General features: G+C 66.2%; 100 protein-coding genes and 1 tRNA gene. 56 read left to right on the top strand and 45 right to left on the bottom strand.

Annotated elements, in window-relative coordinates:
- Positions 1–147: 147 nt before the first annotated feature.
- The 4 genes from ACLBYB_RS20550 to ACLBYB_RS20535 are packed head-to-tail and all read right to left on the bottom strand — an operon-like array spanning position 148 to position 3,081.
- Positions 148–741, bottom strand: a complete 594-nt coding sequence (locus ACLBYB_RS20550) for a 7-cyano-7-deazaguanine synthase (RefSeq protein ID WP_447699873.1) — start codon at positions 739–741, stop codon at positions 148–150.
- Positions 738–1,940: a PfkB family carbohydrate kinase gene (locus ACLBYB_RS20545; RefSeq protein ID WP_447699872.1), complete on the bottom strand. Its 1,203-nt coding sequence runs from the start codon at positions 1,938–1,940 to the stop codon at positions 738–740. Before ACLBYB_RS20545 ends, ACLBYB_RS20550 begins: the two co-directional genes overlap by 4 nt.
- Positions 1,940–2,167, bottom strand: a complete 228-nt coding sequence (locus ACLBYB_RS20540) for a hypothetical protein (protein ID WP_447699871.1) — start codon at positions 2,165–2,167, stop codon at positions 1,940–1,942. Before ACLBYB_RS20540 ends, ACLBYB_RS20545 begins: the two co-directional genes overlap by 1 nt.
- 50 nt (positions 2,168–2,217) lie before the next feature.
- Positions 2,218–3,081 (bottom strand): 8-oxoguanine DNA glycosylase, encoded by an 864-nt coding sequence (locus ACLBYB_RS20535; protein ID WP_447699870.1) that lies wholly within the window; start codon positions 3,079–3,081, stop codon positions 2,218–2,220.
- A 54-nt stretch (positions 3,082–3,135) separates the two neighbouring features.
- Here ACLBYB_RS20535 and ACLBYB_RS20530 point away from each other — a divergent pair, with 54 nt between their 5' ends.
- Entirely contained in the window at positions 3,136–3,444 is a 309-nt protein-coding gene (locus ACLBYB_RS20530; protein ID WP_447699869.1) for a helix-turn-helix domain-containing protein, read from the top strand.
- 609 nt (positions 3,445–4,053) lie between these two features.
- On the opposite strand, the gene ACLBYB_RS20525 is transcribed toward ACLBYB_RS20530, so the two are convergent.
- A complete protein-coding gene (locus ACLBYB_RS20525; RefSeq protein WP_447699868.1) occupies positions 4,054–4,347 on the bottom strand; it encodes a hypothetical protein in 294 nt (97 codons plus the stop codon).
- A 781-nt stretch (positions 4,348–5,128) separates the two neighbouring features.
- On the bottom strand, positions 5,129–6,520 hold the full coding sequence (locus ACLBYB_RS20520) for an MFS transporter (RefSeq protein ID WP_447699867.1): 1,392 nt from the start codon (positions 6,518–6,520) through the stop codon (positions 5,129–5,131).
- Between the two features lie 80 nt (positions 6,521–6,600).
- Between ACLBYB_RS20520 and ACLBYB_RS20515 the strand changes: the two genes are divergently transcribed.
- The 3 genes from ACLBYB_RS20515 (at position 6,601) to ACLBYB_RS20505 (ending at position 9,684) form a co-directional block, all read left to right on the top strand.
- Positions 6,601–7,551 carry a LysR substrate-binding domain-containing protein gene (locus ACLBYB_RS20515; protein ID WP_447699866.1) on the top strand — a complete coding sequence of 317 codons (951 nt, stop codon included), beginning with the start codon at positions 6,601–6,603 and terminating at the stop codon, positions 7,549–7,551.
- Positions 7,552–7,767: 216 nt separating this feature from the next.
- A complete protein-coding gene (locus ACLBYB_RS20510; RefSeq protein ID WP_447699865.1) occupies positions 7,768–8,406 on the top strand; it encodes a VOC family protein in 639 nt (212 codons plus the stop codon).
- 432 nt (positions 8,407–8,838) lie between these two features.
- Positions 8,839–9,684 (top strand): hypothetical protein, encoded by an 846-nt coding sequence (locus ACLBYB_RS20505; RefSeq protein WP_447699864.1) that lies wholly within the window; start codon positions 8,839–8,841, stop codon positions 9,682–9,684.
- A 407-nt stretch (positions 9,685–10,091) separates the two neighbouring features.
- Here ACLBYB_RS20505 and ACLBYB_RS20500 read toward each other — a convergent pair whose 3' ends face one another.
- From ACLBYB_RS20500 to ACLBYB_RS20485, 4 genes are all read right to left on the bottom strand, one after another.
- Positions 10,092–11,093 carry a ParA family protein gene (locus ACLBYB_RS20500; protein ID WP_447699863.1) on the bottom strand — a complete coding sequence of 334 codons (1,002 nt, stop codon included), beginning with the start codon at positions 11,091–11,093 and terminating at the stop codon, positions 10,092–10,094.
- Positions 11,094–12,360: 1,267 nt separating this feature from the next.
- Positions 12,361–12,900, bottom strand: a complete 540-nt coding sequence (locus tag ACLBYB_RS20495; RefSeq protein WP_447699862.1) for a hypothetical protein — start codon at positions 12,898–12,900, stop codon at positions 12,361–12,363.
- Between the two features lie 166 nt (positions 12,901–13,066).
- Positions 13,067–13,570, bottom strand: a complete 504-nt coding sequence (locus ACLBYB_RS20490; protein ID WP_447699861.1) for a hypothetical protein — start codon at positions 13,568–13,570, stop codon at positions 13,067–13,069.
- Between the two features lie 624 nt (positions 13,571–14,194).
- Entirely contained in the window at positions 14,195–14,449 is a 255-nt protein-coding gene (locus ACLBYB_RS20485; RefSeq protein WP_447699860.1) for a hypothetical protein, read from the bottom strand.
- A gap of 1,205 nt (positions 14,450–15,654) precedes the next feature.
- On the opposite strand from ACLBYB_RS20485, the gene ACLBYB_RS20480 reads away from it, so the two are divergent.
- Together ACLBYB_RS20480 and ACLBYB_RS20475 are read left to right on the top strand one after the other, a co-directional pair.
- Positions 15,655–16,107: a hypothetical protein gene (locus ACLBYB_RS20480; protein WP_447699859.1), complete on the top strand. Its 453-nt coding sequence runs from the start codon at positions 15,655–15,657 to the stop codon at positions 16,105–16,107.
- Between the two features lie 52 nt (positions 16,108–16,159).
- Positions 16,160–16,858, top strand: coding sequence for a hypothetical protein (locus tag ACLBYB_RS20475; RefSeq protein ID WP_447699858.1), 699 nt, complete (start codon positions 16,160–16,162; stop codon positions 16,856–16,858).
- Positions 16,859–17,446: 588 nt separating this feature from the next.
- Here ACLBYB_RS20475 and ACLBYB_RS20470 read toward each other — a convergent pair.
- The 8 genes from ACLBYB_RS20470 to ACLBYB_RS20435 form a co-directional block, all read right to left on the bottom strand.
- On the bottom strand, positions 17,447–18,814 hold the full coding sequence (locus tag ACLBYB_RS20470) for a hypothetical protein (RefSeq protein ID WP_447699857.1): 1,368 nt from the start codon (positions 18,812–18,814) through the stop codon (positions 17,447–17,449).
- Complete coding sequence (locus ACLBYB_RS20465) at positions 18,811–19,305, bottom strand: hypothetical protein (protein WP_447699856.1); 495 nt, start codon at positions 19,303–19,305, stop codon at positions 18,811–18,813. Before ACLBYB_RS20465 ends, ACLBYB_RS20470 begins: the two co-directional genes overlap by 4 nt.
- A complete protein-coding gene (locus ACLBYB_RS20460; RefSeq protein ID WP_447699855.1) occupies positions 19,292–19,747 on the bottom strand; it encodes a DUF7665 family protein in 456 nt (151 codons plus the stop codon). Before ACLBYB_RS20460 ends, ACLBYB_RS20465 begins: the two co-directional genes overlap by 14 nt.
- Positions 19,747–20,235: a hypothetical protein gene (locus tag ACLBYB_RS20455; protein ID WP_447699854.1), complete on the bottom strand. Its 489-nt coding sequence runs from the start codon at positions 20,233–20,235 to the stop codon at positions 19,747–19,749. The genes ACLBYB_RS20460 and ACLBYB_RS20455 overlap by 1 nt, the downstream gene beginning before the upstream one ends.
- A 100-nt stretch (positions 20,236–20,335) precedes the next feature.
- Entirely contained in the window at positions 20,336–23,749 is a 3,414-nt protein-coding gene (locus ACLBYB_RS20450; RefSeq protein ID WP_447699853.1) for a UvrD-helicase domain-containing protein, read from the bottom strand.
- 6 nt (positions 23,750–23,755) lie between these two features.
- Positions 23,756–24,349, bottom strand: a complete 594-nt coding sequence (locus ACLBYB_RS20445; RefSeq protein WP_447699852.1) for a hypothetical protein — start codon at positions 24,347–24,349, stop codon at positions 23,756–23,758.
- Complete coding sequence (locus ACLBYB_RS20440) at positions 24,349–25,008, bottom strand: hypothetical protein (protein WP_447699851.1); 660 nt, start codon at positions 25,006–25,008, stop codon at positions 24,349–24,351. The genes ACLBYB_RS20445 and ACLBYB_RS20440 overlap by 1 nt, the downstream gene beginning before the upstream one ends.
- Positions 25,009–25,409: 401 nt before the next feature.
- Positions 25,410–25,577, bottom strand: coding sequence for a hypothetical protein (locus ACLBYB_RS20435; protein ID WP_447699850.1), 168 nt, complete (start codon positions 25,575–25,577; stop codon positions 25,410–25,412).
- A 323-nt stretch (positions 25,578–25,900) separates the two neighbouring features.
- Between ACLBYB_RS20435 and ACLBYB_RS20430 the strand changes: the two genes are divergently transcribed.
- Positions 25,901–26,065, top strand: coding sequence for a hypothetical protein (locus ACLBYB_RS20430; protein WP_447699849.1), 165 nt, complete (start codon positions 25,901–25,903; stop codon positions 26,063–26,065).
- A gap of 694 nt (positions 26,066–26,759) precedes the next feature.
- On the opposite strand, the gene ACLBYB_RS20425 is transcribed toward ACLBYB_RS20430, so the two are convergent.
- Together ACLBYB_RS20425 and ACLBYB_RS20420 are read right to left on the bottom strand one after the other, a co-directional pair.
- Complete coding sequence (locus ACLBYB_RS20425) at positions 26,760–27,548, bottom strand: tyrosine-type recombinase/integrase (RefSeq protein ID WP_447699848.1); 789 nt, start codon at positions 27,546–27,548, stop codon at positions 26,760–26,762.
- The gene (locus ACLBYB_RS20420; protein ID WP_447699847.1) at positions 27,509–27,898 is read right to left on the bottom strand and encodes a phage integrase central domain-containing protein; all 390 of its coding nucleotides are present in this window, start codon (positions 27,896–27,898) and stop codon (positions 27,509–27,511) included. The genes ACLBYB_RS20425 and ACLBYB_RS20420 overlap by 40 nt, the downstream gene beginning before the upstream one ends.
- A 340-nt stretch (positions 27,899–28,238) precedes the next feature.
- Here ACLBYB_RS20420 and ACLBYB_RS20415 point away from each other — a divergent pair, with 340 nt between their 5' ends.
- The 9 genes from ACLBYB_RS20415 to ACLBYB_RS20375 all read left to right on the top strand — a co-directional run bounded on the left by ACLBYB_RS20415 (position 28,239) and on the right by ACLBYB_RS20375 (position 34,378).
- Positions 28,239–28,877 (top strand): hypothetical protein, encoded by a 639-nt coding sequence (locus ACLBYB_RS20415; protein WP_447699846.1) that lies wholly within the window; start codon positions 28,239–28,241, stop codon positions 28,875–28,877.
- Between the two features lie 15 nt (positions 28,878–28,892).
- Positions 28,893–29,147, top strand: coding sequence for a DNA-binding protein (locus ACLBYB_RS20410; RefSeq protein ID WP_447699845.1), 255 nt, complete (start codon positions 28,893–28,895; stop codon positions 29,145–29,147).
- Positions 29,144–29,893, top strand: a complete 750-nt coding sequence (locus ACLBYB_RS20405; protein ID WP_447699844.1) for a DUF6074 family protein — start codon at positions 29,144–29,146, stop codon at positions 29,891–29,893. Before ACLBYB_RS20410 ends, ACLBYB_RS20405 begins: the two co-directional genes overlap by 4 nt.
- A gap of 532 nt (positions 29,894–30,425) precedes the next feature.
- Positions 30,426–30,917 carry a hypothetical protein gene (locus tag ACLBYB_RS20400; RefSeq protein ID WP_447699843.1) on the top strand — a complete coding sequence of 164 codons (492 nt, stop codon included), beginning with the start codon at positions 30,426–30,428 and terminating at the stop codon, positions 30,915–30,917.
- A gap of 378 nt (positions 30,918–31,295) precedes the next feature.
- Positions 31,296–31,688 carry a hypothetical protein gene (locus tag ACLBYB_RS20395; RefSeq protein ID WP_447699842.1) on the top strand — a complete coding sequence of 131 codons (393 nt, stop codon included), beginning with the start codon at positions 31,296–31,298 and terminating at the stop codon, positions 31,686–31,688.
- 90 nt (positions 31,689–31,778) lie between these two features.
- The gene (locus tag ACLBYB_RS20390) at positions 31,779–32,753 is read left to right on the top strand and encodes a helix-turn-helix domain-containing protein (protein WP_447699841.1); all 975 of its coding nucleotides are present in this window, start codon (positions 31,779–31,781) and stop codon (positions 32,751–32,753) included.
- A 321-nt stretch (positions 32,754–33,074) separates the two neighbouring features.
- Positions 33,075–33,428: an HNH endonuclease gene (locus ACLBYB_RS20385; RefSeq protein ID WP_447699840.1), complete on the top strand. Its 354-nt coding sequence runs from the start codon at positions 33,075–33,077 to the stop codon at positions 33,426–33,428.
- Between the two features lie 282 nt (positions 33,429–33,710).
- Positions 33,711–34,031, top strand: coding sequence for a DUF4926 domain-containing protein (locus tag ACLBYB_RS20380; protein ID WP_447699839.1), 321 nt, complete (start codon positions 33,711–33,713; stop codon positions 34,029–34,031).
- Complete coding sequence (locus ACLBYB_RS20375) at positions 34,028–34,378, top strand: DUF6883 domain-containing protein (RefSeq protein ID WP_447699838.1); 351 nt, start codon at positions 34,028–34,030, stop codon at positions 34,376–34,378. Before ACLBYB_RS20380 ends, ACLBYB_RS20375 begins: the two co-directional genes overlap by 4 nt.
- A 709-nt stretch (positions 34,379–35,087) precedes the next feature.
- On the opposite strand, the gene ACLBYB_RS20370 is transcribed toward ACLBYB_RS20375, so the two are convergent.
- The gene (locus tag ACLBYB_RS20370; RefSeq protein ID WP_447699837.1) at positions 35,088–35,558 is read right to left on the bottom strand and encodes a hypothetical protein; all 471 of its coding nucleotides are present in this window, start codon (positions 35,556–35,558) and stop codon (positions 35,088–35,090) included.
- Positions 35,559–36,983: 1,425 nt separating this feature from the next.
- Between ACLBYB_RS20370 and ACLBYB_RS20365 the strand changes: the two genes are divergently transcribed.
- From ACLBYB_RS20365 to ACLBYB_RS20350, 4 genes are all read left to right on the top strand, one after another.
- Positions 36,984–37,544, top strand: a complete 561-nt coding sequence (locus ACLBYB_RS20365; protein WP_447699836.1) for a hypothetical protein — start codon at positions 36,984–36,986, stop codon at positions 37,542–37,544.
- A 223-nt stretch (positions 37,545–37,767) separates the two neighbouring features.
- Complete coding sequence (locus ACLBYB_RS20360) at positions 37,768–38,325, top strand: hypothetical protein (protein ID WP_447699835.1); 558 nt, start codon at positions 37,768–37,770, stop codon at positions 38,323–38,325.
- Positions 38,326–38,379: 54 nt separating this feature from the next.
- The gene (locus ACLBYB_RS20355) at positions 38,380–38,793 is read left to right on the top strand and encodes a hypothetical protein (RefSeq protein WP_447699834.1); all 414 of its coding nucleotides are present in this window, start codon (positions 38,380–38,382) and stop codon (positions 38,791–38,793) included.
- Positions 38,794–39,075: 282 nt separating this feature from the next.
- Positions 39,076–39,630, top strand: a complete 555-nt coding sequence (locus ACLBYB_RS20350; protein WP_447699833.1) for a recombinase family protein — start codon at positions 39,076–39,078, stop codon at positions 39,628–39,630.
- A 24-nt stretch (positions 39,631–39,654) separates the two neighbouring features.
- Here the strand turns inward: ACLBYB_RS20350 and ACLBYB_RS20345 are convergent, their stop codons facing one another.
- Complete coding sequence (locus ACLBYB_RS20345; RefSeq protein ID WP_447699832.1) at positions 39,655–40,476, bottom strand: hypothetical protein; 822 nt, start codon at positions 40,474–40,476, stop codon at positions 39,655–39,657.
- A gap of 201 nt (positions 40,477–40,677) precedes the next feature.
- Here ACLBYB_RS20345 and ACLBYB_RS20340 point away from each other — a divergent pair, with 201 nt between their 5' ends.
- Genes ACLBYB_RS20340 through ACLBYB_RS20330 form a run of 3 tightly spaced genes read left to right on the top strand, consistent with a single transcriptional unit; the run spans position 40,678 to position 42,675 of the window.
- On the top strand, positions 40,678–41,016 hold the full coding sequence (locus ACLBYB_RS20340; protein ID WP_447699831.1) for a hypothetical protein: 339 nt from the start codon (positions 40,678–40,680) through the stop codon (positions 41,014–41,016).
- A gap of 58 nt (positions 41,017–41,074) precedes the next feature.
- Entirely contained in the window at positions 41,075–41,341 is a 267-nt protein-coding gene (locus ACLBYB_RS20335; RefSeq protein ID WP_447699830.1) for a hypothetical protein, read from the top strand.
- A 20-nt stretch (positions 41,342–41,361) separates the two neighbouring features.
- Entirely contained in the window at positions 41,362–42,675 is a 1,314-nt protein-coding gene (locus ACLBYB_RS20330; RefSeq protein WP_447699829.1) for a transglycosylase SLT domain-containing protein, read from the top strand.
- Positions 42,676–42,773: 98 nt separating this feature from the next.
- Here the strand turns inward: ACLBYB_RS20330 and ACLBYB_RS20325 are convergent, their stop codons facing one another.
- The gene (locus ACLBYB_RS20325; protein WP_447699828.1) at positions 42,774–43,085 is read right to left on the bottom strand and encodes a lysozyme inhibitor LprI family protein; all 312 of its coding nucleotides are present in this window, start codon (positions 43,083–43,085) and stop codon (positions 42,774–42,776) included.
- 558 nt (positions 43,086–43,643) lie between these two features.
- Complete coding sequence (locus ACLBYB_RS20320; protein ID WP_447699827.1) at positions 43,644–44,243, bottom strand: hypothetical protein; 600 nt, start codon at positions 44,241–44,243, stop codon at positions 43,644–43,646.
- A gap of 446 nt (positions 44,244–44,689) precedes the next feature.
- Here ACLBYB_RS20320 and ACLBYB_RS20315 point away from each other — a divergent pair, with 446 nt between their 5' ends.
- From ACLBYB_RS20315 to ACLBYB_RS20305, 3 genes are all read left to right on the top strand, one after another.
- On the top strand, positions 44,690–44,854 hold the full coding sequence (locus ACLBYB_RS20315) for a hypothetical protein (protein WP_447699826.1): 165 nt from the start codon (positions 44,690–44,692) through the stop codon (positions 44,852–44,854).
- Positions 44,855–45,628: 774 nt separating this feature from the next.
- Complete coding sequence (locus ACLBYB_RS20310; protein WP_447699825.1) at positions 45,629–47,224, top strand: tyrosine-type recombinase/integrase; 1,596 nt, start codon at positions 45,629–45,631, stop codon at positions 47,222–47,224.
- Between the two features lie 528 nt (positions 47,225–47,752).
- On the top strand, positions 47,753–48,097 hold the full coding sequence (locus tag ACLBYB_RS20305) for a hypothetical protein (protein WP_447699824.1): 345 nt from the start codon (positions 47,753–47,755) through the stop codon (positions 48,095–48,097).
- Positions 48,098–48,438: 341 nt separating this feature from the next.
- Here the strand turns inward: ACLBYB_RS20305 and ACLBYB_RS20300 are convergent, their stop codons facing one another.
- Positions 48,439–48,774: a helix-turn-helix domain-containing protein gene (locus ACLBYB_RS20300; RefSeq protein ID WP_447699823.1), complete on the bottom strand. Its 336-nt coding sequence runs from the start codon at positions 48,772–48,774 to the stop codon at positions 48,439–48,441.
- A 38-nt stretch (positions 48,775–48,812) separates the two neighbouring features.
- Between ACLBYB_RS20300 and ACLBYB_RS20295 the strand changes: the two genes are divergently transcribed.
- From ACLBYB_RS20295 to ACLBYB_RS20225, 15 genes are all read left to right on the top strand, one after another.
- Positions 48,813–49,667, top strand: a complete 855-nt coding sequence (locus tag ACLBYB_RS20295; protein ID WP_447699822.1) for a hypothetical protein — start codon at positions 48,813–48,815, stop codon at positions 49,665–49,667.
- Between the two features lie 44 nt (positions 49,668–49,711).
- Positions 49,712–51,877 (top strand): AAA family ATPase, encoded by a 2,166-nt coding sequence (locus tag ACLBYB_RS20290; protein WP_447699821.1) that lies wholly within the window; start codon positions 49,712–49,714, stop codon positions 51,875–51,877.
- A 132-nt stretch (positions 51,878–52,009) separates the two neighbouring features.
- Positions 52,010–52,786, top strand: coding sequence for a metallophosphoesterase (locus ACLBYB_RS20285; protein WP_447699820.1), 777 nt, complete (start codon positions 52,010–52,012; stop codon positions 52,784–52,786).
- Between the two features lie 66 nt (positions 52,787–52,852).
- Positions 52,853–53,659, top strand: coding sequence for a 3'-5' exonuclease (locus ACLBYB_RS20280; RefSeq protein WP_447699819.1), 807 nt, complete (start codon positions 52,853–52,855; stop codon positions 53,657–53,659).
- 766 nt (positions 53,660–54,425) lie between these two features.
- Complete coding sequence (locus ACLBYB_RS20275) at positions 54,426–54,827, top strand: hypothetical protein (RefSeq protein WP_447699818.1); 402 nt, start codon at positions 54,426–54,428, stop codon at positions 54,825–54,827.
- 3 nt (positions 54,828–54,830) lie between these two features.
- A complete protein-coding gene (locus ACLBYB_RS20270) occupies positions 54,831–55,403 on the top strand; it encodes a hypothetical protein (protein ID WP_447699817.1) in 573 nt (190 codons plus the stop codon).
- On the top strand, positions 55,387–55,962 hold the full coding sequence (locus ACLBYB_RS20265) for a hypothetical protein (RefSeq protein ID WP_447699816.1): 576 nt from the start codon (positions 55,387–55,389) through the stop codon (positions 55,960–55,962). Before ACLBYB_RS20270 ends, ACLBYB_RS20265 begins: the two co-directional genes overlap by 17 nt.
- A gap of 712 nt (positions 55,963–56,674) precedes the next feature.
- Positions 56,675–57,031, top strand: a complete 357-nt coding sequence (locus tag ACLBYB_RS20260; RefSeq protein ID WP_447699815.1) for a hypothetical protein — start codon at positions 56,675–56,677, stop codon at positions 57,029–57,031.
- A 53-nt stretch (positions 57,032–57,084) separates the two neighbouring features.
- Complete coding sequence (locus ACLBYB_RS20255) at positions 57,085–58,041, top strand: toll/interleukin-1 receptor domain-containing protein (RefSeq protein WP_447699814.1); 957 nt, start codon at positions 57,085–57,087, stop codon at positions 58,039–58,041.
- A 371-nt stretch (positions 58,042–58,412) separates the two neighbouring features.
- Positions 58,413–58,754, top strand: coding sequence for a DUF6634 family protein (locus ACLBYB_RS20250; RefSeq protein WP_447699813.1), 342 nt, complete (start codon positions 58,413–58,415; stop codon positions 58,752–58,754).
- Between the two features lie 50 nt (positions 58,755–58,804).
- Positions 58,805–59,050 carry a hypothetical protein gene (locus ACLBYB_RS20245; protein ID WP_447699812.1) on the top strand — a complete coding sequence of 82 codons (246 nt, stop codon included), beginning with the start codon at positions 58,805–58,807 and terminating at the stop codon, positions 59,048–59,050.
- Between the two features lie 439 nt (positions 59,051–59,489).
- Positions 59,490–60,629: a cysteine desulfurase family protein gene (locus ACLBYB_RS20240; protein WP_447699811.1), complete on the top strand. Its 1,140-nt coding sequence runs from the start codon at positions 59,490–59,492 to the stop codon at positions 60,627–60,629.
- An 81-nt stretch (positions 60,630–60,710) separates the two neighbouring features.
- Positions 60,711–61,625, top strand: coding sequence for a DUF4007 family protein (locus tag ACLBYB_RS20235; protein ID WP_447699810.1), 915 nt, complete (start codon positions 60,711–60,713; stop codon positions 61,623–61,625).
- Between the two features lie 8 nt (positions 61,626–61,633).
- Positions 61,634–65,062 carry a hypothetical protein gene (locus ACLBYB_RS20230; RefSeq protein WP_447699809.1) on the top strand — a complete coding sequence of 1,143 codons (3,429 nt, stop codon included), beginning with the start codon at positions 61,634–61,636 and terminating at the stop codon, positions 65,060–65,062.
- Positions 65,049–65,867 (top strand): phosphoadenosine phosphosulfate reductase family protein, encoded by an 819-nt coding sequence (locus ACLBYB_RS20225; RefSeq protein ID WP_447699808.1) that lies wholly within the window; start codon positions 65,049–65,051, stop codon positions 65,865–65,867. Before ACLBYB_RS20230 ends, ACLBYB_RS20225 begins: the two co-directional genes overlap by 14 nt.
- A gap of 144 nt (positions 65,868–66,011) precedes the next feature.
- Here the strand turns inward: ACLBYB_RS20225 and ACLBYB_RS20220 are convergent, their stop codons facing one another.
- The 5 genes from ACLBYB_RS20220 to ACLBYB_RS20200 all read right to left on the bottom strand — a co-directional run bounded on the left by ACLBYB_RS20220 (position 66,012) and on the right by ACLBYB_RS20200 (position 78,995).
- Complete coding sequence (locus ACLBYB_RS20220) at positions 66,012–68,006, bottom strand: hypothetical protein (protein WP_447699807.1); 1,995 nt, start codon at positions 68,004–68,006, stop codon at positions 66,012–66,014.
- Positions 68,003–70,339 (bottom strand): sensor histidine kinase, encoded by a 2,337-nt coding sequence (locus ACLBYB_RS20215; protein WP_447699806.1) that lies wholly within the window; start codon positions 70,337–70,339, stop codon positions 68,003–68,005. Before ACLBYB_RS20215 ends, ACLBYB_RS20220 begins: the two co-directional genes overlap by 4 nt.
- 222 nt (positions 70,340–70,561) lie before the next feature.
- A complete protein-coding gene (locus ACLBYB_RS20210) occupies positions 70,562–75,769 on the bottom strand; it encodes an FtsK/SpoIIIE domain-containing protein (RefSeq protein ID WP_447699805.1) in 5,208 nt (1,735 codons plus the stop codon).
- Complete coding sequence (locus ACLBYB_RS20205) at positions 75,766–77,313, bottom strand: hypothetical protein (protein WP_447699804.1); 1,548 nt, start codon at positions 77,311–77,313, stop codon at positions 75,766–75,768. The genes ACLBYB_RS20210 and ACLBYB_RS20205 overlap by 4 nt, the downstream gene beginning before the upstream one ends.
- On the bottom strand, positions 77,310–78,995 hold the full coding sequence (locus tag ACLBYB_RS20200; protein ID WP_447699803.1) for a hypothetical protein: 1,686 nt from the start codon (positions 78,993–78,995) through the stop codon (positions 77,310–77,312). The genes ACLBYB_RS20205 and ACLBYB_RS20200 overlap by 4 nt, the downstream gene beginning before the upstream one ends.
- A 451-nt stretch (positions 78,996–79,446) precedes the next feature.
- Between ACLBYB_RS20200 and ACLBYB_RS20195 the strand changes: the two genes are divergently transcribed.
- Positions 79,447–79,647 carry a hypothetical protein gene (locus ACLBYB_RS20195; protein ID WP_447699802.1) on the top strand — a complete coding sequence of 67 codons (201 nt, stop codon included), beginning with the start codon at positions 79,447–79,449 and terminating at the stop codon, positions 79,645–79,647.
- Between the two features lie 248 nt (positions 79,648–79,895).
- Here the strand turns inward: ACLBYB_RS20195 and ACLBYB_RS20190 are convergent, their stop codons facing one another.
- Positions 79,896–80,522: a hypothetical protein gene (locus tag ACLBYB_RS20190; protein ID WP_447699801.1), complete on the bottom strand. Its 627-nt coding sequence runs from the start codon at positions 80,520–80,522 to the stop codon at positions 79,896–79,898.
- A 652-nt stretch (positions 80,523–81,174) separates the two neighbouring features.
- Between ACLBYB_RS20190 and ACLBYB_RS20185 the strand changes: the two genes are divergently transcribed.
- The 6 genes from ACLBYB_RS20185 (at position 81,175) to sorB (ending at position 87,080) form a co-directional block, all read left to right on the top strand.
- Complete coding sequence (locus ACLBYB_RS20185; RefSeq protein WP_447699800.1) at positions 81,175–82,080, top strand: hypothetical protein; 906 nt, start codon at positions 81,175–81,177, stop codon at positions 82,078–82,080.
- Positions 82,081–82,613: 533 nt separating this feature from the next.
- Positions 82,614–83,480: a hypothetical protein gene (locus ACLBYB_RS20180; protein WP_447699799.1), complete on the top strand. Its 867-nt coding sequence runs from the start codon at positions 82,614–82,616 to the stop codon at positions 83,478–83,480.
- A 741-nt stretch (positions 83,481–84,221) separates the two neighbouring features.
- Complete coding sequence (locus ACLBYB_RS20175) at positions 84,222–84,710, top strand: RNA polymerase sigma factor (protein WP_447699798.1); 489 nt, start codon at positions 84,222–84,224, stop codon at positions 84,708–84,710.
- Entirely contained in the window at positions 84,710–85,414 is a 705-nt protein-coding gene (locus tag ACLBYB_RS20170) for an anti-sigma factor family protein (RefSeq protein ID WP_447699797.1), read from the top strand. The genes ACLBYB_RS20175 and ACLBYB_RS20170 overlap by 1 nt, the downstream gene beginning before the upstream one ends.
- A gap of 120 nt (positions 85,415–85,534) precedes the next feature.
- On the top strand, positions 85,535–86,746 hold the full coding sequence (gene sorA, locus ACLBYB_RS20165) for a SorA family sulfite dehydrogenase catalytic subunit (RefSeq protein ID WP_447699796.1): 1,212 nt from the start codon (positions 85,535–85,537) through the stop codon (positions 86,744–86,746).
- Positions 86,747–86,759: 13 nt separating this feature from the next.
- Complete coding sequence (gene sorB / locus ACLBYB_RS20160; RefSeq protein ID WP_447699795.1) at positions 86,760–87,080, top strand: SorB family sulfite dehydrogenase c-type cytochrome subunit; 321 nt, start codon at positions 86,760–86,762, stop codon at positions 87,078–87,080.
- 42 nt (positions 87,081–87,122) lie between these two features.
- On the opposite strand, the gene ACLBYB_RS20155 is transcribed toward sorB, so the two are convergent.
- Genes ACLBYB_RS20155 through ACLBYB_RS20145 form a run of 3 tightly spaced genes read right to left on the bottom strand, consistent with a single transcriptional unit; the run spans position 87,123 to position 89,184 of the window.
- Positions 87,123–88,562, bottom strand: a complete 1,440-nt coding sequence (locus tag ACLBYB_RS20155) for a YncE family protein (RefSeq protein ID WP_447699794.1) — start codon at positions 88,560–88,562, stop codon at positions 87,123–87,125.
- Between the two features lie 48 nt (positions 88,563–88,610).
- A complete protein-coding gene (gene copM / locus ACLBYB_RS20150) occupies positions 88,611–89,009 on the bottom strand; it encodes a CopM family metallochaperone (protein ID WP_447699793.1) in 399 nt (132 codons plus the stop codon).
- 22 nt (positions 89,010–89,031) lie between these two features.
- The gene (locus ACLBYB_RS20145; RefSeq protein WP_447699792.1) at positions 89,032–89,184 is read right to left on the bottom strand and encodes a hypothetical protein; all 153 of its coding nucleotides are present in this window, start codon (positions 89,182–89,184) and stop codon (positions 89,032–89,034) included.
- A 21-nt stretch (positions 89,185–89,205) separates the two neighbouring features.
- Here ACLBYB_RS20145 and ACLBYB_RS20140 point away from each other — a divergent pair, with 21 nt between their 5' ends.
- The 3 genes from ACLBYB_RS20140 (at position 89,206) to ACLBYB_RS20130 (ending at position 91,477) form a co-directional block, all read left to right on the top strand.
- A complete protein-coding gene (locus ACLBYB_RS20140; protein WP_447699791.1) occupies positions 89,206–89,715 on the top strand; it encodes an RNA polymerase sigma factor in 510 nt (169 codons plus the stop codon).
- Complete coding sequence (locus tag ACLBYB_RS20135; RefSeq protein ID WP_447699790.1) at positions 89,712–90,509, top strand: anti-sigma factor family protein; 798 nt, start codon at positions 89,712–89,714, stop codon at positions 90,507–90,509. The genes ACLBYB_RS20140 and ACLBYB_RS20135 overlap by 4 nt, the downstream gene beginning before the upstream one ends.
- Positions 90,510–90,592: 83 nt before the next feature.
- A complete protein-coding gene (locus tag ACLBYB_RS20130; protein ID WP_447699789.1) occupies positions 90,593–91,477 on the top strand; it encodes a LysR family transcriptional regulator in 885 nt (294 codons plus the stop codon).
- A 13-nt stretch (positions 91,478–91,490) separates the two neighbouring features.
- Here the strand turns inward: ACLBYB_RS20130 and ACLBYB_RS20125 are convergent, their stop codons facing one another.
- The 9 genes from ACLBYB_RS20125 to ACLBYB_RS20085 all read right to left on the bottom strand — a co-directional run bounded on the left by ACLBYB_RS20125 (position 91,491) and on the right by ACLBYB_RS20085 (position 107,521).
- Entirely contained in the window at positions 91,491–92,570 is a 1,080-nt protein-coding gene (locus ACLBYB_RS20125) for a molybdopterin-dependent oxidoreductase (RefSeq protein WP_447699788.1), read from the bottom strand.
- A 65-nt stretch (positions 92,571–92,635) separates the two neighbouring features.
- Entirely contained in the window at positions 92,636–93,718 is a 1,083-nt protein-coding gene (locus ACLBYB_RS20120; protein WP_447699905.1) for a YeiH family protein, read from the bottom strand.
- 489 nt (positions 93,719–94,207) lie between these two features.
- On the bottom strand, positions 94,208–96,232 hold the full coding sequence (locus ACLBYB_RS20115; RefSeq protein WP_447699787.1) for a TonB-dependent receptor: 2,025 nt from the start codon (positions 96,230–96,232) through the stop codon (positions 94,208–94,210).
- Positions 96,233–96,477: 245 nt separating this feature from the next.
- Complete coding sequence (gene nikR / locus ACLBYB_RS20110) at positions 96,478–96,966, bottom strand: nickel-responsive transcriptional regulator NikR (protein WP_447699786.1); 489 nt, start codon at positions 96,964–96,966, stop codon at positions 96,478–96,480.
- A 244-nt stretch (positions 96,967–97,210) separates the two neighbouring features.
- A complete protein-coding gene (locus ACLBYB_RS20105) occupies positions 97,211–97,594 on the bottom strand; it encodes a response regulator (protein WP_447699785.1) in 384 nt (127 codons plus the stop codon).
- Complete coding sequence (locus ACLBYB_RS20100) at positions 97,591–100,377, bottom strand: PAS domain S-box protein (protein WP_447699784.1); 2,787 nt, start codon at positions 100,375–100,377, stop codon at positions 97,591–97,593. Before ACLBYB_RS20100 ends, ACLBYB_RS20105 begins: the two co-directional genes overlap by 4 nt.
- A 107-nt stretch (positions 100,378–100,484) precedes the next feature.
- A complete protein-coding gene (locus tag ACLBYB_RS20095; RefSeq protein WP_447699783.1) occupies positions 100,485–102,398 on the bottom strand; it encodes an HWE histidine kinase domain-containing protein in 1,914 nt (637 codons plus the stop codon).
- Between the two features lie 131 nt (positions 102,399–102,529).
- Positions 102,530–104,935: a PAS domain S-box protein gene (locus tag ACLBYB_RS20090; RefSeq protein ID WP_447699782.1), complete on the bottom strand. Its 2,406-nt coding sequence runs from the start codon at positions 104,933–104,935 to the stop codon at positions 102,530–102,532.
- Positions 104,936–105,292: 357 nt separating this feature from the next.
- Positions 105,293–107,521 (bottom strand): CHASE3 domain-containing protein, encoded by a 2,229-nt coding sequence (locus ACLBYB_RS20085; RefSeq protein WP_447699781.1) that lies wholly within the window; start codon positions 107,519–107,521, stop codon positions 105,293–105,295.
- Between the two features lie 264 nt (positions 107,522–107,785).
- Between ACLBYB_RS20085 and ACLBYB_RS20080 the strand changes: the two genes are divergently transcribed.
- The gene (locus ACLBYB_RS20080; protein WP_447699780.1) at positions 107,786–108,031 is read left to right on the top strand and encodes a hypothetical protein; all 246 of its coding nucleotides are present in this window, start codon (positions 107,786–107,788) and stop codon (positions 108,029–108,031) included.
- Between the two features lie 1,025 nt (positions 108,032–109,056).
- Here the strand turns inward: ACLBYB_RS20080 and ACLBYB_RS20075 are convergent.
- Positions 109,057–109,133 (bottom strand) — tRNA-Arg (locus tag ACLBYB_RS20075).
- A 199-nt stretch (positions 109,134–109,332) separates the two neighbouring features.
- Here ACLBYB_RS20075 and ACLBYB_RS20070 point away from each other — a divergent pair.
- Complete coding sequence (locus ACLBYB_RS20070) at positions 109,333–111,558, top strand: FUSC family protein (protein WP_447699779.1); 2,226 nt, start codon at positions 109,333–109,335, stop codon at positions 111,556–111,558.
- 14 nt (positions 111,559–111,572) lie between these two features.
- Here ACLBYB_RS20070 and ACLBYB_RS20065 read toward each other — a convergent pair whose 3' ends face one another.
- Positions 111,573–111,803, bottom strand: coding sequence for a hypothetical protein (locus ACLBYB_RS20065; RefSeq protein WP_020094261.1), 231 nt, complete (start codon positions 111,801–111,803; stop codon positions 111,573–111,575).
- Positions 111,804–112,098: 295 nt separating this feature from the next.
- Here ACLBYB_RS20065 and pth point away from each other — a divergent pair, with 295 nt between their 5' ends.
- From pth to ACLBYB_RS20050, 3 genes are all read left to right on the top strand, one after another.
- On the top strand, positions 112,099–112,707 hold the full coding sequence (gene pth / locus ACLBYB_RS20060; protein WP_447682468.1) for an aminoacyl-tRNA hydrolase: 609 nt from the start codon (positions 112,099–112,101) through the stop codon (positions 112,705–112,707).
- Positions 112,708–112,937: 230 nt separating this feature from the next.
- Positions 112,938–114,035 (top strand): redox-regulated ATPase YchF, encoded by a 1,098-nt coding sequence (gene ychF / locus ACLBYB_RS20055; RefSeq protein WP_447699778.1) that lies wholly within the window; start codon positions 112,938–112,940, stop codon positions 114,033–114,035.
- Between the two features lie 147 nt (positions 114,036–114,182).
- Complete coding sequence (locus tag ACLBYB_RS20050) at positions 114,183–115,172, top strand: MaoC/PaaZ C-terminal domain-containing protein (protein WP_447699777.1); 990 nt, start codon at positions 114,183–114,185, stop codon at positions 115,170–115,172.
- Positions 115,173–115,343 lie beyond the last annotated feature (171 nt).

Here is a 115,343-nt window from a genome sequence, read left to right as displayed (position 1 = left end):
GGCCGCCGACCGCGGAGCGCCTGGAGGTGAGGACGTCCCCGAAGTCTCGCGAGGCCACGGAGGGCGACGGCGCAAAGGGCTCGAAGCCGAGGAGGGATGGCCGGAACTCGGTCCATTCGTCCCCCGGACGCCTGGGGCGGGGCTCTCTCAATGAGGCTCCCAGCCGAGCGCCTGCCAGGTCTGATAGTGTTTGTTGCAGCCCCTGCATCGGCCGCAAGCCAAGTTTCCGACGTGGCACGAATGCGCCCAAGCCAGCACTTCGCGCGGGATGCCGGAAGCACGGACCAAACCTGCGGCATCCAGGCCGATGGCCGGGGCGGTCACGGTGATCCCGCCTTCCTGAAGCGCCATGAGTCGCGAAACCGCATCGACGAAGTCCGGCCTGCCGTCGGCGTGCTCGCCGTCGGTGACCAGCGCCCCGATCATCAGGGTCCGGACCCCGAGCCCGACGGCTGCGATGCCGGCGAGGGTCAGGATCAGCTGGTTGCGAAAGGGCCACCACTCCGGGATTGGCGCCGCGTCGAGGGCCGGGCTCCCGGCTAGGTCGCCCGACCCGAGGGACGAGCAGTCGGCCCGAACCACCTCGTGGCGTAGGCCGAGGGCGGCGCAGACAGCCCCCGCCGCCTGTATCTCCGCGGCGGCCGGGCGCTGGCCGTAATCGACCGAGATCGCGACGTCGGGCCTCGTCCACCATGCGATGGCCGTCGAGTCCATGCCGCCGGAGAGGAGAAGACCCCTCATGCTGGCGGGAGCCGCCAGACGGCGCGGTAGGCCGCCGTGGCAAGGTCGTCGACGACGTCGCAGCCCGTACCCACGACCATCTTCAGGTCCTCGTCCTTGACGTTCTGCGCCAGGGCGACGACGGGGATACCTCGCCTCACCGCGTACCCGACCTCGAAGATCGTCCCGGGATCGAGTCCGTTCAGGACCGCGAACAGGACATCCGCCCGGTCCAGCCCTTCGATGTCCCTTGGCGCCACCACGTTCGCAGGCCCCGGGCCGACCTCGTGGCACGGCGAGAAAACCGTGGCGCCGAGCCCTCGAAGGACCATGCGCACCTCCTCCACGAGCCACCGTTGGCCGATGTCGAAGAAGGGAGCGGCAAGGTAGATGGTGCCGCGGCCGGGGCTCACCGGCTGGTGAGGAAGGGCGGCCAACGCGGCGGCCTCCATGACCGGCAGGGACCGCGTCTCGGAATATTGCGCCACGGCCCGGGACGCGGCATGTGCCGCCTCGGCCGGCGGCATGCCACGGCAGGCCCAGAGAGCGGCGAAGGTCGCCGAGAACACGTCGCCCGAGCCGATCTTCCAGACGCGCTCGGTCCGGTAGGCCGGCACGAGGGTCTCGCCGTCCCTGGTGATCACCAGGGCGCCGTGGCCCCCCATCTTCACCACGACGACCTCGGCGCCGTCCGAGATCAATTGCGCCGCCGCGGCGTGCGGGTCCCGGTGGCCGGTCATGTCGGCGGCCTCGGCCCTGTTCAGGACGACGGCGAGGCGCCCCGCCTTCGAGCCGTTCTCGCCGAACCGCCGAGCGCCGAAAGCCGATTGCGGGTCGTAGACCGCGATGGCCGCCTCGACGACCGCGTCGCCCTCCAACATGCCGTAACGCAGGACGACGTCGCCGACGACGCGGATCGGGTCCAGGGGCGGCAGTTCGTGGCGTGGCGGACGGATGGTCGGCGTCGAGAGGGGATGCAGGTAGTCGAAGACGATGGGGGCGGGCGCCGGCTCGGCCGACAGCGTGAAGCCCGAGCGCGCGGCCAGGGATTCCGCGTCCTTCCGCAGCGGTTCCGCGACGTACGAGATCAGCTTGGTTTCGCCCGGAACGAGTTGGGCGACGGCGGCGGCTGCCCGCCCGCCAGACCCGTAGACGGCGTTCCAGAGCGGCTGGATGCACCGCTCGACGTAGATCGCCCCGACTATGGTGAGCCCGCCCATCAGACCGGGTCCACCCGGACTTCGATGAAGCCGCCGGCCACGCTGGTCACGGATGCCGTGTACGACGCGTTCCGGTGGAGGATGCAGTCGATGATGGCAAGATAGCCGATAAAGGTGAGCGACCCTGCGACCCGGCCGGCGGCGTCCTTGACGACGAGCACAGGTGCGACACCGCCCGTCTGGACGCCCACGGTGAGCGGCGAGCCCTGGACCAGGCCGGCCGTCACGGCGGGATTGGGGCTGTTCAGCGCCCCCCGCCTGCTGACACGGCAGGGGTCTACGTCGGGCGTGCCCCCCGTGTCGCCGAGATCGCCGCGGGTGTCGTTCGTGCCTGACAAAGGTTCCTCCCCTTCGTTCTTGAGGAGGCGTTTTCCGCGAAACGCCCAGGCGCGTCAACGATGAGGTTGTACAAAGGGGCGGAAATTCGCCTCATGGTTGCCCACATCACTGCGTCCAGGACTGACGCCCTGCACCCGAGACCCAGGCAGAGTTCGAGGTACCTCCGTTCGAGATCGCGGTAGCCGCGCACCGGATCGGCGCCCGCGGCGAACACGCCCATCACCTGGCAAGCGCGCACGATATGGACGTCGAGGATGGCGACGTCGTCGCTGGCGCGCCGATTGCGGACAATCCAGGAGGCGGTCTTCGGTCCGACGCCCGGCAGCTTGGTCAGGACGTCACGCAAGGCCGCGTCACCGAAGCTCGCCTCATCCAGGTCGAGGATGCCGTCCAGGCAGGCCGAGAGATACCGCGCCCTGGTCCGTGCGAACCGGTAGCGGACCTTGCGGCCCCCGACGTCGAGCGGCTCCGACAGCAGCCGCTCCGCGACGTCCGGCGCCAGCGTCTCGGCGGACTGCGCCCTCAAGACGTCGCGGACGCGGACGAAGGCGGCCAGGCCCACCTCGGCGGGGGCGCCATGGCCGCCCAGCAGGCAGGCGGCGACCTCTTCCGCCAGCGTGGCTCCCAACCGGAAGCGCGGACCGGTCGGAAGGTCGGACTGCCATGCCTGCGCGGCCCAGAACGCCGGCGTCAGCGGATGATCGAACCGGCCCCATGACACGCCCGGGACTACCTCGCCATCGGGGGACGGAAGGTCGAGGGCTGCCAATCGGCCGTCGACCAATCCCAAGACCCGTTGCATGGCGACCTCTGTGATGCAATTGCATGAAAATGCATAAATCTGAGACCGACGTCAATGAGCGATGACGAAATGCTGGTATCCCTCCGGGAGCGCATGGATGCGTTGGGGCTATCGCAAGCCGCCGTCGCGAATGCGTGCGGATTGTCCCAGCCACATCTTAGCAAGGTACTGGCTCGTAGAGTGAAACTGGCGCCGAAGACCCGAGCGGCCATTCGCAGGTGGCTTGGGCGCCCCAGCCCGTCCGATGTGCCGTCCGAACCCGGCGAATGGGAGGAACTCATTGAGCGCCTGCGCTCGCGGCCGACCGCACGGCTCATGCAAATTATGCAAATCCTTCGGCTCTTGGACCGCCTTTCACCCTAGCGATTAAGGCGTTGCGCGCCGGGGAAGCGGTAGGCGGGTGAGAGGAACCGGGCCTTCACCCCGTGCGCCGTTCGGGATGCCGACGGGCCGCCGGAGATATTAGCGGCGGCCGCGACAGTCGGGCAGCGGAAAGCTGGTACGCCGCCATTCCCGGGCGGACGGGACTTCACGCTGCGGCGGCCCGGCCGGCGGGATGCAGCCCGTCCCGCAAGACGTCGGCGACCGCGCGCGTATGTAATCCCACCCCGTCGGAGGCGGGTCCTTGTGGTTACGCAGGATTGTTTATCCCGTCCTTAGACGACGGACGGCCTAGCGCTCGGGAGCTGCCCTCGGGCGGACGGAAATGGCTCGCCGGGCAAGCAGCCTTCGTGGCTCCTGTCCATGTGCGGCAGCCTCCTGGGGGATGCCGTCGACCGCGAGCGCGGCAGGTCAGCGCGTTCTGGCGCCACGAGGTTTCGCCCGCGGTCGCGGGAGGCGAGCCCGGGGGGGCGACCCAGGGCCGGCCTGTGCGGCCAGGGGGAAGTCGCGGCATGGCGGTGCCTCGGCCCTCCCGAGAACCGCGGACCGTCCGCAAGGGGTGCTGCATCCCTGGGGCGCCTGCACCTGCCGTCAATCGTCGCTGCGGCTGTCCACCCGGCGGTATGCGCTGATCACGTACTTCGTGAGGGCAAATTTCGGCTCGATCTTCTTGGCGGCGGCCTCGGAGGCGGCGACGTCGGTCTTCGCCTGCTCGTCCTCGCGGTCCGAGACGAGCGTGGTGTCGGGCAAGGTCTGCCGGGTCCCGTTGACGAGGATCTGGTTGGTCCAGCCGTACCCGACCAGCTTGCTCTCGAAGGTCTGCCGGGCCTGGGCGCTCTCCGGCCCGGCGGTGTTCATGTCGAAGCTCACGATGAGGCGGGGCACGGGCTGGCTCCTCGATGCGGGGGGCGGTCAACGCCGCGCAGGGCGTTTCGATCCCTGGCCTCCGCGCGGACGCGGGGGCCGCCCGGCCCGCGGGAACCGTCGGGAAACCCGCGGGAATGTCCCGGCTTTTCGCCCTACGCGCTGTTTACGGCTAGGAAACCGTCTGTCCCCAACTCATTGATTTCCATCGGGTCCGGATCGAGCCGATCTGGTCTCGATGCGCGCTCATTCGCGCGGATCCGGCGAAACCTGCGGGAAACCTGCGGGAGGAAATCTCAACCGAGAACGGGCCGTCGACCGCATGCACGGGCACGCCCGGCAGCCGGCGGCACCGACCCGGCGCACGACGTCGGCGGCGGGCAAGGCGCGCCTGGCCCGACCTCCCGATGCCCGCGTTGTCGGCCGGCCCCGAAAGCCCGACGTGAAGAATGGGCATGACCGTTCTCCGTCCCGACAAAGGACCGGCGTATCCTTCTTGCGTCCGGCGCGCCCGCCCGATCCGTGCCCGAGCCATCCGGCCTCGAAGCGAGGCAAGGCCGGATGGCCGTCCCGCGCTCGGCCGGCCGGATTGGCCAGGGGACGACCGGCGCGCCGGACGACGACATCGAGGGGCCGCGCCGTCGCCGGCGCGAGCTTGTGGTCCAGGAGGCGAGGCTGCGGGCGGCGATGGATCGGCCGCCAGGCTTCCTCTGCCCGAGCGAGTAACATTGTGACGGTAAGCCGGCGCGCTGTCGCCAGCGGCGTCAAGAGGGACTTCTCACGGGATGGATCCGTTGCCGGTTTAGCCGGAATGGTCGGGATTCCTTCGCGGCACTCGGATGACGGCGATCGCGCCGAAAAAGGCGGCGGAAGCCGCGACGGCGAAGGCCGGGGCGAAGGCCTCACCTTCTGGCCCGGCGCCCGCCACCGCGCCCAGCAACGCGATGCCCAGGGCGAAGCCGCCCTGGCGCAGGGTCGACGAGAAGCTGGACGCCATCCCGGCCCGTGCCGCCGGCGCCGAGGCGATCAGGGCACCGGAGACCTGTGCGTTGATCAGGCCGGCCCCACTCGCCGCCACGAGCATCGCGACGACCGTTTCGGCGAGGGGGCGGTCCCAATGGAGCGTCAGGGCGAGCGCGGCCGTGCCCGCCGCCAGGACCAGGAGGCCGAAGCCGAAGAGCCGCGGCCATCCCCATCGGACGGCGAGGCGGGCGCCTTGCGGCGGCAGGACCAGCATCGGCAGGGTCAGCGCGAGCATCGCCAGCCCGATCTCGTCCGTGGCGAGCCCGTAGACCGCCTTGAGGGCGAGCGGCAGGTAGACCAGGACGGACCAGTAGCCGATCGAGAGGGCCACGAGCGCGCATGCGATGCCGAGAGGCTCGCGCCGCGTGACGAGGGCCGGATCGAGCATCGGCCTTGCCTGGCCGCGCTGCCTGCGGACGAAGACGAGGCCCAGGCCGAGAGCCCCTGTAACCAGCATGGCTCGGGTCGGAACAGACGCGCTCCCGTCCAGCAATGCCAGGACACACGCGAGGAGGCCGCCGCTGAGGAGTGCGACCCCGGGGATGTCCAGGGGCCTGCCCTCCGGGTCGAACGTCTCGGCCACCTTCGAAGGCACGGCGCAAGCGACGGCGAGGCAGATGGGCAGGTTGACGAGAAAAACCGCGCGCCAGCCCAACGCCGCCGCGAGGAGCCCTCCGAGGCTCGGCCCCAGCACCATGGCGGCCCCGGTCGTCACGCCCAGCAGCCCGAAGGCGCGCGCCCGCTCGGCCGGTAGCGGATAGGCGAAGGAGAGCGAAGCCAACGCACCGGTGATGACGAAGGCTGCGGACGCCCCCTGGAAGGCTCGCGCCGCGCAAAGTGTGGCCGCGCCTCCGGCAAGACCGCAACCAAGGGACGTGACGGCGAAGGCCATGTTGCCGGCCAGCAGCATCCGGCGTCGACCGTATCGGTCGGCCAGCGCCCCCGCGATCAGCAGCGTGCCCATGAAGGCCACGCTGTACGCCTCGGTGATCCAAGCCGCCGTCCCGACGTCGAGATCGAAGGCCGCGGCGATCGCAGGCAGGACAAGGGCCACCGCCGTGAGGTCGAGCTGAGGCAGGCAGGTGGCGAGCGTCAGCGTCCGGGCGGTCGCCAGGGCGGGGGAAAGCCAGCCCGGGGGAGGTGCCGGCGAACGGTGTCGGGTGGATGCCATCCCCGTGGCATGACGTGGAGGCGAGGATGAACCAACTTCCAACCCTTCACGCGCGCATGAATTTGCTTCATGCAGCTTTGATGCGTGGCTTGCCCCCATTCGACGCGCTGGTCGCCTTCGAGGCGGTTCTGCGACACGGCAGCATGACACTGGCTGCGGCAGAGATCGGCGTCACGCAGAGCGCGGTGAGCCATCGTCTGCGCCGGCTGGAAGCCTTCGTCGGGACGCCCCTCCTTCGGCGTCTCCATCCCGGCCTCGCCCCGACCCCGGCCGGGGTGGCCTTGGCCGAAGGCTTCGCGGATATTCTCGCCGGGATGGCGGCCTTGCGGACGCGCTGCCGCGCCGCGACGGCGCCCGAGCGCCTGCAGGTCGGCGTTGGGTCGGCCGTCGCCCAGTATTGGCTGGTCCGACGCCTGCCGGCATTCATGGCGGCCCATCCCGACACGGACGTGGAGCTCGTCCTTCTGCCGAACTGCGACGCCGCACGGGCCGCCAGCCTGGACGTGCGCCTTCTCTGGCTGACCGCCACGGAGGCCCGGGCCAGCAGCACGCGGTCCTTGTTCCCGCGGGAGACCGTCTTTCCGGTTTGTCGGCCCGACCTATTGCGGGGCGAGTGCGCCTACGGCGACCCGGGTACGCTGCTGCGTCTCCCGCTGCTGCACAAGGGGCGGGACGATGGTCCCGATGGTGCGTCGGAATGGGCGTGGCGAACCTGGTTCACGCGCCTGGGACATGCTTCCCCGGTGCCGAGGGGGCTGCGTCTCGACGATATCGGGCCGGCGATCGGCAGCGCCCTCGAAGGCACGGGTGTCGCCCTCGCCCGTTCTCTCCTCTGCGCGGACGCCCTGGCGGATGGGCGCCTCGCCCGGGTGCTGCCGGCCGACCGGGACATGCCGAGCGCCAAGGTGCAGGTGGCGACCTGGACCGCCGCACGGATCGGCGATGCCCGTGTCCAAGCTTTCGTGCGCTGGGTCGTCGAGGCCGCCGAGAGAAGTCCTGCCTCGTCGAAGCCGCCTCCTGTCCTGGCCTAGTTGCAGCCGGCCGGCGGTGGCACCCGGGCCGAGCGCCTCGCCGTTGATCTGGCGGTGGCTTCCGCGGCTCCCTGAGGAGCTGCCTTTCGCAACGGTGGCGGGCCTTGATCTGCGCGAGCCTCCCGATCCCCTTGTATCCGGTGGCCCTGTTGGGCCGGGGCACCTCGTCGACCTTCCTTGATGGACACCGAGCGTAATCGCCCTCAATCACCAAGGATGCTCAGGCTCGACCATCTCACCGTCATCGCCCCGACGTTGGCCGAAGGCGTCGAACATGTGCGCGCTTGCCTCGACCTCGACGTGCCGTTCGGGCAGCGCCACACCTACATGGGCACCCACAACCATCTGCTTCAGCTTGGGGGCCTGACCTATCTGAAAATCGTCGCCGTCGATCCCGATGCCGCGCCTCCCCGACGCGCACGTTGGTTCGGGCTCGATGACCATGGGCGGGTCCGGCGCGATTGGGACAATGGATGTCGCCTTCGTGGATGGGTCGCCAGGACGGCCGCCATGGATTGGGCGCTCGAAGGTCGCGAGGGCACCTTCGGACGCAAGGTCGGGCTGCCGTTCGACGACCCTGTGTTCGACTTCGCCATCCCGGAGGATGGCTCACTGCCCTTGGATGGAGCGGCCCCGTCCCTGATCGACCGCCGCGGCAAGGCGCGCTCGATGGACGCCATCGCCGACCTCGGTGCGCGCCTGTGTAGTTTCACCGTCGCACACCCGGAGCCCGATCTGCTTGCCGAGCTGCTGCGTTACTGGTCAATCGACAGGCCGCCCGCCGTCATCGCCGGCGTCGAGCTTCGCTACAGGGCGCAGATCGAGACACCACGCGGTCCCAGGGAACTGGCCTGATCCCTTGCCGGTGGGCGAAACGACAATGGTGCTTGTCCTCATCCGGCGTCACTCGGAAGAGAGCCGTCAGGAAACCGATCGGTCTCAGCCCGCGGCGCGTTCCAATCGGTCCCGATCCTATCCCGTTCCCTCGGCTGCTGGTAGAATCTGGCTGGTGAAGCCCCGAGGGAAACGAGCCATTCCCGCGCGGCCCGATCCGCCTGGAGCGAGCCGCGTCCAGGCAGATTTGGCGCCACTTTTGGAAAACCGTCGGGACGATATCGACCCTTCGTTTCCGTTCCCGGGAGGCCAAGCGAGCCTGTCGCATGGGTTCACGTGGCCGGGCGTCGCCCACCGAACGGCATAGCCTACGGCGGACGGCGGACGGCGTACGTTGCGACGAGGGACGGACCGCGACATGTTCGGCCTCCAACGTCTTCCGGGCAGCCCATCATGCGCGAGGCCGAGTTCAGACGCTTCCTGATCGGGCGCCTCGGTGCCCGGTCCATCGACAGCTACGTCGCATACTGCCGGCGGGTCGAGAGCGAGCTCGCGGTGGACCTGGACAGGTGCGGGCTGCGGCCGGAGGAGATACGGGACCTGACCCAGCGACTGCGCGCTGCAGGAGCCGCGGACAAGAGCGCCAGCAATTGTGGCTCCGCCTTGAGGGCTTATGTGTCTCTACTGGGTTCAGAGGAGACCTCGGACCATCAGGCCATCGCCGAAACCACGGCCAAGCTACCTCACCATCGGGACGATGGCATGAGCGGGATGCCCAAGGTCGGCATCGATGCGGCGCCGATGGACGGTCCTATGGCCAAAGCGACCGTGAAGGAGCTGCTGACGACCTACGGCGATGTGATGGCCGAGCTGCGTCGTCGCGGGGTGATCCGGACGGGCAACGCCCCGGTCGGTGACTATGCCGAGTTGCTGTTTTCGAAGGCGTTCGATTGGAGGCTGGAAGGGAATTCGGCCGTGGGGTACGACGCGGTCGACACCCAGGGATGGCGTTACCAGATCAAGGGGCGCCTGCTAGCCCACGACAGGGCCTCGCGCCAACTCAGCGCGATCCGCAAGATCGACGACCAAGCCTTCGACTATCTGGCCGCCGTATTGTTCGACCCGGGATTTGGGATCCGTCGCGCCGCGGTATTGCCGCACGCGCTCGTACGGGCCCGGGCCCGGAAGTCGGAGCACACCAACAGCTGGATCTTCTATCTCGACGACAGGGTCTTAGCGGCGGAAGGCGTTCGTGACGTCACGGATGCTCTCACCGCGATGGCCAACCAAGTCAAATAAGTCTTGTGAGCATCGCCGCGGTGGTTCAGCGGTCCGGAATCGACAGGCGCGATTTAGCGGCTTCGCGCCCGCCGGCCCGAGAAAGCGTGGTGTGAAGGCTAACTCGGCTCTCACCGGAGATAAGCCCCCAAACGGGTGAAGCCTCTCGAAGGACAGGTTGCGTTGCTTCGTAGCCGCTCCGATGAGATGCCTGCGGCTGCTTCGGGCGATCGGCGCCAGATTTCTACATCGGAGCAACCCACGCTCGGCGTGCTACGGAACGCCTGGGCCGGATCCGGCCCGGAACACTCAGCTATCAGACACGCCGCCGCGTCCTTGCCGTGTGCTCCGTTCAGTCGGTTCTCATTCCGGCGGAGCTTGCCCGAACCATACGCAATAGGTTCGGTCTCACGTTTCCAAGAGAGAGATCAGGGCCAGCTGGCAACAACCTGCAAAGTGGCGACAATCTCCTGGAAATGCTCGGCGGATCTTGCGGCTCTGGGAATGTGGTCCCCTCTGAGGCCATCGGAATATCGACAATCGAAGACGGGTTTCCGCGCACGCAGCGAGTATGGGATCAGGCTGTGCAGGTTTGGTATTTGGCCAAGTCTGTACGTGCCATCATCCCAATCTATTACCTGATTGAGTGGAGAAAGTCGATCGACAATGTTGTGTCTTATCGCTGGCTCAAGTCTATTGCCGTATATGCGCCAGCCCGCAGTCATGTTTCCTTCTGCGTCCGCCCGCTGATTGTGCATTTGAATGACGTACCCTAGGTAAGAAGGGCTACCTCTGGGGATAAGCAATCCCGTACCTTCCCATGATGCGTTGCATTGATCCCATTCCCTTCTCCATGCGACCAATTTGCTGCCAAGATTGTCGGTGCCCTGAATGGAGAACAAATCAGGAGCGACGGGCATGATGAAATAATCGCTCGATGCTAGGGTGGATCTGTTCAACGCGCCGAGATTCGGACCGAGATCGATTAGGACCAAATCAGCTCCGATTCTGTCGGCCGCAAATTGGATGTACCGATGTATGGCGGACTGCGCTCTCAGGGCAGGTTCTGCTCCACCTCGCGCCGAACTCCATGTGTCGCCTAATAAATCCTCAAAATTGCTCAGCCTAAGATCGCCAGGAACAAGGAAAAGATCGTATTCTTCTGCGACTTTGGTTGGCGCGCGCGATCTAATATCACCGGTTGTTCTATATACTGGCTGAACGGCTTGAAATATGCTGTTTCCCTCGTCAGACCAAGACCGTCGTATTAAACCATCGGTTAGGCAGTATGATGTCAAATTGCATTGGCTGTCACAATCTACCATAAGTACCGTGAGTCCACTTCTGGCAAGGAGATGGGCCACGTGGTACATATATGTTGTTTTGCCGACCCCTCCTTTGTTATTGAAAATACTGATTGTCTTTGCCATCAAATAGCTCCCTCGGCATTCCCGATCGATACAGGGCGTCGCGGGCGTGATATCTCATGCGAAGAAATCAACCACAAGGTGACGCTAGGCCACGCGCGATCGACTTGGCCTATCAGTGGTCGTGGAACTGGCTGCCCGCGTCAGATCCCGGTCGAGGAAGTTGGCTGTCCCCAACTCATTGATTTTCGTCGTGTTTGGATCAGGCCGAGCCAACCCCGACGATGGCCCGTTAACCCGGATCCGGCAAAACCTCGGGGCAACTTGCAAAGGAATTTCCGGCCGGCGAGCGGGCCTTTCGAAGCCTGCAGCAGGACTTATCGGCGAACTTTAACGGCTTCCCGGCTATAGCATCGGCGCAAGGCAACACACGCTTGGCCCACCCTTCCGCAGCCTGCGGCCCCTGCTCATATCGAAGAAGCGGCGTGACGAATGGATATAGTGACCTTCGGTCTCGACGGCGGTTGGCATCGCCATCGTTGGGCGACGGGGCGATAGAGGAGCCGGCCCCTATGCGACGGCCCGCATGTCGAGGATTTTGGGAAGATCGAGTAGGCATCGTTCTCCCTCCCCACCCGACTGGACAGCCGGCAGCGCCTTCCGATGGCAGCTATTGCCAGCCGGCCGGCGATTTCGCCCCAGGACCGTGCGCGGATCTCGCGAGGAAGGCCGACATCGGCGGCATTGCGGTTCGGCGGCATCTTGACCGTGCGGGCGGGCGCCTGTGCCCGCAGGCGGTCGATGACCCGGGGCACGCCCGGGAGCGGACCGGGGGCCTGCGGGCTCCGTCTGCCCCGGCGCGACAGGTCCGACGTCCAGCGGACGGTTGGCGGCATCGACCTAAGGCAGCGCGACAGCTTGCTGTTTTGCTGTTGCTGAGTAGGGCCGTAATCGCATGGCCGTGGGACCACGACGCTCGCCCCCGTGGCAGCATGCTGTCACCATCCGGCTTACCGGCTGGCGGTGCGGGGACGCGCTATGCCGGAGGGGAAGGCCCCCGCTATGGAGAGCCCACAAGCTATGGAACGTGAAGGGCGGCCAGCCCCGCGATGGCTGGCCATCCGCCGGACGCGCGGGCCGCCACTTCGATCCCGGGCCTGCATCGTTGTGGCTCGGCACGGAAATCGGTCGGTCCTCACTCATCGACCCCCTTGTGGGGTGTCCCGCTCGATCCCCACCCGGTCCCATACCTTTCCCGGTGATGTGCCGGGAGTTGACCGGAGCGGATCTTCGCGATTCTGGCGATCCTATTGCCGGATCCCGTCCCCCTTCAGGCTCCATCCAGGTACCAGCGCTTCCCCTCGCACCGGACCACCCCCGCCCCCCTTAGGACGGCCTTCGCGGTTTCCGAGGCGCCTGACCTGATGCCGGCCGTCTGGGCCGCGGCGTCGATCTCGCGGCCGGTCATGCCTGCGGCGCCGGCCGCCTTCAGGATCCCCAGCACCGCCTTCATCGCCTCGGCCGCCTTTGTCCCGGCCGACCCCTGGCCGTCGGGCGGTCCTGCGCGCAGGATCCCCTCCATGGCAGCGTGGAGCTCCGCGATCCGTGCCCCCTGCCGGTCGATCGCCTCCGCGAGGCCGGACGCCGCCGAGGCGGCGGGGGGCGTGGTCGGTACGGGATCCGCGTCGACCGGCCTACCGCGGGCTTCCAGGAAATCCCGGGCGGCCTCGACGTAGACGGAGCTCGTCGACCGATTCTCGTCGGTGGCGAGGTGCTCCATCGCCCGATGAACGTTCGGCGCGACGTAGACCATGACCTTGCGGTTGCCCCGGGGCTTGCCGCCTTCCGGGGCTTGTTTCGATGAGGGCACAGCTTCGAGCTCGCTGATGGGGGCAGCAAGCTGTCATGCCAGCGGGCGGTTAACTTCGGCTGTGTGGCCGGTCGAAGTGCGGTGGATGGCCGGCTGCAGGGCGACATGCTGTCATGCTGTCAAGGATGGCGCGTCGTCCTTCCCTACCGGGGTTGGGCCGCTCTCCTCAGGGCGAAGGCAGCCGCACTGGATCGAAACGCTCGAAGGAGACCCTGCCGAAGTCGCCGACGGTCAGTTCCTGTCGGTCAGTGCGGCCCGTTCCGGCATCAGCGACGCAACGCACCAGAGAGGCAGCGAACCACTCCCGGCTTCGTTTGTCGTAGACGAAGCGGTACTCGGCGACCGTGCCGCCGTCCCTGCCCTGATCGAAGACCGTGAAGGCACCGGGCTCGGCGCGGAGGTAGCCAGACACTGCACCGTACGGACCGCAGGTGAGCAGCCGCGCGTTCGTCGCCACCTTGCGCAAGCGGCCCGTGGCGTCCCGCTGCATGAGCGCCACCTCCAGTGCTCGGCACGCGCCGGCGTATGCCGGCGGCGGCACCTCGATCACCAGCAGCGCGTCGTCCCGGCCTTCCCCGGTCAGGTCGCCCATGATCGAGTCCACGACCCGCGCGCCGACCGCGGCGGCCGCGAGCGAGGCTGCATCGCCGGGGCCTGCATCCTGTGACATAGTCCGTCCTTCCCCGGGCGAGTTAGGCCGCGTCATCGCCTCGTTCGTCGATACCGCGACGCAAGCCGTTGCGGGCGCAAATCCGCCCTGATGCCGCGCCGATCCGCCGGCCGCGGGTTTTGAGGTCGCGCAAGGAGTCTCCGGTTCCTGTGTGCTGGCACGGAAGAGCGCTTCGTCCTCGTCCTCGTTCTGCAGACCGCCTCGGCACGCGGCCAAGCCTTCGCGGTGGTACCCGGCCGCCGACCAAGGCGGATCCGAGGCGTTGTCGAGCCTTTGACGAGGATCGGGCGGGCACCCCCCGACTGCGTCGGCCGGCGACCCCTCGCGGCACACAGGCGGGCGGAACGTGAAGGGCTCAGTGCTGCCGGACCCGCACCGCCCTGTGCCGGGTGCAGCCGATGGGCCGAGGAACGCCCTTCCTGTGACACTGGAACTGCCTGGACCTATCGAGCTTGATTAACCACCGGAGTTGCGGTTTTCTGTAGGTAGCCGCCGCTCTTCGGTTGATCGACGCGGCTAGGTCGCCCGGCCCGGACCCCGGTTGTGATCCAGCGCAGCCGAGGGCGGTCATTCCCTGGCGCCTCATCCGGACCGGGCGACTGTCCGCCATCCTACTGCGCGGGGCTACTCGCGGAGGGGCTTCGGCTCCGGCCTCGCGGCTCGGGTCAGGCTCTGGATCGCTCGCGGCGGCCGACCGGCCTTCCGGGCGATCTCGTCCTCCTGTCGCTCGACGAGCTCTCGTGCCGGCTCGTCGCCATCCAGGCCACCGAGGATCTCCATCGGCACCCGACGGTTCGAAGCGCGGCTGCCGTCCTCGAACACGACGTCGAACAGGACCGTGCCCCGCTCTTGCGGTAGCAGCTTGGTACGTTTGGACATGCCGAGTTGATACGCCCGTCGGCCTCCGACGGCTAGGCGACCGGAGTGTCATGGCTCGGGTATCGCGCCGACCGAGCGGGGTTCATATGGTCGCCATGATGCCTCGCCGATCCTGCCGGACCCCCGACAACTGCCGTGCCTCCGGTCGCGGCGGTCCCTGCCGAACCTGCGACGCGGAGGCGATAGCCCAGCGTGCCGTCTTGCTGCGCGAGCGTATCCTGACAAACCGGGCCGAGGGGCGGCCCCCGTATGCCAAGCGCGACGATAATGGAGGGCTTGGCATTCAGCCGTTGGGCGCTATCGCCGATCGAATTCCCCGCGAAGACGGAGCTAGTCCTCCGCAAGGATCGAGAGATTGATCCTCGATTCGATGATGAGGCATCGGACCGCGAGCGAGGCAGATCGACCGTTGTCCCCCTGCGCAGCTACGGCCCGCGCCAGGACCTCAAAGCTTCTGAGACGAAGCTGCCGTTGCCTCCGCGAGTTCGAACGCTGCCGAGATGCCACGAAAGCCTACTGACTCCACCACAGATTAAGAAGAGCCCCGCACGGGGCCCTTCCATTAGTCGGAGCGGCACCTCTCCGCCAGTCCGGTTGCGTGCCGTGCAGGAGGTAGGCGGTCCCCTTGGGCGTCAGGCTGCCTCACAGATATGGTCGAGGATGCGCTCGGCGATGGCGACCTTGTCCTAAGGCGGGAAGCGGCCGTAGTGCTCCTTCACATGATCGGACGACCGGGCGCGGGACGACCGCGATCCGGTTGGCAATCCGATGCGCCGCCCGCACAGCATCCCGGCGCCAGAGGCGTATCGTGAGTCAGCCCCGAGAGCCCGGAGCCCTTCGCCTCACTGTGGGTGATGACCTGCTGATCCGCATGGTTGCGACCGCCAGCGTCGAGGGCACTGGCTTCCGCCCACTGCATGCGCACACGGGCAACGCGGCCATCGGGTTGCCGCACCGGCACGGCGGACAGGTCGCCCCGCTTTTCGCCGACGTGCAGATGCCCGGGACACGTGACGGCTTCGTCCCTGATCCTGAGGCGGCCCCATGGTCGCGGGGGCGATCCTGGCTCCGTCCAGGACATCGGGACCGCCTAACTGGCTCGCCCGACTTCGCCCGGCTCTTGATGTCGTCCGAAGTCCGTGCAATCTGTGTAGCGATAGTTTCTCATAGAATTGATGCCGTCCGTAAATTGGGAGGGTTTTTCAATGATTGCTTTCAAGCATACGTTGTTTGTAATCTCTATGCTTGCGGCCGTGCCGACAACATGCAACGCGTGCGATGATTTGGTCGGAAGTATCCTTGCGGCTAATTTAAGGCCCGCTATCGAGGATCTGGACTGTTCGGTATTGAAGAAGGCCGGGCTCGACAAGAAGGGGCATAAGCTCAACGGTGTATGCTACGAATCTTCCGGCCCAGCATCCCATGTCAGGGTCGATACGAGCCTCAATTGCCACACGAGCGACAAGGCGCTTATCCCAAGCAGCGTCTCCGAGAACGTCTCGGTCGATGCGGACGTGAGAGGGGTGGATTGCCAAGTCACCGACATTCGCGTCAAGCCTTCCGGGGAGCTCGGGAAAGCCTTGACGTCGATGTTTGGTGCTAACGGAAAGGCCCGTGAGGCCCTGCAGAAGGGCCTGAACCAAGCCTGCAAGCGATGATCGACATCCCAGGTCCGCGAAGGGCAGACCCATTCTCACCGCCAGGCCAGGGATGAACAAAGAGCATCTCACCCGCATCTGGCAATGGGCGTCGATCACCGGGATCCTGTTCGTCGTCGCGAGCGTCGTGTCGATCCAGGGCGGGTCCTCCTTCCTCGGTAAACTGGTTGGGGACGCGACTGGCGACGCTTTGGCTAACCGGCCCGCGATGGGGTACTTCGCGGCGGTCGTCGGAGGCGCGCTGCTCTTCGTCGCCTCGGCAGCGCTCGCCCTGCATGCGATGAGGCACGGAGACCGGTGGCACGAGCGGGTGCCTGTGGTCTGGCTGGAGGGCCTTCGGACCGGAACTTGGGACGGCGGCCTATACCAGGTGGTCGTGCTGCTACTCTTCCTCGGTCTGCCCGCCGTCGGCATCGGCAAGGCTATCGAGGTCGCCGAGGCAGGCGACATCTGCGAACTGGATACGACGCGCTTCTACAAGGGATCCGAGACGACGCTGCTCTCGCCGCCGCGATCGGTTTCCGGAAATCAGATGAGGCTTCGTCGGGAGGGGGCCGGACAAGCCCCATGCAAGGACGGGATCGAACTTTTACCGCGCTTTGGGACGCCTGCGCTCGTTTATGGTCTTCCATTCCTCGGCGGCGGCATAGCGCTTTTTGCACTTTGGGCGATCTTCGTGCGTGGCTCGGTGCCGAGGCGGGACGAGCGTGACGAAGTAACGTCTACTGCCCAAGCCGACATCCCGCACTGACGACACCGGCCTGCTACGTCTTTGCGGTGCATCCCATAGAGATCCGCCAGCCCCTCTTGTCCCAAGGAAGGGCAACTGCGCCTTGCTCTCGGCCGATTGTGAACGATGAGCAGGCCCCACGCGGCGTCTCGGCGTAAGTGGTGTCCTGAACGCACCTTCCCTGAAGCGTCCAGCCCCGGCACGCTGATGTTTCGCCCGTACCGAGATTCGTCCAAGTCGTCGTCCCGGCGACGGGACGAACCGATCGGTATCTCGGGCAGCTGCAGGTAGAAGGTGCCGGGGGGCGCTTCCTGACGGTGGCCTAGGCTGCGGCGGCCGACGAGGTCGCAGCGCCTTCCGGGCGACGGAATACCCGGCGCCACCCCGCCATCGCGAGCCGGACGTTGTGCGGCCGTGCGGCCGCAGTCCTTCGATGCGCCGCGGCCCATCAGGAGTTGCGGATGACGTACCGCTGGATGGTCATGGGTCGGTTCGCGTTGATGACCGCGCCAGGCATGGCCGCACGGCGGCCTACCGACTTCTACTCGGTAGGCCGCCGCCCGCCCGTGGATGGCGGTCACTCCATGGGAGTTCGCAGCCCCCCCGCCTTTACGCGACCGATTGAAAGCCCGGATTGAAAGGCGAGAGTCCGGCGTTCGGGATCGCCCGCCTCGACCGGATCGAGCGAAGGTCGACATCGACCAGCGTGTCGGGGGCGTCACCGACGAGGATCCGCAGTACCTGGGCGAGCATGAGGCACCCGGCCACCGTCCCGACGAATGGCGCCCCCACTGCGGTCTCGGCCAGCCTGGTGAGGCCGCAGATGTCACCGCCTGCGTCGGACAGGCGGCGGTATCCTGGCCTGGAGAGGTCGGCCACTCCCCGTGCGTGGGCACCCTGTCCCCACAGCTCTGCAGCCGACTTCGCAGACGGGAAAGTGTGCACCCTCAACGCTCGGAAGTCTTGGGCGCTTGCGCCAATGCCGGCCTCGACGACGAGGGGGAAGCCAGGCGCCTCGACCTGAGACCGCGCGAGCGCGTTGTCCACGCCGCAGACCAGGACGGCCGGGTCGTCCTCGACCCGCCGTCGGAAGTCGCCATCGAACGGGCGTTCCACGAGCACCGTGTGAAAGCCGTGCCGTTCGAGAACCCCTGCAACGGCGCGCGTCTTGCGCATGCCGAGCAGCTCCTCCTGCGTCAGGATCGACGTGCTGTCCGTCGAGCCGGTCACCTCGTCGGTGTCCTGAAGGACGAGCCGTACCGCCCCCCGATCCGAATGCGGACAGAGCATCAGGGTCCAGAGGAATGCCTGACCAAGGTGCCCGAGGCCGAGGATCCAGAGGTGGTTGGGCAGAACAGCCAACGCCGGGCCGTCCCCGGCGACAGCAATCCAATCGTGCGAGCGGTCCGGGCGCCATAGGGACAGGCCGCTGCTGCGGTGTCCTGCCTCGACCTCACCACGCAACATCGCGAACACCTCGGCCGCCGCCAAGGCGCCGGCCAGCACCGCCGCCGGCGTCACGGTCGTGACATCCGTCAGCCGCGCGCCCACAAGGGGGACGATTCCTCCGCGCCACCCCTCGAAGGTCGCCACCACGCCACGCTCGGGCGTGGTCACCGCGTTTCCGATGACCACGCCGGGCATCGAGGCATCGGCCCCTCCTCGGCGACCACCCTGAGCCGCGATCTCGTCGGCCAGCGATCTGGCGGGGCCGCCCAGGACGAGCAGCGGCACGTCGAGGTCGCCGTCGACGAAGACCCCGCCCAGGGCGAACCGCCGGCCTACGTTCACGACCGTCAGCAGGGCGGCCTGGTGGGCCGGCGAGGACGCGATCTCGGGACCGGCGAACACGCCGATCCGGTGTTCCCGCAGGCGGGCGACGGCGGTCTCGACGTCCGGCGCGGTGCCGTTGTCGAGGTCCACCTTGGCGATGCGGCTGAGCGTGTCCCGCAGCCGGTCGATATCGGAGTGGTTCATCGCTCACCTCGTATGCTGATGCCGAGCCAGCCGAGGCGGGGCGCAGGGAGGACGTCCCATCGCTTCGCGCCACGGTAGCGGTAGACGCCGACGCCGGCGAGGTCGAAGGCGGATCTCGCGAGCCGCGGGGCGATCAGCGCCAGATGCCCACGCGTCGCCACCATCGGGTGTTCCTGGTCCGACCGGCTCTGCCCCGCACCGTCCGGATGGGTGTGGATGTCGGCGAGGACCTCCATGTTCTTCGTCGCGCAGGTCTCCCAGACGGCGTTCATGGCGTGCCCGGAGAGCCGCACGATGCCAGTGGTGAGGGCCTCGGGGTCTATGTCGTCGTAGAAGGCGATCATCCGGACCCGCCCGCCCGCCGGGGCCCTCTCGCCGAGGAGGAAAGCACCGCTTTCGCGAACACCGGCACCGCGGCGCCTGAGCTCCCGGAACAACCGCCACCAGATGGGATACGAGACCGTAAGGCCAAATTGCTCACGCGATGCCATGGTAGCCTCGCGAGTTCAGGTACCGGTGGATCTCGGAGATGTACTGGACGATGCCCCGGTCGGGCTTCCAGGCCATGTGCGGATGGGTGCTCGCCCAATCCCCATGGCCCATGCGGGAGAGCCGATCCAGGGGGAAGTACATCGCCGCCCCGCCGTGCCAGTCCCACCGGAACGTCCCCGAGAAGACGATATCGCCCCGCGGCCAGAGCGCGGGCGCCAGGATCGTCCCGTTCGCGAGGTCCCAGAGGCCGCCGGTCGGCGGCTCCGCCGGGTAGCCGCTGCATTCCAGCCGCAGGACGAACTCGCGCTTGTCCTTGGCCGTGATGCCGAAGATCGCGTGGGGCCACGCGACGGTAATCAGGCGCCAACGCCCGCGGGCCGCACCCTCCGTGAAGAGGGGGGCCGCGAGGTCGCGCTCCAGTTGGGCGCGATCCGGGGTCATCAGATGCTCCCGTTCACGCGGGTCGAGGGGAGCAGGTCGAGGACGACGCGGCAGTCCGGGCACTTGGCGAGGGAGCCCACGTGGGTGGCCTCGTCGGGCCGGTCGTTGGTCCCGTGCAGCTGCAGGGAGAGTTCCGCCGCATCGACCGCGTCGATCTCGAACTGGCGCTCGGCCCAGTCCTTGATCCGGGTCAGCGTGGAGCCCGGGCCGAAGGCCTGCTCGACCGGTCGGCCGGCGTACCGCACGACGACGTGGACGTGTCGGCAGCGGCTGTGGTGCAGGAAGTGGGGCTTGCCGTGGTGCCGGATCTGGTGGTGGTCCGGCAGCGGCTCGTCGGCGTCCTCCTCGAAGAGGAAGAGGCCGATCACCTCCCGGCCGTCGGCCAGGTCGATCTTGAGGGTTTCGACGGTGATGCCGTCGTGGACCCGGTGGTGGGCCGGATCGAGTTCGGCCTCGTGGCGGATGAAGATGTCGATGTGCGTGGTCATGTCGTGAACTCCGTGGTCGGCCGTCGTGGCCGCTCACGGAATTGATCGGCTGGGCGCCGAAAAAACCTCTGGAGCCCAATTGCCGAACCACCGCACTGTCCTAGGCTCGCGGTCGAGCCCCGGTCGCAGGGCACGACATGAAGTGCCCGCACCGCATGCAGACCTGCAGCCGCGGCTTTGGTTCGAGACGACCGCACCGGATCGCGTCGAGAATGATTGCGGCCTGTTCGAGGTCGCTCGCCGCCTCTGCATCGTTTCGCAGGATCGGGAGGATGTCGCCTCCCGTGAGGTGCGCGATATCGGCGGCGACGGCCTGCTCGGCCCTGAGCTTGGCGGCGGCCAGGAACAGGCCGGCGGTCAGGGCGCGGGCGTTCGCGGTATCCCTCTTGCCGGCCACGACCATCCGCGCGGTAAGCGCTTCCCCGGTGCCGGTAGAGTAGAGCGGCGCCGGCACCAGGACATGTCCGCCTCGAATGGGCAGGCGAACCATCTCCCTGCCGGACCCGGCATGTCCTTCCAGCACCCGTTTCAGATCTGCGAGGCTGCGGCGGACAACGGCTTCGTAATCCCCCACGAGCGGGTGATCGGCCGCCGGGCCGCGCTCACCCCAAGCCTGGACGAACGCCGCTTCGATGGCGGCCGCGAGGTCTGGACCGGCTCCCGCGATCTCCGACACGCGGTCGATCAGCTCGTAGATCACTCCCCCCGTCATCTGGTGCGGGCTCTCGTGCCGGCGGCTGCGGATCGAGAGCTGGTGGCGGTAGGCCACCCTTAGCGGGCACTTCTCGAAGTCGCGGATGTCGTGGAAGGTGATGAAGTCGAGCTCGACCTTACCGACGCCGGTGGCCGTGACGGCGAAGTTCGCGGTCGGGGCACCGAGCGTTTCCGTCTCGAACGTCCCGAGTTCGGCGATGAACGGCGACGGAGCGCGGTCCTCCTTCTTCGCCTGACACGTATGGTAGAGCCGGAGGTGATCTTCGGCACGGGAGATGGCGACGAAGAAGCAGCAACGCTCCTCCTCGCCTTGTGCCACCTTGTGGTCCCGCCCGTCGCCGATTCCTGCAGGCACCTGGCATTTGTCGGCCGAAGGAGTCTTCGGGAAGCCCTCGTCATGCAGCCCTACGAGATGCACTGCCTCGAACTGAAGCCCCTTCGAAGCGTGCACCGTCATCAGCCTGACCGCATCCACGTCGGGCCCAAGGTCGGGCTCACGAAGGTCACGGTCGTCGGCCAGCAGCATGACCGTGCGGACCCGGCGCAAGGCGTCCTTGACCGTCAGGGGACTTCCGTCCGGCTCGACCTGATCGAGAAACTCCACGAGCTGCCGCAAGGCGGAGCGGCTCATGTCCGCGTCGATGCCGTTCTCGGCTGCCAGGTGCCGCAGGTAATCACTGCGGTCGAGAAGCCATCCTGCCACGGCCTCAAAGGCTGGCGTCCTCGGGGTGAGGCCCCTGAGCCGCACCCCCAAGCGTGCCAAGGCCTCGGCGCCGCTAGGCGTCAGGCCCTCGATGGCAAGGGCATCGGGCAGGACCTCGGCGAGGGCCTTGCCCTGGCGGCGGGCATGCTCGACGGCGACGGCGATGTCGGACGCCTCGACGTCGACACCCCTGAACGTCGCCACGCGGGACAGGGCGGCCCCGTTCGGTTCCGCCACGATGGCAAGGATCGACAGGATGTCCCGGACCTCACTTCGCTCGAAGAAGCTGCCCAGGTGAAGCACCGGGATGCCGTGTCGCGCCAGCCTGGTGGCGAGCGTATCCAATCTGGTGTTGGTGCGGGCGAGGATGGTCTGCTGACCGAACCGGACACCGGCATCGCGAAGCGTCCGGATCTCCTTCTCGACGAGGTCGGCCTCGCAATCGTCGTCCTGGCCGACCAGAAGCCGCGTCTGGCTCCCGAGCTCCTTTCTCTTCGCCTCGGCCAGGTAGGGCAGCGTCTTCTTGGAAGGCTGGCCGGGCTTCTTGCGGGCCTCGTCGCTCGCCGCCGCGAACGTCCGGCACAGGCCGGTGATGTGGTCTGTGGACCGGTAGTTGAATTCAAGGGGCATTCGGTCGCCCTCGGAGAAATCCTCCTCAAACCGCTCCATGTTGAGGGGGGACGCGCCACGGAACCTGTAGATGCTCTGACGAGCGTCGCCGACGACCCAGATGCGGTTGCTGTCGCCCCAGAGAAGCCGGAGCATCGTCGAGCTCGCGCGATTGACGTCCTGGTACTCGTCCACGAGGATTTCGCGGTGCCTCGACCGCAGCTGGCCCAGGACCTCCGGGTCGTCGCGCATGAGCAGGACCGGCCTCATCACGAGGTCCGAGAAATCGACGAGCCCATTGTTCTTGAGCATCGCGTCGTAGGCCTCGTAGACCGCGGCGGCCTCAAGGGTCTTCTCCGCCACCTCGATGGGCTTCAGCGCCGTCTTCGACTTCTTGGGCAGGGCCGCGTAAGCCGCCCGGGCCCTTTCGAGGTTCTCCTCCGCGAGCCTGCGAAACTCGGCGGGGCCGATGAGTTCGTCCTTGGCGCGCCCGATGGGCTTGAGGATCTCCTTGAGCCTGGCCCCCGGGTTGCTCAGGTCGTGGAAATGGACGAGGCCAAGCAGGGGGAGGCGCTCCTCCAGCATCTCCACGGCCTGCGATGGCGAGACCAGACGGATCTTGGGGGCCAAGCCCATTCGGTCGTAGTGGCGACGCATCACCTCCAAGCCGAAGGCGTGGAACGTCCCGGTCCAAACCTCGACGGTGTCGTCGCCCCGGATCTCCGTGATCCGTGAGGAGAGCTCGGCGGCTGCCTTGTTCGAGAAGGTAAGGGCGAGGATCTCCGAGGGGTGGACCTTGTCCAGCAGGTGGCTCACCCGGGCGACGAGGGTCTTCGTCTTTCCGGACCCCGGACCAGCCTCGACCAGCAGGGCCCGACCCTCGTGTTTCACCGCCGTGTCTTGGCTTGCGTCGAGGTCCTGGGGCTTCTGGGTGGGCGGATCAGCCGGTGGCTCGACATCGCGCTGGAGGAGGGCGTCGAACAACTGTTGGCGGACCATCGACAGCGGCACGCGGAGGCGGCTCGCGATCTCGGACGCCGGCAGGCGCTCGTCGAGGAAAAGCTGCCGCGCGAGGTCGCGCGGCAGGAGATACTCGCGGCCGTACACGTTGGCCTGCAGTTCGCGGCGCTCGCGGGGTCCGTAGGCCTCGACCTTGGAAAGCGCCCGCGATCCCGCCGGTCGCAGGTCGGTCTGATGGAGTTCGCAGGGATCGTCGGGCCGATGGAGGTCGAGATGGCCCAGTTCATGGGCGAGGTGCAGGGCCTTGTCGGCCTCGCAGGCATCCTCGCGGACGTAGACGGCGGATGCGGCGCGGTAGAGCTTCGCGTCGCAGCCGCCGAGGATCGAGCCCTCGACGGAATCCTCCAGGATCTGAAGCCCCGCGGCCGCAAAGGCATGCTCTACGGCCGCGTAGCCGGACTTGATGCCGGCCGGCAGCTCGGCGCGCCTGCGCCTAGCCTGATGCCGAGCTAGGGCAAAGGCGTCCATCGCCGTTCACTCCGACAGCCAGCGGGCCCGAAGCTCGTCGGGGACCTTCGCCTTCCCGACGGCGACGGCGAAGTCCTCGATCCTGTTCACGTCGGGCTTGCCGGAAGACTTGGCCTCCACCCCGGCGAGACCCCGGGGCGATGTGTCGGCGAAATGCTGCCGCACCTGCCCGATGGCCACGCCGAGCGCGTCGGCCGCGTACCGGAGGAAGCGGTTGGTCGGCGGCGAGACGTTCCGGCTCGCCAGCTTGATGATGAAGCTCACGTCGTTGCCGAAGGCCGCCTGGACCGACATCCAAGCAGGCAGGTTGCCTAGGTCCTTCGGCTTGGGCGAAGCGGCATTGGCAGCCTTCTGGGCCTCATAATCGGCCTGGACGCGGCCGAGCAGCGCCGACGTCATCGTCTCCTCCCCCTCGATCCCGTCGAGCCGCTCGATCACGTCGGGCTCGCCGCTGACGGCGGCCCGGGCCGCGAGGCGGCTCAGGAACTCCGGCGCCCCTGCCCCGAGTAGGGCCAGGGCATCCCGGATCTCCTCAGGGCGGGACCCGGCTTCGAAGATCGCGTCGGCCATGGCGCGCGGATCGGTCGTGTTGGCGGTCATCACAGCTCCTCCTTCGTCAGGGCGGCTTCGAGCTTGGTCTTGATGGCGGTCTTCATCTCACGAAGCGTGCCTTCCGGCTTGCCGAGCATCCTCACGAGATCGATGGCGGCCCGATCGCTCCGGAGCGGGATCTCGGTCATGAAAAGGGGATGGAAGACCGCCATCTCGTCCGGGGTCAGGATCCCGGCGATGCGCCCGTCAATGAGCACCTTGTCCACCGTGTCGCGCGCCAGCGACGCCTCGTCGTTGATGGCGTCGGCGTGATCGTCGATGGCGACCTTCTCCGCATCGGGACGCAGGTCGAAGAGGCCCGGGTAGAGATCGGCAGCGGCCCGCTCCAGGTTCGTCTGGAAGGTGATCTCCCACCAGTCGATCTCGACGCGTTTTGCGATCTCCCGCGTGACAATCTGGAGCAGGCTCTGGGCCATGTCCTCCCTGTCGTGGTGACAGAGGCCGCGGTACTTCCAGCCCACCCACCGGATCACCGCTGCGACCAGCGCCTTCACCGTGGCATGCTCCACCTTTCGGTTCGGGTCGACCCGGCAGCGGCGCAGGAGTCTGACGTAAACCTCCGGCGGCAAGGCAGGCCGTCGATGGTGGTCGTTCAGGAGAGCCAGAAGCTCGTCCTCGTCATCGAGGTCGTCGATTCGGTCGAGCACGCGGGCAACGCGCCGCGGATGGGTAAGGGTATCGGGCATATCTCCCCGCTGCGTTGGGGAAGCCTTTCGCCTCCCGCTATTGCCTTGATCGGCTTGCCTCACAAAAATCCTCTGGACCAGGCTTCCGGTAAGCTTAGCTCCCTGTCTCGGATTCGCCCCAGGTGGTTTGTCGAGCACTTGGTTGGGGGCTAGCGAGCGAGAAGGGCCATCCTCGAAACTCTCGCACCGACCAAGCCAGTGCCGTCGTCGGGCTGACCGAGTGCGATAAAGACTTCGACCTCCTGCCGAGGGGTTTGGCGGGCGGTTCCGTTCCGTCGCGGACGGCCGTGCCTAGCTGGGAAATCGGGGCTGAGCGCACGCCGACCGTGGAAACGGAGGCACTGGGCACATGATCCCGCCCGTCAGGGCGCTTCGCGGTTACCCTGCCGAACGAGGAAGATGACGCGGGGATCGTCGCCCACACCCGAGACAGAGTTGCGTTCGACATGGCCGATGACCCACTCGGCGTCGCGTATCCGGATGCGCGCGCCGGCGACGAGGGATGCCCGCGGCATGCTCATGGAATACATGCCTTGGCATCAATCGCGGGGCGGACGGATGGGGCAGATAGGGGGCTAGATCCCGCGCTCTCACAAAGATTTTTCACGTGCCCCCGCCCCTCGCCTAGCCCAACGAGGGGCCTATCCCGCCACCACAGGTGGGGCCGGATTCTTTGGGATTTTGCAACCTAAAGATTAGATCTGACGCCGATGGCGTCATCTTCAGCTCGCCTGCGTTGCGCGGGCGGCACTCCCTGACAGAAGGTCCTGGCGACAGGTTCGATGCCGAGATGTCAGGGAACGTCTTGGTGCCTCACGTCCCTCCATGCGCGAAGCAACCGGGGAGCCTTTCGATGGAACGCGATGCCGGCGTCCGTAAGCGCGCCGGCTCGCCTGACCTGAACCTGGAAGAACCCCTCCCCGCCCATCGCGGCCTCAACCCGGTTGATCGCTGCCATCACGACGGCACGCCGGACGTCGCAAGCGATGGCTGTGCGCTCCAACGCGCCTCTACCTGAACGCACGGCCTCGTCGACTGCGCGCCACGCCATCTCAAGGACGGTGAGGGTAATCCGGACCGGCATGCCCCCGAGATCGCACGATAACCGTCGCTAAATCCCCAATGTGCGGAGGATCGAGGCTCCCATGCGTCCGAGGGAATGTGGGCGGCGTGGGCCGCGGCAGATCGAGGTGCCAGTTTGTTGGCGAAAAGCGAACAGACTGGCGGCCTCGGGTGCGCCATACCTCTGTCGTAGCAATGGTTTATGGAACATACCGAAATGGTGCCGGCCCCGCTGACTTTGTCCGCGGTTCGCCAACAAAGTCAAACGCGGTTTGTTGGCGAACCGCGAACAAACCGCGGTGCTAAGCAAGCTGGTCTTAGGGTACTTCGGATCCCCTCGGTGTCCCCTTTCGGGCGAAACGAACAGTCCTGTTGGATGGCCGTCGATCCTTGAAGACCCAAGGATTGCGGCCGCAATCCTTGGCGGCCTCGATTGGACGGTCTGGTTCGGCGTCCGTCCGGATACGGCACCTGTAGCCACCGCTTGAGTCGCCACATCTGAGTCAAGTTTTGACCGGCGAGGTCGCTGTCCTGAGGCTGTCCTAGCTATCCCGCCACGCTCGAAAGGCGCAGCTAAGTCATTGAATAACCTGGCGACCCCGGTAGGGCTCGAACCTACGACCTGCCGCTTAGAAGGCGGCTGCGGTCGATTAAGCTGTTGCAGATGCGCCGTTTTTCAGCGCGTTATCGTTGCCGTGTTGCGTTGGTGTTGCCGGCTCGATCGCGCCGAGCACGGAAAGCTCGCCTGCAGTGACGGCTCGGCGGTCCGTCCGACCAGCCTTGAACAGGTGCCCATAGACGCGCTGGGTGAACTCGGGAGACTCGTGTCCGGCCCATTCCGAGACCTGCCCGATCTTCGCTCCCTCATCGATCCAGAGAGAAACGGCGAAATGCCGGAAGCTGTGTGCTGTCCAGCGTGGCGAGCCATCGGCCGCCACGATTCCGAGGGCGATCTGTAGGGGCCCGAGCTGCCGGTTTACGATGTTCGGGTAGCCGATCGGTGTCCCGGTCTCCGACGGGAACACCAGACCGCTCTCACCTGCCATCCCGGCTCGCCAATTCGCCAGGATCGTTGCGAGTTGTGGGCCGATCGGCACGCTGCGCAGAGCCGCCGCCGTCTTCACGGTGTCTCTGACGTTATAGCGGTCGACGCCTTCTCGCACCTGCAGGTGCTCGGGCTCGACGCTCACCCAGGACAGGCCGCGAGCCTCGCCGATGCGCAGGCCGGCGAGAGCCATCGTGGCCAGGAGCGGCCGCAGCCAGGGTGTGGGGCGGAAGGTCTCGACAGTCAGCTCCGGGTGCCGCGCGCGGAAGGCACGCGCTTGCCGGATCGGATGCTCGGCCGAGACCCGTTGCACCTCGACGAGGCGAGATCCCCCTCCGCTTCGCTCACGAGCGATCAGAAACAGAGCCTCGGTATCAGCGGCTGCGGCGAGCATCGTCCTGACGACCTCGCGTTCGGGGATACGGATCGTCTCCTCGACCTCGCGGATCTCTGCGCGCCGTGTTTTCCGCCGGCTTCGAAGCGAGCGGACGGATTAGCGTGCGCGAGACGCCGGCGGATCGCCTCGTCAAAGATGGCGCCGAGCACGATGCGCGCGCGCCGGCACGTGTCATCAGTCCGCCCCTCCGCCTTGAGCCGCTCGAGCCAGTCACCGACGTCCGCCGGGTGGAGTTTCGGGAGTAGCCGAGCACCCAGGTAGGGCTTTACATGCCCCCCGTAGTAGACGCGGTAATTGTGCAGCGTGGCGCCTGCCGCTTGATCCGCTTCCAGCGCGGCGATCAGCAATCTTTAGGCGTGGTCCACCGTGCTCGCGGCACGGTCTGGTACATGGGTGCCGGCTATCACCTCGCTCCGAACACGTACGAGAAACCCATCAGTCTCCTTCTTCGTCGGAAATTGGCGGAAGCGGCGAGCGCCCCCGCTATCGGTGTAGCTCGCCAACCATACGGTTTTTCCGCTTGGGAGCGTTCGCTTCCTGATCGTTGCCATGTCGTTCATTTCACTGACGAAATTTTCCGAGCAATCCAAGGAATCGCCAAGCACGTCGCCGTCATGTAGAATTCTACGACATGGCTCTTGACCGGTCTACGCGGTCATGTAATTTTTATGGACATGGGCGGTCGATATGGCGTTCTTCAATGACCTGGTTCGGGTCATCGCCGAAGTGCAAGGCTTGGATGAAATGACCGTCCGCGGGATAGGGCTAAATGTACGTGATGCCGGCCATATCCGCAAAGGAGGTCGAGGACTGTCTGCCGCAAAAATGAGTCCTAAAGACGCCGCAAGCCTTCTAATTGGTACCTGCGCCACGAATATATCGAAACAAGCAGGCAATGCTGTCGGCGAATTCTATTCCGCTTCCTTCAAAAACGCTCGCGGTCTGTCAACAAAAGGTCGCGCCCTCCTAGAACGTATCATGCTCGATGAGGTCACGGCCGGAGAGTTCATCGCAGAATTGATCCAGATTTCTGCGATTGCAAGACAGGATGAATTTGCTTCTTTCCTGGCCGACAACTTTGATTTTCCACAAGGAGGCATCGACAGAAATCAGATCGCATCAGAAATCGGTCGGTCAGTATATCTCGAGATCCACTTTTCCAGGCCGTCGCCACGGATCGACTTTTTAGTTCGAAGCATCGAAGACGGGCGCATATGGTCAAGGATGTGGTTTTCTAAGGAATGCCACCCGAATTCTTTCGATCGCCGAGAGACCGTAATGATAACCCATAGAACACTCCGATCTCTCGGATCCGCGCTAGCATAGCTCAAGGAGAAAAACATGGAAGAACTGACACCGCGCCCGGCCGGCGCGAACGATGCCGGCTTGCCGCTTTCCGACGACCTCATGACTGGCGCGGAGGCAATTTCCAAGTTCATGTTCGGCGATGCGACTGACACGAACAAGCGACGGGTCTACCATGCCAGCGACAAGCTGGGGCTGCCGACCTTCAGACTTGGCGGCACACTGTGCGCCCGCCGTAGCACCATCCTGACCTGGATCACAAAGCAGGAGCAGCAGGGGAGCGCGGCGTGAGCGCTGTCGTACTCCCTTTCCGGTTCGCTAGGCGCCTGCCGCAAATCAGGAAGACGGCGTCATACATGACGACGGTCCCCAGCAATCACGCCGAGGGCCACCTCCGAGAGCAGCTCCGGCGCCTCGAGGATGGTCTTCGTAAGAAGGGCGTGGCCGAGCCGCTAATCCGGTCTGAAGTCGGTTCCTACGAAGGCGCCGTCCGCGCACCTATGGCGCCTCCTGATCAGCCAGGGGGGTGCCGCGTGAGCAAGAATGGTCACAAGGGCAACGGCAAAAAGGAGCCGCCTCACGTCCGCTTGTACGATTGGCTGACCGACTCGGCTGCTTGGCTCGACCTGAGCACAGACGCGCGCGCTCTCTACGTGCTCTTGAAGAAGAAATACCGGGGCATGAACAACGGCCGCATTATCTTGTCGGTACGGCAAGCGGCCGAGAACCTGAAGGTGAGCAAGACCAGCGCGTCAAAGGCGTTCCTGGAATTGCAGGTCCACGGCTTCATCGAGGTGGTGATCCTTGGGGGCTTCGATAGTCGGAAGGATGGAAGAGCAACCGAGTGGCGGTTGACTGAACACCCATGCGACGTGGCGGCCGAATTACCGACTCGGCGCTTCATGAGTTGGGCGCCTGGAAAAGATTTCACGGTCCCTCAGGGCGGACGCTCAGTCCCTCAGGGCGGACAGTCGGTCCCTCAGGGCGGACTGATGGACCAAAGAATTCCTAGAATTGTCCCTCTCCGCGGACCGTGAAGCCCAGTTTCGGCATTCTCACGGTCCCTCAGGGCGGACACATCTAATATACCAGTGCCGAGGGCGCCACGCGCTCTACGCCAGCAGCATCCTACACCATCCCCAGAGATCGGCCGCACCTGCGGCTGTGCGACCTCGCGCTATCGAGGAAGGAGCGAAGCTATGCCGAATTGGGCTCAGGTTCTGACCGACGCATTGCAAGCCGGCGAGGAGGCTTACCGGGCCGCGTGAAAGCGTCAGGGCTGCAAGGATATCGGCACCTGCGGCTGCGCGTTCGTGGATGTGCCGAAAAGCCATCCTCTCGCCAAGCACGCTTATGACGTCGCTCGAACGTACGTAGACGGTTTCGAGCCGGGGTTCGCAACCCTAATGCATTCGGACCCTCGGGGCGTTCCGGCGGTCCAATCCATCAATGTGCATCGGGCCCGCGCCGAAGCGATTCTGGCTCGGTGCATCGGGCCCGCGCCGAAGCGATTCTGGCTCGCCTGAAGGAGGCCGGCATCGAGCGCGCTCGCATGCACGCATTCGTCGATTGAGCCTCATCGAAAACAAAGCGGCCGAGGAAGCGCTTGCCCGCGCCCCTCGGCCTGATCAGCCTCACCCCCGAAATGAGATGAAAGCCATGCCTGCCAATAACACGAATCGGATTGTTGCCAATGGCGGACCGGTCACGGCCTCCGTGAGGACGATACGCGACGCACAGGATTTGCCCTGGCTCTCGGATGGCTCTGACGCGCAGGAGAGGCGTGCTGCCGCCTATGAGGCTAACCTGGCCCTGCAAGAGGGCTTCCACGATCGAGCTGAATTGCTGGAATTGTCGACGGCGGCATATCGCGGCCCGGTCGAGTTGGCTCGCCGGATTCGCGAGACCGAATTCGGCAGCAAGGGCTTTCCGAAGCGGAGATCGTTCGGCGCCTACCTCGCGCACCTCTTTGGCGATGAACACGGCCCTGATGGCGAGTATGCGAGCGCCTACGTCTACGCGCTCCAGGCTATTCGCCCATTCATTTGCAGCGTTCATTGAGGGGCCGGCCATGACATATCCGAAGCGCACTTCGCCCGAGACCGCTGGACCTATCGGAAAGCCGGGGCAAAGCATCCGCGGCGGCTTCCTGATCGCACGGCGCCACAAAGAGTCCGGGATCCTGATCCGGATTGCGAGCCGGCCATTCGAGCACGCCAGTCTCGAGGAGGCCGAGGCTCAGGCACGGCTTCTGGCCGAGCGGCACGATGACGAGTTCACCGTGTTCGCTCAGGTCACCTCGGTAATGCCTCCCGTCCGAGAAGTGGGCGAGCCATCGCCGGCAGCGCCACCGCTGCCGGTTCCCCCGCTGGCGCCTCGCCCAGCTTTCATTGTCGAGCGCCGCGTCTCGCGCAGCCGGAAGTCTATAGGAGCCGCCTGATGCCTCGCACCATGGGCACCAACTCCCCGCGTCGCCTGAGGCGCGCAGAGGCGACGCGCATTGTTCGGAGCAGCCTGCATTTCGTTTATGGACCACCGGATGAGGAGCGCCGGTTCGGCCACGAGATGGGCACTGCCGCGGTCCGTTATGATCCCAGCGATCGGGCAGAACTGGTTCGGATCCTCGACGTACTGAAGCGGGGCCGAGGCGATGCTCTGATTGAGCTGCAGCAGGCCGCGCATATCCGAGGTACGCCGTCCGGCCGGGTCCGCCGGGATCTGTTCGCCGCGCATATGTTCGGTGGCGCCCGGGGCAGCATCCAAGGCGACTATGCGTCCGGGTATTTCGGGGCGATCGCTTCCGTCGAGCATCACGTGCGCTCGTTAGATTGAGCAGCGCATCTGAGTGCGGCCGCCTTTCACGGGGCGGCCGTTCCTGTTTACCGCCTTCGTCGGGTCGGCCCTTCAGACAGAGAGCGCTGCATGACCGCCGGCCTGGAGACATTCGCCAAAGTGCGCCGGCTGCACGACCGGACCACCAACCCAGGCGAGAAGGCCGCCGCGGCGAACCGCATGGAGGCATTGGCGCGCTCCGCCGGAATGACCGTGGCTGAGGCCCTGTCCAAATTGGACAATACCTCGTCCGGCAAAGGGAAGGGGTTCGCCGACTTCTTCGATACGTCCCCATTCCGTGACGCCAAGGCGCGGCGTGATAGTGAGCGTGAAGCGCGCTGGCGCGAGGTGCTGGCGGAGTACGGATCCGAAGCGGCGATATTCGAGCCGACCGAATGGGAGCGCGCCCTCGACGCAGCATGCGCTCGTTTCGTGGCACGAGGCAAAACCACCGGTTGGCCTCTCGGCAGCCTGTCGGGTTGGGACCGATTTGGAGATCCGCCGGGGCATATCGCCGAGGCCGTCTCGAACGCCTATCCAATGCCGGCCAACGTCCACGAGGCGTGGTCCGAATTCCAGGCATGGGAGAAGCTGGGTCGAGATCGCGAGGCACGCGGGACCGGTTGCGGTGACCATTCGGCGCCCGTCGACGCGCGTCGGCGCCTCATTGAACGGATGCTGGACACCCTGCCGTCCCATAGCCTCAACGACGTCCAGACCCGCATGTCCTGGCTGGAATGGCGCAACGAGCTGGGATCCGCCTCCGATCAGAAGGGGGATCGCGTGCGCCTCGCAACCCTGCGCGCCGATATCGAGCGCATGGGCCAGCGGCTTCGTGAGCAGGATGCAGGCGCCTCTGGTAATTCAGATCCGAAAGCTGCCGGCCCTGTCCATTCTGGACACGCGCACCGTCCAAGCTGCGCCGAACGGCACGCGGCTATTCGTGCGCTCCTAGCTGAGGGCCATGGCGATCGCGAGATAGCGCGGCGCCTCGGCATCTCGCCAACCACGGTCGGCACCGTCCGGCGCGCTACCCAGCCGGAAGGGATGGCGGGTGGCGATTAAGGAATGCCCGTCAGGGGCGCCGGACCGCATTGGTCGTAAAATCCCGAGAAATGAGCAGAGAAAAAAACGGGGTCGCCGGAAATGGGGCCCGTGCGGCGGTCCTCCGATCAAATGCGGTAGGCAGCCGGCGGCTGAATTAGCGAAATGCACGGGCTCGAATTGGGCCCGCCGAATTAGGTCAGCCCGCAATTAATTGCTGATCGAATTGGAAGTGAATTGGCGCTCGGCAAATGCGTTCGAGTCGATTCCCCAAGCATGGCGCGACAGCAATTGCTCTCATTGTTAGGTTGGTGCCTCAGTTGCGTAACGAGGACACAGACCATGGCCCGGAAGCCGCCGAAAGTCCGAATGATGCAGCCTCGATTGAAGGCGATGGATCATCGAACTGTGAAGCCAATAAACCCCAGGACCTATGCGGCGCGGCGGAAAGCTGACCCCGCAATGGCATTCTACGGCACCAGTGCGTGGCAGACGATGCGCAAAGAGGTGGTCGAAGAGCGGGGCTACCGCTGCCAGGACTGTGGGACCGTGCCGTCGCGGATCTATTGCGACCACGTCGTGGAGCTGAAGGACGGCGGCGCGCCGCTCGATAAGACGAACATCCGCCTGAGGTGCGGCAGCTGTCACACCTCAAAGACTCTGAGGGCCCGGGGCGAGCGCATGGGGCTGCTGTAGGCAAAGGGGGAGGGGGCGGGTCAAAAGTCCAGAGCCCCCTTAGGGCCCCCATCACACTAGGTGCCATGCAGATTTATTTTTTCCGGCAGCCTGGAATTTCCGACCCTAATTCGAATTCCGGGCCGCCTATTTGGCCATTTTTCCAATTCCCGGATTTCGGGCGCGACGGGGGGTTTTATGCGGGCCCGCGCCAGAAACGAATTGCGCTGCTCATTGGACGAGGCTGCCCGTGCGGCATGCCGCCAATTTCCGGAATTCCGCCGAGCGCCTTCCCGATTGCGAGTGCGCGATTTCGACGGCTCGCGCATTTGCGCACTTGCAGGAATGCAACCGAAGCGCAAATGTGAGCGCATGTCGTTCGAATTCGCCTATCGGTTCAAGCAGGACGCCCCGCGCTCGAGATTTCGGGATCTCGATGACGTGGTGCTGCTGGCTGCCGCGGTGAGTGATGATGGCGACACGATCCCAGCCGGCACCGAAGGTACGATCGTCAGCGTGCACGGCGATGGCACGAGCTACGCTGTGGAATTCGCCGAACCCGAAGGCGCGCTGGTGACGGTTCTGCCGCAGCAGATCCGCGCCGTCACCGAGACGGCTCGTTGAGCGGGACCAGCGTTCCCGTCACCTTCCTAATCGACGGCCCAAAGATCACCGCCTACCTACTCAACCCGCAACACGCGCGCGGTGGCTCCAAAGCGAAATACCTGCTGCGGTTCGGCTTCAAGCTGGCCGAGCCTCATGTTCTGGCTGATGCGCTGGCCGCACACGCGCTCGGTAACCTACCAGGCACTGTGCAGCCGCAACCCATCGGTCCCAACCGCATCAGGTTCGAGGGCGTCGTGCGGGCACCGGACGGCCGCGACATGCCGCTGGCAACGGTATGGGAAGCGAACGAAGCGAATGGCGAGCGCACCATGCGCTTCATCACCGCCATTCCGCTGACCCGGTGACAAGACCACACCGGGAGTCTGGTGGTGGATCAAAGGCTCGGCCCCGCCCTGATCTGCTCACGGTGCGGGGGGAGCCTCCGATCTCACCAGCGATGAGCCGGAGCCGATACGCAACGCGGCTCGCGGATGAGAATGCCCTGGGCGGGTTAGCTCGAGGTCAACGCTGTGGCGGCCGGCCGGATGGCCTCTGGCGATCTCGAGCGCGCAATAGACGAGCCGCCCAATCCTGTGTCGGCGCCGCCGTACGACGCTCAAGAGCACTCGTGCGGGCCTTCGGGAGGGCCGTTGCCTTCCGGCCAGCACGCAGCTCGGTCAGGAGGTCCAAAGCCCAGCGAGTGATGCCTTGAGCGGTTCCCTTGGCGAACCCATTCAGGAAGACGTCGGTGAGGTGATCGAAATCGGGCATTGTTCGAGTCCTTCGGGCACAAAAAAACCCGCCTCGAACGAGAGCGGGTTGCACGTGCGATAGGGCCGGCGCCGAGCGCACCAGCTTGGATGAGGTACGGTCGCACAGGCTCGGCCCGCAATTGCAGGCTGGCGTCAGCAGGTTTTCAGGACTTGTCCCGATCGGCGGCTATTGCGCCTGCACGTCTCGCGACGATGGCTTAATCGAGCGTTTCGCCCGTCGGGTCAAGCAGCGCTGAGCCAGAATGCCAAAACTCAGCGCGGACTGGCAGCACGAGGCACAGGCAGACAGCGTATCGCGGTGTCAGCAATTCACCTCTTGCCCGCAACGTGAATGGCTCAGGGTGACTACGAGCCTCCGATCAGGGCGGCTGCACGCCAGCAGGATTGATCCATCCGAAGCTGGAAGGCGCACCACGCGCATAATGCTGGTCTCGACTAGGTTCACGGGTGCCTGTCCCGACACGCCGCCCGCCTCAGCCAAGAACCCGAGGCATTGTCCGAATTCCATATCGTAGATCCGGGACTCGCCCATCGCGAGGGTGTTGAAGGGCGCTAAGCCCGCTGCAGCAGGAATGACTTGAGCAGGCTCTGCGGCAACAGCCACTGTTGGCCTACCCTTCAGGAAGATCGGCGCGAGCACCATACCCAGCCCGAACACAGCCAAAGCCGCATAGCCGGTAACGTGGTTCTCCCGGCCATCTCCATGCTCTCGGATGGCATTGGCTACGCCTCCCACCATCAGGAAAAACCCCAGGATCCCGATCAGCAGCATGGCCTTGCCTCCGCTTGGTCAGCGTCGGGCATCTGGCTGAGCGACCGGTAAACCAGTCCGGTGCTTTTCGACTTCAGGTTAATCAGGGTGCGCCGTTCCGTTGAGTTGAATTTTTATTCGGATTATGCGATACGGTGTGTAATTATTTTTGAGGCCGCCGAGTAGCGTAAAGGTGGGCTCCTATGTTCGACATCTACCGAGACGGCGTCTGCCTTGGGTCCCTGATTCCGATCGGGACTGGCATCATCGCACGGGACACCACCGGAATGCCGGTCGGTCACAATTCGGCGACCTCGCGGCAGCCATCGCTCGTCTGCTGCGGTCGGTGACCGCATGACGTACCTTCAGGTCCGCGCGGTCCGCCGCATGCCTTCCGGTGACCATGCGCCATTCCTGGCAGGCCTCGCCCGCCGGCACCTCGCCGTGCTGGAGGAGATCGGCCCTCAGCCTCGCCCCGCAGAGCCGGTATCCACCACGTACCAGCGCCGCCATCGTCGCGAACTCGATCAGCTCCAGACTCTCGCCCGTGTGTTGAGCCTCACAGTCTTGGGGGTGAGCGATGCCTGATAAGCCGGACCGTATCGTTGCGGAAATCCCGAAGTCCGCACGGGAGGCCGTCCGTGTGATCCTGCGCGAGAAAGCCGGGCAACTCGGGGCGGATCTCCGGATAGCCAGCACTACGGGCCGTGGCCCTATGAGGGAAACGCAGAAGGGCATCAGGATCCCAGCCGCTCGGCTCGGCGAAGTGATCGATGCCCTTCGCGAGGTTCAACGCCTCGCCAGCCGGCTGACGGCTGACAGCATCCCTCGATCAGAAAGCTCTTAGAGGGCCGGAACCCGCCGGCGAGCCCGATTAGGATGAGCGCCCGGTCCCGGACATCGCCCAACCCATCCCGGCACGTCGCCACCACGCGCTTTCCGAGAGGAACGGTCGGTGCCTCGACTTGGCGCGGTACGACCCCCTTGGATCGCGTGAGGCCAGCCATCACGTCCCGGATCACTGGGTGGCGGGTGTCGAGGTAGTGCCCAGCCCTTTTGATGAGTAAAGCTGATGCCGGCGAGCCGCCGGGAAAGGCTCGGCATCGCGTGCGTATCAGCGTGCGCGGTGAGGTGGGATCGATCGGCGCCGGCGCCGCTGGGAGCGCCGCGGGCCTGTGAGCGGCGCACCAGGTGGCGAACTGCCGCCAATTCGCGCGGCAGGCCTGTCTTCTCGCCGGGGTCTACGCCGCCTCCGCCAGCCCCGCAGCGCGGGCGCCAAGAGCTTCTACGCCAAGATGCCCGATTAGGATGGAGCTGAAATCAATATAATTGGGCGCTCTTGTCACGATCTGTCCAGACAGATCAGAATTCGGACAAGCGCCCAGCCCTGAAAACTGCGTTAAGGTATCCAACCGACTCACTGTGTCGGCACTCTGGGAGTTCGCAATGAGATACCCGGATCCCGTAATACCGCTTCTGAGATCCCTGGCCAACAAAATCTCTAACAAGAGCCCGGATGAGATATATGACACACTTATCAAAGTTCTTTGCAGAGATTGCCCATTCCCCTTCAACAAGTCTGAACAGGCTCAATTGGAAGTTATAGATCTTGGAGGCCAAGATACGCCATTCCCGCTCGGCTTCGTTTTGGAAGGGGATAGGTCGCCTTGGAACTTCCAGGCTCAGCTGAAGCAGGGCGAGGGGGAAGCTGCGGCCTCGACCAAGAGGCTCGGCAGGGCCACGTACAGGGCGAACCAGATCGGTCCAACCGTGACCATTACGGCCTCCGGTCAGCTTCCAAACGCGAACACAGGGGTGCGGTTGGAGCAACTCGCCTTCCTCATCTATCCGCCAATGTTCGGGCTTTTCTTCTACGAGCCTCGTCTCGGGAACGTGGAAAAGCAAGATTTTCCCGCCGAAATCACCTTCCACATTGGCAGCACCCTTCAGACCGTCACGATCGTCGATGCGGACGGATATCACACGGTCGAGGTGGAGAACTTTTAGATCCAATACCGGGAAGGGGCAGCCGCCCTCACCGACGCTGTCCTCAGATACCGTTCGCTTGTCGGAAACTCGGAGCGCGGGCCACACCGTCTGCGCGACCGCGCGGGCACCAATTTTCAGAGAGTCAAAACACAATTGAGGAAAAACTGATAAGGTAATGACTCGCGCCAGACTTGCTCAGACACAAAAAATACAACCCACTAATTGAACTCAGGGGACCAACATGACCAAAACGATGTGGGTATACAGAGAGAATGGCACACTTCAGTGTCATCCAGAGATAAGAGGCATTAGTCTGGAGGAATTGAAGGGGCAGCTCGGAAAAATCGCCGGCGCAGAAAATATTTTGTCTCAGGAAGAACGCACTCTGCCTGTGATGATCCCAGCGGTTTGTGGTGCAATGACAGGTCGTGTGAATGCCTATGAATTGAATGAGATGGGCACTTACATGCTGTTCCACGGCTTTGTGGGTCCAATGGGTTTCAAGCCATGGATTTGGAGCAATCCCAATCAATCGATGGCTTTCGCCAGTGGCGAAGATCCGTTTGCATACAATAGACTATTACACACCGACGATCATGATAAAATGGGAAATGCGTTCCTTAACATCATTTCCACTGCCACATCCGCGGGAACTCAACCCACTACCATAGCTGAGTTGAGCGGACGTCTAAGCAGGTACTACAAACAAGGAGATATGATTACTTTGGATTACAGACCAGAGCGGGTGAACACTGAGGTTAATGATAGCCATACTATTCAACGTATTTGGTTCGGATAATTTAATATTCTGCCGGAGCTGACAGAATACAAAATAAACTTATAGGAGGAAAAGTTGAACGTTGCCACAGATACACTGACAGATTTTCTGTCAAAAATTGCAGCTGAAGTCTGCAATAAAACTGAAGAACAGGTTTTTACTCAGCTGCAAAAAATCTTCTGTAAGGATTGTGTATTCCCGATGGCTGAGAACGAAAGCGGAGCATTCCCAGCAGAAACTCGCGTAATGCTTATCGGGGGTTCAGATAATCCATTTCCACTTTCAATACGTGCGATGGGAGGATCGGATGACCCGTTCCCACTGGGTCAACCAATATTTGCCATATTGGTTTGCAGCAATCCGAATCAAAATAGGAACAACAATATCGGTGATTGCGCGAAGTTGATATTGGAATCAACCAAAAGCTTGAATGATCACAATATACCATGCGCTGCTGCTGTATTGGGCTTCGATAGCGGAAACGCATAATTGATTGTTGCCGGCGCTTGAAGGCCAAGCGCCGGCGAAAGATTAAGATGAAGGTCTTTTCTGGAAGCAGACATTCAGCTTCCGACTATAGCAGCCGGTGCGCACGCCTTCGGCTTAGTTACTCGTAGCTCATGCAACAGATGCAACGGCGAGGACGGTCCAATAGGGCAAGCCCTTATGGAACGTCCCGCCAATTCGGCTTCGTGGTTCCAATTAAGTTCAATTGCGTTTTGGAACGCGGGCGGGAACTACGCCTAGAAGCCTATTGGAACGGATCGCCCCGTGATCGGTGGATATGTCCGCGTCAGCACTCTGGAACAGGAAGCTGGCCTGGAGGCTCAGGTCCGAGACCTGACCACCCTCGGCTGCGAGAAGCTGTATCGGGAGCAGGTGTCATCGGTGGCACCCCGGGCGCAGCTCAACGCCGTGCTCGACTTCGTTCGTGAGGGTGACACCCTCGTGGTGACCAAGCTGGATCGGCTCGCCCGGTCCGTCACCCATCTCGGCAGGATCATCGAGGTCCTCGAGGCGAAGCGGGTTGGCCTGCGCATCGTCAACCTCGGCGTCGACACGTCGACTCCCACCGGCAAGCTGATGCTCAACGTCACGGCCGGCGTCGCACAGTTCGAGCGGGAGATGATGCTGGAGCGCCAGCGCGAGGGTATCGCGAAGGCCAAGGGCGAGGGTCGGTACAAGGGCCGGAAACCGACCGTGCAGGCGAGAGCGGCTGAGATCGAGGCGTTCGCCAGCCAGGGCCTGAGCATGGGCGCCATCGCCGCGCACATCGGGATCGGCAAAGGATCGGTACACCGAGTGCTCCGCCCAAATAAGCAGTAGATCGGTTTGTAATTCCAGCCAAAACTATTGAGATAATGGAGGGAATGTTCGCCTAGATAAAAGATAAGCATCGTCGTTCATAAACGGGAAAAATAGCTCATCTAAATAAGGCACATCTTGATCATGGTTATGGCATTCATGCCGCATGTGCCAAAGCGTATAATACAAATATCGACAAAGACGAGCTCCGTATAAGTTTCCATATTTACGAGTTATTTCTGTAATGCCAGTATGATACGAAGCGGAAAAGACATCATTAAGCGGTGTTCCGTCCTCAGCAGTATGACGAACTATACGAAACTCAGATGTTGCTCTATGTACGATTTCAGCATTAAAGCGGATTTTTTGCTCTCTTTTGGGAGTCGGGTGCAGATCTAGTATAGGGACTCCAACGGTATTGAACCAATCTTTAATGGGGTCGATACTCGCGGCGGCTTTTTTGCTTTTTACAAGCAGGTCAAGGTTGTAGTATCGTGTTCCTTGCGCAAATCTGCTCATAAATTCAACGATTAACATTTCAACGCTGCCGGCAACAACGTCACTTTCTCCGGCTGGCGCTTCATATTTAATTTGAATTTGCTGCGCGTGCTCGAACAGCGTCTTGATATTATGCCTCAGGTCCCTCAGATGATTGTCGGTGGGAAATTGTTTATTCTCGATCAGATACGCCATTATGTATATAAGCTTCAGCATCCGCTCTAAGCCGACGCTGAAACTGAAAAAGGCATGTCCGTACAGGCCTGGCGTGGCGTAGTTCGCCTTGCGGATAGCTGCTAGTCCGGCACTAATGGAATTGCCCGCAATACCAGCTTCTCTCAGCAGCGCGAGTTGGTCGGGGTTCCACATGACGGGAACCTGGACGTGTCGCGTCAGCGTGTCAAAACCCAAACTGGCCAACTACCTCGAAGGCCTCCGCCTGATCCGGGCTAGAGCTTCACGATATGTTCTGAGGTCGCCGCTGGTCTGAGCCGGCGCCGCGACATGCCATAGGGCAGCCTGAGACAGGGCCGGCTGCGGGCACCTCACCGGATCACCGGAGGCCCGCGCATGTCGGCCGAGACCCACACCCGCTCAAGACCGGGGCGCAAGCCGAGCATCGCCGCGCATCCTGCATGCGCCAAGATCGAGCTTGCCCGCGCTGCCGGCGACAGCCTCCAGGTGATCGCGGACCGGTTCGGTGTTGGTCGCGCCAGTGTGGATCGCCATTGGCATGCGTTGCCCCCAGACCGCCGAGCCCGTCTCGCCGAACTGGCGATCGAATTGCGAGAGTACGAGACCCGCATCCGTGAGGCCTACGCCGCCCTCGTCACCCTTCCGAAGCCCCCAAGCGCGGCGGCCCGCCGGCGCATGGTCGCCGACACAGTGGCGCGCGCCCATGTCGGCTGAGCTCCTACCCCGCACACGAGCTGATGCGCGGAAGGCCGACGCCGTCTTTGGACGAGATGTGGCGGAGGCGGTCGGGCGCGCGATCCTGGACTGCCCGGACAGCGAGCGCACGGAAGCCTTCATCGACAGCCTGCTGGCCCCCGCCATGAGCGGGATGGAGGCGCCGGCAGACCACTACGCTGCCGCGGGCGTGCCGCCACTGCTGGTGATGCGGGTCAAGACCAGCTTCCTGCGCACCCTACGCGACCGCACCGCCCTGATGCGCCTCGCGGCCATGGCCGCCGACTCAGCGAGAACACCACGGGCGGCGCTTTCTCCCGGCTGAGCGCGAGCGTCCAGCAGCAGGTGACGGCTGCGGCGGAGCAATACGGCAGGATCCCAGCGGCCATCATCGCCGCCGTGGCCGAGAAGGAGTCGAGTGGAAACCCCAACATCGGTCCGACCCGGGTGCGCAATAGCCGGGGCCTGCCCAGCACCTCTGCCTATGGCCTCGGCCAGATCACCATTGGCACTGCGCAGGCTGCAGTCCGTGGCGGATATCTCCCGCCCGGTTTCGATCGGACGGATCCGGAGCAGGGTGCGGCGGGTATCGGCGGCGTGCTCTCCATGAAGCTCGACCAAGCCGGCGGTGACCTCGCGAAGGCCCTGCAGAGCTACTACGGCAGCCGCGCCCCCGGGGCGAACCAAGCCTACGCCGCCGACGTGCTCCGGCGGGCTGGCCAGATGGGTGACGCCTCGACCTTGGGGCAGGTGCGGGAGGCGGATGCCAACGCTCGGGCGCTCCAGACCGCCAACGACAACCTGCGGCTCAACACCGAGCTCTATGGCCGGAATGGGCTTGCGCTAGAGGCGCAGACCACGGCCAACCGGATGCTGTCTGATCAGCTCGCGCGGGGTGTGCCGCTGACCGACGCCCTGCGCGCCAGCATTGATTCCTTCGCGACCAGCTCGGCGACTGCCGCCCAGAAGCTCAAGTTGGTCCAGTTCGCCAGCGATACGGGCTTCGAGCGCGAGCAACTCGGGCGCGACCGCTACGATCAGGCCGCCTACAGCCGGGCGCGCTCGACCGTCGGCGACACGACCTCGCCCGGCGCACAGGCGGTGATCGACCAGTCCCGGTCGAACCAGTATCTGAGCGACGCCCGGAGCACGCTGACGGACGCGGCTAGCGGCTTCGCCACGGCGCTCTCGCACGGGGAGAACGCGGCCAAGGCTTTCGGCAACGCGCTCAGCCGGATCAGCGACAAGCTGCTCAGCGGGCTCGTCGACTCGCTCGTCGGCTCGCTCTTCAAGAGCGGAGGCGGCGGCCTCGGCTCGCTCTTCGGGTTCGCCGATGGCGGCTACACGGGCGACGGCGGGAAGTACCAGCCGGCGGGCATCGTCCACGCGGTGAGTACGTCATGCCGGCCAACGTGGTCCGCCAGTACGGGCGGGGCTTCTTCGACTGGATCAGCGGGGTGCGGGGCTACGCGGACGATGCCTTCGTGGCCATGCCACAGGTCTCGGCGCCTGTGCCTCCAGTGCCCACCGCGCCGGCATCGGCACAGGCCGCGCCCGGGCAGGTCGCCGTCTCGATCGACGCGCGAGGCGCGCAGGGAATGCCGAGGTGCAGGCTGCGATCCAGCGTGGCGCCGCCGCCGGCATGTCTCAGGTCCATGACCACATCGAGCGCAACATCAACGGGATCGTCGCCAACGGCTCGCGGCGTTACAGAAGGTTAGGGAGAGACACTTTTCCCGTTAGGTGAACGGCCGACCTCAGCGGCGCAGTTCGTTGTAGCGGTTCACGAGGTGGCGAATCTGGCAGTTGGCTAGAGAGAGGTCCCCACCGTTACCGCCGGTCCGGCCAACCTCCGCGGCGGCCTCATCACACACGACCTTCGTGTAGTTCTCCCAGGCAGCCTGCCCCTTCAGCACGGCCCGTTTCCCTTCATTGGCGCGTTCGGCTCCCGACATCCCTCCCATGGGCCCTTCAGCAGCAGTGGCCTCGGCATCGGCCACACGCTTCTTCAACTCCGCCCTCACACGGATGCGGAGCGCCTTGGTCTGATCGAAAAGGCAGTTGGACAACTCGACGTACGTCAGGACTACCAGCCACGGCCAAATTACGTCGCTGAATGCGTCGAGCGGAGACGAGAGAGCGTCGCTTGGGTCGCCCCGGCCTATCTCGACGGCCTGGGCGTCCTATCGACTACCGCGGGCCCTGAAGCCCGCGCCGCCCTCGCCCCGAGCGAGGTTGGATGCGCCTAGAGGCGAGAAGCACTATAACCACACCCGCCGCCCACCCACTCAGGGTAAGATCTCAATGATACAGCCGTCGTCCATTAATCTGAAAGTTGATCAGCCAATTGAGGTGCGCAATTCAGTCGGCGCAGTCCTTGGGAAGTTATCGATAGGCAATTACGTGGCAGAGCACAACACCTCTCAACAACCAGGATGGTACAAGTTTTATGAGGCCGATGACAATTTCGTAAAAACAAAACCCGTCGATCGCCTTGCAAATATAAACTTGACAATAGCCACAGATGGGCGAGTTACAATCAATGCTTGAACACATAGTGCAGCACTGATCTGAAAATCTGGGCGGCTAAGGCGGTCCAGATTTTCAGATCGACGATCAGAGGCACGTCAAGCGAACCAGTCTCCTTGGAATTTCCATCGCCCCGGCGAGCCGTAAGGCCCAACCCAGCCTTTGCTCAGCAAACTTATCATCTTGGCGCCACAGCCGCGCATTACACGTTGATAAGCGGTCCATAATTTATTGTGCATATCTGCGGCGGGTCTAATATCGCCTGCCCTACAACCGCATGGATACCGCATCCAACTCTCATTACCTTCCTCAAATGCGGCGAGCACCCACCGATCTCGTCTTCGATACGGCATCAAGGTAGATTTGTCGCCAAGTTGAACAAGTCTATGTGAGCATATATCATTTGCAAGATATCCGTCGGAGACCCAGTTTGGATGCTCATAGATCAAAAAAGATTTAATCATATTTTCGAGTGCGAATGCACAAAGCAAGAAAGTTGCGCGATCAACCTCATCCCAGGTGTGCCGAACCGTTTCTTGCTGTGTGAACTGTAAATAACCCCGGCCTCTCTGGGCGTGGAGCGCCGTAGCTTGATCGTGGAGATTGCTCGCGCTCAAAAGCCATTGGTGGGGATTTGCAGCCATCGCAAATCCCTCACTCTCCGCTTGTGAGAAAACCGGCTTCAGCTTCTTGTTCATGCTGCGCGATGCTGGGCTGTGATTCGGGTTCTTAGCGCAGCTTAGCTCAAGCAGAGGTAGCCACCACGCTGCTGCATCCGACAACGGCGTGAGAACGGATGTCGAATCACTTGCTTGCTGGTTCAGCCTTTGAATGCCTGCAAAAAACTGGCGTTGGCATCGATCGGGCCGACTGAGAGCCGGCGAGCCCTGCAGGCATGGGGGCACCTCGATGGAGGCGCGAATGCCCGGAGAACATTGGCCGAGAGAGGAAATCGAGCTGGTCCGCAGTTTGGCACCCGATTACGAAACCCTCGAGCGCCTCCTACTAGAACGTACACGGACGCAAATAAGAAACCGTGCCTCCAAACTGGGAATGGCTCCTACACACAGGGCGTTTCTTCCGAGACTCGGCCGGGGCCTACGGGCTCCGGCCTCTTTCGTGGGGATCAACCATGTGACAGTGGTTGGCTGCCGTTCTGAGCCTTGAGACCGCGCTGTGCTCCGCGATCCTGGCTGAGGCTGCCCATGAACGTCAGGAAGAACAGGCGCCCGCGGCCGGGATCGCGCGCGTATCCGCGTGGCTCCTGTTGGCTGCTACCGGCTTCCTGCTCTGGTCGAAAGCCAGCTGACCGGCGGCGGCGCGGCTGGCATCACTTCGTTAGGTGGAACACCCATCTTGGCTACCTGTTCGCCTCTTGCAGCGACAGGAGCGCACAAGATGGCTGACCCCGCCAAAGGACCTGAGTGCGACCCGCCGGAATCAGAGCTGCCCCACGGCCGGCCCATGTCGCCCAACACCGGTGACATGCCGCCGCCGAGGCTGCCGCCGGCTCCCGAGGACGATCCTGCCCCGCTCAACAAAGAGTCGGCCCCCGACATTGATGATGTACCAGGCCTCTGATCGATCAGGCCTGCGGGCCGGATAATTGTGCCTGCGCAGCGAAGAGGAATGCAGCCTTCTCGTGTTGCGTTCGTGTTGCGTCGAGCACCCGCGAGCACATTGGATCGCGTCGTAACCCATTGTAATTTCATGATTCGTGTTACGGCGTGTTGCAAGCCTAGAACGAGGCGCCGCGGCAAAGAAAAACCCGCCAAGTTATTGATATGACGGGTAAAATCCTGGCGACCCCGGTAGGGCTCGAACCTACGACCTGCCGCTTAGAAGGCGAAGGCTCTAAAAACTGTCCCCCGGTCGCGTTCCTGTCTGTTCCCCTCGGGGGAGAAAGTCCCCTACGCCCCGCAAGTCATTGCGGCCTCACCCCAAAAGATACCGAACGGCAGTTCGCTTCCATGCGGCTTTTGGCCGAACGGCCAAATTCCCCTTGCTACTCAGGACGATGCTTGCTTTTATCATGTCGTCCTAGGGTCGTCCTAGACGATCCCGCATGCGACGGGAGCGAACCGTGGCCAGCGAACGTGTCGAGATCCGTCAGACGACCATCGTCAAGGCCAAGGCCGACGCCCTTGCCGGCGTTAGGCGCGAGATCAACGACGTGGAAAGCAGGGGGCTCGTGCTACGGGTCCAGCCGTCGGGCTGCGTCTGGCAGATGCGGCTTCAGCATCAAGGCAAGGATCGGAGGATCACCATCGGACCGGTCGATGTCTGGTCGCTCGCCCATGCGCGTAGCGCCGCCAGGAACATCAAGTGGCACGTCACGTCCGACCACGGGGTACCCGACGCGTACTGGATGAAGTCCTTGCACGACACCTTGCTGTGGGAGGACCGCAAGACCGAGCGGAAGGGCAAGGTAGACCCGAAGGACCCGAAGCCGCCCCGCGCCATCATCCATGCCCGCGAGGAAAGGTTGACGACCTGGACCTACCGGCAGGCGCGCGACGGCTGGGCCCGGTGGCTCGCGTCCGAGGCGGAGGTCGGAAACCTGACAGCTGAGACCGTGCGGAACTACGTGTCCGTCGTCGGTTGTCCGGCCATGCGCGAACTCGACCGCATCCCCGTGGCGCGCATCGCCGCTTCGGACGTCGCGAAGGTGACCGCGGCGCTGGTGAAGGAAGGCAAGCGCAGCCAAGCCCGCGACGTGGTGCGGGTTACGAAGCGGATGTTCGGCTGGCTGGCGGAGCCGGCTCAGGAACGGGCGGCGGGCATCAGCGGCAACGTCCTCGACCGGTTGAAGGCGCCCAAGCTCGGAGCCGTGAAGGCAAGGCAACGCTTCCCCGACCTGAACCGTCTCGGGTTGGTCGTCGCGACGGCGCGCAGCGGGGCCCTGCGGCCGGTGATCGCGGCCGCCGTCGAGCTGCTCGCCTGGACTGCGCAGCGGCGCCTGACCATCGCGAGAGCCCGGGTCGAGGAATTCGAGGCGTGGCCCGCCCACGAGGGCTGGGGCATCTGGCGCGCCGGCCATCGCAAAACCCCCAAGGCCAAGGCGACTGGTAAGCCGCACAGCATCCCTCTGCCACCGCCGGCTTGGGCGGCCGTGCAGCGTCACCTGACGTGGTTGGCCGAACATGAACCCGAAACCGAGTGGCTCTTCCCGAACCGCAGGCCCGCCAAGTTCGGCGTCCCGGCCAAGAGCGGGCACATCGAGGTGGGGACGCTGACCAAGAACCTGCCGACGATCCCCGGAGCGGATATGAGTCCGCACGATGTACGACGGTGTTTCTCCTCCGTGCTGGCCGAGGCCGGGCACCACTTGGCTTTCGTCGGCTACATCCTCGATCACGCGACGGCCGGGTCGGAGACGACCCACGACGAACACCGCATGACGCGGCGCTACACGGAAGCCGAGCTCCTTTCCTTCAAGCGTCCCGTCATGTCGACCTGGGCCGAGTTGCTGGAACCCGCCGTGCAGGCAGCGGACCTGCTGCCCCTGGAGGAACTCAAGGCCGAGATCGTGCGGCTGCGCGACCTCCAAAGGGGGGTCTCTACCGAAGGGGAGAAGGCCCGGATGAAGGCAGGAAACGCCGAACGTTATGCGACGGGACGGACCACCCGGCAGCGGAAGCGGGCATCCGGGAACCCCCTCACCTCGCCGCCCGGCTAGCCGCCGCGCACCGCACGTTCATCGGAAGTGCGCATATGGACAGGTGTGGGTCACGAGACTCCCGAATGCCATCCGATGCCCGGATTGTCGGTCCTGCTGTCACGTGACGCGCTTGTTTCGCGTTGAGTCCGGATGGTTACCTTAGCTATTGTGACGACCGCCGCGCCCTGCCTATCGCGACCGGCGCCGGAGCGAGGTTGTCATGCCAATGGCGCCGGCCTTCATCCGGGGGTCCGGGAACTCCCTCCCTCGCACGCCGAAGCGGCGATTGGCATGGGTGGTGACTGTCTGGGCGTCCATGGTCGGGTGGACCCCTGGGTCGGCGATGGAGGTCCGGCAGCCTTCCTCCGACCGCATCGCCACCGGCCTCGTCGAACTCCTGCGCGACAAGCGCGACGTGGCTTACACGGCGCCACGACCTTCCGAAGCTCGTACATCGAGTTCGACTTGCCGGACGAGTGGACCTGCGAGTTGGAGACGACGGCTTGGGTCTGCACCGACGACAGGGAGGGTCGACAGAAGAGTGCCATGATCATCCTGGCGGCCAAGCTCAAGGGTCCCGACGACAGGCTGGACCGCTACGAGGACCACCTCGCCGCAACGAGGCCCGTCATGGATGGAAGGGGCAACCAGCTCGGTAGATCTTCGAGGGTCGATTTCGTTAAGCGCGAGGCCATCGGCGACAAGATGTGGGTCCATGCCCGGCACTATGAGTCGGAGCTGGCTACCTATTACACCGAGTATTTAGCAAGCACTACCGACGCGCTCGCTATCTTGGTCACTTTTTCGGCTTACGAAGAGTACTTCGACCGTTCTTTTGATCGTTTCTTCCCCGCAATCCTATCGATCAGGCTGCGCCCGCTCCCGAAGTAAGCGCCTCCATCGCATTCCCACATTCTGGCAGCGAGCGAGGCAAATGAAAGCTGCTCGACAGGCGGTATGTTCACATCTTGAAGGATGATAACTCGGGCAAGTCTTCGATAACTGTCTTGCCGTCGAGGAGCGTCCGGTCGCGAATGCGTTCCGCCTGCCGATGAGTTCGGCCCCTTCCGGATCAAACCCGAATTCCTCGCGGTCGCTGGCGCGGGTTTCCGGTTTGTCATCAATCCTCGATGCCGGAAGCGGGCTGGGTGAGGATCGGACGCTCATATGCGTTTGCGACCCAATACCACGCTTATCCGTGGCGGCGACTGCCTTCCGCGAGCCGCCGGCGGCTACTTCGGGTCTTGAATCGTACGTCCGGCATAAGACGATGCGATCCGTATCCCGACCGCGACCCCATTCTCGAACAGCGGTTCGACACCTAACCCCGCCAGCGCCTCACGGACACGCTCCAGGGTGCCGTCGTATGGGACGCTGCCCGCCAATTCGAGGCGCGCCAACGTCCGCTTCGGGATGCCGGTCGCAGCGACGAAATCGTCCTGCGACAGTCCCAGCCATGCGCGCGCTGCCCTGACTTGCTCCGGGGTCGGCATCGGGTCTCGGCGCTCAGGCATCCGTCTTAACCATAAGATGGCATTTTTGATGCCGAGTTCGATGGGATCTGGCATGGAGGCTTCGCCGCAACTTCGCGGCAGGAGCGTCAGACATGAAAATCCGCCCAGCACCCACGCCGCCCGGCAAGGCGCACGTCGCCCAGCTGGCCCGCGCCGTCGATACCGCGCTCGCCGCCGTCCTCTCGGCCGACTTCCCGTCCGACCCGATCCTCGGCCACGAGGTCTCGGACCTCGTCTCCAAGGCCGCGTCCCTGCAGAAGCGGCACGGACACCTGCTCGAACTCGGCATCGTGACGGCCCTGCGAGCGTCCGGCCGCTTCGAGGTCCTCACCGGCGTCACCATCCCCATCACCGCCGCCGCGGATTCCATCATCGCCTCGACCGCCCCCGAGACGCTGGAGCGCATCTCGCTGCGCTATGACGCGCCGACGGTCCGCACTGTCAACATGGACTTCGTCGTCATCGACGCGGAGGCGGGCTGGGCCGGAGGCTACGACTGCAAGCGCGGCAACGGGGCGCTCACCCAGCGCCTGCTGCGACCGCTCGTCCGGGACATCGAGTGCGTCGGGGTCCTGCTGCGCAGCTTCTTGCGGGACCGGGGGTACGCCACGGTTGACCGGGTCGCCGTGGGCCTCGTCGACATCTACGGGTCGAGCGGCGTTCCTGCGCACCTGGCTGTCAACCTCGCCGACCTCGACGCCCATTTCGGCGTTCCCGTCGCCTCGGTCCTGGACGCCATGAACGCGCGCCTCGCGCAGTCCTTCCGGCGCGTGGTGCCCCAGCTGCTCGCCCCCGTCCGGGCCGCCGCCGATGCCGACGCGAAGGCCGCGGACCCCCTCGCGGGGGTGGCCGCGACGTGGGCCGCCGTCCCCGCCGGCGAGGAGCGGCCGCGCACGCCCACCCGGCTCGCCGGCCCCGGGCCCCGTCCCGCCGACCGCCGCCACTAGCCGCGGCCGCCCCACCCATCCGGATGCGAACGAGGAACGACACCATGGCCACGACCAAGCCGAACGTCCAGGATCCCTACGCCGGCGTCGCGGACCCGGGCATCCCGGCCCCAGCGCCGGACGCCCTCGCGCGCGCCTTCATCGACCTCCTGCGCCGCGATGCCGGCCAGAACGCGCGTTCCCTCCTCCAGTCGCCCGACCCGGACGACCCGGTCGACGGCATCCTCGACCTTTTGGCCGACCCAGTCGATGACGAGCCGGAGGTGACGCTGGCACCGGACCTCCTCGGCGCCACGGTCATGCTGGCCCGGGCCATCGAGGAGGCGGACGGCCTGCTGCTCGACCTGCGGCGCGGTACCCCCGTCGCGATCCTGGAGGTGCCGGGTGCCGAGCATGTCAGCCTCGTGGCCGATGCCCTGAGAACCTGCGCGCTCGGTCGGCGCACCACCCTTCACAACGGCGACAGCTGGTCGGGAAGCGGCCGCTCCTCGACCAGGCGGGAGGTCGCGCTGTTCGAGCGCGACGGGACCGCGACCGGGCACAACCAGGCGAAGGGCAACGCGGCCGTGGCCGAGGCCTTGCGGATGCGCATGACCATCGTGGGCATCGCGTCGGACCCGCACCGTCACCTCCCGCGGGACCTCCTCCGGGCGTGTGAGCACCGGGTGGCGCTGCGGCCCCTCGACGCCGCGGGCGTGGCCCTGGTCGTCGAGGCGGTGACGGATGGCGTACCGAGCGTGACGCTCAACGAGCGACTCACCCGTGTCGTCGAACTCTCCGACCTGGCCCTGGCGGTCCGCCGGGACCGCGGTGCCGACGGCTCGATGGAGCGCCTGCGCGTCCTCCTGCGGGAGAAGCTGGCGTCGGGAGGCGAGGGACCGCCGCTGGAAGCGCTGGAAGGCTACGGTGCCGCGAAGGCGTGGGGCCTCGACCTGTCCGCAGACCTCCGGGCCTACCGGGCAGGCACGCTTCCCTGGGCCGCCATCGACAAGGGCATCCTCCTTTCCGGGCCCCCCGGTGTGGGTAAGACCCAGTTCGCGCTGGCGCTCGCGCGCACCTGCGAGGTCCCCTTCCTCGCCGGCTCGCTCGCCCAATGGCAGGCGAGCCGCGAGGGGCACCTGGGCCATTGCCTCGCCGCCATGCGCGCCTTCTTCGACGAGGCGCGCAAGAAGGCACCGTGCGTGGCGCTCGTGGACGAGCTCGACTCCTTCGGTGACCGGACCACGTTCTCGCACGACAACAAGGACTATAGCGTCCAGGTTGTGAATGCATTCCTGGAATGCCTCGACGGTGCCGCGTCCCGAGAAGGCGTCGTGGTGGTCGGGGCGACCAACAACCCCGGCCGGATCGACCCCGCCATCCGGCGCCCAGGCCGGCTCGACACCCACGTCGAGATTCCCAGGCCCGACGTGGCGGCGCTGCGTGCCATCCTGCGCCACCATCTCGGACCGGACGTGCTCGCCGGCGAGGACCTGGGTCCGGCCGCGGTGGCGGCCCGCGGCGCGACGGGGGCGGAGTGCGAGGCGTGGGCGCGCCGTGCCAAGGCCCGCGCGCGCCGGGAGGGCCGTCCGACGACCCTGTCCGACCTGCTGCGGGAGATCCGGGACGGTGCCCCCGACATGTCCCCGGACCTGCGGCGCCGGGTGGCGGTCCACGAGGCGGGCCACGCCGTTGCCGCCGTCGCGCTGTCGCTGGGCAGGTCCATCACGCTCGGGTTCGGGCCGGACGGCGGCGGCCTCGCGGAGGTCGAGCAGGGTCTCGACGGCGCGCCGACCGAGGCGGCCGTCGACGACATGCTCGCCTTCATCCTGGCCGGGCGCGCGGCGGAGCAGCTCGAATTCGGCGAGGTCTCCGCGGGTTCGGGCGGCTCACCCGCTTCCGACTTGGCCACGGCGACCCGACTGGCGTTGCTCGCGGAGAGCAGGCTCGGCTTCGGCACCGAGTACCCGCTGGCCTATTTCGGCGGTCGCGGTGCGGAGGTCCGCCTCGACGATCTCCCGTGGTTCGCCGCGCCGGTCACCGACCGCCTGGCACGCGCCTACACCGCGGCGACGAACCTGCTGGCGGCGCGGCGGTCGGCCGTCGCGCGGGTGGCCGCGGCCCTGGACGCCAGGGGCTACCTGGACGACGCCGAGGTGCGCGCCCTCGTCCGCGAGGGTCCCGGACACCGTCGCCGGCCCGTGCGGGACGCGGCCGCCTCGCCGCACTGATCTGGGCGTCCTCGAAGCCTGCGGGCCGGCGGCGTCGCCGCCCCGCGCTACCCCGTCCCCTATCGCCGCGCCACCTTCGGCCCGGGCCAACCCGACCGGCCGGCCGCCGAGGCGCCACCCTGGAGTTCCGTCATGCGTATCTGGATCCTCTCCGACCTCCACCGCGATGTCGGCTTCCCGCGCTTCCGGCCCCCGTCCATCCCGGACGCCGACGTCGCCGTCGTCGCGGGCGACGTCGGCGAGAACCTCGCCGCTTCGGTGGCGTGGGTGGCCGAGGTCATCGGCCGGCACATGCCCGCGGTGATGGTCGCGGGAAACCACGAGTTCTACGGCGGAACGATCCCGAGCCATCTCGATAGGGGCCGGGCCGCCGCCGCGGGGACCGACGTGCACCTCCTGGAGAATGGGACGGTGACGCTCGCGGGCATTCGCTTCTCCGGTTGCACGTTCTGGACGGATTACGACCTCGAAGGCCCCGGGACCGACGGTCCGGCGATGGAGGCCGCGCGGCGTTGCCTCCTGGACCACCGCCGCATCGGGGTGCGAGAGGACGACCGCTACCGGACCTTCCAGCCGGAGGACGCGCTGCGCCTGCACCTCGCGTCCCGGGTCTTCTTCGAAGGCGCGCTATTCCGCAACCACACCGACGCGCCCCGCCAGGTCGTGGTCACGCACCATGCGCCGACGCCGATGTCGATCCACCCACGGTATACAGGCGACCCCCTCAATCCCGCCTTCGTCTCCGATCTCACGGACCTGGTCGCGGCCGCTCAGCCGGCGCTTTGGGTGCACGGCCACGTCCACAGCTCGTTCGACTATCGGGTCGCTGCAACCCGGGTGGTCTGCAACCCCAAGGGCTACGGGCGGGAGAATCCGGATTTCGATCCCGGACTGGTGATCGAGATCTAGGGCCGACCGGTCCGTCCACGGCAACCGCCCTCCCACACATCCATGAACCGCTCCCGGAGGCCGACGATGGCCCATGACAGCCTACTCTGCATCGACATCGAAACGTGTCCCGACCGCGACGTCATGCCGGCGGAATGGGGCTCCAAATTCCCGAAACCGGCTTGGCACCGGGTGGTCGCGATCAGCTTCGTCGAGGCGGCCATCGAGCGCGTCGGCGACCGGGAGAGCTACCGCGTCGAGTGCTGCCGCACCGGCGGCGAGGCGGACTGGGACGAAGCCAGGCTGCTCGGGAGCTTCTGGCGCCGGTTCGGAAAGCGGATGCCGCGGGTCGTGTCCTGGAACGGCCGCGGGTTCGACATGCCGGTTTTGAGATTGCGTGCCATGCTCCACGGCATCCCGGCGGACGGGTGGTACGGCGGTGGTACGCGTTACGAGAACTATACTCAGCGCTTTGCTGCGGACTGGCACTGCGACCTGATGGAGATGCTGAGCGACCACGGGGCCTGCTCCAGGATGGGGCTTGACGATGTCGCGAAGGCTATGGGCCTGCCCGGGAAGATCGGCGGCCACGGATCGGAAGTCGCCGACATGGTCGCCCGGGGCGAGATCGACCGCGTCCGGGCCTATTGCGAAGGCGACGTGGCCAACCTGTTCGGGCTTTACGTCCGGTGGGCGTTCCTGGCGGGCAAGGTCGACGCCTCGGGCCACAACGCAAGCATCGAGAGCCTCGTAGACTGCCTCGAACGAGACAGGATGGATCGTCCGCATCTGGGCGAGTTCCTCGACGCATGGCGGGCCTCCCAGCGCCCCGCGCCCATGCTGGTGCCCGTTCCGGGTTTCGCCAAGCGCAGCGGCCAGGAACCCGGGGGATGAGGCAAGCGTCGCGGTTGGATTCGCCCTGCACGCACCGTTTCGAAGGATCGCCGTCGCCCATGGCTCGGCTTGAAGCCCGAACCCAGGACGACCCCGCATTTCCGTATTGACGTGCGCAAAGCAGTCGAACCTGCCCTGCCGCGATGGAGGTCCCCAACGTCGGCAACTCTTCGCGACAGACTACCGCGAAGCACCTCGTACGACATGTGAATTGATCGCTTCCCGATCCCCAACGGGTGTTGCTCGAAAAACACAGACTCGTCCGAATTGATAAATACAATCTTAAGAACTCTACCGGGGGACCCGCATGGCCAGAGCAATTCTCGCTGTGGCGATCTTGAGTCTGTCAGGATGCGCGGGTGTCACTGTTCGAGAAGTCGATCAGAATGGCATGGTTCGCCCCGGGACGGCCGAAGGCTTCCGATACTATATGCCGAAGCCCTATTTGCTTGTCGTGAGAGCACCGGCGACCACCACGACGACTGTTTCCGCGGCGCCACCGATGGCCAATCCTGCGCCCGGCGCTCCCGGAACCAGAACTGGGGGACCAAACGCAAAGGTTGGAGAGGCGTCCGGTCGACCTGGTCCTTTCGACAGCGACTCGCCTTTCAATCCGTACGTCGGGGCCGCGTCGGGCAGTTCGACGTCCACCGATAAATCCGCATCTGCGGCTGCCACTTCCTCCGCTCCCAGCGATACCGGTTTTCAAATATCGACGGCGGACTACGTCGCAAAGCTAGTCTATCTCCCAGACTTGAGCCACACGATGACGATCACGGAAAGCACGGGTCTATTCGGCACCGTTTCAACGCAGCTCACATTGCAGAACGGCTGGATGTTGACCGGGGTGCAGAACTCGGCGGACAGCAAAACCGCCGAGACCATATCCGCCGTCGCCTCGCTGGTTTCGGCCTTCGGCGGTGGCGGTGCGAAGAGCAGCGGGGGGAGTAAGGCGGTTGGCGGGTTCAACGGTACGTCGAAGGAAAATACGTCTTTGCCTAGTTTGCGGCCCGGACTGTACGACTTCAGATACGATGCCTATGGCCGGCTGACTGGACTTTGCGCCCTGACTTTGTTTACCCCAAGGGGTAACATACAAGTAAACGATGATTATTGCGTCGGCCCCGGAGCGCCGGCCGTCGCCCCGTCGCTCAGCAGGGCGTATTAGGTCATGCCTCTCGCAGTAGAACAGGGAACAGATATTCCCTTGAGGGCACAAGCCCTCACTGCCGCCGCACAGACCCACGACGTCTTGGGCATAACCTACGTGCCGCAGTATCCTTACAGCCAATTGTGCTGGGCGGCATGTGCGGCAATGGTGTTTGGTTGGGCTAAGTTCAAGGCTCATGATTGGCCGTTATGCGCGGTTCCCTCCGAGATAATGAAAAACAATGTGTGTCAATACACGCATTTTCCGCCGGCCGACCACGCCGCGGCTCCCGAATACCCATACCAATGGTTTCATTTCCCATTTAACTCTACGACCCGCGCCCTTTATCCGGTCGAGATAAAGCAGGAGCTGTCACTACAGAGACCCGTCCAGGCTGTCTTCAACTTTTCGAACTCCATAGGTCATACCGCTCTCATAGTCGGTTATTCGGACAATGGCTGGCTGCATGTGTTCGACCCATGGATTGGGTTCGGGTGGTGGCAGATGCCAGAAGTCTATGCGGCTTATGGAATGGGTGGGAGTTGGCAATCCAGCCTTGGAGCATTCGGAGTGACCAATGCCGCAGTTGCGTGAATTGCCTGCTTCGACTTTGGAAGCGATTGCCTATCAGGTCGCGGGGGTGATGCGCTCCCAGGCGGCTTTACTCTCGACCGCTAAACTTGATATCGGCGAGACACTTGAGATTTGGTTTCTAGAGCCTTTGCCTCTGTCTCCGGATGCGTCTTTCGCAAGCCTTCCTCGACCTTCCGGTCAATGGCATCATCAAATACGCTCTGAAGGCTCTGGAACTCACTACGCGCGCTCAACTCCTTTTGGTCCCAATGAAAATGAATGGGATGTCCGTTGCGTAGTTAAATCCACGATTTCCGCAAAGGTGCATGAAACCATTCGTTGGATAGATAGGACGGTTTCTGATGATGGGAGCTTCGGCCGTCTACTTGTCGTCCCATCTTTTCACATGCATGCCATATGGCTGCACGCGGAAACGGACAACCGTATAGTAATAGTCGACTCGCCAAAGATATCCGGCCTTCGATATAAGCACGTTTATACCGGAGACGAATTCCTGAAGGCTATCTGGACCAAACCCCGCACACGGGGAATTCCGGAGTCCGACCTCTTCAAACGCTAGAATTTCTATACAGTATTATTGCTTTACAGTAGGTCTAATTATTGGAGGAAGAATTCCGAAATATATATTTGTCAGCACACTGCTTGCTGAACATATTAGGATGCGCGGTCTTAAATCAGGCATAGGCCAAAGGCATGGAGCAGCGCGTCGAGCGATATGCCACCCCGATAAAGGCGTAATGAACGGCAGCCAAGTCGTTGTTCCAGATTTGCAGCGCACCGCAAATCGTCGTGGCGTCACCTCCCGCAAGACCGCGAAGTTCCGGTTCCAGCACCGCACACGCGTGCAATCACTGACAAATATCCTAGGCACGTCGCCGGCCCGTGATCGACCGCGACGGAACGCAGACCGTGCTTGACACGCCAAGCCATGTCGCGGAGTTCCCCGTCCCACACCGCGCCAACGCCTTCGGCCCACAGCGCAGCCAGAGCATCGATGCCGTCCACCAGGATCGACCCAGCGCCCGCTGCCCCTTGGACGGGTAGCAGTTAGACACGCCCACCACGGCGCAGGACCTTGCCGTTCAGGGACGCGGTCCCTCGACGCCCTTCACGACCGACATTGTGCGGCTCCGGCGGGGTTGCCCGCGAGGGACCGCTTCTCCGCAAGGTTGCCCCGGGGCCTGCCACAAGGGAAGCTTCTGGCCGGCCGGACGATGGTTCCTCGGGCGCATCCCATATCCGCGTGACGCCAAGGTTGGGAAGACAGGCCGATGAGCCCAGGGAAGTTCAAGTCCGACGTCCAAACCGCCTACAAGAAGGCCATCTCCGAAACTCACTCCTGGCCCCATCACGACGACCACACTCACCGGATCTTCGACGGCGTCACGGTGTTCGGCAGGGAGGCTGGCGTCGACCTCGTCCAGACGGTCATCGGCTCGATCCTACAGGAGGCCGTCCACGCGGCCGAGGCCAAGAAGCGCTCCATGACGCTCCGGCCCGGCAGGATCGGCAAGGCCGCGCTCGCCGCCATGGTCGACGTCTTGCGCGAGGTGACAGGGCTGCCGGTGACTGAGGGCGACGGCGTGATCACCATCGCCTGGGCGAAGGAGGAGACGTCCCTGTACTGAGCGCCGCTGGCACCCTGGTCGTCGAAGACCCACATGGTGGTCCGGGAGGACTCATGGCCACGGTATTCTTCTCATACTCGCACAAGGACGAGGAGCTTCGCGACCGGTTGGAAGTCGCCCTGACGACGATGAAGCGGCAGGGCCTGATCGATGCGTGGCACGACCGTCGGCTGCGGGGCGGCGACGACTTCGACAGGGGCGTGCGGGCCGAACTCGAACGCGCCGACGTGATCCTGCTGCTCGTCTCGCCCGACTTCATCGCGTCGAACTACTGCCACGACGTCGAGATGACCCGGGCGATGGAGCGCCACGAGACCGGCGAGGCCCGCGTCATCCCGGTGATCCTCCGGCCCTGCGACTGGCACCCGATGCCGTTCGGCAAGCTCCTGGCCTTCCCCCGCGACGGGTTGGCGGTCACCCGCTGGCCCGACCTCGACGAGGCGTTCCTCGACGTGGTCCAGCGGCTCCGCCAGTCGCTGCCGCAGCCCGCCCCAAGCCCCGCATCCGCCAAGGCGGCGCCGACCCGCGCCGCACCTCAGCAGGCCGCCGTCTCCGCAGCCAGCCCTCGGTCGAGCAACCTCCGACTCAGGAAGACCTTCACCGAGGTCGACCGCGACCGCTACCTCGACGAGGCCTACGACTTCATGGCCAAGCTCTTCGAGAACTCCCTAGTCGAACTGCAGGAGCGGAACGAGGGCATCCAGACGACCTTCCGGCGCGTCGATGCCAACCGCTTCACCGCGGTGGTCTACCGGGACGGAAAGGCGATTTCACGCTGCGCCGTGGTACTCGGCGGCATGATGGGCCGCGGGATCACCTACTCGTCCAGCGACCGCGTCGAGAGCAACGGCTTCAACGAGAGCGTCAGCGTCGAGTCCGACGACCAGGGCATGTTCCTCCGCTCGATGGGGATGCAGAGCTACGGGCGTGACGACAAGCGGAAGCTCACCCACGAGGGCGCCGCCGAACTCTATTGGGACATGCTGATCAAGCCACTTCAGGGGCGGTGAAGGACAAGCGGTCCTATCCTTTTCGACGAGGCGGCGATTTTTCCGCACAGCGATTGCGGGATTTTAGCCGAGGAAACCGGTTGCGCCCTGACGGTGACCCTGGCCCCGATGCCATGGACGCAGGCGCTGGCGACCAAGTGCGGCTCCTCGGTCTCGACCTGCGGGGCCAGCCGGTCAGTGGACGCCCGACCTTGATCCCACTCATGGGTGCCCGTCGCAGGCGACGTAGGCACGTGTCTGAGCCGCCTTGGTCACGCCTTCCGACCCGTACCTCAGCCAATTGAGCACGACACCGTTAAGCATAGGACGGCATTTTTGATGCCAAGTTAGTCGAAACCTGCGAAGCCATTCCTCACCGAACTGGAAGGGGGATGACGATGGCACGGCACTCGGAACAAGACGGCGCGCGCAGGACGAAGGATGACGTGGAGCGGATCCTGCGGCTGGAACAGGACGTCGAGAGGTTGCTCCGCGAAGGCGGTCCGACCGACGAGGAACTCGCTGCCGCACCGGTACTATCGCGCTGGACGCTGATCATCCATCCGAGCGATGGCCTGCCCGCCCTGGTGGGCAGCGTGACTGGCCATCCCGAGGTCCGGTCCGGCCCGGTCGTGACTTCTCCTGTCGTCGTGATCGCGTTGGAAGCCGGCTGGGCCCGAACCGTGTCGAGGATGTACGCCCTGGGCGTCCCCGCCGATGAGACCCTGTCATGACCCGGGGAGGCGACCGAGACGACGGCTTCGTTCGACTTGGGGATGCCGCGATGCGCATCGCCGAGGTCGTCCGCGCGAAGCGAAGGAGGAGTGCGAGCGGTAGCATCGTCGATCTGGATGTCCCGCCTCCCGATAGGCACCGGGCGACCCTTGCCGCACTGGCGACACTCACCGAGGCCGCGGTGATCGACCCTGGTACTAGTGCTCGACTGCTCCGGCGCGCCATGGCCGCGGATGGCGAACGCGACCGCACGGAGCCGTATGACGATGCGAGCAATCCCTCCGCCGGGGAATAGTGGATCGGTTCCGAGCCTCGGTCGCTGGCAGCGCGACGCATCTTTTCCATGCGCCGGTCCGAGGCTCGTCATAGGCCGGCTTGGCCGCTGCTGACTGCGAAAGTGCTCGTGGCCGATCCGCTCCATGATGGCTACGAAGCTGGCCGGGAACGCCGGATCGACCTGTGATCGGCCATGTGCCTGCCGGGTGCGGTTCCTCCGGGCGCGACACCGGCCGTACGGACAGGGGCTGTCCCGACGGGCGACCGTGGCATTCGCAAAATTCAGCGCTGGCATGATAGCCGGGCGGTGGGTCCATACCTCATAGTGGACGGACCAAGAGATCCGTTTTCCGCCGAGCGGCTCGACCTCCGGGACACCTTCCCGGCCGGAGAGGTGCCTCCGGCGAACGAAGGACCGGCGAACGCCGGCCATCCATACGAGAGGGGCCTTTCGCGTCTTGGAAGAAATCTACCTCGATCACCAGGCGACGACGCCCGTCGACCCTCAGGTGTTGCTATCCATGTTGCCCTATTTCGGCGAACGGTTCGGCAACCCGCATGCGGCGACCTACGCGCGGGCCGAGGCGGCCCGGGGGGCCGTGGCGGAGGCGCGGAGGCAGGTGGCCGCGCTCGTCGGCGCCGCTCCATCGCAGGTCGTGTTCACGTCCGGCGCCACGGAGGCCACCAACATCGCCCTGCGCGGGCTTGCGCGTCGCAAGGTCGGCCACGCCGTCGTCAGCGCGATAGAGCATGCGTGTGTCCGCGAGACAGCCCAGGCGCTCGAAGCAAGCGGATGGGAATTGACCACCGTGCCCGTGGATGCGGACGGTCGCGTCGATCCCGACCTCGTCGCCGAGGCGCTTCGGGACGATACCGTCTTCGTCTCCGTCATGCTCGTCAACAACGAGATCGGCACGATCCAACCCGTGGAAGAGATCGCCTCGGCATGTCGGTTCCGCGGCATCCCGTTTCATGTCGATGCGGCGCAGGCCGTCGGTAAGCTCCCCGTCGACGTCGACGCCATGGGCATCGACCTGATGAGCGTGTCCTCCCACAAGCTCTACGGACCGCAGGGCATAGGCGCCCTGTACTGCCGGTCGGCCTTCCGTGACCGCCTACACCCGATCTTGAGCGGTGGTGGCCAGGAGGGCGGCCTCAGGCCCGGAACCCTGCCGTTGCCGCTGTGCGTCGGATTCGGGGAGGCATGCCGGCTTGCCGCCTCGCAAATGGATGAGGAGGCGGTCCGGCTGACCGAACTGCGCACGCGCATGCTCGCCGGCCTCCGCGACATGGCGCCGGCATTCGTCGTGAACGGCAGCCTCGACCATCGCCTTCCCGGGAACCTGAACATTTCCTTCCCGGGCCTCGACGGCGAGGCCGTGGTCGGTGCCGTCGAAGGCGTTGCGATCTCGACCGGGTCCGCATGCTCCTCCGGCGCAATCGAGCCTTCGCACGTGCTGACGGCGATGGGCCTCGACCACGACGTGGTCGTCGGCGCCGTGCGGATCGGGCTGGGACGCGGCACGACCGCGGACGACGTCGACCGAGCCGCCCGGCGCATCGCGGCGGCGGCACGGAAACTATCGGCGAGTGGCTGAGACGGGCGTTTTGCGGGGATGGGTGGGACCCTGTGGCTTATTGGCCATTGCACCGCACGCCCTGTCGGCGATCATGGTCCCATGACAACCCCAAGTGCCCTGAACGAAGCCTCCGTCCCCCGTGAGATCTACTCCGGCCACGAGTCCTTTGCGTTCCGCTACGGCTGGTTGCCGAAGCTTTATGATGCCGTGACCGAGGATCCTGCCCTCTTCTCGGACGACGACGCGGCTATTGCGCGGCTCGGCATCGGCAAGAACATGGTCCGTTCCCTGCGGTTCTGGGGGGACGCGCTTGGTTTGATCGAACCCGAGGGTCGCGCCGTCCGCCTCACCTCCTTCGCCAGGTCGATCCTCGATCCCGTCGAAGGTCGTGACCGGTACCTGGAGCGGACGGATACCTTGTGGCGCCTGCACTGGCGCTTGGCGACCCGGGCCCGCCTGGGTGCATGGCAGGTGGTTTTCACGGACCTGATGGAGCCGGAGGTCACACGCCGCCAGTTGCTCGTCCTCGTCAAACAGCGAGCTGCCCGTACGCGGGGGGAGATCAGTGCGAACACCCTTCAGACGCATGTCTCCATCCTGCTGCAGACCTATGCGGGCTCCGACGAGGATGAGACGGTGGTGGAGGACACGCTGGGCTGCCCCTTGCAGGAACTCAGGCTGCTGAGGACCGGCGACGCGGGCGGAGAGCCTACCGTTCGGATCAACCGCGGCACCAAGGACGGCCTCGACGTTGGGGCCTTCGCGGAGGCGCTCGCGGATCGCTGGCGAAGGTCGGCGTCCGATAGCCAGGTCGTGAGCGTCCGCTCGCTGCTTCTGGACCGCGACGGACCAGGCCGGATCTTCAAGCTCGACGAGGCGGCGCTTCACGAGAGGCTCCAAGCCGTCTGCCGGTCCGTGACGGGGCTGGAGGTGCGCGAGGACGGCGCCGGTCGCCTCGACCTCGTAGCGACCCGGCGCAGCGCCTTGCGCGAACTCGACCAGGTGGCGGCATGAGGCGCGATATGGGCGCTCCCCTGATCGGCGACCGCGTGGAGGTCGCCAGGCGCTACGTCCGCTCGATCGAACTCGAACGCGACCTGTCGGACGCGGCCGCGCTCGACGGGTACGTCATCACGCCGACGGTCCTCGATACGTTGCGCCGCATCCTCCGTGGACTGGCCGATGGATCGACGCATCGTGCGTTCCGCATCACCGGGCCCTACGGGGCCGGCAAATCCGCCTTCATGCTCCTGCTCGCGCGGCTGTTCCTGGAGCGCCGAGACCCAGCGGGATTGGCGACGACCTTGCTCGCCTCCCATGGCGCCGGTCCTGCGGGCGAGCTCGACAGGACCCGCTGGTACGAGCCCCTGGTCGTGTTGGGGCGGCGTGAGAGCCTCGGCGAGCTGCTCCTGTCGGCCGTGGAGCGCAAGTTCGCCGTTCCTCGCGGCAGGGGGCGCCGCTCCGCCGTCGCGGAACGGGCGGAGCGACTGCGCGCCGAGCGGTCCGAAGGCCGTTTCGACGACGATGCGGTGCTCGACCTGGTGAAGGATTATGCCCGCTCCATCGACAAGGCGCGTGACGGCCGGGGCGGCCTCCTGATCCTGGTCGACGAGTTGGGCCGCTGCCTGGAACACGCGACCCTGAAGCGTGGGTCCGTCGATCCGTCCCTGTTCCAGCGCCTGGGCGAGATGGCGGCGGGATCGGGCGATGCGCCGGTGGCGGTCGTGGGTGTCCTGCACCAGCGCTTCGCCGAGTATGCCTCGTCGCTCGGCGAGCGGGCCCAGGAGGAATGGACCCGTTCAGCCGAGCGCTTCGAGGACCTTCCCTTTCAAGAGAGCGTGGAGCAGACCGCCTTCCTGCTCGCCGCCGCGCTGAAGTCGGCACGGCACGATCCGATGGTGACCCGGACCGGGCGCGAGCTCTACGCCGAGGCCGCGCGACGGGGCTTGTTTCCCGGACGCGGCGTCGACGCGGAGGAGTTGGGATCCCGGCTCTACCCCCTTCATCCCGCGAGCGTTGTGGCCCTGTCCGCGGTCGCGCGTCGGCTCGGGCAGAACGAGCGCTCGGCCTTCGGCTTCCTGCAGGGGCACGAACCCTGGGGGTTCCGCGACTTCGTGGCATCGGTCCCCTACGGTGCGGATAATTGGTACCGGCTTCCGGACTTGCTCGACCACCTGCTCGCCCGCGGCACGGCGGGACCGCGTGACGGGGCACCCGCGCGTCGGTGGGGATTGCTCACCGATGCGCTCACGGGACATCCCGACCTTCCGCCCACCGAGATGCGCGTCCTGAAGTGCGTGGGGCTGCTCAGTCTCCTGGAACCGCTCCCGGGGCTCGCGCCGGATCCTGACGTCGTGGCGTTCTGCTTGCGTGGCTCGGACGATCCCGCAGCCGTGTCGGCCGCCCTCGGGTCGCTCGTCGAGCGTCGCATGCTGTATCGTCGCCCCCATCGGGGAGACTACAGCCTCTGGGCCAGCAGCAGCGTCGACCTCGAAGGCTGGCTCGACAAGGCCCGGGCGCAGGTTCCGCCGCCGGTGCGCCTCGACTCCGCCTTCGAGACGCTGCCGCCGCCCCGCCCCGTCGTCGCTCATAAGCACTACCATGAGACGGGCACGCTCCGTGCCTTCGGGGTACGCCTGGAGGATGTCGCCGCGACCCCGCCCCAGGCGACGCCCGGCATCGATGGTTGGATCACCGTCGTGTTGCTCTACCCGGGCGAGGACCGTGTCTCGGCGATGCGCCGGCTTAGCCTCACCAAGATGTCCGTCCCGTCGTTGTTCTGCGTGCGCGAGGTGCCGCCCTCGCTGCTGGAGGCGGCACACGAACTACAGGTCTGGCGCTGGGTCGACGCGAATTGCCCGGACTTGGCGATGGACGACCTCGCCCGCCGCGAGGTCCGCGAGCGTGTCCGTTCGACCGGCGAGAAGCTCGCCGGGGCGCTCGCGCCCTTCGCTCGTCCGGCGACCGGCGAGGAAGCCGAGACGACGTGGCTGTACGATGGCGCCGTCGTCGAATTGCGGGACCGGGCGGCGCTCCACCGGCTCCTCAGCCGAATCTGCGACGAGACCTATCGGTCCGCCCCCGTGGTGCACAACGAGTTGGTCAACCGTTCGAAGCTGTCCTCCGCCGCCGCCATGGCGCGCATGAAGCTCATGGAGCGGATGGTGACGCACGGCGCCGAACCCAATCTCGGCATGGAGGGAACGCCTCCCGAAAAAGCCATTTATCTTTCCGTGTTGAGGGCCTCTGGCCTGCACCGCGAGGAAACGGCCGGCTCCTGGCAATTCGGGATGCCCGACCCAGGCCATCCCGGACGTTGGCACCACGCCTGGACGGGGATCGAAGAGATCTTGTCCAGGGGCGGCGCGGTGGCGGTCGACGAGATCATGAGGACACTTCAGGGAGCGCCTTTCGGCATCCGGCCCGGCGTTTCGCTGGTACTCCTGACGGCGTTCATGCTTGCGCGACGGCACGATGCCGCGTTCCTGGAGCGGAACACGTTCATACCGGAGATCAACGGCGCGAACCTCATGAGGCTCGCGCGCAACCCCAGGAACTTCGGACTGAGGTTGATCGCGGATGCTTCCGGGCCGCAGGCCGTCCTGCCGGCCCTCGCGTCCGGCTTGAGCATCTGGAAGCCGGGCTCCGCCCCCGCGCCGCGGGCGACCGCGGTCACGGAGGCGCTGTTCGCTTGGTATCTCGGCCTGCCCGCCTTCTCGCGCGAGACGCGGTCGATCTCGCCGCTGGCCCAAACGGTCCGGCTTGCGCTGGACAAGGCAACCGATCCCGTGGAGCTGCTCTTCGAGCGGCTTCCCGCCGCGTGCGGCCTCGCTTCCGCAGTCGGCGACGCCTTCGATCCATCGCAGTACGCCGCGCTCCTGGATGAATGCCTCCAGGAGCTGCAATCGGCTCCGGTCCGGCTCCGTGCCGGTGCGCAGACCGCACTCCTCGACGCCTTCGCCGCGCGCGACATCGCGGCGTTGCGCAGGCAGGTCGCGGCCGACTACGGGCCCGTCGAGCAAGCCTTGACCGAACCCCGGATGCGCGCCTTCGTCGTCCGGACCCTCGACCGTACGCTCGTCGACCAGGCATGGCTGGGCTCGGTCGCCAGCCTCTTGACCAGCCGCAGGCTCGACGCTTGGCGGGACGACACCGCCGACAAGTTCGGCTTCGAGGCAAAGGCGCTGGCGCTGCGCCTCAACCGATGGCTTGCCGCGGCGAGGGCCCAAGCCGCAACGAAGGTGCCGGTGCTGAGCGTCCACGTCGTCGACCCCTCCGGCCGCGAGACGGCCACCGTGGTGCGGCCCGAGGGGGAGAGCGTCGACGACGTCCTCGTCGGACGGTTGCGCGCGATGCTCGCCGAGCGAAGGGACGCGGTCTTCCTTCTCGGGCGGTTGCTGGCCGAAGAGGTTGCCAAGGCGTCAGAGGAGATTGCCGATGACGTCCGCTGAACCCCGTCACATCCTGAGCCTGTCCGGGGGTAAGGACAGCGCCGCACTCGCCATCCATCTCCGGGACCGCATCCGGAATATGGAATACATCTTCAATGACACCGGCAAGGAGTTGCCGGAAACATATGATTATCTCGACCGCATCCAAGATTATCTCGGTCGCCCCATCATACGCCTGAACGCGGACCAAAGCTTCGACCACTGGTACGACATCTACGGAGGCATGATCCCGTCGAACCATCGACGGTGGTGCACGAAGATGCTCAAGCTGAAGCCGTTCGAGACCTATGTGGGTGACGAGAGGGTGCTGAACTACGTCGGGCTCCGCGCGGACGAGGACCGTTCAGGGTACATCAGCCACAAGCCGAACATCACCCCGGTCTACCCGTTCCGCGAGGAGGGATTGCGGCTCGCCGACATCGAACGCATCCTCCGCGACTCGGGCGTCGGGATGCCGCCCTATACCGAATGGGGTCGGACACGTTCGGGGTGCTTCTTCTGTTTCTACCAGCAGAAGATCGAATGGCTGCACCTCAAGGAACGCCACCCCGACCTGTTCGAGAAAGCCAAGGAATACGAGCGCCCATACGAGGGAAGCGGCAACACCTTCACGTGGAGCGACGGTGAAAGCCTCGCCGAACTGGAGCGTCCCGAGCGCGCGGAGGCCATTCGCAGGGAGACCGCGCGGCGCAGGGCCGCGAAGGAGGAAGCCCAGGCCGATCTCACCCTGGCGCAAGTCTACGCGAAGCGGCTCGCGGCTACCGAGGGCGACGACGAGGCGGCCTGCCTGATCTGTACCCTTTGACCGAGGCCCGCAAATCGATTGCAACGGGCCCCTGCACGCCGGCCGGCCAGGTCGGCTGCATCCGGGTTCCTGAAGCAGGCCTGCCGGCCTTTCCCCCAGGCCAACCGCGGGGTGGCACCCCGCCGGCGGCCGGGTCCGTGCGGCCTACGAGGCCGGAGCCACCACGGGGGTCTCGACGGCGGCTTCCGGTGCAGCTTTGCGGTCGTTCCCGAAAACCATCAGGATCGACAGGTCGCATCCGGCGCCCGTCTCGGAATGGACGTCCGGATCCCCCTTCTTGATCCTCACGCCTGTCGGCAGGTCACAGGCGTCCCGCCTGAGGGCGACCGGCATCTGCAGCGCCTCCACGAATTCGGATTGATCGACCTTCGCCATGAGTTTGAGGCTATTCTTGTCGCCCTTGCCCTCCAAACGCTTCCGAACCCAGGACCTGACGTTCCACGCAACGTCCTCTCGCAGATGGAGCACCACGTCGGCCTTGTCCTTCGCATTGAAGAACAGCCACACAGCCCGGTCGGCGGTGGCATAGGATTGCACCTCCTCGAATTTGCCCTCGACCTTCGCTAAAATCCTCAAGCCGGCCCAGTGCGGCAGGGTAGGCACTACCGGAAGTCCGACGCGACCGATGTCCTTCGTGAACATCTGTTGCAGGTCCGCGTGATAGAGTTCACGCAGGCGCCCTACCCACTTGTAGCGGCCACCGAGCGCGGTGCCGCCGGTGAGGTCCTCGACCGGGATGGTCACTGGCCACTTGGGATGCCAGGTGACGTGGAAACGCCGGTCATTGATGAGCACGAAATGCGTGGTCGGATGCGTGGCGGCTTCGAGTTCGTGCAACGTCCCGCCGATCGTGGTGACCGCACGGAGGTTGGCCGACCGTTCGGGAACGAGGTCGCAGGCCGGCGTCACCACGGCCAGGATGTCGGGCATAGGCTTGTCCGGCACCGGGTCGGCCGCCGCGGCCTCGCCGTTTATCGACCGCAACTTGTCGACGCGTACGAACAGGTCACCCGCCCAGGCCTTCGGTGAAAAATCCGTCAGTTCCATCGGCACCACGGAAGTGGTGATGGCGCCGTACAGCGTCGATATGGCTTCCGTCGGAGCAACACGCCCCGGAACGGCATCAGTGAGCGCCAAGCTGCCGACCAATCTCGCCGCGGATACGTCGTGCAACTGGCGCTCTACGAGACTGGAAAGATATCCATTGAAGAGCCAAACCAGGTAGTGCGCCAGGGGTAGGCGCTCATTGGTCAATCTGAACTGCTGAAGATATGAATAGTCCGGCAGGTCAAGCTCGCGGACCACATTGAGGAGATCGTCCTGCGCCGCCTGAACGCTTCCGCGCCAGATGTTGATCAGTTCCCAGAGTGCGCTCACCTCCCGTCGTCTGATGACCAGCCCAAGTAACGCCGCCTGGGCGTACATCGTATCGGTTTCGATGTTCTTCTTCGGCAGGAACTGGATGGCACTTGCAAGGATCGCCGTGTGTCTCCTGAACTCCGGCAAGTCCGCGGCCTGCGCCTCCGACGAGATTAGCATCACCAATGGGATCCGCCGCGGGTTCGCCTCGACGATTTCCCTCAGGAACGCCATGGAACGATCCCGTGCGGCGACGCTTGCCGGTACGGTCTCGGTTCCCTCCGGGGCCTGCGGTGCCTCCAGGTAGAAGTCTAGGAAGACGAGGTCGAACTCGATCAGCTCCTTCGCTTGCGCTTGGCTGTCGAAAAGCTTCGGGGGCTTCCCGCTTATGTCGGTGATCAGCCGTTCGAGGCTCTCCAACGCGGCCAACTTGTCCCGTCGGTCGACATCGTAGCTGCCGAAGAGCCGGTGGAGGATGGTGCCGAGAGGCGTCGCCCGCTCGGTTCCCTTGTAGGCCTTCCACAGCAACCGGAGGTGCTCGTCGTCCTCGATCCGGTCCAGGGTCTCTTCCAGGGACCCCATCCCGTTCTCGTGGAAGGAATTACCTAGGCCGTCCGGGTCCTCGTCCTCGATGGCGTCCCTGAGATGGGTACGGAAAGTCGCCTTGTCCTGGGGCGCCAATCGCTCGGCCGAAGGCGCATCGTAGCCGTCGTCGATGATGGCGACGTGCTCGATGCCACCTTTGTGGAACGCGTCGCGAAGCCGGTCTTGATAGCTCATTTCCTGGCACTGCCCGACAAATCGATTTGGAAAGTGTTGAATCGACCGGGTCGCGCACTTTCCCTTCGAAGCACGTCGACCGTCCAGCCTTGGTTGCGGGCGACCTCCCGCGAGATGTAGAGGCCGAGACCCCGTCCCTCGCCGGCCGGCTTCCGGGTCACGAAGGGTTGGAAGATGTCATCGGCGAGCGCCGGATCGACGCCTGGCCCGTTGTCCTCGATGGTGATGAGCCCGGCACGGACGTCAGCGGTGATGGTGACGCTCGGCTTGAAGCCGTTCTCGACCAACGATTGCTGTTTCAGCCAGTACAGGGAGTTCGCCAGCAGGTTGTCGACGATCTGCACCAACATCCCCGGCACGGCCCTGATCGGCCAGCTCCCGGCCGAACCGTAGTTCCCGCCCAGGCGGATGGAATGGCGCTTCGCCTCTCCTTCCCGCGCGTTGACGGTGCGGGCAAGGATTGCGACCACGTCGAAATCGGATTTGGTCTGCCGGCGGACTGTGCCCAGCGCCTCAAGGTTGGCGACCCGTTTGTTCAACGTCTCCAACTGGTCGGTCAGCGTCGTCACCGCGGCCGCCGCCGACCGGTCGAGGCGCGACACGTCGAGATCCTTCAGGGTGCGCAGCGTCCCGAACGTGGCGCGGTCGAGTTCGTGAAGGACGAACTCGACCATGAGGCCGACGCCCGCGAGATAGACCAATTGCTCCCGGTCCTCCGAGTACTGGTCCCCGAGTTCCTTGGCCTCGTCGACGTAGCGGACCAGTTCGTCCACGAAGCCGGAGGCCTGCTTGGCCATGGCTCGCTGCCCCTGGGGCAAGGCCTGCTCGATCTGGGCGATCTTGTCCCGAATGTCCGCCTCGGCCGATTCCACCCTCTCCGCGATGGTTTCCAGCGTCATGCGCTCCTCGACGCGTTTCGCCTTGTCCTCCGTCTCGACGAACTGCTTGAACTGCGTGAGCAGCACGTGCCGGAGGAGGGCGATGAGCGCGCCGCGCTCGGGCGTCGCCACCAAGCCTTCCCGGTTGGTCTGATCGAGGAGGCCCTTGTTGCGCCAGCTGATCAGCACCCGCCCGATGACCTGTTGCCGGTTGAGCTTGTAGCCCTTCGAGCCGAAGGCGCTCTTGTCGAGTTCCAGCCAGTCGTCCTCCGCGCCGCCGTACGGGTTTACGCGGTAGCCGTCGCGGAACAGCATCAGCCCCCCCGCCCAGCGGCGGATTTCGGCCTTGAGGTCGGCGCTGTCGGGATAGCCGTTCTTGATGGTGAGGATGCCGCGGTTGAACCACCACATCTCCATGCTGAACGGCCCGAGGCTTCTCAGGAGGTTCAGCGAGCGGATCTTGGCCGTCGAGACGAGTTCGGCCGCCTCCAGCCTGAAGGACTTTTCCTTGTTGCGCAGTCTGTAGTCGACGCGCCCGCTCAGGACCGGCACCCCTGCCACGACATCGAACTCGGCACGGCAGTATCCGTGGGCGCGCTTCAGGAATTCGGGATCGACCGTCGGTATCTCGATCAAGGCCCCGTTGAAGGAGAGCCTGAGTATGCGGTCCGCCGTACGTGTCGCCCATGGGTCGACGAGGCGGGCGAACTCTTCCGCGGCGACGGCCTCCAGCTTCGCGCTCGACCAATCGGCCCTGAGACCACCGACGATGATCTGCGTTCCGCTGGCCGTCGGGTCGCGTTTCGTCCCGACGGTTCGCGCCTCAAGCTTGATATCCTCCAGCATGGCGTCGGAGCCGTGGTCGAAGAGGCTCCAGTCTATCGCGAGCTCGTTGTACCTGGTCTGGTCCTTCTTCGATGTTCGGACGAGGAGATGGTCCCCGAGCCTCATGGCCGATAGCCGGCCGACCCCTTTCTCGCCCAGGGGAGCGGACCCCTCCCCTCCCCTCGCCAACCTCTCCTTGTCCTTCAGCCTCGAACGCGTGCCGATGGTGAGGAAGATGTCGTCGAGATCCTCCTTGGTCATGCCGTGTCCGGCATCCGCCACGCGGATGTAGTTCTCGGCGATGTACCAAGTGCGCAAGGCCGCCTTGAGCGCAGGCAGGTCGGATGCCTCCGACAGCTTCAGCTCGAACTCCTGGCGCGCCGAACCGTCGAGATCCGTCAGCGCGACCACCGCCGCCCTGACCTGACGAAGGGGCCCCGGGTTCGTCTCGATTTCCTCGACCATCAAGTCATACACGCTCCGCGTGACGACGACCTGGACGTCGATCCGTACCCTGCGGGAACCGGCATCGATTCCGTTCTTGATCAGCTCGTAGAGAGCGATGCCATCGGAGCTGATGAGCTCGGCCCCGAGCTCCAGGATGGTGCGGGCCGCGATCCGGAAGGCCACCTGCGTGTCAGGCCCCTCTCGTCCGGCCGGGTTCGCTGACCGCAATCCCGCCCGGCCGGTCTGAACGAAACACGATGAAGTTCCGCCAATACATGCACCGCACCGCGTCTTGGCAACGTCTGGTTGATCCCCGTGCATCCTGAGGGGCCCGGAACGGTCTTTCAATCGGAAACGCGGACCGTCCGCGCGCATATTTCGTGACGGATTGCCTCATGACGCGCATCACCGTCGCCGCGCCTCGACGAGGCCCTCGACGAAGGCACCGTCCGCGAAGGGCACTTGGGCGTAGCTGACGTCCCGCTCGCCTTCGAGCTTTGCCAGCACATGCCCCTTGCCCAGAAGGCGCTCGGCCCCCTTCTCGCCCAGGGCGATCTCGGAGGTCCCTTCCGAATCGACGCGGAGGATCAATCGGTTCCCGAGGTTCGCCCGCAACTGCATCGGCATGACGTTCGCGTCCGGCCTTTGCGCGGCGAAGATGAGGTGAATGCCCGCGGCGCGGGCCTTCACCCCGAGGCGCCCGACCGTCGCCGCCACCTCACGCTTGTATTCCTCGACCAGCATCCACTCCGCGAACTCGTCGTGCACGAGCCAGATCACCGGGAGCCGATCCCCCGGGTCGACCTTGGCGTTGTAGGCATCGAGGTCGGACACCCGTGCGGCCTTGAAGCGCGCGTACCGGGCGTCCATCTCCGCCACCAACGCCTGGAGACGCTCCGACGCAGCCTCCTGTCGGTCGATGACACCCCCGTCCAGGTGCGGAAGCTCGTCGAACGCGAAATAGTCCACGCCTTGCTTGGGGTCGATCAACACGATGCGCGCCTGTGCGGGCGTGTTCGTGGCGGCGATGCCAAGGATCAGGTTCTGCATCAGCACGGACTTGCCGCTGCCCGTGCTGCCGGCGATCAGCGTGTGCGGCGCGTGCCTGCGTCCCGGCGACAGCAGCAGGAGGCGGTTGTCGTCCTCGCGCACGCCGACGAGCAACTCGCGGTTGCCCCACCCGTCGGCGGGCGGGGTCCATCGTGTCCAAAGCGCCCTTATCCCGACGGAACTTCGACGCGGCCGCTCCACGGCGATGGCGACGGCTCCCGGCTCGGCCCTGACCGAGACCACGTTCAAGCCGTAGGTGGTGAGCAACTCGGACCGTCGCCTCAACACTTGCTCGACGGTCAGCGTCGACGTTCCGGCAAATTTCAGGAGCGCGCTGTTCGGCGTCAATGTGGAAGAGATCGATTTCGCTTGCAGCTTGAGTTGCTGGAGCGCGCTGCGCGTGGTGCTTACCAGTTGCTCCAGCCACCGCGCATCCTCGTTCGAGGCCGCATCCGGCTCGGCTCCAGCCAGGAGGGCACCGACAGCGGGATCGAGCCAACCATGGGCCGGCTCGGTCGGCCTCGGCGGCGGGGCGGCGGCATGCGTCGCGGACGCGGGTGCAACGAGCGTGGGCATCGCCGAGCCGCCAGCGGCCTCGGTCGGGGCCGATGGCCCTGCTCCTGGTGCCGCCTTGCTCGTATCGACGGTGGCCGGCCCCCGTGGAGGGGGTAAATCCGGATCGAAGCCGACGGCCCGCCGTACGCTCATGGGATCCCGATCAAGCGCGTAGCACGCGACCAGTTCGCGGACGCGCGCCCGGCCGTACGTTTCCTGGAAGCCGCGGTCGAAGCCGGAGACCTCCACGGTCGACGAGAGGTCCGGGCCATCGGCCGGCTCGGGTACGAATACGTGCGAATAGCCCCGGACGCTGATCTCGCAGTTTCCCTCGCGGACCGCTCGCGCGATGGCGGCGAGGTCGAAGCCGCCTGCCGCCGGCACCCTGATGCCGTCGATGAGCAGGTCGGCGAGACGGCCGAGCCACGCGTCGCGGTCCATCCGTGCGGGCACTCCGTCCAGTGCCTCCGTCATCCTCAGGACGGTGTCGCGCAGTTGCTTCTGGGAGTCCTTCCGCGCCTTCGCCAAGGCATCCGCATGCACGTACTTCGCCTCGGAGACGACCAGTTCGAGCCGATAGCCTTCGCCCGACCTGGACGGCGCGAGCGTCAACAGGTCGGCGATCTGTTCCTCGCGTTGCCCGAGCCATGCGGCGTAGTCGTCAAGGAAGTACCAGCCGGCGAGGCGTTCGCCGAGTTCCTTGCGTATGAGGTAGCGACTGAGCACGAGGCCTATCAGCTCGCTCGCACTGCGACCCCTCTTGGCAGCGCGCAGGACGATGTCGCCCGACACCTCGTTCGCATCGTCGATCATGCGGTCGACGAGCGGCGGGATGGCGGCCTCGTCGAGGTCGAGATTGAGCGTCCGCAACCTTCCGGTCACCATCGACCTCAGGAGCGCGAGCGAGGCGCTCGACGAAACGACGAGGTTTCGGCCCGACGTGTCGGTCTGCTTGAACCTGATGATGCGAACCCTCTGGTTCAGGAGCTGCCGGCGGTCGAGCAACTCGTCGTAGTTCGCGACCCAATTGCCGAGGTTGTGCGTTTCCTCGAAGATGCGGGACGTCCGCTCGTCGCGGAAGTCCAGTTGGCGTGCCGGCACCAAGCGGTGTCCCGGCGCGGCGGTGGCGGCATCGCCTAGGGACATGCGCGCGACCGCGTCGAGGAACGCCCAGCCCTCCTCGCCCTGGGCCGGACAGCACAGGTAGCTGGCGGACTTCAGGTCGTCGTCGGCGGTCGGACGGCGACGGGACCACCGCGACGGCAGGAGGCTGCGGATGTCCGCCGGCGTGGCTTCGACCGGCAACCACTCAAGCCGGGCATGGCGTGAGACCACGTCCTGGGAGAAGACGATGTCGTAGGGCCGACCGTCCCTGGGGTCCGGGGGCGGCGCCTCGTCGGCGACGACGGAGATGCGGAGGCGGGCCATGAAGTCATGGGATGCCTCGCTCGCGCCGCCGACGGTGGCTTCCGAGGCCACGCCCTCCTGGAGGGAGCGGTAAAGGTCGCGAAGGCGGACCGGGTCGACGTGGCGGAGCAGGAGTTGGCAGCGGGTGTCCTCGCCGTCCTCGTCCATCGCCCCGAGCCGATCTATGACCGCCTGGGGCAGTCGTGCCGAGTCGCAGTTGAACAGCACGACCGCCATGTTCGCCCGCTCGTGCGGCTGCAGGACGAGATAGCGACGGACGAGGTCGATGACGGCGGCCGCGCCGTCCGCGGGGCTCTCGTTCGTGTCGGCGTCCGGCCCGGTCACGGGCGCCTCGTGGAGGCTGTAGTCCTGAAGGCAGTCCGTGGCCGCCAGCACCGTCGGCTGGTCCCCAATCCAACCCAGGACCACCTCCGGATAGAAGGCGTGGCCCAGGTCGCGCCGCAGGTCCTTGAAGTACAGTCTGGTGTCGCCGAACACGAGTTCGCCGGGATTCAGGAACCTCTTGATCAGGTCCGCGACGAGGTGTGCCTTCCGCCAGGAAGCGGCCAACCTGAGCGGATGCCACGGCAGCACGACCGCTGCCGGCGAGCCGCCCTCGACGAACGCGGTGCCGACCTGCAGCAGCGGACGCAGCAACGCCTCCCGGTTACGGTCTCCCGGTGCCCGCGAGACGACATCCCGCAGGAGGCGGGCGTAGGCCTGTGCCTGGGCGAGATTTCCCGCCGCGCCGGCGCCCAGGCTTCGCATTTCCCGCACGGCCGCCGCATACGACGACTCGAATTTCTCGAAGCTCCGGAGCAGCACCTCCGCCGCGTCGTGGCCCAGCTTCCCCTCGTCCCGCCGCGCCGCGAGGTTCGCGCGCCAAGCGACGCCGAGGTCTCGGTCGCGCCTGTAGACCGGGACGAAGGAGCCGCGGTTCCGGTCGAAGGCCGGGACGAGCGTGCTAACGTCGGAAAGGTCCACGGTGGAGGCACGCGCCCGCGCTCCCGACTGCTCGCGCGAGGCCCGGCAAGCCGTGAGGGGGCGGGCTTCGAGCCTCTCCCAGTCCGATGCGAACTGGGAGACCACGGCGTCGGCGTCGTAAGCCCAGACGAGCTGCGCGGAATGCGTCTCGCTTCCACCGGAGGCGAACTCCGTCTCCACCTCAAGGTTGAAGCGGAGTTGGAGCGCCGCCTTCGATTGCGAGCGGTTCAGGTTCGCCGTGCCCGCCGTGCGCCACTCCGCCAGGAGGGCTGGGAAGTCGAGGAGTTGGCCGACGTCCCAGGTGACCCGGTCCCCAAGCAGCGCGCGCAGACCGGCATAGCGGAGCGCGAAGTACGTCCCGGCCTCTACGTTGAGGTCTCGCAACTCACGCCTCGTGGCGCGGTCGCATCGGATGCGAAGCCGGCGTCCCACGCCGGGGGTCGAGCGGTTGATCAACGGTTCGAGCGAGGAGGCCAGCCCCACGAGGAAATCCGAGCACTCGAACGGCCGTCCGTAGACGAACCTATCCCAGGCGGACTTGAGCTTTCGGTCCTCCCTGAACTCGTTCCGGCGGCTCTCGTAGAACGCCGTGTCGTCGGGCGAGGCATCGGTCGTGCGTCGCGAGGCGAGGCGTTCCAGGTACTGCCGGTCCTCCTCGGCGAGCAGACCCGGCTCGCCCTCCGCGTAGAACTCCAAGGTGCGGCGGCCGAGGTTGAACTTCTCGCGCTGAAGACCGTCGAACAGCGGCTTGACGTCCTCCCATTCGCAGGCGGCCAGAGCGGCCGCCTCGACGTTCCATCCAGCCGGGGCGACGATGAAGGCCTCGACCACGGGATGGAGGACTTCGGGAATGACGCCCCTGACGCGCTCGAAAGCCGTCCGCAACTCGTCCTCCCCGAGGGCCAGCTGGGCGCTGGTCTGCTTCACCAGCAACCCTTCGCGACGTGTCCGTGCGGAGGAGAACTGGGCCTTCCAGGCGGAGGCACGACCACGTACGGCTTCCTTGATGGCCAGGAAGAAGCATTGGTCGCGGGGCAGGCGCAGCGCCGGCATGGCCGCGCCGAGCGCGTTCACGAGCGGAAGGCCGTCGTCCTCGACGGAGACCCTCGTCTGCAGGACGTAGGCGGCGAAGCGTTCGAGCGACGCGATCCGCAGGTCACGCAGACCCGCGAGCGCCTTCTCCCACCATCGTGCGTCCGTGTCGGACAACCCGATCCCGTCCGAGGCCGCGCGCACCCAGAGGTCGGGACGGTCGAGGAGTTCCGCGGAACCGACCCGCGCTGCCTCTTGGAGCGATTGCTGCTCCTCGTCGCCGACATTGGCGAGCAGGAAGGCCGACTTCGCGCATGTCGCGTTGCGGAAGTGGGTCGCCGGCAGCGTGGTGATGGCTTCGGGCGGAAGCGCCGCCCCCACCACGAGTGATGCCGGCAGCTTGACCTCGACCCGGGTGGCGAGGAACGGGTCCGCGAGGACCGCGAGCCCGACGGCTGTCGTGACCTCGGCGCCGAGGCAGTCCAGGGTGTAGCGGGCGATGCCGTTATCGACATCCGAGCCTGCGGGAAGCTGCTCGCGGAGGTAGAGGACGGCAACGCGGCCGAGCAGTTCGAGGACGGTCATCGGGCGGCCCTGCGGAAGGGGTTCTCGACGTATGCGCAGGCATCGGACAGGCGTCGCAGGAGGCCGAGCGCCTTCAACCGCCTTTCGAGCCGCTCGGCATTCGCCTGGAATGCCTTGAAATCGACGTCGCCCGCGTCCAGGGACGCGGCCGCTTCCCTGTCGCCGAACACGAGGCCGTAGCGTTCGTGCAGGAGGATGAGGAAGGCGGAGAACTCCATCCGCACCTCCACGTTCGCCAGGATCAATGCCTTGAGCAGGGCGTCGGTCGGGGCGTAGCGGAACCTGTTCGTCCCGCGGCGCGACACTAGCCCGATGCCGGCGCCGTAGCTGCGGTGGACCTGTCCGACGTGCTGTCGGTGGCGGGCCAGGGCGCTGCGCCGCAACTCCGCGAGCAGGCGATCCGGTTCGGCGGGACCTCCGTAGTCGTCGGGACCGCGAGGCCAGCGCACGCGTTCCTGGACGAGGCCGCGGCAGTTCGCGAAACCCTCGGGTTCGGCCGCGAAGCGACGCCAGTCCTCGCCCTCCCCTATGGCGGCGACGTACCTCTCGACCGCCCGGGCGGAAAGCCCATCGTTGCGGGCGTAGCTCGCGACGGACAATTCGCGCACGAGGGTCTTGCGCGGCGCGACCATCTCGCAAACCAGCGCCGGACGGCCCTCGCCGAGGACGTCCGCCGCGACGCGCAGTTGGTACAGCAGGATGTGGAGCGCCCCCAGCGTGGCGAGGTGTGGATAGGCATCGAAGCGCGGCAGGCGCTGGTCGAGCACCGCGGTCCAGTCGGCTCCGAGAGCGTCGAAGCAGGGATGCCGTTCGTACGGCAGGTAACTGTTCCCCCGGACCTGAACATCGTCCGGGACGTCGGGCTGCATCCTGGCGAGCAGGCGGTCCGCAGGGTCGCTGCCCTCGAAGGCCTGGGCGAAGTGGGCGGCGAGCGCGCCGGCACGGTCCGACCGGGCCAGCATCTGGTAGAGAAGCTCTCCGGGCAGGCCGAAGTAGATGTATTCCCGGCTCGCGGTGCCGGCCGACACGTTCAGGTCCTCGTAAAGCGCGCTGGGGCCGAAGGGGAAGACGAAGCGCGAGCTCCACCGCTTGTTCGACTTCGACTCGACCGTGGAGGAGCGCAGCATGCCGACGAGGGCCGCGAACTCGTGGAAAGATGGGAAGCGAGAGCGGAGATAGGAAAAGTCGCGCGACGGTACGGCCTGGGCGTTCTCGCCCATCCATTCGAGCCAGCGCGCCCAGGCTGTCGCATCGTCGGTCACCCGCTCCGCGACGCGGACGAGGCTCTCATTGTTGTACAGGATGTTGCGCAGGTACATGCGCTTGTTTGGGCGGTATCTCAGCGGGTAGGGGCTGCCGCCAGCCAAAAGCGCGCCGGACCTGTGCTGTGCCTCGGCGACGACCAGGAATTCCATCAGGATGAGCCAGGGGCTCTGGGAATCCCAAAGCCGATGCCCCCAGATCTGCTCGTCCACCCAAAGCTTGTTTTCGGGATGGTCGATCCTCGGCGGCGGCGGGGCCGGTACGGTCGTCGCGGCATTCATTCGGGAACCTCGATCACCTCGTCGAGCGGGTTGCCCGCCGCGTCGAGGCTGAGCAGTCGGAACGAGATGCCATCGGACCGCTCCGACGGCCGCGACGTTTCCAGTGCGAACAGGAGCGAGCTCTTGAACGCCATGATGTCCTCAAGGCATTCGCGCGAGAAGTTGCCGGGCAGCGCACCCTCGGCGACGCGGACGAGGAACTCGTAGCGCGTGAGGTTCAGGGCCAAGGACCGTACGACGTCCCTGTCCAGGTGGACCTCAAGGGTCGGCAGACCGTTGGCGAAGCCGATGTCGACGCGTTCATGCCGTCTGGGCGCCACCGAGAGGCGGTCCTCCAGGAGTTGGCTCGTCCCGCCGCCCGAGGTCGCGAGGTTCGTCGCCAGCAGCAGCTCCCGGTCGGTCGATACGAGCAGACCCGTGAAGACGCGGTTGAGCCCGTTCGCGAGCCGAGCGACAATGCGGCGCTGCACGCGGCCGCCGGCTTTCGCGACCGAGGCGACGTCGCGCAGGTATTCGCCGGCGTGGGTGTACACCGTGAGGCTCCAGAGGGACAGCTCGTCGGCCTGTTCGTCGGGGATCTTGAAGAAGAGCGCCCGTCTCTGGTCGGACAGCAGGTCGAGGAACTCGCCGCCCTCAGCATCGGACGGTTCCTCAAGGTACTCCCGTTGCGCGGCCCGGAAGCGGTCCGTGGCCCCATAGAATCCGTCCGAGCCCAGGAACGCGTCGTAGTACGGCCGCAGCGCATCGTCGTCCCGCCCGAAGACGATTAGGTTGTCGAGACGGTTCGTCGTCTCCTGCCCGATGCCGAAGCGACCGAGATAATCAAAGATCTCCAGCCCCTGCCGCTTCGTGGCCCCAAGGTTGGACCCGAAGAGATTGCCATAGATGCTTCCCTGGCCCTCGGTCCCGGCCTCGACGATACCCCTCACGTCGGCGGCCTGCAGGAGCCGGTCGCGTCCGGCAGGGTGGCCGAGCATCGCGTTCGCGAGCAACATCAGGACCCGCCTGATGGGCGTATGGAGTTCGGCATACTCGCAAAGCTCGAAAAGGGCGCGCAGTCGCGAACGGAGCTGTGGCTCACGAAGCAACTCGTAATTGCGCCGGATCGGGCAGCGCGGACCGAAGAAGCCGTCCACGGCTGCCTCGTCGTAGCAGGCCGCCCAACCCTCGTGGGATAGGAGGGCGTCGAGCGCGAGGTCCAGGATGTCGGGACACGGCGTTGCGCTCAGATTGAAAAACTGAAACGCATCGACAGGTTCGGGGTCCGCATCGCCAACGAGACGCGCCTCGATGAGTTGGTGCATGCGCCGGGCGGCGGGATCATCACTCAACCGACGCCACGATTCGACGAGCTGCCCGTCGTTGGCGGCGATCACGAACCACCGCGGTGCGCCTTCGCCGAGGGCCGCACGGCTGGCGTCCTGCAGCAGGGCGTGTTTCGAGGCGTAGCCGCCGACCTCGCCTGGCGGCAGGGCGGTGAGATCCCGGATGACCACGACGTCCGCCGTGCGCCCCCCGATGGACGCGACCGTCTCGTGGTAGGTCTCGTCCGAGGTCCAGGCGTTCGCCTGCCCGCCGATCGCCTCCCAGAGCTTTCCGCAGAGGTGGGTCTTCCCGTCGCCGGCCGTGCCCGTGAGAACGATGAGGCCGCTAGCCCCTTCGGCGTTGCGAACCGCATCCAAGACGGATCGCTCCAAGGGGTGCGGGAAGGTGGGCGGCCTCACCCCCAGCCGCCGCGAGGAGCGTCGAAGGTGTTCATCGAACGAGTTGTCGTTGCGTGGTATCGGGCCGTACTGTCGGAGAAATCGTATCCAACTCGCGCCTTCGCTCATCCGGCCTTCCCGATGCGCCTATTTGCCGAAAGCAGGATGCGGCATCCGCTTCTTGCTCAACTATCCCCCACCTAACTTAAGGTAGACACATGGGGCGGTCGTTGCCAAGCCGCCGCTTTCCGTACGGGTGGTCGTGCCCCCAAACATACAGATCGAGGCGAGCTTGTCGCGCTATCGCGTTCCCGCGACGACGATGTGAGGAGTGCGCGTCATAGGTCCAGATACAGCGCCATCCCGCGCCATCACCTGTATCCAGACCCAAGCCCTATCTACACACGGCAGCCGTCACCGAGCGCTTACCATGCTGGTGGCAGTCGTGATTGAGTATCATTCGTTCGTTGTGCACTCGGTCACCAATGACAGTGCGGACCGGGCGCAGCTCAGCAGCATGGCCGCTCGGTCTAATTTGGCCATGAAGGCGAACAAGCTCAATGAAGCGGCCGGCTGGGATTTATATTCCGTCAACAGCTCCCGGCCTGCGAACGCGCCGACATTTGTGTGATGATGTCCCAGCCGATGGCGTCCGACACCAAGCTCGATGGACGATAAGGCAAAGAAATTTCCGCTGCCGTTGTCGAGAGAATTCCTGTAAGCGATGGGCAGCCGAAATTATGTCTTAACCCTATTGATCTCTGTCGAGAATGCAACAAAGGTGACATGGTCTGAAATAACTTACTCCGCATCAACATACGCCGAATTTTGATGACAGATCGGGCATGCTGATCTTTACTCAAAACGGCATAAGGACGATCACAATCTACGATTGTCTGGTATTGGAAGATCATCGACCCAATATCCCAAGCCTCGTAGGAAGCGAAAACCAATACTTTTTGGATGGACAAGGATGGTGCGCAAATTCTCGCTCACGTCCTTGCCAGGGAGAATAAGGCCTCGCTCTTGCAATAGATGATCCAGTAAGGGTCGATGCTGCATTGGTGCTCGGTTTTTCAGCAGCACATCACGTACAGCCGCGCGAACTTCCTGCACAGTTAGTGCGCGATGCGATGATATGGCAAGACTGGCCGCCCCCCATTCCTGACCAAGCATCCGCTCTACAGCCTCAAGACGCAGCGCAAGCGCGTGAATAGCAGCACGAAGATCAGCTTGGTCGCCCTGAATGACTTCGGCATTGGCAGTCGTGTCTAGCGAATCATGTGTTCGAGCCGTCAGGCCGGCCAGCGCAACGTCGCGCTCAAGCACGCGCACGACGTAGTTATTTAGGCTTAAACCTCTGTCGAGAGCGGAGCGCTTAAGCGCTGCGTGAAGTGTTGGGGTAAAATAGAATGTCGTTTTGATCTGAGTACGATCCTTTTGGATGCGATTTTGCGTGGGAAGCGCACCTTCTATGGCCTTGGATGTCTCGTGCTCGCTTCCCATTAGGAACTCCCGCATTCAAGCTTCGTCCATCGCGCCGACATGCATTCACGTCAAGCATGATGCGCCGTCATGACGGCAGCTCAAGGCAATTTTTGCAAAGCAACAAAGTGGCAATGAGAACGACACGTGATCTGGCTTGACCCCAGATGCCTTGTGCTGAGGACCTGTATATGAAGGTGAATTTGCCGTCTTGACGGCGTGTCCTGGATCATGGATGGTCGTTTGTGACGCGCCGGATGCTCCCGGCATCGGAGTAAAGGCGGACCCAAGAGCCCTGGCGGTCCAGCAACTCCAACGCATTGGAAGATATATTATGCAGCTCGGCACCCGCGACGATGATCAGTGTTCAGCGAAGATGCACTGGTCTGTGACTCAGACCGTCACGAATGGTCACGCTGAGCTACATGCTGACTCGAACGGTCACGTCTTGCTTCGCAATGACTCGGGATCCAATCCGATCTCGAGCACTGGCGAGTCAAAGCTGCATCTCGCGAATAAATTTCGCAGTAACGGGGGTGAAAGACATCTAGGTCAGCAGACTGGTACACGCGCTGCCAGCACGGACCTTCAGTACGCGATGCGGTACCGCCAACTAAGAGCCCGCTTCGCGCAAGAGCGGGGGAACGCGGCAGAGGAGACCCCGGAGGCCTTCGTGGCCTGGCTGCTAACTCTCATGCACACACTACGGCCGAACACGCGACGCCAGTACCGAGCGGCGGCCCGCACTGGTCTTCAGGTGCTGCATAATGTTGCCTCCGACGCAGCCCTCGAGGCTGAAGTGGCGCGGGCGTTGATGCAGCTGGATCGGCCTTGGTCTGAGGTCGTTCAGGCATCCGAGACGATCCCCTCGCCGCGGCCTCCAGCGACATCCGCCCGCAAGCTGAAGAACGTTACCGACGAACTTTTGGCACAGCTCGGCACCGAACTCATCAAGCGGCACGGGCATAACGATGCTGCACTGTATGCCTACCTATATGCTGGCTGCCTGACCGGTCTGCGGCCCTGCGAGTGGCGCTGCGCCCGCCTCGTCTACAGAACGAATACGGTCACACTCATCGTGCGCAACGCGAAGGACGGCAACGGTCGTGCCCATGGCCGCTATCGCCGCTTGGTGTGGGGCAACCCTTCTGCCCCGGAGATTGCCATCATCGCGGCTTGGTTGTGCGCCTTGCGGGGTCGCCATGGTCAGTTGCGGCGTGAACCTGCCGCCTTCGACGTTTTCATGCGCGCCCTGCGCGACCGCATCCGCTACGTCGGACTGGCGCTTTGGCCCAAGCGAAGCCGGCGACCCACCCTTTACACGGTCAGGCACGTTTTCGCTGCGCGGGCGAAGCAGATTTACCATCTCGACGAGATCGCGGCCCTAATGGGCCACGCCCACGATGAGACAGCTACGGAGCATTACGCCCGGCCCCCACGCAGCGGCAGTCGCCGTCTGCCGGCTGGCAATCTCCCTCATCCTCACGCTCGCGACGTCGCCAGGATACGCCCTGTCTTCGAACAGCGCCGCACTTTCCTCGGCTTACGTATGGACATCCATCATGCCCCGCGCCCTTGAGGCCGCTCCGCTAAATGTGACGCCTGATAATCCTCTGGCGATCGCCTTCCGCGCAGCCCTCGACACCCCTTACGGGATCGCTCCGCTCACCTCCGCTTTGACAGCGGTCCTGCCGCAGCTCGACGAGGCCCGAGCCCACGGTATCGCGTATCGACCTCTCGCGACGGTGCTGAGCGAAGTTCTGCGTTCCTCCGGTCAGCCGCCCGTGGACGAGAATACGCTACGAGGTCTGCACGCGCGCTTACGTCGCCGGGTGGGACCGGAAAGGCGTCCGCGAGCAGGAGGCTATCACCGTGCCTCGAACGGCTTCGAAGCCGGTTCAGCTATCCCGCAGCCAGCCGCGCCGATGCCTGTCCCGAAACTGTTGGAGGACAGGCCGGCTTCCGCACCGGCAAGCGATCCCGGATCGCCGGCGAGCGGCCTTTCCGAGAGAGCCCGTCAGCTTGCCCGAGCCAAGCGCGTGCTGAGCACGACCTGACAGCTTGAACTCCTCTCCATCACGTAATTCTCACAACCCAACGTAGGATCCCACGATGGCCCGCAAGCAGACGTCCGAGATAAATTATGCCGACGCTCCGAATATTCGCACCCGATTGGCAGTATTCGTGATGAGCGAGAAGGGGGGAGTGTGGAAATCCTCTCTGGTCTGCCGCCTCGTGCCCTTCCTCGAATCTGCCGGGATGCGCGTTGGTGTTGTCCAAGTCGACCAGCAACCGATTCTGGATATTGTCTTCCCTGGACAGGTCGTAACCGTCGCCATGCCGAACGCGGCTCGTTTGCGTGAGGATGACACAGCGGACGCGGTTGCCTTGAGCAAACTCTACGATGCTCTGATCGATACCGACCAGGACGTCACGGTCGTTGATGTCGGCGCGAATCTCGATCAGCGTGTCGTCTCTTTTATGGCTAGCGTTGCTCTACACGAGGTGTTGGCTGCAGCGGGCAGGGCACCCCTAGGTTTGGTGCCTATGCGCCCAGAGGATGAGGCCGTAGAATTGGGCTGCCGCACGATGCGGCGCCTGCCAATCGCTTTGCCCAATGTCCGCTTAGTGCCGGTCCTATGCGCCGATGCCGAGCGGTCGTTCCCGAGCTTAGGCGATGCAGCGCAGGCTCAATTCGATGCTGAAGTAGCGCCGCGTATGGCCTCCGGTGACGGGATGTATTTTCATCGCCTCAATCCTGCTGCTGTTCAGGCGCTCGGCCGCTCCGGTTTGACAGCCCACGCTTTCGCGAACCTCACAACAGACGAGTTGATGCAGCGAACTAAGCTCCACCCCGCTGTAGCTCGCCAGGTGCAGGGCGACATCATCGGCCACGTCGCCAAGATCGAAGAGGAAATGGGCCGGATCTTCGGGCCCTTTTGCGGGGCTGGACGAGAGGATCGCGAACCTGCGTCGTGATGCGGCACACCGGCGTGCCACTCTGTTGCAGGCGCTCAGGTTCACAGAACTCGAAGACGTAGCACATCGTCTGCCGTTTCTCGGAGGCCTGCGTGTTAGTGAGATTGTCGCCCTGATGGGCGCGCGCGAACGGGCTGCCTTTGACAGAGGTATGGCGCACGGCCAAAAACTAGAGCGCGGGCGCCGCTCACTGCTCCACCGTCTGTTTCGGCTCGTCCAATCGTTTACCGGCCTGCACTTCGATCGTGAGTGACGATCCAGCCAGCACAAAGACAATGAAATGCCCGGCGATTATGCTGATTGAAAATAATTTGACCGATCATTACTTAAAAAACCACAAATATTTTGTGTACCGCATAACAAGACACAAATAGTTTCGTTTTCGCCTATCTGGGCGCTCGCTCGTCGATACAGCTAGGGTAGATATGAAGCCGTCCAATTTTCCGACGGATCTTCTCCCAAGCGGACCAGCGGCTTTGAGACAAAGTACGGTACGCCGGATTGCCAGTGCGCGCACAACCGGACGTTCGACTTTGCGCCCATCCCGGTCATACACTCGCATCCTCACGATGCCTGGAAGCAGACATGCAAGCTTGGCATCGATTGTTCAGCAACAGCAACGCTTCGATCAGCACTGCTGTGATGTAAAGCCTCCGGACATCCACGGTCACCGACGACCGTCGCGAGTCGGTGTGCCATGTATCGTTGTGCTATGGAGTGCGGGGAGGATGACACGTCAGGATGCGGTCTATCGGTCAGCACCTCGTCGACGCATGGCCGCGTCTGTATCGCTACGCGTTGACCCTGACGCGCGAGCCTGACGCCGCACGTGACCTGATGCAGCAGAGCGCTCTTAAGGCGCTCTCCACGCGGACGACTCCCCGTGAGCCTCGGGCGGCCCGCGCCTACCTGTTCCAGATTGTGCGCCACGCCTGGATCGACCGAATCCGCCGTTCCCGCATCCGCAACGAAGACGATCTCCTCGATTGGCCTGACGAGGGGTTCGACGACCGCTTGATCGCGGCCATCGCCGTGCGCCAAGCCTTCGCCGCCCTTGATGCACCCTGCCGGTCTGTCGTGACCTGCGTAGATATCGAAGGCTTGAGCTATCGGGAGACCGCTGAACGGCTCGGTCTTCCCATCGGCACGGTCATGAGCCGGCTGCACAGGGCGAGGAGGATCATGCTGCACCGGATCGCCGGGTCATCCGATGGGAACGAGGTGCCGTGATGCGCTGGGAGACCCTCAATGCCTATGTCGATGGGGAGCTCGATGCGCAGAGCCGGCACGAGGTCGCGGAGTCGCTGGCCCGGGACCCGGTCCTAGCCGCGCGGGTCGCAACCCTGACCCGGCTGAAGCAGGGCGTGAAGGCGGCGGTCGTGCAGCCCCGGCGCGCGCCCATCGCCCGCGCCTCCCTCGGATGGGCCTGCGCCGCGGCCTTGGCCGTTCTCGTCGGCGCCGGGTGGCTGGTGATGGCGTCCCGGCCCCCGTCTGATTCCGCGCGCGCCGCCTTCGCCGCCTGGAGCGCGGCGGGCTCGCCCGCGAACGACGGGCGGCTCGCAAGCGGCGCCCGTGGCTTCCCCCTCGATCTCGCGGTGGCTGGCTTCCGCTTGGTCTACCTGTCCCCAGACGACGGTCCGGCCGGTCGCCTCGCCGGGTACGAGGGGCGCCATGGCTGCCGGCTGGCCCTCTGGAGCGGGCCGGCGCCTGCCCAGACCGGTCTCAAGATCGCGGAAGGCAGCCGCGGCCTGCGTCTGGCCCGCTGGGACAGCGAGGGGCGCCACTACGTCCTCCTGTCCGAGACGGTGCCGGCCGAGCGGTTCGCCCTGTTGGCCGAGGCGGCCGTGCTGCTCACCGCGCCGGACATGACCGACCGCCTGCGCATCGCCCTGGACCGGGCCACCGGCCTCCCTGAGCGCCCCTGCGCCGGGTGAGGGGCGAGGACGGACTTTATTTCGATCCGCCGCGAATAGACCGGGGGCGCCATGCGTCTCCTCCTCTGCACAAGGCGGGCCCGGTCACCGGAGCCACGCGCGGACGGGGAGGACTTTCGAATGCTCGACAGACGGGATCTCATTAGGCGCGCAGGCCTCACGGCTCTGGCGGGCCTCGGCGGCGGCAGCCTCGCTCCGCTGCGGGCGCTCGCGGAAGACACGGCCACGCTGCCCTTCGGCAACGGCGAACGGCCCCTGGTGGCCTATCCGGGCAAGCGCCCGCTGCTCCAGATGACCGCGCGCCCGCCGCAGCTGGAGACCCCGTTCTCGGTATTCGACGAAGGTGCGATCACGCCCAACGACGCGTTCTTCGTCCGCTACCATCTCGCCGACATCCCGACCGAGATTGATCCCGAGACCTACCGGGTCGCGGTCAAGGGGCATGTCGAGAAAGAGGTCTCGCTCTCGCTCGCCGACCTGAAGGCGATGCCGACGACCGAGATCGTCGCGGTCAACCAGTGCTCGGGCAACTCCCGCGGCTTTTTCGAACCGCGCATGGCCGGGGGGCAGCTCGCCAACGGGGCGATGGGCTGTGCTCGCTGGACCGGCGTGCCGCTGAAGGCCGTGCTCGACAAGGCCGGGGTGAAGGCCGGCGCCGTCGAGGTCGCCTTCACCGGCCTCGACGGCCCGGTGATCCCGGAGACGCCGGACTTCGCCAAGTCGCTCAAGCTCGACCACGCCCGCGACGGACAGGTGATGCTCGCCTGGGGCATGAACGGGCAGGATCTTCCCTGGCTCAACGGCTATCCCCTGCGCCTCGTCGTGCCGGGCTTCTACGGCACCTACTGGGTCAAGCACCTGGAGAGCATCAGCGTGCTCGACAAACCCTTCGACGGCTTCTGGATGCAGAAGGCCTATCGCATCCCCGACAACGACTGCGCCTGCACGCAACCCGGCAAGGCGGCGGACAAGACCGTGCCGATCAACCGCTTCACCGTGCGCTCCTTTCTCACCAACTTGACCGACGGGGCGGACGTGAAGGCCGGGCGCACGCCCTTGCGCGGCATCGCCTTCGACGGTGGTTCCGGGATCAAGTCGGTGGCGGTCTCGACCGACGACGGCAGGACCTGGACGGAGGCACAACTCGGGCAGGATCTCGGCCCCTACGCCTTCCGGCCCTGGACCCTCGCGGTCGACCTGACGCCGGGGGCGCATGCGATCCGGGTGCGGGCCACGGGCAACGACGGGGTGAGCCAGCCGATGGAGCCGCGCTGGAACCCGGCCGGATACCTGCGCAACGTGGTCGAGACCACCCGCGTGCGCGCGGCCTGAGGGAGTGACGAGAATGACCCGCATCACCCTCGCCCTGACGGCGGCCTTCGCCCTCGCGGCCGGCACGGCCCTCGCCGCGCCGAAATCTTACGAGGTGCCGGAGCCGACCGCGACCCTGCGGGCGCCCAAGGCCGGCACGCACGCGGAGGGCTTCGAGGCGGCCCAGGCGAACTGCCTCGTCTGCCACTCGCCGGACTACATCGCCATGCAGCCGCCGGGCAAAGGCGCCGCCTTCTGGGAGTCCGAGGTGACCAAGATGGTCAAGGTCTACCACGCGCCGATCGACGAGGCGCAGGCCAAGGCCATCGCCGCCTACCTCACCGACACCTATTGAGGCTTGCAATGGGGGGCGGTCATGCGACCGCCCCTCCTCTCGTTACCGCGGCGCCTGCGTCTGGACCGTCGCGCCGGTCTCGCCGGGCTTGCCCTCGACGATGACGAGGCTGCGCCGGGCGGCCGCATCGGCGTTCTGCGTCACCTGCCGGATCGGGCCGACGGCGTTGACGATGGCGGCGCCCGCCGGGTTAGTCATGAAGGCGGCGAGCGGCTCCAGGGGCCCGGTGCCCTTCGGATCGGCCGCGAGGGCCAGGACGTAGGGCTTCTTCGGCGTGAGGCCGGTCACCGCCGCTTGCAGGGTTTGCAACACGCCCTGGTCGAACAGCGTCACCTGCGTGGCCGCCTTGCCGTCCGGCCCGGCCAGCGTCAGCGTGCTCGATTGGCCCGCCACGCCCAGCGGCTGAAGGTTCGGGGCGCCGGCCCCCTCCGGCACCGCCTCCGAGACGTAGGCGACGCCCTGAGGTCCCTGGCCGATCGGGATCGTGGCGATGACGGCGTTGCTGCCCGTATCGATCACCGCGACCGCATCGGCATTCTCCAGGCCGACATAGATCCGCGATCCGTCGCCCGAGGGCCAGAGGCCGTGGGGAAGCGCACCGGTGGGGATGGTCGCGACCTGCGAGAAGTCGTCGGTGCGGAACACCTTCACTTGGTTCAGGCCGCCGATCGTCACGTAGGCGAACTGCCCGGCCTTCGTTCGCGCGATGTTGACGTGGTTGGTGATCGGGCCCGTCTCGATGGTCTTGATCGCCTTGAAGGGCGGCGTGGCCTCGAACACCTGGACGCGGCCGACGTCCTTGAGGGTGAACCACACCTGCTTGCCGTCCGGCGTCGCCGCGATGTCGGGGCAGAACGGGCTCTCCTGTTTGATCCGCCCGACGATCTCGCGGCTCTTCACATCGATGGCGACCGTCTCGGGGCTGAAGCTGGAACAGACGTAGCCGTAATGCCCGTCGGGCGAGAAGATCGTCATGCCGGGCCCGTTCGGCACGGTGATCCGGCCCGTCTCCTTGCCGGTCCCCGCGTCGAGGATCGCGATGTAGTCCTCGCCCCGCACGCTCACCCAGACTTCGCGCCCGTCCGGCGTGAAGAATGCCTCGTGCGGCGAGCGGCCGACATAGGTGGTCTGGCGCACCGTGTTGGTGGCGGTGTCGATGAAGCTGACCGAGTTCGAGCCGATCGAGACGGCGAGCAGGGTCTTGCGGTCGGGCGAGAAGCCCATCCCATGGACGAGGAGCTGGCCGCGATAGAGCGGGCTCAGGTTCGCGGGCGTCGTGTCGCCGAGGCGGATCACGCCGAGGAGTTTGTTGGCGGCGGGATCGATCACCGAGACCGTGTTGGAGAACTGGTCCGAGGTGTAGAACCGGTCTCGGGGGCCGACCGGCACGTCCGGCGCCGAGGCGGACCCCGGTGCCTGACCCGCGAGGGCGGTTCCACCGAGGAGGGCGAGCAGTAGGGTCGCCGGAATGACGTATCGCATCGTAAGGTCTCTTCGCGCTGACGAGGGGGATGGCAAGCGGCGATCCGCTCAGTGATGGTGAGGGGCCAGGCTCCGCTGCGGCGTGGCTTGCGCGACCGGCCGCTCGGCCAGGGCGCGGCGCATGACCTCGATCTCCTGCGCCTGCTCGACGATGATGCCCTGCGCGAGCCGGCGCAGGACCGGATCGCGGCCATAGGCGAGTTCGGCTTTCGCCATCTCGATCGCGCCCTGATGGTGCGGGATCATCATCGCGGCGAAGTCCCGGTCGGGGTCGCCGGACGGCGCCACCGCCATGTCCGCGTGCATCCGCGCCATCGATTGGGCCATCATCGCATCGAAGCCGCCGGGGGCGGTCTGCGCGTGCCCGGCGCGCATCATCATGCCGCCGCTCAAGACTCCCCCGGCCATGAGCAGGGTGATGAGGATCGCCGTCGGTGCGCCGCGCATGGTGTCTCCCGCAGTGTCGAGGTCACGCGGTGAGAGATGCCGGCGGGGCCACGATATTCCCCGCGACACCCGGCGCATCGATCACGGATGCGTGATCGGATTTCGCCATAAAATCCCGGAATAGATCCGGCGTTTCCGGCATCTCTCGTCTGAGTGGCGGTGCGAGCAGGGCCATCGCACCGATCCGGAGACCACCTTGGACGATCTCGCCGTCCTGATCGAACCGCAGATACCGGCCCTGCGCCGCTACGCGACCGCGCTGCTGCGCCAGCGTGAGGCGGCCGACGACCTCGTTCAGGACACGCTGGAACGGGCGATCCGCGCATGGCCTCAGCGCCGCGAGGGCGATCTGCGGGCGTGGCTGTTCGCGATCCTGCGCAACCGCTACCTCGAAGGCGTCCGCCGCCGCAGGGGCATCGAGGTCGGCGTGGAGGCGCTGGACACGATCGCCGACATGGGGGCCGATCCCGAGGCGGCTTTGGGCGCGCGGGACGTGCTCGATGGGATCGCCGCGCTTCCCGAGGAGCAGCGATCCGTCCTGCTCCTCGTCGCGGTCGAGGACATGTCCTATGCCGAGGTCGCCGCCGTGCTCGCGGTCCCCGTCGGCACGGTGATGTCGCGCCTAAGCCGGGCCCGGGGGCGGATGCGCGCCTTTCTCGATCTGGCCCCCACGATCCTCACCGGGCATCTGCGGAGGGTGAAATGACCGCGTCCGACCCGCGTCCCGTCGGCGAGGACGACCTGCACGCCTTCGTGGACGGACGGCTCGATCCGGGCCGCCGTGCCGCCGTCGAGGCGTGGCTCGTCGCACACCCGGAGGCGGCAGCCCGGGTCGCCGCCGATCGGGAGGTGCGGGACCGCCTGCGGGCGCGGCTCGCGCCCGTGGCGGAGGAGCCGATCCCCGCCCGCCTGCGCATCGCGAACCTTGCGGCTCCGCGCCGAATGGGCATCCCGCGCTGGTGGACGAACGTGGCGGCGGCGGCACTCCTGCTCGCCCTCGGGGGCGCGGCCGGGTGGGCCGGGCGCGGCGCCGTGCCGGGCCCGGGCGCGCCCGCCGAACCGATGACGCAGGCGGCCGTCTCCGCCTTCCGCACCTACGTGGTCGAGGCCGCCCATCCGGTCGAGGTTCGCGCCGACGGCTCGTCCGACCTCGTGCAGTGGCTCACCGCGCGACTGGGGCGGCCTGTCACCGTGCCGGATCTGCAGGCGCAGGGTTTCCGGCTGATGGGCGGCCGCCTGCTCCCCGCCGGGGACGGGCTGGCGGCCATGCTGATGTACGACGACGACCGGGGCACCCGTTTGACCCTCTACAGCCGGGTCGGGCCCTCCGGTGGCCGCGGCGTGTTTCGCTATGCCCGCGCGGACGACGTGGCCGCCTTCTCGTGGATCGATTCGGGCATGTCCTACGTGGTGACCGCCCGCACGGACGAAGCGCGGCTGCTTCGGGTCGCCCAGGCGGTCGATGCGCAGGTCTCGGGCCAACGCGACGGTGCGCGGTGACGCGCGCGTCCGGTGTGCATAGAGACGCGACGGCCCCGCCTGACCTCCCCCGTCAGCCCAGGCCCTGCTGAGCCCGAGACGCCATGACCCTCGACCAGTTGCGGATCTTCGTGGCGGTGGCCGAGCGCCAGCATGTCACCCGGGCGGCCGAGGCTTTGAATCTCGTCCAGTCGGCGGTCAGCGCCGCCGTCAACGCGCTGGAGACCCGACACGCCGTCAAGCTGTTCCACCGGGTCGGCCGGGGCATCGAGTTGACCGAGGCAGGCCGCGTCTTTCTCGGTGAAGCTCGCGCCGTGCTCGCCCGCGCCCAGGCGGCCGAACTGGTGCTGGCGGACCTCAGCGGCCTGCGGCGGGGCACGCTGGCCGTTCGAGCGAGCCAGACCATCGCCAGCCACTGGCTCCCCCGGCACCTCGTCGCCTTCCGGGCGGCCTACCCGGACATCGTCCTGCGGCTCGGCATCGGGAACACGGCAGAGGCCGCCGAGGCGGTGCGGGCGGGGACGGCGGAACTCGCTTTTGTGGAAGGCGCGATCGACGACGCCAGTCTGGGGAGCACCCCGATCGCCGAGGACCGGCTGGTGCTCGTGGTCTCGCCCGGCCACCCCCTGGCCGGATGCGCACGGCCGGAACCCGCCGATCTCGCTTCGGCCTCCTGGGTGCTGCGGGAGCCCGGATCGGGGACGCGCTCCGCTTTCGAGGCGGCGCTCGTTGCCTCGGGTATCGCGCCGGATGCGCTCGCCGTCGCCCTGGAACTGCCGTCGAACGAGGCCGTCCTCGCCGCCGTCCTGGCGGGGGCCGGCGCGAGCGTGCTGTCCGAAGCGGTGGTGGGACCCTCGCTGCGAACCGGCGCACTCGTCGCCGTGCCCCTCGCCCTGCCGACGCGGACCTTCCAAGTCCTGCGCCACAGGGAGCGTTACCGCAGCCGCGCGGCCGACACACTGCTCGCTATGATCCAAGCTGCCCCCTGACCGGCTGCGCGATTCAAGCGACCTCGACCCGCACACGGTGCCACGAGGCGCTGAGGTAGCCCTTGAAGTTCCACGTGTCGTCCGGCTGCGCCGGCTGGGTCTGCCCGGCCGAGTCCCAGGCGCGCACCGCGAGTTCGTGTTCGCCGGGCGGAAGGTCCAGCACGATCTCCCAGAACGTCCAGGCGAAGGGCGCGTCGGCCTCGTGGTCCAGCGTGGCCTGGCGCCAGGAGCGCCCGCCGTCGCCCGAGACGTCGACCCGCACGACCGCCCGGTCTCCTGCGATGGCGTACCCACGGACGGGCGTCTCGCCCGCGTCGAGCCGAGCCCCGCGCGGGGGCTCGCAGATCGCCGCGTTGAGCGGCATTGTCTCGATGGTGTGGCCTCGCGCCGGGTCGGCGGTCTCGGCTGTCACGTCCGGCGGGAAGAACTTGTAGTCGTCGGCTTGCATCGGGTTGGCCGACGAATGGTCCTGCACCGTAATACGCCGCAGCCATTTTGGGCTGCGCACTCCGGCAAAGCCCGGCACGACGGCGCGGGCCGGGAAGCCGTGCTCGGGCAGCAGCGGGGCCCCGTTCATCGCAAAGGCCAGCACCGTCTCGTCGGCGAGCGCCTTGGCGAGGGGGATCGAGACGCCGTAGGGCTGGCCCTCGACCACGTCGTGACTCTCGAAGGCCACATGGAGATTCGCCCGCGGCGTCACCCCTGCCGCCCGCAGGACGTCGCCGAGGCGGATACCCGTCCAGTCGGCCGTACCGATGGCGCCACCGTCCCAGGGATCGCCCGAGACCGGCGCCACCGCCCGCAGGTCGGCGCGGCGGTTGCCTGCGCACTGCATCGTGGCCGTGACGGTCGCCTCGGGGAAACGCGCGCGCAGATCCGCCAGGGACAGATTGAGGGGGCCGATGCCCTCGCCATCGACGGACAGGCGCCAAGTGGCGGCGTCGATCTCCGGCAGGTCGCCGTGGGAGCGGACATAAAAATCGTCCGCAGGGGTCCGGTAACCGGCCCGTAGGCGTGATAGCGGCGGCTCGGCATTATAGGGCCGCTCGCCGTGGACGATCAGGCGCGCCATCCGCTCAGCCAAGCTCGACATCGGGTGTGTCTCTCGAAGAAGGTTGGGGTCCAACGCGCTCGGACGTGCCAAGTGGCAAGCTGCTCTCAGGCGATACCGAGCAGGCGGATCAGCCCGAGGCTCACGGCGGTCAGGGCGGCGAGCGAGGCGACGACCGCCAGGGTGACGCGGGGTCCCGCCTTGACGACGCTGCGCACATCGACCCCGAGGCCGAGGGCCGCCATCGACACGATAGTTAGCCCGTTCGCCGTCGCGGCCATGGGGTGCACGGCCGCCTCGGGAATGAGCCCCGCCGAGCGGAGACCCGCCAGGGTCAGGAAGGCGAGGATGAACCACGGCACCAGCCGGTGCAGCGGCACCCAGCCTGGGGTGGGGCGGTCCCCTTCCGCCATGGACGGTGCGGCTGCGTCCGTTTCCGCCCGCAGCCGACTCGCTCCCAATGAGAGAGCCAGCACCACCGGCCCGAGCATCAGCACGCGGACCAGCTTGACCAGGGTTCCGACCTGGACGCTGAGGGCGGCCACGGGGGCTGTCGCGGCGAGCACCTGCGGCACGGCGTAGACCGTGAGACCCGCGAGCACGCCGTACTGCATCGGCGAGAGCCCGAGCAGCGGCACGAGCAGGGGCAAGCCGAGGACGACGAGGACTCCGAGCACGGCGGTGAACGCGATGGACGAGGCGACGTCCTCGCCGTCCGCGCCGATCACCGGGGCCGCCGCCGCGATCGCCGAGTTTCCGCAGATGGAGTTGCCGCAGGCGACGAGGATGGCAAGGCGCGGGGCCAGCCCGAGGGCCCGGCCGATGCCGTAGCTCCCGGCGATGGCGAGAGCCACCACCCCTGCAATGCCGATGAGCAGTCCGGGTCCTGCCGCAAGCAAGGTACCCAGGCTCAGCGAGGCGCCGAGCAGGACGACGGCGATCTCCAGGATGGTCTTGGCGCCGAACGCGATACCGCGAACGAAGCGCGGCCCCGGGCTCCAGACTGTGCGAACGGCCGTGCCTAGCACGATGGCGAGAACGAGAGCCTCCAACCACGCACGACCGAAGAAATACTCCTCGACCCCTTCCAGGGTGAGGGCGGCGCCTGTCACCGCGAGGCACAGGATCAGGCCGGGCAGGACGTGGCGCAGGGCAAGCTTGCGCGACATAGAAAAGGTTGCTGCGAACATGGTGCGGACACATCGTGGGCTGGATCTGCTCTGGATCATGGCCGCAGCCAATCGATCAATCCAACGGAACGTATCGAACGTGTTGATCGAATTATTTGATGAGTTGCCGGTGATCAGCAGCTTTCGTTTCTCCACACGGCCGTAGCGCCATCGGAGTGAGTGGACAGAGTTCGCGGAAGCCCTGCAGATTTTGGTTCCGGAGTTTCCAACGCAAACGACCGGATCCTTCAGGCGAGCTTGTGTTGCCTGAACAGCCAACAGTACGCCGAGCAGGGGCTGTTGAAATTACGGCTGATTTTCCCACCAACTCATCGAAGCGGACGGATCGATTTCGGCCTTGTCCAGCTTCGTTGGCGGGCGCCTTAAACGGCTGAGTTGGGTGGATTTCTGCCGGTCCGCGTCTGAGCAGAAAAGCATCGAAGCGGGCGTAGCCGTGTCGCTGACGCACCTAAAGAGGCAGTCTGACCGTCCGAATGCGGATGGGTAAAATCAGAAGCGGCCCGCAATCGTCAGGCGCACGGCCGTGGGCTCCACCGGGTGGAAGACCCGGTCGATCAGCCCCTCAGCGGGCTCGCCGGGCAGGCGCGAGACATACGCGTAGGTGATCTGGTCGGACTTGCTGTTGGTCAGGTTCAGCACGTCCAGCGAGACGCTCACGCCGTTGTTAAAGTTATAGCCGATCCGGCCGTTGAAGAGCGCGGTCGCCCGCGAGCGGATCGAATTGTCCTCGATCAGAGGCCGGGGCCCGAAATAGCGGAAGCGGAGCGACCCGAACCAGCCGAGCGGCTCGCCGAAGGTCACGCCTGCCGACGCGATGGTGGTGGGCGCCTCCGGCACCCGGTTGCCCACTGGGTCGAAGCTGGAGAACCGGGCGTTGGTGATCGTCAGATCGCCCTCTAGCGAGAGCCAGGGCGTCACGGCATAGCGGTTCGTCCACTCGACCCCGAAGCGCCGGGTCGGGCGGCTCGGCTCCGTGGTGCCGGTATCGCCCTGAAAGATGTTCTCCGAGGCGAAGTCGAGCCGGAACAGGGCGAGGCTCGTCTCCAGCCCGGCAATCGATCGGTTGCGGACGCCCACCTCGTAGCCCGTGGAGGGCACCAGGAACGGCGAGCGGGTGATGTTGAACAGGGGACTGGCGGGATCCACCGTGGCGGTGACGCCGCGGGCGTCGTTCGAGTGGAAGCCGCCGCCGTAGTTCACGTAAAACTCGGTATCGAACCACGGGCCGAAAACGAGGCCGAGCTTCGGGTTGACGATCCCGTCGGTAGCCTTGCCGGAATTGGCGGGCGTGTCCGAGCGGACATCGGCGTAGTAGCCATCGGCTCGCACCCCGACGCTCGTGCGCAGCCATTCGGTCCAACGCACCCGCGTGTCGAGGTAGAGAGCCCCGCTCGACTCCAGCACCCGGTCGTCGAGCACCCCGGAGCGGTACTGGCGGAAGGTGGTGTTAAACAGCCCGACCCGGATCGAGTCGGTGCGGGTCTGGGCGCCGACCTCGACTTCCAGCGGACGGCCGAACAGGTCGCCCTGGAAGATGTGCAACACCTCGCCGCCGCCGAGGATGCGCTGGTCGAGCTGGTGGAACTGGTCGCCGTTGACCGGGTCGTTGAGGAAGTAGGTGAAGTCGTTGAACAGGTTCATCTGGTAGCGGATCACGTAGGCCGAGGCCCGGGTGACGCCGGTTTCGTCCGTCGCGCTGAACCGCCCAGAGAGAGAGAAGCGGCTCGTGTCGCCGCCATCCGTAGGGTTGATCGTGCCGTAACGGCTGAGCTGCCCTGAGACGACGGCACGCTCGGGGATCTGGTTGGTGGCGGTCCAGCGGGCTGCATAGGCCATGCCGGTGATCGAGAAGCCATCGAGCGCAGTGCCTTGGCTGTAGCGGGCGACGCCATTGATCTTGCGCAGAGCGTCCGGGACGACCCAGGGCCCGTCGTAGACCTGCGCCTCCCCAGCAACGAGGAGGTTGCCCTCGCCCAGCGGCACCGAGGCGATCGACAGGGCGCGCTTGTAGCCGAAGCTGCCAATCGAAGTCAGCGCGAGGTTCGTCGCGACGCTGTCGAGGTAGTCGATCCGGACCGAGCCCGCAGAGGCGAAGTCGCCGTCGCGCACGAAGTACGGGCCCTTGTGGAACTCCACCGCGCCGACGAGTTCGGGGATCAGGAAGTTCAGGTCGGCGTAGCCCTGACCGTGGGCGTGAGTGCGCATGTTCACCGGCATGCCGTCGACGCTGATGGCGATGTCGGTGCCGTGGTCGAGGTTGAAGCCGCGGAGGAAGTACTGGTTGGCTTTGCCCTCGCCGCTGTGCTGGGTGACGATCAAGCCCGGGACCTCTTCGAGCACCTCTCCGGGGCGTGTGACCGGTCGGGCGTTGATGGCCGCGCCGCTGATGATGCCAGCGCTGGCGGAGTCCACCGCCAGCAGGGCGCCGCCGATTCCGGTAACGCCTCCGACGTACCCGGCGCTGGCGTTCGGCGTCCCTGGCGTGAGAGTGGTCGAAGGCTGCGCGGAGACCACGGAGATCTCGGACAGCGTGACCGCGGACGGTGATGGCGCAGCCGCATCGGGAGCTGCCCATCCAGGAGTGCATGTCGCGATGACGAGGCCGCTAGTGGTGAGCAGCGGACGGGTGACGCTGCGAACGCGAGTGCCTAGCGAGGAGCAACTGGGTCGGGAGATCGGACGAGGCACTTGCAGACCGGGCGAAGCGTGACGGTTTGCTTATTCTGGCACGGCTGGAGTATGAGAAATATACGGATAACTCACACCGCCGGATTAGCCTGGCCCTGTTGCTCGTGAGACGCAGCACCATCGGCAGCCTTGTTGTCATGGCCATGCAGATGATGAGCTTCGTCACCTTCAGGGATGAGATGCAGATGACCGTAACGGACCCCGCGCTGGGTGATGACGGCATCCGTGTAGCTCTGCATCTGAGAGACCGACCCGTGCAGAACGGCCACCTCCAGGCAGTCGTCGTGGTTGAGGTGGACGTGCATGCTGGCGATAGAGACGCCGTGCTGGTGACCCTGATCGGTCAGCCGGCGGGCCAGATCGCGCGTGCCGTGGCTGTAGACGTAGCTGAGCGCCCCGTAGCAGGCCGCTGATCCAGCGCCGGCGGCGCGAGCAGGCGCCAGGGCGTCTCGGACAATATCGCGCACGGCCTCGGAGCGGCTGCCGTAGCCGCGGCTGTCGCAGAGTGCATCAATCGCCGTCAGCAGTTCGTCGTCGATGGTGATGGTAACGCGCTGCATAGGTGTCTCGATGTGACCGTCGCGGCGCAGCCAGGTGGCACCGCTTTCCACCCTTAGTCGAAGTCGTCGGAGAACGAACGAACGGCCGCTTTAGAGAACCGTCGACAGCGTTTCGATCGGCTGGGGTGGGTGGTTTTGAGCCGTTCCGCTTTCGAGCGTTAGATCAAGGGAAGCAGGCTTCCCTGTTCCACTCGCTTCCGATCCTTTGCGCCATCACCTCCACGGTGCGGCCGGAGAGTTTGGCTCACGCGGCGAAGCTACGGATTGCTGAGATCACCTTGCCCTCGCGGAAGGGCTTGTCGCAGAACACGCCCCGCGCCGGGATGGCGTCGAGGTCCGGCGCCAGAGCACCTGTCAGGACCAACTCGATGGGCGGCCACCGATCCCGGATCATCGCCATCAGCTTCAGCCCGGTGGTCGAGCCGCGCACGTCGAGATCGGCGAACACCACCCGGATGTCCGTACGCTCCTCCAGGGTGCGGACCGCCGCCTGGGCGGTGCGCACCACGACCGCGTCGCACCCCGCCTCCTCGACGAAGTCCCGCATGATCCCTGCCAGGATCGGCTCGTCCTGGAGCACAAGCACGACCGGCCGTACCCCGTCGCCGTCCGCCTCGGTCATTGTCATGAGCGCTGCACCTCGACCATTGGTGCGCGCATCACCGCGATCACCCCGTCCGTGTCGTATGTAACGTCGACTTCGCCCGTTCCGACGAGGCCCGTGCGGATTAGGCGCGAACCGAAGCCCCGTCGGGTCGGCGCCGTTACGGGTGGGCCGCCGTGCTCGCGCCACCGCAGAACCAACCCTGGCTCCCCCGTCGCGCCGTCGATCCACCACCGCAACTCGACTTGGCCTTCCTCGCCGGACAGGCTGCCGTACTTGGCCGCGTTGGTTGCCAGCTCGTGAAGCAGCAGCGACGCCGACAGAGCGGCACTGGGGCCGAGCGCCACATCGGGGCCATCGAGCGTGAAGCGGCGGGCCTCGGCCGCGGTGCCGAGCACCTCCCAGCACACGGTCCGAAGATCCGCCGCCGTCCAGTCCTTGCGCAGCAACAGGTCGTGGGCCGACGCCAAAGCCTGGATGCGCTTCTGGAATGCCTCCACCGGCTCGCGCTCCCGGACGGACCGCAGAGTCTGGTGCGCGATGCTCACGACCATCGCCATCGTGTTCTTGAGGCGGTGGGAGAGTTCGTGGTTCAGCAGGTCCTGCCGCTCCTCGGCACGCCGCCGCTCGACGGCTTGGCGGGTCAGCTCAGCGATCTGGCGGACGAACGCGACCTCTGGTTCATCCCAGGCCCGCGGGCGGTCGTCGTTCAAGTAAAGTACCGCCACCGTCCTGCCCTTCTCGACGATGGGTACGTTGACGAGCGTGCGGGCGGAGACCGCCTCCAAGGTCGCGGCGGAGGCGGCGGTGCGCGGATCCTCGCGTACGTCCGGGATGACGACCGTCCGCCCCTGCCGGAGGTCCTCGGCGTAGAGGCCGTAATCGTCCATGCGGTAGCGGCCGGCCAGCGTCGGGAACCCCGTCGCAGTCCAATCCTCTTCCACGACGAAGCTATCGCCATCCGAGCCAACGGTGCCGTAGCCCACCCGGCTAACGCCGAGCACGCGACCGAGAATGGCGGCGCCCGCCTTCGCTATCGCGTCGGTTCCGATGTCGGCCCGCAGCCTTTCCCCGAGTTCCAAGAGGCCGCTGCGACGTGCATCGGCCTCAACCCGCTCGGTCACCTCCAAGAAGATCACGCCGAAGCGCTCGTTGCTGAGCGGGAAGGCCCGGCCCTCGTACCACCGCGCCAGGGTGCCGACCTGTCGGATGAACGTCACCGGCTCTCCGGTCTCGACCACGTCGGCGAACTCGTCGACCCAGGCGTCCTCAATACCCGGAAAGACTTGGCGGATCGTGCGTCCCACGACGCTGTCCGTTGCGACGCCGACGAGCCGGCCCCAGGCGGAGTTGACGTCGACGTAGCGCCAATCCGTGATGCGCCCGGTCGGATCGCGCACGACCTCGCCGACGATGAACCCCTCGCTCAAGCGCTCGAACAGGTCGCGCCAGTGGGCCTCGCTCGCCGCAAGGCGCTCCTCGAACGACTTCTGCTCGGTGGTGTCGCGCGAGACGGACAGGATCCGCTCCGGCCGCCCGTCAGGGCCAAAAATCGGCGTCACCTGAACATCCCACCATTTGGCATTGCCGAGGAAGGTGTCCGCGCGCCCCTGGAAGTGGCCGATCCCCCCGTCCCGGGCCATAGCCAAGGCCGCCAGCGCATCGGCGTTCCCCTGGCCCTGCCAGAAGCTCGGCCATGGGCAGCCCTTGATGTGATTGAAGTCGCTGACTTCCATCACCTGCATGCCGCCCTCGCTCATGAAGGTCAGGCCGCCGTCGAGGTCGAGCACCTTGATGCAGTCGGCGGACGACGCCAGGACGCTACGCATGAACTCAGCGTCGGCCTGTTCCTTGGTGGCGAGGTTGCGCTCCTGCGTGCGGTCGCTGAACGCCTTGACGAAGCCCCGGTGTGTCCCGTCGAGCCCCCGCAGCGAGGTCATGTCGCCAACCGCATAGAACCGGCCGCCGTCCTTACGCAGATGCCAGCGCATGTCCTCGGCATGGCCATCGCGGAAGACGCCGTCCATCTCCTTGCGCATCTGACCGGTCGTTCGATCCTCCGGCGTGAAGATCCGCTCGATGGGCTGCCCGCGCATCTCCTCGGCCGACCAGCCCAGGATGCGCGTGGCCCCGACGTTCCAATCGGTCACCGTACCAGCGGTGTCGGTGACGATGATCGCCATCTCGCTGGCGCTGTCGAAGATGGCGCGTTGGCGTGCCTCGCTCTCGGCTAGGCGCTCTCGGTTGCGGTGCGCCTCGGTGACGTCGATCTGGCTGCCGAAGCGATAGCGCAGCCGTCCCTCGCCATCGAAGACGGGGCCGACGAACAGGGCATTGACGAAGGGCGTGCCGTCACGACGGTGGTTGGTGATCTCGACGGTGAGGTCGCGGTTTTCCCGGAGGGCGGCGCGGATGGCGTCGACGCGGTCGGGCTCGGTGTCGGGTCCCTGAAGAAAGCGGCAGTTTCGCCCGACGACCTCGTCGATTCCGTAGCCCGTGAGTTCGAGGAAAGCGCGGTTGGTGAAGACGATCGGATCGTCGTCCTGGTTGGGATCCGTCAGGATCATCGGCAGGCCGGTCTTGTCGACGGCGGAGAACAACACGTCGGTGTCGGTCGATGCCGGGCGTGGGTGCGGGTCGGATGGGCCCGGGCCGTAATCCGGTCGGTCGGCCAACTTCGCCCTCAGGCGGCGGACCTCTGCCTCAAGCTCCTCGCGCGTGAGGCATCGCAAATCGTTATCCATCGAGAAGTTCGCCTGCCCCCCGGCAACCAGCATCGTCCATGGGCGAGGCTGATAGCGAAGCACCGACGCCTCGTCACTGCGGCTTTCCGATCAACGCCTTGGAGGAGTTCGCCATCCAAGATTGTCCGGCGAAAGCGCAGGAGGAGATCCGCCACCCTGTCGGCCTATCGTCAGGCTCGCGACTGCAGGCTCTCCATCGGCACGCTCACCACGCAACTGACGCCCTCGACCCGGTACTCGATGGCGACCCGTCCGCCGCCCATTCCGCGCTCGATCAGGCGCGAGCCGAAGCCCTTGCGGTCCGGCGGGGCGACCGGGGGGCCGTCCCGCTCCCGCCAGTCCAGCCGAAACTCGGCATCCTCCCTGTCCCCGGTTACGTTCCAGTCGAGGTCGACACGGCCGGCCGCAGTGGAGAGGGCTCCGTACTTGGTCGCGTTGGTCGCGAGCTCGTGCAGCACCAGCCCGAGCATCAGCGCCGCGCTCGGCCCGATGAACAGGTTCGGCCCGGAGATGTGGAACCGACCGGCTTTGTCCTGGTGCAGCGCCAGCGTCCCCCGCACGAGGTCGCGGACGTTGGCCGTCTCGGAATGTCCGAGCAGCAGGACGTCGTGCGCCTTGCCGAGGACGACCAGACGGGCCGCCAGCGCTTCCTGCGCCGCCGGCAGGCTCGCCGCGTTGCGCAGGGTCTGCGTCGCGATGGACTGCACCATGGCCAGGGTGTTCTTGAGCCGGTGGCTGAGCTCGCGGTTGAGGATGTCCTGCGACGCCTCGGCGGCCTTGCGGTCGTCGATGTCGCTGACCGCGCAAACCGCCCCGACCGTCGAGCCCCGCTCGTCCTCGACCGCCTCGCCGGTAATCATGATCCAGCGCCGCGCACCGCCCGGCCTCTGGTACAGCACCTCCAGGACCGCACGCTTGCACTCGCCCCCGGTGATGCGCGCGAGGGGATACTCGTGTCCCTCAACCCGCCGCCCGTCCTCGTAGAAGGCCACGAACGCACCGTAGGCGTCGCTCGACGAGGCGTAGAGCGTGTCGTGGCCGAGGATCTCCGCCAGGCGCTGGTTGCCCATCAGGATGCGGCCCGAGGGCGCCTCGGCGAGCAGGATGCCGACCGGCACGGTCTCCATGATCGACTTCAGCCGCGCCTCGCCTACGGCGCGGGCCGCGTCCGCCAGCTTGCGGGCGGTGATGTCCACGGCGACGCCGGGATAGCGCAGCGGCCTGCCTTCGTCGTCGAGAAAGCACCGCCCCCGGGCGTGCACCCAGGTCAGCGTCCCGTCCGCGCGAAGCAGGCGGTACTCCTCGCTGAACTCGCCCCCTGTATCGAGGGCGGTCTGGATGCGCTCGCCTACCCAGCCCCGGTCGTCCGGGTGGATGCCGTCGACGAAGGCGGCGAGCGGCGCCCCCCCGGCGGCCTCCTTCGGATCGACGCCGTACATGCGGGCGAACTGCTCCCCTGCGTAGAGCCGGTTGGCCGGGATGTCCCAATCCCACCACCCGAGGCTGCCGGACGCCGCGAAGGCGAAGGCCAGCCGCTCCTGCGACGTCCGAAGCGCGTCGCGGGTCGTCCGCATCTCCGCGTTGAGCCGCCGTTCGCGCATCAAGGTCATCACCTGCCGGGCTAGCCGTCGCAGGGCGTCCGCCTCCCTTTCGGTCAGGCCCCCGGGCCGGGGGTCGTGGTCGATGACGCACAGGCTGCCGAGCACCTGCCCGTCCGCGTCCCGCAGCGGTGCCCCGGCATAGAAGCGGATGAACGGCTCCCCGGTCACCAGCGGGTTGTTCCGGGTCCGCGGATCGACGGTCAGGTCCGGGATGGTCAGGAGGTCCTGAGCGGCCAGAGTGTATGCGCAGACCGAGGCGTTGAGGGTCGTCTCGCAGAGCGGGAAACCGACCTGCGCCTTGAACCATTGCCGGTCTTCCGCGACGAAGCTGACGAGCGCGACGGGCGTGTCGCAAACCAATGCGGCCAGTTGGGCGATGTCGTCGAATTCCGCCTCCGGCGGGGTGTGCAGGATGCCGGTCGCCGCCAGCGCTTCGAGGCGGACCGGATCGCGTACCAGGGACGGTAGGGCAGGCTTCGGCATGTTATCGGGCGAGTGTCGGAATCGTAGACTAGACGAGTTGCGCGCAACCGTCTTGTGGTCTGAGGTTACATCCCGGTCCGATCATGGATGAATTCGGTGTCGGGCTTCGGAGAGTACGAACGGTCGTGTCGTCAGGGACGTTTCGACCTTGCCTCCTGGATGGCGCGACGGAGGATGCGCGACAGGTCAGCCACCGAGTACGGCTTGCGCAACAGGTCGAAGCCATGGGTACCCTCGGCCGCCAGCACGTCGCTGTAGCCTGAGGTCAGGACGACCGGAATGTCCGGTCGTCGCCGTCGGATCTCGCCCGCGAGCTCGACGCCGTTCATGCCTGGCATCATTACGTCCGAGAACACCACCTCGAACCGGAACGGGATGCGCTCGATCTCGGCCAGGGCCTTTTCCGCGTCGGTCGCCCAGACCGTCGAGAAGCCCAGTTCGCTCAACGCTTGCTGGGCGAAGGCCCCGACATCGAGGTTGTCCTCAACGACAAGGACGCAAGTGCCATGGCCTTCCGCCAACGCCTCCGGTTCCGCGTCGGGCACCGAGGCGGCGGCTGGGGCGACACGGGGAAGGTAGAGGGTGAAGGTCGTCCCGGCGCCCTCCCGGCTCTCGACCGTGATCTCGCCGCCGGACTGCTTGGCGAAGCCGAACACCTGGCTGAGGCCGAGACCTGTGCCCTGGCCGACGGTCTTCGTCGTGAAGAACGGCTCGAAGATGCGCTCCAGGTTCTCCGGCGCGATGCCCGATCCCGTGTCGGAGATCGAGACCGCGATGAAGTCGCCGCGCTGGGCCGGGTGCGCCCGGACGGCGGGGATGCGGGTGGTGCGGCGAAGGCGGATGCGCAGACGACCCTCGCCGTCCATCGCGTCCCGGGCATTCACGACCAGGTTCACCAGCGCGGTATCGAACTGGCTTGGGTCGGCGTTCACGTGAAGGTCCTGCGGTTCGCCGGCAGGCAGGTCAAGCTGCACGTTCACGCGGGCGCCGGTGAGCGTGCCGACCATGTCGGCGAGCGCCGCCACCGCTTGGTTGACCGCGAAGGTCTCGGGCCTGAGCGCCTGCCGCCGGGCGAAGGCGAGGAGTTGAGCCGTTAGCTTGGCGGCCCGGTCGACCGTGTCGGAAATGGCACCGACGTAGCGCAACCGCCGTTCCTCGACGAGGTTCGGACGCTTCAACAGGTCCGTCGACGACTTGATGACCGTCAGCAGGTTGTTGAAATCATGGGCGACGCCGCCTGTGAGCTGACCGACCGCCTCCAGCTTCTGGGATTGCCGAAGTTGCTCCTCCAAGGCGCGGCGTTCGGTGATGTCGCGGCCCGCGGCGTAGAAGTGGTCGCCGCGCGGGATGGCGTTCCAGGACACCCAGCGATGGCCGCCGTTCTTCATCCGCATGCGCACGTCGACGTCTTGCAGGGCCGCGCCGCCGGTGACGCGCTCGAAGGCGGCGGCGGCCTCCGGGATGTCGGCGGGGTGGACCAAGGCATCGAAGCGGGCGCCGACGACCTCGGCGGCGTCCCAGCCCAGCATCTCCGTCCAGGCGTCGTTCGCCTTGCGGAAGGTGCCGTCCAGCCCGCAAACCACGAAAAGGTCGCGGCTGGCCCGCCAGACCATGTCGCGCTCGTCGGCCCGTTCCTGGGCGGTGGCCTCCAGATGATTTTCGAGGCGTCGCCGGTCGGTAATGTCGTTGAACAGGATGGCGACCCTGTGCTGTTCGGGCTCGCCCACACGCAGGGCGTGGACGTCGAACCAGCGCCCCAGGGCTACCGCGCCGCTCTCGAACCGCACCGGTCGTCCCGTACGTGCGACCTCGCCGTAGGTTTCGAACCAGTGGCGTTCATGGGCCGGCGCGAGCTCGGTCATCCAGCGCCCGACGGCGTCGTGTAGGCCCGTCTGCGCCGCGAAGGCCGGGTTCACCTCGACGAAGCGGTAGTCGACCGCCCGGTCCTCGGCGTCGAAGCGCATCTCGACGACGCAGAAGCCGCTGTCGACAGCATCGAACAGGGCCCGGTAGCGGGCCTCGCTCTCGGCAAGCACGCCCTCGGTGGTGCGGAACCGAGTGACGTCCAGCTGGCTCGCGAAGAAGTAGCGGAGCTGTCCATCCGGATCGAAGACGGGGCTGACGTAGAGCTCGTTGCGGAAGGGCGTGCCGTCGCGGTGGTAGTTCAGGATCTCGACGACGACGTCCCGCCGGGCCGCGATGGCGTCCCGGACCTTGGCGATGTCGGCGGGGTCCGTGCCGGGCCCCTGCAGGAACCGGCAGTTCCTCCCGATCAGCTCGTCGGCGTCGTACCCGCACAGGTTCTGGAAGGCCCGATTGGCGAAGACGATGGGGTTGTCGGGCAGGTTGGGGTCGGTGATGATTTGCGGCATGCGGGTCTTCTCCGCCGCCGTGAACAGTAGGTCGGTGGAGGCCGCGGAGGTCCGCTGCCCTTGGCCCGGCCGACGCAGGCCGTCGCCGAGTTGGGCCTCAAGCCTCGCCACGCGGTCTTCGAGCTCACGCTCGCGTCGGCGCAGCCTCTCGTTTTCTTCGTCCATAGGCCCCCGCTTGCGGGCGTGAGTAGCTTTGCGACCGACGTGGGACAACCACGAGCCGGACAACGCGGCGACACGGCGCAGGTCCGCCCGCGGGCACGGAATTTCCGGGCAGCACTACGGAGTTCACCTCGCGCGGGACATCGCGGACCTCCGCGCGTTGTCGTCCGCGTCCACTCCCGGGAGCCGAACGTGGGGGGCATGATGCAGTCCGATACGCCGAAGCCAGGGGACGACCCGTTGCCGCCCATCGGCGATCCGCCGCCGGACCCGGTACCGCCGGAAGGCGATCCGCCGGGCGAGCCTCCGGCGCCCCAGCCTCCTGGGCCGATCAACGGGCGCTAGGGGAACCCAGCGGCGTCAGGGACCCGCGTCCCTCACCGGGCGCAGGGGCACGACGTTCCCGGCCTCCGGTGGCGCCGCGGCACCCTTCAGGATCTCGGCGACCTTGCGGGCGAGCTGTTCGCGCTTGAACGGCTTGCCCACGAGGTGGACCCCATCGTCGAGCCGGCCGTGGTGCACGATGCTGTTCTCCGTGTAGCCGGACATGAACAGCACCCGCACCTCCGGACGCAGCGCCTGCACCCGTTCCGCGAGTTCGCGCCCGCGGACCTTGCCCGGTAGGACCACGTCCGTGAGCAGCAGGTCGACCGAGGCGAGGTTGGTCCCAAACACTCGGAGCGCATCCTCGCCGTCGACGGCTTCCAGCACTCGGTAGCCGAGGTCGGAGAGGATCGCGCAGGCGATTTCGCGCACCCCCGCTTCGTCTTCGACGACCAGCACCGTGGCCGAGCCACGCGGCAACTCGACTGGCGCGCCTGTGACCGGCGCGGCGGCCACGGCACCGACCGCCCGGGGCAAGTAGATCTTCACGGTCGTGCCCTCGCCGGGCTCCGAGTAGATCTTCACGTGTCCGCCCGACTGCTTGACGAAGCCGAACACCATGGCGAGGCCGAGCCCGGTGCCCTTGCCGTCGGGCTTGGTCGTGAAGAACGGCTCGAACACGCGCCTGACGACGTCCGGGGTCATGCCGTGGCCAGTGTCCGAGACCGCCACCATGGCGTAGTCGCCCGGCGTAATCTCGGCGTTGTTCCGGGCGTAGGCCTCGTCGAGGACCTTGTTGCCGAGCTCGATGGTGAGCCGGCCGCCGCCCGGCATCGCATCCCGGGCGTTCAGCGCGAGGTTGAGGACGGCGCTCTCCAACTGGGCCGGGTCGGCCATGGCAGGCCACAGGCCGGCGGTCTCGACGTAGCGGACCTCGATGTGCTCGCCGAGCGTGCGCCGCAGGAGCGGGATCAGGTCCGGCATCGTCGCGGCGAGGTCGACGGGCGCCGGGGCGAGCGGTTGCTTGCGCGCGAAGGCGAGGAGTTGGCCCGTCAGGGTCGCTCCTCGCTGGGCCGCCCACGCCGCACGCTCAATCCGCTGCTGCAGCCTGGCGTCGCCGTCGAGCTTAGCCCGGACGAACTCCAGGTTCCCGAGGATGACCTGCAGCAGGTTGTTGAAGTCGTGCGCGATGCCGCCGGTCAGTTGCCCCACTGCCTGCATCTTCTGGGCCTCGCGCAGCACGGCCTCGGCCTGGGCGCGCTTGGTCATGTCCGAGATGGTCAGGACGAAGCCGCCGTCCGGCATCGGCGTCCGGCGGATCTCAAGGTGATGCCCGTCCGCGCGCTCGCGCTCGTACGTGACCGCCTCACGGGGATTCCGGCTGCCGTGGCGGACCTGGTCCTCGGTCTCCAGGGCGGGGCGACCGGGCTCGCCGGTGTGGTCGGCGAAGGCGCCGTAAGCGATGCCGGGGCGGAGCATGGCCTTCGGCAGGTCGAGCAGCACCTGGAAGCACTCGTTCCAGTTCGCGAGCTTGCGCTCGGGGCCGAACACCGCGACGCCCTGGCTGAGGCTATCGATGGTGGTGCGTAAGCGCAGCGCCAGGGCCCGCTGCTCGGCCTCGGTCGCGTAGGAGCGCGACCATGCCTGGTTCAGGAGGCGGGCCGCCCAGAGCATCGTGAGGACGGCCAGTGCCGATCCGGCGATGACCATCCAGCGCACCCAGGCCGCCCGACCGTCGTTCTGCGCGAGGCGTTCGTCGAGCAAACGCTGCTCCTCGGCCAGCATGCCGTCGAGCATGACCTCGGCTTCGCGCATGTGGTTGCGGCCGGCGTCGCCGTTGACAATGCGCAGGGCGTTCTCAAGGCCGCCGTCGCGGCGCGCCTGCAAGGTCTGGGCGAGCTCCTCCAGCTTCTGCTGGATGGCCGGTGCCAGGGCGCGGATGCGCTCCTGCTGCGTGGGGTTGTCGGCGGTCAGCTTCTGCAACTCGCCCTGGAGCAGGCCGAGCCGGTCGCGGGCGGCGTCGTAGGGCGCGAGGTACTCGTCGCGGCCGGTGAGGACGTAGCCGCGCTGACCACGCTCGGCGTCGCGCAGGGCGATCGCGAGGTCCTTGGTAGTGCTCAGGACCCGGTAGCTGTGCTGCGACCACTCCCGGGCCTCGCGCGAGGCGTTGAGGCGCTCCCAGGTCACCGCGCCGACCAGGGCGACGATGGCCATGAGGACACCGAGCACGAGGAGGTTGGCGCGCCTGACGAGGTACTGGGTCATGGTGTCCGTGATTGCGCCGGCCGCCCGCAGCCAGCCTTCGGACGCAAACGCCGTGCGACCTTGGCCGTAAGCTCGGGACGAGGGCCATCGCCTGCCCGCTGGTCCGTAACCATCGCCTATGTCGCGATTGCGGGAATTTGCGGGCGGGCCGACGGAGGGAGCGCATTTCAACATAATGGACACGGCCCCGGCCTGCGTCATTGTCCGCAGTGGCTGGGGGCTCGTCGAGGCGTTGTCGGATGCGACCGTCCGACCGGAGCCGTTATGCTGAACCCGTTCTTTGCCGCGTTCCTCCTCGCCGTGGAGGCCCAGAAGGTCATCGAGTTGCGGCTCGTGCGGATCGCCTGGGGCGGCGCCGAGGGCCAGGTCGAGATGGTCTCGATGGTCGGTGAGAAGGTCGTGGCGGCGATGGAGGCCGCCAACACGCTGATGGCGGGCGGCAGCCAGGGCGACGTCATCGCGCGCTACCGGGAGCTCGTCGCGGACAACACCCACCGCCTGATGGCCTGAGCCGAATTCGGCGACGACGGGGTGTAGGCTGTCATAAGCCGACGTTGCGGGCGTACCTGCCCTGATTGCGCGACTTGACGAAGCAATTTTCGAGACCCGCACACGTATCTTCCGTCCGTCCGAGGCCTGGTCCGCTTACGGGAGGCGCTCAGCCGCTCATGAACGACTGCGTTGGGTCGATGGGAGGTTTTCCGCTTTCCTGGTCGACACACTCTGAAGCGGCCATTCCGCTTTCGGCCAGACAACTTCACGCCAATGCGGCAGCGCGCGTAAAACCAGCTGTTCGGCTCCGCGGTCTTGGTGCGGGCTATCGCCAGGTTCATGACTGGCTTCGCGCCAGAACAGATCCGGCCGCCGACTACTTAGCTAAAGACAATGCCTTGACGGGTCGGAACTAGCAACTGCCACGCCGCTACGGCAGGCTGGTCCCCACCAGCGTGGCGTCCTTAACGGCACTGCGGCTCCCCCGTTACGAGCAGATGGACCTGACGGCGTACGATGTGGCCGTGACCGTGCGGGACATCACCGTGCGCGCCAGGGCCGTCATCGTCATGGTATAGCACGCGGTCCTAGCCGGCCACGCGATCCGCCTTCCTCCGGGCTTAACCCCTGGCGCGGACGGTCGCCCGGTCGCTGGGCTGCAACGAGAAGGTGTTCCTGTAGATCGAGCGCGATGCCGCGTTAGGGTTGGACACGCACGGCCGAAACCGAATTCGAGGACATTATCCTCGAGCACTACCTCGCAAAGGGCTTAGCCTACCGGAACGCGGCGCCGGTCCGCCATCATCCGCGCCCAGCCGGACCTGCGCGAGGATCTCGTTGATCACTACGTCGAGAGCGTCCACATAAAATAGCGTGGGAGCCCGAAGCCGCCATGCCTCGCGGCTGACTATAAGGAGACCATTCTGCCGTCAGCGCGATTCTCGATGCTGATAGCGGTGCTCCTAGTAGTCGCTCAACTCGTCCTCAGGTCGTCCGAGGTCGAGCGCCACTATCTCTAGATAGATCTAAATCACTGATTTTGCTGGCGACCCCGGTAGGGCTCGAACCTACGACCTGCCGCTTAGAAGGCGGCTGCTCTATCCAGCTGAGCTACGGAGTCGGGGCCAGGCGGCCCCAGAAGCCACGGGCTCGCCCGAGGGTCAAGCGCGCGGGGCGAGGACCGGCGCGGCGTCCCGGATCGGGCCGAGGATGGAGAGACTGCCCCGCGGCGATGCGCCGGACGCGCCTTCGCGATCCGGCGCCGGGAGCGGGCCGGGGTTGCGCGCCGCCGCGGATCCGGTCAGGCCGGAGCGCGGTTCATGCCGGGGCGCCGCGCCCCCGTCGGGAGACCGAGCTTGACCGCGCCGAGTCCCACAGCCTCGCCCCCCGGACGTGTCCGGCGCCGCCGCCTCGCCGCCGGCCGGGGCAGCCTGAGCCGGCCGGGCGGCGATCTGCGGCGCCTGCCCACGGGCCTCGACCTCCGGAACGTGCGGCTCGTGGAGGGCGTGCGCGCCGCCTTCGCGTTCGGCGTCGTCATCCTCCTCAACATCTGGATCCAGTGGTCGCCGCTGCTGACCATGGCGCTCGCCGCCAACCTCGCCTGCTTCTGCGACAACGGCGGCCCGATGCGGGCGCGCCTGCGCGTCCTCACCGCCTTCTCGTTCCTCGGCGGCCTGCTCTGGGCCGGCCTCGGCCTGATCCAGCCCCTCGGCCTGCCGGTGGTCGTCCCGGTCGCCTGCGCGCTGATCTTCGCCTGCTCGTACGCGCGCGTCTGGAGCGTGCAGGCCCAGTCGGCCGGCAACGTGCTCGTGGTGGTCCTGTGCATCGCCCTCGACCGGCCGCTCGACGTCGCGCAGGCGGCCGTCACCGCGGCGATGTTCGCCGCCGGCGGTCTCTGGGCGACCTTCCTGGCCCTGGTCATCTGGCGGCTGCACCCGTACCGACCGGCCCACCGGGCGGTGGCGGAGGTCTGGCACAACCTCGCCCGGCTCTGCGGCGACCTCGAGCGGCTCGTCGCCCTGCCGGAGCCCGACACGGCCGCCTTCGACGGCCACGCGCGGGGCCACCGCCGCGGCGTGCGGGCGAGCATCGAGACCGCGCGGACCATGATCCTCGACCTCGCCCGCTCCCGCGAGCGGGTCTCGGACCGCACCGCCCAGGCCCTGCTGCGCCTGGAGAGCGCCGAGCAGATCTTCGCCGCGCTGATCGCCGTGGGCGAGTTGATCGACAGCCGGCCCGACGCGCGCCGCCGGGCGCTCGCCAAGGTCTTCCTGCGGCGCCTGCGCCCCCTGCTGGTGACCATCGCCCGGGCGATCCGCGACGACGTCAACCTCGACCTCGCCCGCCTGGAGCACTCCATCGCCCGGGTGGCCGAGGGCCTGTCGGAGGACCCGACCCTGGCCCGCCTCGCCGACCGGATCGCCGGGCGCGTGCGGCTCGGCGCCAAGCTGTCGACGCCGGAGGGCTACCGGCCCGGCGGCACGATCACAGAGGGCGGCAGCCTCGACCGCTGGACCCGCTACGTCGGGCCGCTGGCGCAGAACTTCACCCTGGCCTCGCCCAACCTGCGGCACGCCCTGCGGGCGAGCGCGGTCGCGGCGCCGGCGCTCGCCGCCACCCTGACCTACGCGGGCGCCTTCACGCACTGGCTGGTGATGACCGTGGTGCTCACCATGCAGCCCTTCTACGCGGCGACGTGGCAGCGGGCCCTGGAGCGGATCGGCGGCACGGTGCTGGGCGGCCTCGTGGGGGCCGGGCTAGCCTACTACGCCACGAGCCCGCTGGCGGAGGCCGGGCTCATCCTCGTGCTCAGCATCGTCGGCTTCGCGGCGCGCCAGATCTCGTACGGGTTCTTCGTCACCTGCCTGACGCCCCTCGTGGTGCTGCTCGTCGAGTTGCTGGAGCCCGGCCACAGCTCCTGGGAGATCGTCGCCATGCGGGGCGGCTTCACGGTGCTGGGCGGCGTGATCGCGGTGGCGAGCTGCCTGGTGCTCTGGCCGATCTGGGAGCCCGATCAGGTCCGGCAGGAGCTGCGCCGGGCGCTGAAGGCCCAGGCCGGGCTCGCCGAGGCGGTGCTCCGCGCGCCGCCCGGCGAGGGCCGCGAGGCCGCGATCGCGGCGCAAAGCCGCGAGGCCGGCCTCGCCCTCAACGATCTGGAGGCGGCGCTGTCCCGCGCCCTGCAGCAGCCCCGGGCCGGCAGCCACCCGGAGGTGGAATCCGCCCTGGTGGCCGACGCGACCCTGCGCCGGATCAGCGCCCGGCTGATCGTCCTGCGGCACGCCCCGGAGGCGGCCGCCCCCGAGGCGGAGACCTGGCGGGCCTGGATCACCGCGACCCTGGCGGCCCTGGGCGCGGACAGGCCCGTGCCCGAGCGGCCGGCGCTGGATCGCGGACAGTCGCTCGTGCGCCTCGTCAGCCAGGTCGATCTTCTGGTCGGAACCCTGCGGCCCGGGGAGATCCGGGCCGCGTCGGGGGTCGATGGCGGGGCCCCGGCTTCGGGCCAAGGGACCACGGCGCGGGCCGGTCAGCCCGTCCTGCCGTCCTGACGGACGGCCCCCCGTCAGAACCGCGGCAGGGCGTTGGCCGGGCCGCCGGCATGCGGGCCGCTGTAGCGGTAGGCGGCCGGCCGGGCCGGGCCGGCGGCGTCCCGGTACAGGACGGGGGCGTTGCCGACCCAGCCCGAATAGGCCGAGGCCGGGTAGGGCGAGTGCTTCGAGTCCAGGCCCTGCGCGAGGGCGGGCGTGGCGACCGCGGCGACCAGGGCGGCGGCGGCGAGCATGCGAACGGTCATGATGATCTCCGAGTGTCTTCGTATGACTTCAGCGGGAAGTCATCCGGTCAACCGTGTCGAGTGAGGAAGATCGTCGTCGCGATGCGCTGGGCGGCGGTCTTGATCGCTCCGGCTTTGCTTGGCCGAATGTGACCTCTCAACGGAGATACTCTGCCCCGGGTTCGACCGCCGCCGTGCGCTGGCGCACGGGGAGACGCGGCGCGGGCCGGAAGGCGCGCGACGGGCCCAGGCACGGCCGGGGATGCGTCCCGCGCCGAAGCGTGGCACAGACCGCGGCCTGAGAGGGATGCAGACCATGCGGCTGATCGTCGGCCTCGGAAACCCGGGCGCGCGCTACGCGGGCAACCGGCACAATATCGGCTTCCTCGCCGTCGACGCGATCGCCCGACAGCACCGGGCGAGCCCGTTCCGCCACCGGTTCCAGGGCGAGGCCGCCGAGGTTGTGCTGGGCACCGAGCGGGCGATCCTGCTGAAGCCCTCGACCTTCATGAACGAGTCCGGCCGCGCGGTCTCGGAGGCGCAGCGCTTCTACAAGATCCCGCTCGGCGACGTGATCGTGCTGCACGACGAGCTCGACCTCGCCCCGGCCAAGCTCCGGGTGAAGCTCGGCGGCGGCAATGCCGGCCATAACGGCCTGCGCTCGATCACCGCGCAGTGCGGCAACGATTACCGCCGGGTGCGGCTCGGCATCGGCCATCCCGGCGACAAGGCGCTGGTCCATGCCTACGTGCTCAACGATTTCGGCAAGGCCGAGCTGCCCTGGGTCGAGGATCTCTGCCGGGCGGTGGCCGACCACGCCGCCCTGCTCGCCGCCGGCGAGGACGCGAGCTTCCAGAACAAGGTCCACCTCGCCATGGCCGGCCGCGGCTGGGACGACGTGAAGACGCTGGGCGCCAGAAATTGACACGCCCACACGGGGACGGGATATCGGGGCGGGCGAGAGGGTCCGATGAAGGCGGTGCGCGTCGCGCCCGGCTGTCGGCGGTTCGATTGCCTCCCGGCGGCCGCGGCCCGGCGCGTCGGTGTCGCGCGCGCTCGACCGAGGACGGGGCGCGCGGCGTCGTGTTCGCGGGCCCGATTCTCATCAACCCATTCCGCGCGTCGCTCGACGACGCGCTGCGACGGAACTGACCCATGGGCTTCAAATGCGGCATCGTCGGCCTGCCGAACGTCGGCAAGTCGACCCTCTTCAACGCGCTGACGCAGACGGCGGCCGCCCAGGCGGCGAACTACCCGTTCTGCACCATCGAGCCGAATGTCGGCGAGGTGGCGGTGCCGGATCCGCGGCTGAATGACCTCGCCCGGATCGCCTCCTCGAAGGAGATCATCCCGACGCGGCTGACCTTCGTGGACATCGCCGGCCTCGTGCGCGGCGCCTCCAAGGGCGAGGGCCTGGGCAACCAGTTCCTGGCCAATATCCGCGAGGTCGACGCCATCGCCCACGTGGTCCGCTGCTTCACAGACGGCGACGTCACCCACGTGGAGGGCAAGGTCGATCCGGCCGCCGACATCGAGACCATCGAGACCGAGCTGATGCTCGCCGACCTCGACAGCCTGGAGCGCCGCGCCCAGTCGCTGGAGAAGAAGGCCAAGGGCGCCGACAAGGAGGCCAAGGAGACCCTCGACCTCGTCAACCGCGCCCTGCCGCTCCTGCGCGACGGCAGGCCCGCCCGCCTCGTGGAGCGCAAGCCCGACGAGGAGAAGCTGTTCCAGTCGCTCGGCCTGATGACGGCCAAGCCCGTCCTCTACGTCTGCAACGTCGACGAGGGCGACGCCGACAAGGGCAACGCCTACTCGGACGCGGTCTTCGCCCGCGCCAAGGCGGAGGGTGCCGTGGCGGTGGTGGTCTCGGCCAAGATCGAGAGCGAGATCGCCGTGATGCCGGAGGCCGACCAGGCCGAGTTCCTGGAGGCGGTGGGCCTCGCCGAGCCGGGCCTGAACCGGGTGATCCGCGCCGGCTACGACCTGCTCGGCCTCGTCACCTACTTCACGGTCGGCCCCAAGGAGGCCCGCGCCTGGACGATCACCAAGGGCACCCGCGCCCCCGGGGCGGCCGGGGTGATCCACTCGGATTTCGAGAAGGGCTTCATCCGGGCCGAGACCATCGCGTTCAAGGACTACACGGCGCTCAACGGCGAGTCCGGGGCCCGGGATGCCGGCAAGCTCCGGCTGGAGGGCAAGGATTACGTGGTGCAGGACGGCGACGTACTGCACTTCCGCTTCGCCAACTGAGGTCCGGCACCCGTCATCGCGAGCGCAGCGACGCGACCTAGGGCGGCGCGACCCCGGTGAGCGCGGCGCCGCCTGGATTGCTTCGCTCCGCTCGCGAAGACGGCGATCCCGATCGCCCACCCCACCGATCAACGTGACGAGCCCACCATGCCCGATCCCGCCCTGGAAGACTTCTCCGTCGGCGACGTGATCGTCGGGGAGCCGCTGACGGTGACCCGCGACGCCATCGTGGGCTTCGCGAAGGATTTCGACTTCCAGCCCTTTCACCTCGACGAGGCGGCGGCGGAGACGACCTTCGCGGGCCGGCTGATCGGCTCGGGCTGGCACACGGCGGCCCTGGGCATGCGCCTGCTCCAGCAGGGGCCGTTCCGGGGCGGCTCGTCGCTGGGCGCGCCCGGCATCGACGAGCTGCGGTGGCTCGCGCCGGTCCTGCCGGGGGACGCGCTGACGCTGACCTTCCGGGTCGCGGGCCTGCGCGACTCGGCCTCGAAGCCGGGCCTCGGCTTCCTGACCGCCGAGGTCGCCCTCGCCAACCAGCGGGCCGAGACGGTGCTGACCCAGCGCTTCACCTTCATGCTGGCCCGCCGCGGCACCGATCCCCTGCCCCCGCGGCCCGTGGAGATCGGCGTGCCGGGGCCGGTCACCGAGCCGGAGGATGCCGAGATCCTGCCGTTCCTGCGGGACGCCGAGATCGGCGCCGTGCGGGAGCTGGGCGCCTACCCGTTCAGCGCCGAGGCGATCGTGGCCTTCGCGCGGGCCTACGACCCGCAGGCCTTCCACCTCGACCACGACGCGGCCGAGCGCAGCCATTTCGGCGGCCTCTGCGCCTCCGGCTGGCACACGACCGCCGCCTACATGAACCGGATGCTCACGACCCGCGCCCGGGACGCCGCCTACACGGCCACCCGCGGGCCGGTCCCGGAGGCGGGCCCCTCCCCCGGGTTCAAGAACCTGCGCTGGCTGAAGCCGGTCTACGCGGGCGACACGGTCCGGTTCAGCGCCAAGCTCACCGACAAGCGTGCCTCGGCGTCGCGGCCGGGCTGGGGCTTGGCCTTCGCGCGCAACACCGGGGTGAACCAGCGCGGCGAGGCGGTCTTCGCTTTCGACAGCGCGGTCTTCCACCAGTGGGAGCCGTGAGCGGGCCTCAGGCCGGCGCCTTGCCGAGCACCGCGAGGGACTGACCCAGATACACGCCCGACGGCCACGGCGCCGCCGTGCCGTCGAGGAACGTCACGCTGTCGAAGCCGATATGGTCGGCCCAGGTCTGCCAGACGCTGCGCTCGATGAACGTGTTGAGGTGCGGCACCG

It is taken from the genome of Methylobacterium sp. D54C (assembly GCF_053345595.1).
The sequence above is the reverse complement of the archived record's forward strand: the minus strand, read 5'-3'. Positions and strand labels throughout refer to the sequence as shown.

Coding starts and splice junctions, on each gene's coding strand:
- ACLBYB_RS20120 (WP_447699905.1), bottom strand. CDS start 93,718: ATGTTCGCAGCAACCTTTTCTATGTCGCGCAAGCTTGCCCTGCGCCAC.
- ACLBYB_RS20230 (WP_447699809.1), top strand. CDS start 61,634: ATGGGCGCTCCCCTGATCGGCGACCGCGTGGAGGTCGCCAGGCGCTAC.
- ACLBYB_RS20320 (WP_447699827.1), bottom strand. CDS start 44,243: ATGAACAAGAAGCTGAAGCCGGTTTTCTCACAAGCGGAGAGTGAGGGA.
- ACLBYB_RS20485 (WP_447699860.1), bottom strand. CDS start 14,449: ATGTCCAAACGTACCAAGCTGCTACCGCAAGAGCGGGGCACGGTCCTG.
- ACLBYB_RS20105 (WP_447699785.1), bottom strand. CDS start 97,594: ATGACAATGACCGAGGCGGACGGCGACGGGGTACGGCCGGTCGTGCTT.
- ACLBYB_RS20295 (WP_447699822.1), top strand. CDS start 48,813: ATGAAAATCCGCCCAGCACCCACGCCGCCCGGCAAGGCGCACGTCGCC.
- ACLBYB_RS20475 (WP_447699858.1), top strand. CDS start 16,160: ATGAACAAAGAGCATCTCACCCGCATCTGGCAATGGGCGTCGATCACC.
- ACLBYB_RS20480 (WP_447699859.1), top strand. CDS start 15,655: ATGATTGCTTTCAAGCATACGTTGTTTGTAATCTCTATGCTTGCGGCC.
- ACLBYB_RS20085 (WP_447699781.1), bottom strand. CDS start 107,521: ATGACCCAGTACCTCGTCAGGCGCGCCAACCTCCTCGTGCTCGGTGTC.
- ACLBYB_RS20510 (WP_447699865.1), top strand. CDS start 7,768: ATGCTCAGGCTCGACCATCTCACCGTCATCGCCCCGACGTTGGCCGAA.
- sorA (WP_447699796.1), top strand. CDS start 85,535: ATGCTCGACAGACGGGATCTCATTAGGCGCGCAGGCCTCACGGCTCTG.
- ACLBYB_RS20130 (WP_447699789.1), top strand. CDS start 90,593: ATGACCCTCGACCAGTTGCGGATCTTCGTGGCGGTGGCCGAGCGCCAG.
- ACLBYB_RS20180 (WP_447699799.1), top strand. CDS start 82,614: ATGGCCCGCAAGCAGACGTCCGAGATAAATTATGCCGACGCTCCGAAT.
- ACLBYB_RS20340 (WP_447699831.1), top strand. CDS start 40,678: ATGTCGGCCGAGACCCACACCCGCTCAAGACCGGGGCGCAAGCCGAGC.
- ACLBYB_RS20265 (WP_447699816.1), top strand. CDS start 55,387: ATGCCGCAGTTGCGTGAATTGCCTGCTTCGACTTTGGAAGCGATTGCC.
- ACLBYB_RS20290 (WP_447699821.1), top strand. CDS start 49,712: ATGGCCACGACCAAGCCGAACGTCCAGGATCCCTACGCCGGCGTCGCG.
- ACLBYB_RS20300 (WP_447699823.1), bottom strand. CDS start 48,774: ATGCCAGATCCCATCGAACTCGGCATCAAAAATGCCATCTTATGGTTA.
- ACLBYB_RS20275 (WP_447699818.1), top strand. CDS start 54,426: ATGACGATCACGGAAAGCACGGGTCTATTCGGCACCGTTTCAACGCAG.
- ACLBYB_RS20145 (WP_447699792.1), bottom strand. CDS start 89,184: ATGGCCCTGCTCGCACCGCCACTCAGACGAGAGATGCCGGAAACGCCG.
- ACLBYB_RS20445 (WP_447699852.1), bottom strand. CDS start 24,349: ATGACCGCCAACACGACCGATCCGCGCGCCATGGCCGACGCGATCTTC.
- ACLBYB_RS20515 (WP_447699866.1), top strand. CDS start 6,601: ATGCGTGGCTTGCCCCCATTCGACGCGCTGGTCGCCTTCGAGGCGGTT.
- ACLBYB_RS20210 (WP_447699805.1), bottom strand. CDS start 75,769: ATGACCGTCCTCGAACTGCTCGGCCGCGTTGCCGTCCTCTACCTCCGC.
- ACLBYB_RS20470 (WP_447699857.1), bottom strand. CDS start 18,814: ATGAACCACTCCGATATCGACCGGCTGCGGGACACGCTCAGCCGCATC.
- ACLBYB_RS20255 (WP_447699814.1), top strand. CDS start 57,085: ATGGCCACGGTATTCTTCTCATACTCGCACAAGGACGAGGAGCTTCGC.
- ACLBYB_RS20345 (WP_447699832.1), bottom strand. CDS start 40,476: ATGTGGAACCCCGACCAACTCGCGCTGCTGAGAGAAGCTGGTATTGCG.
- ACLBYB_RS20520 (WP_447699867.1), bottom strand. CDS start 6,520: ATGGCATCCACCCGACACCGTTCGCCGGCACCTCCCCCGGGCTGGCTT.
- ACLBYB_RS20285 (WP_447699820.1), top strand. CDS start 52,010: ATGCGTATCTGGATCCTCTCCGACCTCCACCGCGATGTCGGCTTCCCG.
- ACLBYB_RS20065 (WP_020094261.1), bottom strand. CDS start 111,803: ATGACCGTTCGCATGCTCGCCGCCGCCGCCCTGGTCGCCGCGGTCGCC.
- ACLBYB_RS20070 (WP_447699779.1), top strand. CDS start 109,333: ATGCCGGGGCGCCGCGCCCCCGTCGGGAGACCGAGCTTGACCGCGCCG.
- ACLBYB_RS20415 (WP_447699846.1), top strand. CDS start 28,239: ATGGCGTTCTTCAATGACCTGGTTCGGGTCATCGCCGAAGTGCAAGGC.
- ychF (WP_447699778.1), top strand. CDS start 112,938: ATGGGCTTCAAATGCGGCATCGTCGGCCTGCCGAACGTCGGCAAGTCG.
- ACLBYB_RS20390 (WP_447699841.1), top strand. CDS start 31,779: ATGACCGCCGGCCTGGAGACATTCGCCAAAGTGCGCCGGCTGCACGAC.
- ACLBYB_RS20270 (WP_447699817.1), top strand. CDS start 54,831: ATGCCTCTCGCAGTAGAACAGGGAACAGATATTCCCTTGAGGGCACAA.
- ACLBYB_RS20465 (WP_447699856.1), bottom strand. CDS start 19,305: ATGGCATCGCGTGAGCAATTTGGCCTTACGGTCTCGTATCCCATCTGG.
- ACLBYB_RS20370 (WP_447699837.1), bottom strand. CDS start 35,558: ATGCTGCTGATCGGGATCCTGGGGTTTTTCCTGATGGTGGGAGGCGTA.
- ACLBYB_RS20455 (WP_447699854.1), bottom strand. CDS start 20,235: ATGACCACGCACATCGACATCTTCATCCGCCACGAGGCCGAACTCGAT.
- ACLBYB_RS20305 (WP_447699824.1), top strand. CDS start 47,753: ATGATCATCCTGGCGGCCAAGCTCAAGGGTCCCGACGACAGGCTGGAC.
- ACLBYB_RS20245 (WP_447699812.1), top strand. CDS start 58,805: ATGCGCATCGCCGAGGTCGTCCGCGCGAAGCGAAGGAGGAGTGCGAGC.
- ACLBYB_RS20225 (WP_447699808.1), top strand. CDS start 65,049: ATGACGTCCGCTGAACCCCGTCACATCCTGAGCCTGTCCGGGGGTAAG.
- ACLBYB_RS20280 (WP_447699819.1), top strand. CDS start 52,853: ATGGCCCATGACAGCCTACTCTGCATCGACATCGAAACGTGTCCCGAC.
- ACLBYB_RS20155 (WP_447699794.1), bottom strand. CDS start 88,562: ATGCGATACGTCATTCCGGCGACCCTACTGCTCGCCCTCCTCGGTGGA.
- copM (WP_447699793.1), bottom strand. CDS start 89,009: ATGCGCGGCGCACCGACGGCGATCCTCATCACCCTGCTCATGGCCGGG.
- ACLBYB_RS20425 (WP_447699848.1), bottom strand. CDS start 27,548: ATGCTCGCCGCAGCCGCTGATACCGAGGCTCTGTTTCTGATCGCTCGT.
- ACLBYB_RS20125 (WP_447699788.1), bottom strand. CDS start 92,570: ATGTCGAGCTTGGCTGAGCGGATGGCGCGCCTGATCGTCCACGGCGAG.
- ACLBYB_RS20385 (WP_447699840.1), top strand. CDS start 33,075: ATGGCCCGGAAGCCGCCGAAAGTCCGAATGATGCAGCCTCGATTGAAG.
- sorB (WP_447699795.1), top strand. CDS start 86,760: ATGACCCGCATCACCCTCGCCCTGACGGCGGCCTTCGCCCTCGCGGCC.
- pth (WP_447682468.1), top strand. CDS start 112,099: ATGCGGCTGATCGTCGGCCTCGGAAACCCGGGCGCGCGCTACGCGGGC.
- ACLBYB_RS20095 (WP_447699783.1), bottom strand. CDS start 102,398: ATGCCGAAGCCTGCCCTACCGTCCCTGGTACGCGATCCGGTCCGCCTC.
- ACLBYB_RS20545 (WP_447699872.1), bottom strand. CDS start 1,940: ATGGGCGGGCTCACCATAGTCGGGGCGATCTACGTCGAGCGGTGCATC.
- ACLBYB_RS20490 (WP_447699861.1), bottom strand. CDS start 13,570: ATGTCACAGGATGCAGGCCCCGGCGATGCAGCCTCGCTCGCGGCCGCC.
- ACLBYB_RS20450 (WP_447699853.1), bottom strand. CDS start 23,749: ATGGACGCCTTTGCCCTAGCTCGGCATCAGGCTAGGCGCAGGCGCGCC.
- ACLBYB_RS20360 (WP_447699835.1), top strand. CDS start 37,768: ATGACCAAAACGATGTGGGTATACAGAGAGAATGGCACACTTCAGTGT.
- ACLBYB_RS20430 (WP_447699849.1), top strand. CDS start 25,901: ATGGAACGCGATGCCGGCGTCCGTAAGCGCGCCGGCTCGCCTGACCTG.
- ACLBYB_RS20395 (WP_447699842.1), top strand. CDS start 31,296: ATGCCTCGCACCATGGGCACCAACTCCCCGCGTCGCCTGAGGCGCGCA.
- ACLBYB_RS20050 (WP_447699777.1), top strand. CDS start 114,183: ATGCCCGATCCCGCCCTGGAAGACTTCTCCGTCGGCGACGTGATCGTC.
- ACLBYB_RS20195 (WP_447699802.1), top strand. CDS start 79,447: ATGCTGGTGGCAGTCGTGATTGAGTATCATTCGTTCGTTGTGCACTCG.
- ACLBYB_RS20410 (WP_447699845.1), top strand. CDS start 28,893: ATGGAAGAACTGACACCGCGCCCGGCCGGCGCGAACGATGCCGGCTTG.
- ACLBYB_RS20505 (WP_447699864.1), top strand. CDS start 8,839: ATGCGCGAGGCCGAGTTCAGACGCTTCCTGATCGGGCGCCTCGGTGCC.
- ACLBYB_RS20190 (WP_447699801.1), bottom strand. CDS start 80,522: ATGGGAAGCGAGCACGAGACATCCAAGGCCATAGAAGGTGCGCTTCCC.
- ACLBYB_RS20500 (WP_447699863.1), bottom strand. CDS start 11,093: ATGGCAAAGACAATCAGTATTTTCAATAACAAAGGAGGGGTCGGCAAA.
- ACLBYB_RS20530 (WP_447699869.1), top strand. CDS start 3,136: ATGAGCGATGACGAAATGCTGGTATCCCTCCGGGAGCGCATGGATGCG.
- ACLBYB_RS20250 (WP_447699813.1), top strand. CDS start 58,413: ATGACGATGGCACGGCACTCGGAACAAGACGGCGCGCGCAGGACGAAG.
- ACLBYB_RS20435 (WP_447699850.1), bottom strand. CDS start 25,577: ATGTATTCCATGAGCATGCCGCGGGCATCCCTCGTCGCCGGCGCGCGC.
- ACLBYB_RS20460 (WP_447699855.1), bottom strand. CDS start 19,747: ATGACCCCGGATCGCGCCCAACTGGAGCGCGACCTCGCGGCCCCCCTC.
- ACLBYB_RS20080 (WP_447699780.1), top strand. CDS start 107,786: ATGCTGAACCCGTTCTTTGCCGCGTTCCTCCTCGCCGTGGAGGCCCAG.
- ACLBYB_RS20235 (WP_447699810.1), top strand. CDS start 60,711: ATGACAACCCCAAGTGCCCTGAACGAAGCCTCCGTCCCCCGTGAGATC.
- ACLBYB_RS20205 (WP_447699804.1), bottom strand. CDS start 77,313: ATGAATGCCGCGACGACCGTACCGGCCCCGCCGCCGCCGAGGATCGAC.
- ACLBYB_RS20135 (WP_447699790.1), top strand. CDS start 89,712: ATGACCGCGTCCGACCCGCGTCCCGTCGGCGAGGACGACCTGCACGCC.
- nikR (WP_447699786.1), bottom strand. CDS start 96,966: ATGCAGCGCGTTACCATCACCATCGACGACGAACTGCTGACGGCGATT.
- ACLBYB_RS20170 (WP_447699797.1), top strand. CDS start 84,710: ATGCGCTGGGAGACCCTCAATGCCTATGTCGATGGGGAGCTCGATGCG.
- ACLBYB_RS20090 (WP_447699782.1), bottom strand. CDS start 104,935: ATGGACGAAGAAAACGAGAGGCTGCGCCGACGCGAGCGTGAGCTCGAA.
- ACLBYB_RS20260 (WP_447699815.1), top strand. CDS start 56,675: ATGAGCCCAGGGAAGTTCAAGTCCGACGTCCAAACCGCCTACAAGAAG.
- ACLBYB_RS20550 (WP_447699873.1), bottom strand. CDS start 741: ATGAGGGGTCTTCTCCTCTCCGGCGGCATGGACTCGACGGCCATCGCA.
- ACLBYB_RS20220 (WP_447699807.1), bottom strand. CDS start 68,006: ATGAGCTATCAAGACCGGCTTCGCGACGCGTTCCACAAAGGTGGCATC.
- ACLBYB_RS20365 (WP_447699836.1), top strand. CDS start 36,984: ATGAGATACCCGGATCCCGTAATACCGCTTCTGAGATCCCTGGCCAAC.
- ACLBYB_RS20535 (WP_447699870.1), bottom strand. CDS start 3,081: ATGCAACGGGTCTTGGGATTGGTCGACGGCCGATTGGCAGCCCTCGAC.
- ACLBYB_RS20175 (WP_447699798.1), top strand. CDS start 84,222: ATGCGGTCTATCGGTCAGCACCTCGTCGACGCATGGCCGCGTCTGTAT.